The organism is Coleofasciculus sp. D1-CHI-01 (assembly GCF_040218875.1).
Lineage (GTDB): Bacteria > Cyanobacteriota > Cyanobacteriia > Cyanobacteriales > Coleofasciculaceae > Coleofasciculus.
Map to the genome: position 1 here is coordinate 1 of NZ_JAVJQP010000092.1, position 115343 is coordinate 115343.

At 45.6% G+C, this 115343-nt stretch carries 82 protein-coding genes and 3 pseudogenes; 53 read left to right on the plus strand and 32 right to left on the minus strand.

From position 1 onward, the window contains the following. Positions 1-169 precede the first annotated feature (169 nt). The 4 genes from RIB93_RS16700 (at position 170) to RIB93_RS16715 (ending at position 2648) form a co-directional block, all read left to right on the plus strand. Positions 170-472 carry a hypothetical protein gene (locus RIB93_RS16700; protein WP_446373859.1) on the plus strand — a complete coding sequence of 101 codons (303 nt, stop codon included), beginning with the start codon at positions 170-172 and terminating at the stop codon, positions 470-472. 241 nt (positions 473-713) lie between these two features. Beyond that, a complete protein-coding gene (locus RIB93_RS16705; RefSeq protein ID WP_446373860.1) occupies positions 714-1586 on the plus strand; it encodes a DNA adenine methylase in 873 nt (290 codons plus the stop codon). Continuing rightward, positions 1579-2082 (plus strand): type II restriction enzyme, encoded by a 504-nt coding sequence (locus tag RIB93_RS16710; protein ID WP_446373861.1) that lies wholly within the window; start codon positions 1579-1581, stop codon positions 2080-2082. Before RIB93_RS16705 ends, RIB93_RS16710 begins: the two co-directional genes overlap by 8 nt. 26 nt (positions 2083-2108) lie before the next feature. Further along, the gene (locus RIB93_RS16715; protein WP_446373862.1) at positions 2109-2648 is read left to right on the plus strand and encodes a DUF7226 domain-containing protein; all 540 of its coding nucleotides are present in this window, start codon (positions 2109-2111) and stop codon (positions 2646-2648) included. Positions 2649-2858: 210 nt separating this feature from the next. On the opposite strand, the gene RIB93_RS16720 is transcribed toward RIB93_RS16715, so the two are convergent. Further along, positions 2859-4511: an alpha-amylase family glycosyl hydrolase gene (locus RIB93_RS16720; protein WP_446373863.1), complete on the minus strand. Its 1653-nt coding sequence runs from the start codon at positions 4509-4511 to the stop codon at positions 2859-2861. A 395-nt stretch (positions 4512-4906) separates the two neighbouring features. On the opposite strand from RIB93_RS16720, the gene RIB93_RS16725 reads away from it, so the two are divergent. The 3 genes from RIB93_RS16725 (at position 4907) to RIB93_RS16735 (ending at position 10083) form a co-directional block, all read left to right on the plus strand. Then, positions 4907-6358: an efflux RND transporter periplasmic adaptor subunit gene (locus tag RIB93_RS16725; RefSeq protein ID WP_446373864.1), complete on the plus strand. Its 1452-nt coding sequence runs from the start codon at positions 4907-4909 to the stop codon at positions 6356-6358. 157 nt (positions 6359-6515) lie between these two features. Continuing rightward, positions 6516-9695, plus strand: a complete 3180-nt coding sequence (locus tag RIB93_RS16730; RefSeq protein ID WP_446373865.1) for an efflux RND transporter permease subunit — start codon at positions 6516-6518, stop codon at positions 9693-9695. Positions 9696-9876: 181 nt separating this feature from the next. After that, positions 9877-10083 (plus strand): hypothetical protein, encoded by a 207-nt coding sequence (locus RIB93_RS16735; protein ID WP_446373866.1) that lies wholly within the window; start codon positions 9877-9879, stop codon positions 10081-10083. Between the two features lie 337 nt (positions 10084-10420). On the opposite strand, the gene RIB93_RS16740 is transcribed toward RIB93_RS16735, so the two are convergent. From RIB93_RS16740 to RIB93_RS16750, 3 genes are all read right to left on the minus strand, one after another. Next, positions 10421-11758 carry an MFS transporter gene (locus RIB93_RS16740; RefSeq protein WP_446373867.1) on the minus strand — a complete coding sequence of 446 codons (1338 nt, stop codon included), beginning with the start codon at positions 11756-11758 and terminating at the stop codon, positions 10421-10423. Between the two features lie 586 nt (positions 11759-12344). Then, positions 12345-13637, minus strand: a complete 1293-nt coding sequence (locus RIB93_RS16745) for a class I SAM-dependent methyltransferase (RefSeq protein WP_446373868.1) — start codon at positions 13635-13637, stop codon at positions 12345-12347. Between the two features lie 188 nt (positions 13638-13825). Beyond that, a complete protein-coding gene (locus tag RIB93_RS16750) occupies positions 13826-14314 on the minus strand; it encodes a hypothetical protein (protein WP_446373869.1) in 489 nt (162 codons plus the stop codon). Positions 14315-14741: 427 nt separating this feature from the next. Between RIB93_RS16750 and glsA (RIB93_RS16755) the strand changes: the two are divergent. Both glsA (RIB93_RS16755) and glsA (RIB93_RS16760) read left to right on the plus strand, forming a co-directional pair. Then, a pseudogene (gene glsA / locus RIB93_RS16755) lies at positions 14742-15698 on the plus strand (glutaminase A); the annotation flags it as partial. A 213-nt stretch (positions 15699-15911) separates the two neighbouring features. After that, entirely contained in the window at positions 15912-16859 is a 948-nt protein-coding gene (gene glsA, locus RIB93_RS16760; protein ID WP_446373931.1) for a glutaminase A, read from the plus strand. Between the two features lie 128 nt (positions 16860-16987). On the opposite strand, the gene asnB is transcribed toward glsA (RIB93_RS16760), so the two are convergent. Both asnB and RIB93_RS16770 read right to left on the minus strand, forming a co-directional pair. Further along, the gene (gene asnB, locus RIB93_RS16765; RefSeq protein ID WP_446373870.1) at positions 16988-18490 is read right to left on the minus strand and encodes an asparagine synthase B; all 1503 of its coding nucleotides are present in this window, start codon (positions 18488-18490) and stop codon (positions 16988-16990) included. Between the two features lie 328 nt (positions 18491-18818). Further along, complete coding sequence (locus RIB93_RS16770; RefSeq protein ID WP_446373871.1) at positions 18819-19820, minus strand: phosphoribulokinase; 1002 nt, start codon at positions 19818-19820, stop codon at positions 18819-18821. A gap of 945 nt (positions 19821-20765) precedes the next feature. Here RIB93_RS16770 and petH point away from each other — a divergent pair. The 4 genes and pseudogenes from petH to RIB93_RS16790 form a co-directional block, all read left to right on the plus strand. Continuing rightward, positions 20766-21947, plus strand: a complete 1182-nt coding sequence (petH, locus tag RIB93_RS16775; RefSeq protein ID WP_446373872.1) for a ferredoxin--NADP reductase — start codon at positions 20766-20768, stop codon at positions 21945-21947. Positions 21948-22250: 303 nt separating this feature from the next. After that, positions 22251-24134, plus strand: coding sequence for an ATP-dependent zinc metalloprotease FtsH2 (gene ftsH2 / locus RIB93_RS16780; protein ID WP_446373873.1), 1884 nt, complete (start codon positions 22251-22253; stop codon positions 24132-24134). Between the two features lie 248 nt (positions 24135-24382). Beyond that, positions 24383-24517 carry a hypothetical protein gene (locus RIB93_RS16785; RefSeq protein WP_446373874.1) on the plus strand — a complete coding sequence of 45 codons (135 nt, stop codon included), beginning with the start codon at positions 24383-24385 and terminating at the stop codon, positions 24515-24517. 15 nt (positions 24518-24532) lie between these two features. Continuing rightward, positions 24533-25042: pseudogene (locus RIB93_RS16790) on the plus strand (Uma2 family endonuclease); the annotation flags it as partial. 832 nt (positions 25043-25874) lie between these two features. Here RIB93_RS16790 and RIB93_RS16795 read toward each other — a convergent pair. Then, positions 25875-27104: a caspase family protein gene (locus tag RIB93_RS16795; RefSeq protein ID WP_446373875.1), complete on the minus strand. Its 1230-nt coding sequence runs from the start codon at positions 27102-27104 to the stop codon at positions 25875-25877. A gap of 137 nt (positions 27105-27241) precedes the next feature. Here RIB93_RS16795 and RIB93_RS16800 point away from each other — a divergent pair, with 137 nt between their 5' ends. Continuing rightward, positions 27242-28588 carry an SUMF1/EgtB/PvdO family nonheme iron enzyme gene (locus RIB93_RS16800; protein WP_446373932.1) on the plus strand — a complete coding sequence of 449 codons (1347 nt, stop codon included), beginning with the start codon at positions 27242-27244 and terminating at the stop codon, positions 28586-28588. 10 nt (positions 28589-28598) lie between these two features. On the opposite strand, the gene RIB93_RS16805 is transcribed toward RIB93_RS16800, so the two are convergent. Next, complete coding sequence (locus RIB93_RS16805) at positions 28599-31967, minus strand: AAA domain-containing protein (protein ID WP_446373876.1); 3369 nt, start codon at positions 31965-31967, stop codon at positions 28599-28601. A gap of 492 nt (positions 31968-32459) precedes the next feature. Here RIB93_RS16805 and RIB93_RS16810 point away from each other — a divergent pair, with 492 nt between their 5' ends. Both RIB93_RS16810 and RIB93_RS16815 read left to right on the plus strand, forming a co-directional pair. Continuing rightward, complete coding sequence (locus RIB93_RS16810; RefSeq protein WP_446373877.1) at positions 32460-32783, plus strand: hypothetical protein; 324 nt, start codon at positions 32460-32462, stop codon at positions 32781-32783. Next, positions 32780-33145: an aspartyl protease gene (locus RIB93_RS16815; RefSeq protein WP_446373878.1), complete on the plus strand. Its 366-nt coding sequence runs from the start codon at positions 32780-32782 to the stop codon at positions 33143-33145. The genes RIB93_RS16810 and RIB93_RS16815 overlap by 4 nt, the downstream gene beginning before the upstream one ends. 116 nt (positions 33146-33261) lie before the next feature. On the opposite strand, the gene RIB93_RS16820 is transcribed toward RIB93_RS16815, so the two are convergent. Together RIB93_RS16820 and RIB93_RS16825 are read right to left on the minus strand one after the other, a co-directional pair. Next, positions 33262-34257, minus strand: coding sequence for a diguanylate cyclase domain-containing protein (locus RIB93_RS16820; protein WP_446373933.1), 996 nt, complete (start codon positions 34255-34257; stop codon positions 33262-33264). After that, on the minus strand, positions 34257-39902 hold the full coding sequence (locus RIB93_RS16825; protein WP_446373879.1) for a PAS domain S-box protein: 5646 nt from the start codon (positions 39900-39902) through the stop codon (positions 34257-34259). The genes RIB93_RS16820 and RIB93_RS16825 overlap by 1 nt, the downstream gene beginning before the upstream one ends. Before the next feature lie 945 nt (positions 39903-40847). Between RIB93_RS16825 and RIB93_RS16830 the strand changes: the two genes are divergently transcribed. The 6 genes from RIB93_RS16830 to RIB93_RS16855 all read left to right on the plus strand — a co-directional run bounded on the left by RIB93_RS16830 (position 40848) and on the right by RIB93_RS16855 (position 45620). Then, positions 40848-41279, plus strand: coding sequence for an acyl-CoA thioesterase (locus RIB93_RS16830; protein ID WP_446373880.1), 432 nt, complete (start codon positions 40848-40850; stop codon positions 41277-41279). Between the two features lie 123 nt (positions 41280-41402). Further along, on the plus strand, positions 41403-41531 hold the full coding sequence (locus tag RIB93_RS16835) for a hypothetical protein (RefSeq protein ID WP_446373881.1): 129 nt from the start codon (positions 41403-41405) through the stop codon (positions 41529-41531). Positions 41532-41553: 22 nt separating this feature from the next. Next, entirely contained in the window at positions 41554-42330 is a 777-nt protein-coding gene (locus RIB93_RS16840) for an SGNH/GDSL hydrolase family protein (RefSeq protein WP_446373882.1), read from the plus strand. A gap of 193 nt (positions 42331-42523) precedes the next feature. Continuing rightward, positions 42524-42880: a hypothetical protein gene (locus RIB93_RS16845; protein WP_446373883.1), complete on the plus strand. Its 357-nt coding sequence runs from the start codon at positions 42524-42526 to the stop codon at positions 42878-42880. A 281-nt stretch (positions 42881-43161) separates the two neighbouring features. Beyond that, positions 43162-43761 (plus strand): REP-associated tyrosine transposase, encoded by a 600-nt coding sequence (locus tag RIB93_RS16850; protein ID WP_446373884.1) that lies wholly within the window; start codon positions 43162-43164, stop codon positions 43759-43761. 548 nt (positions 43762-44309) lie between these two features. After that, positions 44310-45620, plus strand: coding sequence for a Glu/Leu/Phe/Val family dehydrogenase (locus RIB93_RS16855; protein ID WP_446373885.1), 1311 nt, complete (start codon positions 44310-44312; stop codon positions 45618-45620). 165 nt (positions 45621-45785) lie between these two features. Here RIB93_RS16855 and RIB93_RS16860 read toward each other — a convergent pair whose 3' ends face one another. From RIB93_RS16860 to RIB93_RS16890, 7 genes are read right to left on the minus strand one after another with little or no spacing between them, the layout of a single operon-like run. Further along, positions 45786-47963: a TIGR03986 family type III CRISPR-associated RAMP protein gene (locus RIB93_RS16860; RefSeq protein ID WP_446373886.1), complete on the minus strand. Its 2178-nt coding sequence runs from the start codon at positions 47961-47963 to the stop codon at positions 45786-45788. Continuing rightward, on the minus strand, positions 47923-48546 hold the full coding sequence (csx19, locus tag RIB93_RS16865; RefSeq protein WP_446373887.1) for a type III-D CRISPR-associated protein Csx19: 624 nt from the start codon (positions 48544-48546) through the stop codon (positions 47923-47925). The genes RIB93_RS16860 and csx19 overlap by 41 nt, the downstream gene beginning before the upstream one ends. Next, a complete protein-coding gene (locus RIB93_RS16870; RefSeq protein WP_446373888.1) occupies positions 48543-50012 on the minus strand; it encodes an RAMP superfamily CRISPR-associated protein in 1470 nt (489 codons plus the stop codon). Before RIB93_RS16870 ends, csx19 begins: the two co-directional genes overlap by 4 nt. After that, the gene (locus tag RIB93_RS16875; RefSeq protein WP_446373889.1) at positions 50012-51580 is read right to left on the minus strand and encodes an RAMP superfamily CRISPR-associated protein; all 1569 of its coding nucleotides are present in this window, start codon (positions 51578-51580) and stop codon (positions 50012-50014) included. Before RIB93_RS16875 ends, RIB93_RS16870 begins: the two co-directional genes overlap by 1 nt. A gap of 8 nt (positions 51581-51588) precedes the next feature. Next, a complete protein-coding gene (locus RIB93_RS16880; RefSeq protein WP_446373890.1) occupies positions 51589-52251 on the minus strand; it encodes an RAMP superfamily CRISPR-associated protein in 663 nt (220 codons plus the stop codon). Positions 52252-52255: 4 nt separating this feature from the next. Further along, positions 52256-53908, minus strand: a complete 1653-nt coding sequence (locus RIB93_RS16885; protein WP_446373891.1) for a Cas10/Cmr2 second palm domain-containing protein — start codon at positions 53906-53908, stop codon at positions 52256-52258. Beyond that, a complete protein-coding gene (locus RIB93_RS16890; RefSeq protein WP_446373892.1) occupies positions 53905-55230 on the minus strand; it encodes a Card1-like endonuclease domain-containing protein in 1326 nt (441 codons plus the stop codon). Before RIB93_RS16890 ends, RIB93_RS16885 begins: the two co-directional genes overlap by 4 nt. Positions 55231-55436: 206 nt before the next feature. On the opposite strand from RIB93_RS16890, the gene RIB93_RS16895 reads away from it, so the two are divergent. Then, positions 55437-56873 (plus strand): TIGR03985 family CRISPR-associated protein, encoded by a 1437-nt coding sequence (locus RIB93_RS16895; RefSeq protein ID WP_446373893.1) that lies wholly within the window; start codon positions 55437-55439, stop codon positions 56871-56873. Positions 56874-56880: 7 nt separating this feature from the next. On the opposite strand, the gene RIB93_RS16900 is transcribed toward RIB93_RS16895, so the two are convergent. From RIB93_RS16900 to infC, 3 genes are all read right to left on the minus strand, one after another. After that, on the minus strand, positions 56881-57363 hold the full coding sequence (locus RIB93_RS16900; RefSeq protein WP_006098974.1) for a Crp/Fnr family transcriptional regulator: 483 nt from the start codon (positions 57361-57363) through the stop codon (positions 56881-56883). Positions 57364-57545: 182 nt separating this feature from the next. Then, on the minus strand, positions 57546-60560 hold the full coding sequence (locus tag RIB93_RS16905) for a HEAT repeat domain-containing protein (protein ID WP_446373894.1): 3015 nt from the start codon (positions 60558-60560) through the stop codon (positions 57546-57548). 96 nt (positions 60561-60656) lie between these two features. Next, positions 60657-61184, minus strand: a complete 528-nt coding sequence (gene infC / locus RIB93_RS16910; protein WP_006098862.1) for a translation initiation factor IF-3 — start codon at positions 61182-61184, stop codon at positions 60657-60659. A gap of 281 nt (positions 61185-61465) precedes the next feature. On the opposite strand from infC, the gene RIB93_RS16915 reads away from it, so the two are divergent. The 4 genes from RIB93_RS16915 to RIB93_RS16930 all read left to right on the plus strand — a co-directional run bounded on the left by RIB93_RS16915 (position 61466) and on the right by RIB93_RS16930 (position 64134). Further along, complete coding sequence (locus tag RIB93_RS16915; RefSeq protein ID WP_446373895.1) at positions 61466-62371, plus strand: alpha/beta fold hydrolase; 906 nt, start codon at positions 61466-61468, stop codon at positions 62369-62371. A gap of 193 nt (positions 62372-62564) precedes the next feature. Further along, positions 62565-62750, plus strand: coding sequence for a PCP reductase family protein (locus tag RIB93_RS16920; protein ID WP_446373934.1), 186 nt, complete (start codon positions 62565-62567; stop codon positions 62748-62750). A 199-nt stretch (positions 62751-62949) separates the two neighbouring features. Next, entirely contained in the window at positions 62950-63651 is a 702-nt protein-coding gene (locus tag RIB93_RS16925) for a response regulator transcription factor (protein ID WP_446373896.1), read from the plus strand. Positions 63652-63882: 231 nt separating this feature from the next. Beyond that, entirely contained in the window at positions 63883-64134 is a 252-nt protein-coding gene (locus tag RIB93_RS16930; protein WP_446341458.1) for a DUF6761 family protein, read from the plus strand. A gap of 205 nt (positions 64135-64339) precedes the next feature. On the opposite strand, the gene grxD is transcribed toward RIB93_RS16930, so the two are convergent. The 3 genes from grxD to RIB93_RS16945 are packed head-to-tail and all read right to left on the minus strand — an operon-like array spanning position 64340 to position 65641. Continuing rightward, positions 64340-64663, minus strand: coding sequence for a Grx4 family monothiol glutaredoxin (gene grxD / locus RIB93_RS16935; protein WP_446373897.1), 324 nt, complete (start codon positions 64661-64663; stop codon positions 64340-64342). 53 nt (positions 64664-64716) lie between these two features. Further along, positions 64717-64977: a BolA family protein gene (locus RIB93_RS16940; RefSeq protein WP_044205138.1), complete on the minus strand. Its 261-nt coding sequence runs from the start codon at positions 64975-64977 to the stop codon at positions 64717-64719. Between the two features lie 37 nt (positions 64978-65014). After that, complete coding sequence (locus RIB93_RS16945) at positions 65015-65641, minus strand: hypothetical protein (RefSeq protein ID WP_446373898.1); 627 nt, start codon at positions 65639-65641, stop codon at positions 65015-65017. Between the two features lie 287 nt (positions 65642-65928). Between RIB93_RS16945 and RIB93_RS16950 the strand changes: the two genes are divergently transcribed. The 9 genes and pseudogenes from RIB93_RS16950 (at position 65929) to RIB93_RS16990 (ending at position 75291) form a co-directional block, all read left to right on the plus strand. Next, positions 65929-68037, plus strand: a complete 2109-nt coding sequence (locus RIB93_RS16950; RefSeq protein WP_446373899.1) for a S8 family serine peptidase — start codon at positions 65929-65931, stop codon at positions 68035-68037. Between the two features lie 55 nt (positions 68038-68092). Next, positions 68093-68344: pseudogene (locus RIB93_RS16955) on the plus strand (cyanobactin maturation protease PatG family protein); the annotation flags it as partial. A 410-nt stretch (positions 68345-68754) separates the two neighbouring features. After that, positions 68755-70110: a mannosyltransferase family protein gene (locus RIB93_RS16960; protein ID WP_446373900.1), complete on the plus strand. Its 1356-nt coding sequence runs from the start codon at positions 68755-68757 to the stop codon at positions 70108-70110. Between the two features lie 154 nt (positions 70111-70264). Next, positions 70265-70576 (plus strand): RNA recognition motif domain-containing protein, encoded by a 312-nt coding sequence (locus RIB93_RS16965; RefSeq protein WP_006098827.1) that lies wholly within the window; start codon positions 70265-70267, stop codon positions 70574-70576. Positions 70577-70957: 381 nt separating this feature from the next. Next, positions 70958-71464, plus strand: a complete 507-nt coding sequence (locus tag RIB93_RS16970; RefSeq protein WP_446373901.1) for a hypothetical protein — start codon at positions 70958-70960, stop codon at positions 71462-71464. Between the two features lie 104 nt (positions 71465-71568). Further along, entirely contained in the window at positions 71569-71811 is a 243-nt protein-coding gene (locus tag RIB93_RS16975) for a hypothetical protein (RefSeq protein ID WP_446373902.1), read from the plus strand. 285 nt (positions 71812-72096) lie between these two features. Beyond that, positions 72097-72615, plus strand: a complete 519-nt coding sequence (locus RIB93_RS16980) for a DUF2518 family protein (protein WP_446373903.1) — start codon at positions 72097-72099, stop codon at positions 72613-72615. Positions 72616-72710: 95 nt separating this feature from the next. Further along, positions 72711-73868, plus strand: a complete 1158-nt coding sequence (locus tag RIB93_RS16985; RefSeq protein ID WP_446373904.1) for an iron-containing alcohol dehydrogenase — start codon at positions 72711-72713, stop codon at positions 73866-73868. Positions 73869-74073: 205 nt separating this feature from the next. Then, on the plus strand, positions 74074-75291 hold the full coding sequence (locus RIB93_RS16990) for an aspartate aminotransferase (protein WP_446373905.1): 1218 nt from the start codon (positions 74074-74076) through the stop codon (positions 75289-75291). 108 nt (positions 75292-75399) lie between these two features. On the opposite strand, the gene gcvT is transcribed toward RIB93_RS16990, so the two are convergent. Further along, complete coding sequence (gene gcvT / locus RIB93_RS16995; protein ID WP_446373906.1) at positions 75400-76524, minus strand: glycine cleavage system aminomethyltransferase GcvT; 1125 nt, start codon at positions 76522-76524, stop codon at positions 75400-75402. Positions 76525-76835: 311 nt separating this feature from the next. On the opposite strand from gcvT, the gene RIB93_RS17000 reads away from it, so the two are divergent. Beyond that, on the plus strand, positions 76836-77123 hold the full coding sequence (locus RIB93_RS17000; RefSeq protein WP_446373907.1) for an RNA recognition motif domain-containing protein: 288 nt from the start codon (positions 76836-76838) through the stop codon (positions 77121-77123). 239 nt (positions 77124-77362) lie between these two features. On the opposite strand, the gene RIB93_RS17005 is transcribed toward RIB93_RS17000, so the two are convergent. Beyond that, a complete protein-coding gene (locus RIB93_RS17005) occupies positions 77363-79426 on the minus strand; it encodes an ABC1 kinase family protein (RefSeq protein ID WP_446373908.1) in 2064 nt (687 codons plus the stop codon). A 205-nt stretch (positions 79427-79631) separates the two neighbouring features. Here RIB93_RS17005 and recN point away from each other — a divergent pair, with 205 nt between their 5' ends. After that, positions 79632-81401, plus strand: a complete 1770-nt coding sequence (gene recN / locus RIB93_RS17010; protein ID WP_446373909.1) for a DNA repair protein RecN — start codon at positions 79632-79634, stop codon at positions 81399-81401. Positions 81402-81430: 29 nt separating this feature from the next. Here recN and RIB93_RS17015 read toward each other — a convergent pair whose 3' ends face one another. Further along, positions 81431-81715, minus strand: a complete 285-nt coding sequence (locus RIB93_RS17015; RefSeq protein WP_446373910.1) for a hypothetical protein — start codon at positions 81713-81715, stop codon at positions 81431-81433. Between RIB93_RS17015 and RIB93_RS17020 the strand changes: the two genes are divergently transcribed. Both RIB93_RS17020 and RIB93_RS17025 read left to right on the plus strand, forming a co-directional pair. Beyond that, positions 81703-84330: a GAF domain-containing protein gene (locus RIB93_RS17020; RefSeq protein ID WP_446373911.1), complete on the plus strand. Its 2628-nt coding sequence runs from the start codon at positions 81703-81705 to the stop codon at positions 84328-84330. The two genes, RIB93_RS17015 and RIB93_RS17020, sit on opposite strands and share 13 nt — an antisense overlap. A gap of 204 nt (positions 84331-84534) precedes the next feature. Beyond that, a complete protein-coding gene (locus tag RIB93_RS17025) occupies positions 84535-86928 on the plus strand; it encodes a CHASE2 domain-containing protein (protein WP_446373912.1) in 2394 nt (797 codons plus the stop codon). A 109-nt stretch (positions 86929-87037) separates the two neighbouring features. Here the strand turns inward: RIB93_RS17025 and RIB93_RS17030 are convergent, their stop codons facing one another. Beyond that, the gene (locus RIB93_RS17030) at positions 87038-87175 is read right to left on the minus strand and encodes a hypothetical protein (protein ID WP_446373913.1); all 138 of its coding nucleotides are present in this window, start codon (positions 87173-87175) and stop codon (positions 87038-87040) included. Positions 87176-87797: 622 nt separating this feature from the next. Beyond that, positions 87798-90368 carry an alpha-glucan family phosphorylase gene (glgP, locus tag RIB93_RS17035; protein ID WP_446373914.1) on the minus strand — a complete coding sequence of 857 codons (2571 nt, stop codon included), beginning with the start codon at positions 90366-90368 and terminating at the stop codon, positions 87798-87800. Positions 90369-90552: 184 nt separating this feature from the next. Between glgP and RIB93_RS17040 the strand changes: the two genes are divergently transcribed. From RIB93_RS17040 to RIB93_RS17070, 7 genes are all read left to right on the plus strand, one after another. After that, the gene (locus RIB93_RS17040) at positions 90553-91758 is read left to right on the plus strand and encodes an RNA-guided endonuclease InsQ/TnpB family protein (protein WP_446373915.1); all 1206 of its coding nucleotides are present in this window, start codon (positions 90553-90555) and stop codon (positions 91756-91758) included. Between the two features lie 437 nt (positions 91759-92195). Further along, the gene (locus tag RIB93_RS17045; protein ID WP_446373916.1) at positions 92196-92312 is read left to right on the plus strand and encodes a photosystem II reaction center protein I; all 117 of its coding nucleotides are present in this window, start codon (positions 92196-92198) and stop codon (positions 92310-92312) included. A 120-nt stretch (positions 92313-92432) separates the two neighbouring features. Then, complete coding sequence (locus tag RIB93_RS17050; RefSeq protein ID WP_446373917.1) at positions 92433-95429, plus strand: DUF3769 domain-containing protein; 2997 nt, start codon at positions 92433-92435, stop codon at positions 95427-95429. 394 nt (positions 95430-95823) lie between these two features. After that, positions 95824-97062 carry an RNA-guided endonuclease InsQ/TnpB family protein gene (locus RIB93_RS17055; RefSeq protein ID WP_446373935.1) on the plus strand — a complete coding sequence of 413 codons (1239 nt, stop codon included), beginning with the start codon at positions 95824-95826 and terminating at the stop codon, positions 97060-97062. A gap of 55 nt (positions 97063-97117) precedes the next feature. Further along, positions 97118-98827, plus strand: coding sequence for a SpoIIE family protein phosphatase (locus RIB93_RS17060; protein ID WP_446373918.1), 1710 nt, complete (start codon positions 97118-97120; stop codon positions 98825-98827). Between the two features lie 3 nt (positions 98828-98830). After that, positions 98831-99256 (plus strand): ATP-binding protein, encoded by a 426-nt coding sequence (locus tag RIB93_RS17065; RefSeq protein ID WP_044205155.1) that lies wholly within the window; start codon positions 98831-98833, stop codon positions 99254-99256. 277 nt (positions 99257-99533) lie between these two features. Further along, positions 99534-99965 carry a hypothetical protein gene (locus RIB93_RS17070; RefSeq protein WP_446373919.1) on the plus strand — a complete coding sequence of 144 codons (432 nt, stop codon included), beginning with the start codon at positions 99534-99536 and terminating at the stop codon, positions 99963-99965. A gap of 38 nt (positions 99966-100003) precedes the next feature. On the opposite strand, the gene RIB93_RS17075 is transcribed toward RIB93_RS17070, so the two are convergent. Next, positions 100004-100384, minus strand: a complete 381-nt coding sequence (locus RIB93_RS17075; protein ID WP_446373920.1) for a ketosteroid isomerase family protein — start codon at positions 100382-100384, stop codon at positions 100004-100006. A 60-nt stretch (positions 100385-100444) separates the two neighbouring features. Here RIB93_RS17075 and queG point away from each other — a divergent pair, with 60 nt between their 5' ends. The 6 genes from queG (at position 100445) to RIB93_RS17105 (ending at position 111688) form a co-directional block, all read left to right on the plus strand. Further along, positions 100445-101401: a tRNA epoxyqueuosine(34) reductase QueG gene (gene queG / locus RIB93_RS17080; protein ID WP_446373921.1), complete on the plus strand. Its 957-nt coding sequence runs from the start codon at positions 100445-100447 to the stop codon at positions 101399-101401. Positions 101402-101559: 158 nt separating this feature from the next. Then, positions 101560-102690: a hypothetical protein gene (locus RIB93_RS17085; RefSeq protein ID WP_446373922.1), complete on the plus strand. Its 1131-nt coding sequence runs from the start codon at positions 101560-101562 to the stop codon at positions 102688-102690. A gap of 71 nt (positions 102691-102761) precedes the next feature. After that, positions 102762-105773, plus strand: a complete 3012-nt coding sequence (locus RIB93_RS17090) for a two-partner secretion domain-containing protein (RefSeq protein ID WP_446373923.1) — start codon at positions 102762-102764, stop codon at positions 105771-105773. Between the two features lie 310 nt (positions 105774-106083). Further along, on the plus strand, positions 106084-108915 hold the full coding sequence (locus tag RIB93_RS17095; protein WP_446373924.1) for a CHAT domain-containing protein: 2832 nt from the start codon (positions 106084-106086) through the stop codon (positions 108913-108915). A 554-nt stretch (positions 108916-109469) separates the two neighbouring features. After that, the gene (locus RIB93_RS17100) at positions 109470-110237 is read left to right on the plus strand and encodes a DUF928 domain-containing protein (RefSeq protein WP_446373925.1); all 768 of its coding nucleotides are present in this window, start codon (positions 109470-109472) and stop codon (positions 110235-110237) included. Between the two features lie 221 nt (positions 110238-110458). After that, on the plus strand, positions 110459-111688 hold the full coding sequence (locus RIB93_RS17105) for a class I SAM-dependent methyltransferase (protein WP_446373926.1): 1230 nt from the start codon (positions 110459-110461) through the stop codon (positions 111686-111688). A gap of 407 nt (positions 111689-112095) precedes the next feature. Here RIB93_RS17105 and hisB read toward each other — a convergent pair whose 3' ends face one another. From hisB to RIB93_RS17120, 3 genes are all read right to left on the minus strand, one after another. Beyond that, entirely contained in the window at positions 112096-112740 is a 645-nt protein-coding gene (hisB, locus tag RIB93_RS17110; protein WP_446373927.1) for an imidazoleglycerol-phosphate dehydratase HisB, read from the minus strand. A gap of 325 nt (positions 112741-113065) precedes the next feature. Continuing rightward, on the minus strand, positions 113066-113590 hold the full coding sequence (locus RIB93_RS17115) for a hypothetical protein (protein WP_446373928.1): 525 nt from the start codon (positions 113588-113590) through the stop codon (positions 113066-113068). Between the two features lie 209 nt (positions 113591-113799). Then, the gene (locus tag RIB93_RS17120; protein ID WP_446373929.1) at positions 113800-114579 is read right to left on the minus strand and encodes an ABC transporter permease; all 780 of its coding nucleotides are present in this window, start codon (positions 114577-114579) and stop codon (positions 113800-113802) included. Between the last annotated feature and the right edge of the window lie 764 nt (positions 114580-115343).

The following is a 115343-nucleotide window of genomic DNA, read 5'->3' on the forward strand; positions in this document are numbered from 1 at the left end:
TCCTTGCTACGCAAGAATCATGGAGATTAAAAAAAGCAATTCTAATAAAACAGGCTTTTGATTCTGTTAGAGCCTTTGCTACTTAAGGGTTTAAGCTCATTTAAATTGCTAATTTGCCATAACCAGTCTAAGAGAGCCAGAATTAGCAAAGGTTATAGATTCCTGACTAATGGCTGCTGTTGTGTATGAATCAAATTTGCTTGCAACAGAAGCTCGATTAGATGTTATGCATAAAATTTTTATTGATGAAGGCGAAATCCCCAATAAACCAATTGAATTAATGAATGGCATAAGTCAAGTCTTGGAAAGTTATGATTTATGGAACACCTGTAATACTTCTGAAAGGGGGGAAGACTTGTTTTTTATACCAACAATAGAAGATAGCAGTGCTTTTAACTGGTATTTACTTGACATAGAGCAAGATATTACTATTCTTCAGGAACGGCATAAATTCTCTTTCCAGAGAAGATAAGCTTAAAACAATAAATCAAATCAATACTATAGGAACAATAGTAGGACTTAGCCTTTCTGGGGGATTTGATGAAGCCGAATGTAGATTAAATTGGTAATATTGACAATGATTTTAAAATAATTTTGTATAGCCAAATATATTTCGTTGACCAACTCTTTTAAGTTTCTTAAATTTAAAAATATAATACCCCCTTTAGGGTACAATAATACTGTTAGAGATTATTGGTTGTGAACAGCAAAAAATGGCATCGACAAATAAGGGAAAAAATAAATCAAAAAAGCTAGTAAAACCTTTCTTAAAGTGGGCGGGAGGGAAAAGACAGCTAGTTCCAGTAATTCGAGAAAACCATTTACCTAAGAATTACGATCTAAATCGGCATACCTACTATGAGCCTTTTGTGGGTGGAGGAGCGCTCCTTTTTGCCCTGCAACCCAAAAAAGCTGTGATTAATGATTGTAATGCAGAACTAATGAATTGTTATAAAGTGATCAGAGACTCGTTAGATGAACTCATTAAAGATTTAAATAATCATGAAAATGAAAAAAATTACTATTATGCGGTTAGAGAGTGGGATCGTGATAAAAGTTTTGAAAATAAGACTTTAGTCGAGCGAGCCTCAAGAATTATATTTCTGAACAAGACTTGTTATAATGGTCTATTTAGAGTGAATTCTCAAGGTCAGTTTAATGTGCCTTTTGGTAGATACAAAAAACCGAATATTTTAGAAGAAGCTGTGTTAAAAGCAGTCAGCCAATATTTAAACACCAACCAAGTAGAACTGTTGAATATAGATTTTAAAGACGCTGTTCGAGGAGCAAATAAAGGAGATTTTATTTACTTCGATCCACCTTATGATCCCATTTCCGATAGCGCTTCATTTACAGGCTATGATGTCAATAAATTTAATCGAGATGAACAAAGGAGATTAAAAGAAACAGTTGATGAGTTAAACCGTCGAGGTTGTAAAGTTTTACTCAGTAATGCTTACACGGATTTTATTGTCGATTTGTACCGTGACTACAACCACACTAAAGTATCTGCGATTAGAGCGATAAACTCAAATCCCAGTAAAAGAGGTAGAGTGGATGAAATTTTAGTACAAAATTATGAATAACTCACGCGAAGAAACCGAAAAAACGAAGAATGATGTAGCTTGGGAGAAAATATTTCAAGACTATTCAGTTTTGGATAGACTCTCTCAAGACGGTTTCTTTGAAATAGACTCTGCTACAATAAATCAGTTTAGAGAAAGTCGGTTAATGGCAAAGTTTGACCACTCTATTAACCGACCGAAGATTTTTAAAGACAACAATCTCTCTATACTACCTGTTTCTAGGAATAAATACAAAATTGGATATTTTGATGCCTATTTAAAAGTTAAGTATGAATCGAGTTTAGAGCCAATTGGGGTTGAACCAACCAAACTAGAAACTATAGACTATACAAATTTATCTTCAGAAAGCTCGGTGCTAAGTTGTGCTTTTAATACAGGTATTATAGCTGATTTACTAGATGACGGAGAAGTCCATTATACAGTTTCAGGTAGAATGTCCACAGGTAATTTTTGTTTTTTTGTCAAAAATACTTTAAATGAAGATGCCTATAATTAACGTTAGTAGAAAAAAAGGACTATATTATGACACCTGAACGCATAACATCAGAAGATATATCAGAGATTTTTAAGTGTATTGTTTTAGTTCCTGAACCCCCAAAGATACCCTTTCCACAAGCCGATGAGTTTGATAAAATAATAGATTTACTTTCCCTTTTACTAAACAGGGAATTAACTAAAGACGAAATTACAGTAAATTATGAATTCGATGCAAGACAGACTAATTACTACACAGATGCTGCCAGATATCTGGGACTAGCTGATAAATATAGAGATCCCACTACAAAAGAAGTAACGTTTTGCTTGACTTCGGAAGGAACAGACATTCTGAATAAAAGCTATAAAGTGAAAATATGTGCGTTAATTAGAAAAATATTAGAGCATGAAGCTTTCTATAAAAGCTTTGAGTCTACTATGAGCAATGGAGAAATTCCTGAAAAAAATGAGGTTTGTGAAATTATGTCAACTTGTGATTTAAGTATAAGTCAAACAACTATAGAAAGACGCTCTAGTACTGTTCGTGGATGGATAGCTTGGATATTGAAATTGACATCTGATGTTTGACAGGGCGAAGAATTCGCGACGGCAATTTAGCCGTCGAACCGAAAAATTTGGGCGCAAATGCGAGAGTCCCTACGAATGTTGCGAATGCGTTAATTTTTGCGATCGCTAACTGCTTTTTATGGCTTTGTGTTGACAAAAATTTTAATGTTATTCATAAAAATAGGGTGGGCATTGCCCACCCTACAAAGATGCGATCGCGGATTGGATGGCTTACTGCCAGACAAACACTTTGGCTTCGTATCCGCCAAGGTCAAGGGTTAAAGTGTTATTGCTGGCTTCCACCTCATAGTTACCTGTCCATTCGTGCCAAATTCCATTCTCCGGAAAGTTGGAAAGAGTATATCCAGTGAGGAAATTATCAGAAAAATTGGCAACGACAGCAACACGAGAGCCTTCACCATTCCAGCGCACATACGCCATAACTTTGGTGTTTGCATCTTCAAAGAAGAAATTAATGTTCTCTGTATAGAGAGCCTGATTGTTTTTTCGCAGTCCGATTAACCCTTTATAGTAGTCGCACAACCCGCGATTATAATCATTACTCAGTAGTTGCCAATTAATCTTTCTGGATTCAATGGATTTCGGCTGATATTCCCCAAACTCTTCACCCATCCAGAGTAAGGGAATACCGACTGCTGTCATTAACAAAACTGCCCCTAACTTGAGCCGTTTGAAAGCTTCTTCATCAAAGATTTCCCGATTGGCTAACTCAACCATCAGGCGTTCGTGATCGTGGTTACTTAGGTAATTTACGACATTAGTCGCTCCTAGGTAGCCTTGACGCTTACAATCAATCACATCCTTAAGAGATTCTAAATCAAACCTGTCACCACAGATATGAGGTTTGACCGTGTGGTAAAAGCTATCATGCCAGCAACCATCCATCGGTCCATCAACATTGGTGATGCTGGGATTTTCGGGGATGTATTCAGCCACGTTGTAAAATGGCTTTGCCTCTGCCGTTTTTTTAGTCTCTTGGACAATCCAATGCATAAAATCGTAGCTAGCCATTTGCCGCGCCGCGTCGTAGCGAATGCCATCAATATGATATTCCGTGATCCAGAAACGAACCACATCACCGATAAACTTCCGCGCTGGGTAAGTCTCTAGCTTTTCGTCATAATGTTCGTAGTTGAATTCGGGTCCCCAGTTGTTATCCGGGTCACGAGGAGAGTGATGATACCAGTAATCATAGTCAATTTGGGTGAGGGGGCTTTCTGATTCTGAGTGGTTGTAGATCCCATCCATAATCACACGAATCCCTTTGCCATGACACTCATCGATCAGATGTTTCAATTCATCGGTAGAACCATAGCTAGACTCAGTAGCAAAGAAATAGCGAGGATTGTACCCCCAACTGTAGTCACCGGGATATTCTTTGATAGGCATTAACTCAATGGCATTAATTCCCAGTTCCACCAGATAATCTAATTTTTCAATAACATGCTGGTAATTCCCCCGTGGATAAGGGTCATCTTCGCCACCGGAAAAGTCACCGACATGCATTTCATAGATGACTAATTCATGGTCAGGAGGTAGGGGTTTATCATCATGCATCCAAACGTAAGTATCAACGATGCGTTGTCCATCTTTGAGCCGCACGACGCAGTTTTGAGTCGAATCTTCAATATCGGTAGCGTAGGGATCATTGACCTCTACCCATTGATCGGCTTCAAAAAACCAAGATTTGGATTTAACCCGGAATTTGTATTTATAAATACCATCTTCAAGTTCAACGGACGTGCGAAAATACCCCTGCTTATCTTTCTCCATGGGAATTTCTTCCCAATTGGAGAAACAGCTAACCAATGAGGCTCCTTCGTTGTAAGGAGCAAATAAAGCAAATTCAATGGCAGCAGTCATTTATTTGATCCCCTTAGGGTAAAATAAGGATTGTTTAAACATGATGCTTATCATAAGCGGTATTTTCCAGAGATAGCTATCTAGCCGAAGATAGATATTGCAATGCCTCTGTCATTGTTATTGTCTATTCTCGTCTTCAATTTAACGTTGATGGGTTGGCAATTTGCTCCTCTTGTCGTGGACGTGAGGATTGTCCTCTTTCACTAGGAGTTCCCCAACTCGATACACCCGACTGGAGGATATATTTTTCCCAAGTCTTAAGTAATATAAACAGGTGAGGACAAGTTTACCCCTCCGGGGATGGCATTGCCTGACAGTTCTCACCATCTGAACCCACAATCTAACGATGGACTGTCGCTTACAATCCGAGTTACTTCCATCATCAGAACACAACTATGGCATCCTCTGACTCCCAAACCTCTATCCCTGAACCTTCAGACCAAGCGTGGGAATCCTCGGATTCTATTATCTCCGACGCCGACCAACCTCTAAGGAAATCCTCAAATAAGCCTAAATTATGGCTGGGGTTGTTACTCACTCTGTTAGTTTTCGGTGGTGGGGGTTGGGCGGCTTGGCGTTTTTTACTGCAAAATAACTCACCTCCCACCGCCCAGCAACCTCAAGCCACCCCGGTAAAACTGGAGCAGGTAGACTCAAGTACCCTGGAAGACAGTTCTCAGTTTGTGAGTACCTTAGAGGCGGAACAAAAGGTCGAATTGCGACCTGAAACCGCTGGTCGAATTACCCGAATCGTTGCTTCATCAGGCGATCGCATCCAAGCTGGAGATATAATTCTACAACTGAAGCCAGAACGAAGTGAAGCTGAACTCAGAAGTGCGATCGCGGATGTGAATGCACAAACCGCTACCCTGAATAATGCTCAAGCCGAAGTCAGAGCCGCCCAAGCCGACATTGCCCGTCTCAAAGCGGAAGTGGGGCGTCAAGCGGCTGAAGTGCAAAGCCGAGAAGCAGACTTAGAACTGGCGCGAGTCAACTATCAACGGGCAGAACAGTTGGTGTCTCAGGGGGTTCAACCTAGACAAGAACTCGATGATAAAAAACGCGATCGCAATCAAGCCATCGCCGCCCGTGATGCAGCCGCTCAAGCCTTAGCCGCCTCTAAGGAAGCCCTGAATGTGTCACAACAACGAGTCCAAGCCGCCCAAGCCACGGAAGCTAGAGTCGCTGCGAACCTGTCTAGTGCGAGGGCGGATGTGGAGGTAAAACAGGAAGAGTTGCAATTTAATCGCGTCGTCGCTCCCATTGATGGAGTCGTTGGAGATATTCCCGTCAAAGTGGGAGACTATGTAAATGTGGGTGATACCCTCACCACCATTACTCAAAACCAAACCTTAGAAGTCGAAATTCCCATTGACGAACAGGACAAAGAGAGGATGCGCCAGGGACTCACCGTGGAGCTACGGAACCAAGGTATCCCGGACAGTGAACCACCCATTGCAACAGGGCGGATTAACTTTATTTCACCACAAGTGGATAAAAATACCCAAACCCTCTTGACAAAAGCAACTTTTTCTAATCCAAATGGTCGCCTGTACGATCAACAGAAAGTGGATGCACGAGTCATCTGGGAAAAACGCTCTGGGGTGTTAATTCCCGTTAATGCTGTGTCTCGTATGGCTGGTAAACCCTTTGTCTTTGTCGCCCAACCCCCAGAGGAAGCCAAACCGGGCGCACCTGAACTCATCGCCCAGCAACGACCAGTGAAATTGGGTAGTATTCAAGGGAATCGATATCAAGTTATCGAGGGTATCGAACCTGGAGATAGAATCGTTGTCTCCGGTATCCTTAATTTGTCCGATGGTGCTGCGATTATTCCAGATTCTTAGTTATTTGTCATTCGTCATTCGTCATTTGTGATAATTGAACGGTTAGGTCAGGGCGGGTTTAGTTATATCAGGGTGAAAACGAAACGTTAGTGATAAAACCCGCCCCTACAAAAGATGCTTCCCCATCTCCCCCAGCTCCCCATTCCCTAAAATTTAAATGTTTGTTGAATTTTTTATTAAACGACCTGTATTTACAACTGTTTGTTCCCTGATCATCTTACTCATCGGAGCAATTAGTATTCCCACGCTTCCTGTTGCCCAATATCCTGATATTAGTCCCAAACAAGTTAGTGTCCAAGCCAACTATAACGGTGCCGATGCTCAAACCGTGGAAAATGCGGTGACGACTATCTTGGAACGGGCAATTAATGGTGTCGATGGGATGCGCTACATGACATCAAGTAGTAGTAATGATGGCACCAGTTCGATCAATATCACCTTTGCAGCAGACAAAGATCAAGATATTGCAGCAGTTGATGTCCAAAATCGCGTCTCTTTAGCTGAACCCCAATTGCCAGAATCTGTACTCCAAACCGGGGTCACGGTAAATAAGGAATCGGCTAACTTCCTAATGGCATTTGGTTTGTACTCAGAAAATGGTGAGTACGATAATCTCTTTTTAAGTAACTATGCAAACTTGTATTTGGTAGACGCCCTAAAACGAGTGAATGGGGTGGGAAATGTGCAAATTTTTGGCGAACGTACTTATGCGATGCGGCTTTGGCTTGATCCCCTGCGTCTTGCTAGTCGGAATCTGACGGCTCAAGATGTGGTGGATGCATTGCGGGAACAGAATATCCAGGTGGGTGCAGGGCGTATTGGTCAACCCCCCGCGCCAGAGGGACAGCAATATCAAATTGACTTACGGGCAATTAGCCGCTTGGAAACGGTTTCAGACTTTGAGGAATTGATTTTAGCCACCGATGAAGATGGCACCCTGATTAAACTTAAAGACGTGGGACGTGTAGAATTGGGGGCGCAAAATTATGGCACGTTCCTGCGATTTCGGGCAAATGAAGCAGTCGGGTTGGGGATTAATACCGTTCCTGGGAGTAACGCCCTAGACGTAGGGAAAGCGGTGAAAGCAGAAATGGCAAAACTGGCGGCGGATTTCCCACCAGGGATGACTTATGATATCGGGTTTGACACCACTGATTTTGTCAACCAGTCGCTGTCGGAAGTGGTGTTTACCCTGCTTAAAGCGGTGGGATTGGTGGTGTTGGTTATTTTTGTGTTTTTACAAGATTGGCGCACCACGATTATTCCGGCGATTACGATTCCCGTGTCTCTAATTGGTACGTTTGCCTTTGTCAAGATTTTTGATTTTTCGATTAATAGTTTGACCTTATTTGGTCTAACCCTAGCCACGGGGATGGTGGTGGATGATGCAATTGTTGTAGTTGAAGATATCACCACCAAGATTCAACGGGGAGGGATTAAATCTCGACAAGCGGCGATTATTTCCATGCGGGAATTGGTGGGGGCAATTATCGCCACCTCATTGGTGTTAATGGCGGTATTTATTCCAGTGGCTTTCTTTCCGGGGACAACGGGGGCGTTATATCGACAATTTGCGCTAACTATAGCCTTTTCAATTGCCGTTTCCACGTTTATGGCGCTGACGCTGACGCCAACCCTGTCTGGCTTAATCTTACGGCAAAAGCCAGAGGCGACCGGGTTTTGGGGTCACTTTTTTGATGGATTTAATTGGTTCCTAGAGGGAATGCAGCAGCGATATCGACGATTTCTGATTATCCTGACTCGCGTGAAAACTCTGGTGATTGTGGCGTTTATTGGTTTATTAGCACTAACGGTGTGGGTTTACGAAATTGTGCCATCCGCGTTTCTCCCGGATGAAGACCAAGGTTATTTTTTGACGATTGTCCAAGGACCAGAGGGTTCATCACTCAACTACACTCATGATGTGATTGAGCAGATTGAAGATATTATTTTACCCTTGGATGAAGTGCGAGCCACGTTTGCGGTGGGGGGTTTTGGTTTTAGTGGGAATACGGCGAATAGCGCGATCGTTTTTACCACGCTGAAGCCTTGGTCAGAACGAACTGATCCCTCTCAGTCTGCTGAAGCTGTGATTAATAAAGTCCAGGGTGCTTTGTTTGGGATTAAAGAAGCCAGAGTGTTTCCGGTGAATCCTCCCTCAATTCGCGGCTTGGGGAGTTTCGGTGGGTTTCAATTTCAACTGCAAGACCGCCGAGGTAATTTTAGCTTGGATTCGCTCATTGCAAATATGGGAAAATTGCTCGGTGCTGGTAATCAGAATCCCCAGTTGCAGGGGGTATTTAGTACCTATGCAGCCAATACCCCTCAGTTACAGATTGAGGTGAATCGTAATCGGGCGAAGGCGTTGGAGGTGGATATTGATGATATCTTTGAGACGTTGCAGACCTATTTAGGGTCGCGTTATGTGAATGACTTTACCCTAGAACGACGCACCTATCGGGTTTATGTCCAAGCTGACGCTCAATTCCGCTCAAATCCAGAGGATATTAATCAACTTTATGTGCGTTCAGCACGGGATGAGATGATTCCTCTGGGGAATTTGGTCACGGTGACGCAAACCACAGGGGCGCAAACCATTAATCACTATAACTTGTTCCGCTCGATTGAAATTAATGGGTCAGCCGCGTCGGGAGTTAGTTCGGGAGACGCAATTCAAGCCATGGAACAAGTCGCCGCCGAGGTATTACCGCCGGGATTAGGCTATGAATGGTCTGGGTTATCGCTGGAGGAAATCCAGTCTGGCGGTCAAGCGACGATTATTTTCGGCTTTGGCTTGGTGTTTGTCTTCTTAGTGTTGGCGGCTCAATATGAAAGTTATATTGACCCGATTATTATTCTCTTGGCGGTTCCTCTGGCGATTTTGGGAGCGCTAATGGCGCAATCGTTGCGAGGTTTACCCAATGATGTCTATTGTCAGATTGGCTTGGTGATGTTGATTGGTTTAGCCAGTAAGAACTCGATTCTGATTGTAGAATTTGCCAACCAGCTACGCGACCAAGGAATGACGCTGAGGAAAGCCGCGATTGAGGCGGCGCAGCAGCGTTTGCGACCGATTTTGATGACAGCGATTTCTACATTGTTCGGGATTTTTCCCCTGGTAATCGCGACAGGTGCGGGATCAGGAAGCCGTCAATCCCTGGGAACGGCGGTGTTCGGGGGAATGTTCATCGCCACGTTCCTGAGTCTGTTTGTGGTTCCTATCCTCTATATTGTGATCAAATCGGGGAGCGATCGCTTATTTAATTCCTCTGGCAAAAACCAGAAGACACCGGAGTCACAAGAGCTTGAGCCGAAACCTGAAGTAACAATGCGGTAATATTTGTTAAAGGAATGCCGCCAAATGTATCAAAAACGATGAACAAAAATTATCTAATGTTAATAAATCCATAATTTTGTTGCAAAAATTGACTTTAGTTACCCAGTTTCCCTAATCTTTGGTAAATGTAAACGTAGAATACAGCAAATTACTACAGTTTTTTCAGTTTAGGTTAGGGAAAATGAATAGTAAGCGAATTATTTTCTCCAGCGTTATCACGGGTATTGCGGGTGTAATTTTAGGCATCGGGGTGGCTGAAATTAATCATGCCGATCAGCGACCCAATGCCATGTCTCAATATGCCACAATTGGCGGGGTGATGGGATTAGCCGTGGGTGCGGGTCAACAGGCGCTGCGAGAATTAGAGGAATTGTCAGAAGAGTCATAAGTAGGTGGGGACAATTAAAGTTAACGGCTGAGATCGTCATTTGTCATTCGTCATTTGTCATTTGTCATTTGTTATACTCGCTACCCTTGAGAAGCAAGCTACGCCCTTTGTAAGGGTTTGAGGCTTGTTTACATAACTCCATAAGGTTGAATTTATTTCCGCAAACCTGCTTAATAGACGCGCTATATAGCGATCCTCGTATAACCAAGTAAATTTTAGCTGACAATTTAAGACTTTGAACCCGTTTTAACGGGTTTTAGCTTTTAGCCAGAACTTTAGTTCTCGGCTATTTCTGTGTGACTTAAGCAATTTATTTCAGGCATTGACTACATCTTGATTATCGGAATGACAGAACTTTTTTACGGTCGTTTTGCATAATTAATTCAAGTAACCAAAAACAAACAACCGTTAAACCTGTCAAAACTGTACCCGTGGCAAAACACCAACTATATCCAAAACTCGCCGCTATATAGCCGCTGACAAGAGAACCCACCATTGTTGCCACCCCAATAATCGAATTATAGACTCCCAGAGCCATTCCTTCCTCACCTTTAGTTGCCAGACTTGCTACTGAAAGGGTACTGGCAACATTAATCACAGCCCAGGTTACACCCGTAAATAAATGAGCAAATCCAATCATAACTAAACTCGCTGGTGTTGGCTTTAAAAATGCCAGAAGGGTAAAAACAATAAAAACTGCCACCCGCACGGCTGTTCCCAGCGTTTGCCATCTAAGGCTGTCATGGTTTTGCACGAACCGACCGATGGGAAAATAGAGAAATGCCTCAATCAATGCCTTGCCAAAAATAATTAAGAAAATCAAGGAATTTGTCGCTCCCAAAACCTCAGCCAGAAAAATCGGGAAGGGAAGATAGACAATTTGAACCGCTAGAAAAAATAGAGCCGAACACAGGTAATAAAGATAAAGGTGACTATAGAGGTTTTGATGTATCTGATTTAACCACTCTGGACGCAGAATAAAGTAAATCATCCGGGATGGATAAAACAGCACTCGCCGTTCAATAACACCGACAGAAAGTCGTCCGAGTAACGATGGGCTAAATAGGCGATTGGAACGAACCTGCTGCGGTTCCTGTACCCAGATTAAACAGAGAATTAAGCTGAGAAATGTTGCCCCAGATGCAAAAACAAATAAACTTCGCATCGCTGAGACAGTACCCCACGAATCCGAGACAAGTTCTTGCCAAATCCCGCCGCCAATTAAAGCGATAACAAAACTCCAACCTCCAATCAGATAAAACCGACCAAAGGATTGAGACCATTGTTTTTCGGGAATAGTGTCTAATACGAGAGCAGTTGATACAGGAATAATGGCTGCCATCACAAATCCTGCCACTATACTGAATTGCTGCACTTGGATAAGATTGTCTGCCACACCAATCCGCCACATACACAAAGCAAATCCAACATATCCCAGAATTAGAAACGGGCGACGGTATCCTAATCGGTCAGAGAGATTTCCCCACAGGGTAAAAGCAACCACACCAGCCAGGGAGACTAAGGAATTGGTTTTACCTACATCGGTGATACTCCCACCAACGACTTGCACGATAAACAGGGGAAGCAGGTTAATGAAAAAGCATTCTCCTATTTTGTACGGAACTAAATGGAAAAACCAAAGTGGCGTTGAAGATAACAAACTGATTTTAACCATAAGGTTTAGCCTGCTCATCCCGGTTTAGATAAATGTGAAAGGCACTACCGTTTTCAGCGAGTATCGCTATTCAAAAGTAGAGACGTAGTAGGTTACGTCTTTTGAAAATTTAAAGAAGTCAAAAGGAATTTTATGTGGCTCATTTACGGTGAGAACAAGCCACATAAGACGGCTTTAAGTTTGCTATTGGCTTGGTGGCGAATTCCTGACTCTTCGTTGCTCAGAGCAAGTTTTCTGAAGCCAACAATTTGTAGTGAAGCTGCCAAGCTAATGCAAGATCTGTCCTGAGCAATATAGCCCGTGAATGCTAGATGTGAACGTTTCTGTTATAGCAATCGCCATAGCGGTTAGGACGCATCATTTATGTAGAGACGCGCTATGGCGCGTCTCTACCCTAACGGATATGAGGTCTCCTTTAAAATCAAATGATTAGTATACATTTCTATATCCCTAAGTATACATCTTTTAAGCATCAATGGCTTGTTCCTTTTCCCTGTTCCCTCCCCTGACAAAGTGAGTGCGGTAGAGACGTTGCACCGAACATCTCTACTCGTTCATTAGTCAAAAAACGCAACAATGTCAAGGATTATTTAGAAAACTCATAGACGACCAAAAGTCCATGGGCAGTTCCCAAACCTTGCTGGAAGTTCCACTCTAGATTCCGCAACAAATAGGCAAGTTGGGGTTCAACTAAATTGGCTCTAGGGTCTTCAAAACACAGTGTCGGTGCGGTGCGTACCACGTTGCGAATTGTACGGATCGCGTCTTGGACAACAGGGGGATAACCCGCTTGCGGTTCAGCGAGTAACTTATGAGGGTTGCGCCACTGATCTAGAGCCTCAATGCAGGCATAAACGACTGCATTCCAAGCATCTTGAAAATTGGAGAAGAAGCGATTGATATGAGGATGATCCGGATGAGGATTGTACTGAAAAATTAACTGAGACAAATCGGTGCGACAGTTGATTTCATGCAGAGAGTTAATCGCCGCCCGAATTGGAGGGGCATCGGGATTGAATTCACGGGTATTCATGTGGCGACCCACCAAAATCGAGCGATCGCATAATCGTCGCCGGGAAATCTTTACCCCTTTATTTTCAGCTACGGCGTGGATAAACTGATCGAACTCCTCGCCACCCCAATACCGAATCTCGAATCGTTCCACCTCAATTTCGCCCCTAGCATCTGGGGGATAGATGTAGGACATCGAGTAGGTATTCATCGTAGATTGCTTCCCAGCCGATTCGCCCCAATAACGGGGCCACTCATAGGAATAGCGACCCAGAAAATCGCCCACAAAAATGGCTTTGTCTCCTATATGGTCGCAAATATCGCCAATCACTCTGGCTAATGAGCGATCGTTGAGGTGTGACAATGCCCCATAAGAAGAAAAGTAGATATCGTAGGTAGGTTCCCCCACAGCAATGGGTAGCCCTTCATTTAAATCCGCGACCTCAAACTTGGTTTGCGGATGGTCAGCATGGAGAGTCGCGGCTTTCTCAATCATCGCTGGACTGATATCCACACCCTTGTAGTGACCAATATCCTGATAATCCAGTACATTCTCAATCTGAGCATCGAGTGTTGGCAGAGTTCGGGGTAAACTCGTTAGGATACCTAAGCCTTCTCCTGCACCACAGCCCAAATCCATCACCCGAAGATCAGTTCCTTCCTCTTGCTTCTGGATAACCAGAGGACTGAGAAAATGACTCATGACATTACGGTTAAAGCGGTCTTCCCATAACCGTCTCACATTGTCATGTTTACCAAATAGACCGGGAGAATGATAGTCATAAGCACCAATCGCTACAGCTTTGGCGTAATTTTTAAGAACGTCGAGTTGCTTCATGCGGTTGAGATTGTTGCTAATTAGGGACATTGGTCAATCTGATTCTCTAAACGACTGGGATTGATCCCAGCCTTACCTTAGATACAGAAAAAGCCAGTTAATCTTACCACGCTCTGACTTTGCCCGATTGACTGTTCATCGCTAACCTCGTGAGACCTCGCATTCAGCGATCGAAAAGCTTGCGCGTAGCGCGTAAGCAATGGGCGAAGGAATAGAGGTCAAATCTTACCACTTTGAGTGGTAAGATTTGACAATCCAGTTGAAGGCACGACGATTAAACCCGTGCTTCGCTGCAACAACCTGACTTTTTTGGCAGTAAACTGCCCAATTCGTTTCCAGTTTCCGTTAGAAACAGAAACCTGTGTTTTGGTGTCTCCAGAACACCAGCCCGTATAGGTTTTTCCGGCTTTTTCAGCTACAACCTTGTCTCCCTTTCTGAAGCTATGACGAGTAACCGTGCCGCCATACTTTCGTCGCTTGCCACCCTTGGATGGAACAAATAGGTGCAACTGCCGGCGGTTAATAGGTGGTCTGCGGATTACCGTAAACGGCGCTGGTGTTATATGAACACCACCCTCCCAGTTGCCATGCTTGGCATTCTTAGAATATCGCTCCCGCCATTGAATAAACTCAAACGCCGCTAGGCTCACACCATCAACAGCGTGTGTCTCTGGTGTCTGGTTAGCACGACTAGGTTTAGTCGGCATTAAGGGTTTGCCTGACTTTGATAGAACTGGTACTCGTAACATGGGTGATAAACCTCACGAGTTAAGTTATCAGTTATCAGTTACCAGGTATCGGTTATCATTTATCAGCCAATTACTGACCACTGATAACTGACCACTGACCACTGACCACTATGTCCCTTCCCACCATCTCGGTTAAGATGTCCTGACTTAACAGCGACTCGACAAAAAGCCTTAAATGTAACTCGGACTAGGGAGGCATCCGAGAGTTTGTACCAAACCGAGACTCTATGTGGTATTCAACGGTTTAAACAGTCCGTTTGTCCGGCAATCCCCAACTTCAACGAAGTAAGTTGGGGTTATTGAATGTGTGCTGTTTATTAGCCTTGACCCAGTATAAATTAGTTCATGAATAAAATTTAAGCCAGTTCGGAAACAGCAGACCAGGATGATCAACACCAACGAGTTGCAAACACGAGCCAAAATAACTGAGCAGTTACCCGATATTCTCCAAGAATTGCATCGCTTATATCAGCCTCTGAAAGCGGGATGGGTTGCCGACTATATCCCAGAGTTGGCGCAAGCGAATCCGGATTGGTTCGGGATTACGGTGGTGACGGTGGATGGTCAGGTTTATACTGTTGGTGATACGTCGATCCCGTTTACGATTCAGTCAATTTCAAAGCCGTTTGTCTATGGACTGGCTCTGGAAGATCATGGGTTGGACTATGTTTTGGAACGAATTGGGGTTGAACCAACCGGAGAAGCTTTTAATGAAATTATCGAACATGAGGAGATCCAAGAGCGAAAGTATAATCCGATGGTGAATGCGGGCGCGATCGCAACCACCAGTTTGATTAAAGGGTTAGATTTATTTGAGCGGCAAACTCGCTTACTGCGTATGTTCCACCGCTATATCGGTCGAGAGGTGCAAGTGGATCAGGCGGTGTTTCAGTCCAAGAAGAAAACCGATAACCTGAATCGAGCGATCGCCTATATCATGCAGAATTTTGGCTTGCTCGAAGGCAAGATTGATGACATTCTCGACCTTTACTTCCAGCAGTGCGCCTTAATGGTCAATTGCCAGGACTTAGCGGTGATGGCGGGTACTCTGGCAAATGCTGGCATCAATCCAATTACAGGAGAACGCGCCCTGAAAGCTGATTATGTGAAAAACTTAATCAGCATCATGTATACCTGCGGTCTGTATGACTTCTCCGGTCAATGGACGTACAAAGTCGGTCTACCTGCCAAAAGTGGTCTATCTGGGGCAATTATTGGTGTAGTTCCCAACCAAATGGGAATTGCTGTGTTTTCTCCTCCTCTAGGAGAACACAGTAAAAGCCTGCGAGGGGTCAAGGTGTTTGAAGCCCTATCACAGCACTTGCGACTTCATGTCTTTGATAAAGTCGTTGACACGCCAGGTTATTTGCCAGAAACGATTAACCAAGACGGTAACAACAGTACTGAATGTCTGGACATTAACGATGAGCAGTTAGCGATCTCCCAAAAAACACCGTCCTATCCCCAGTCGCGGGCAGTCGATGAAGGCACAACGAACACGCTACCGATGCGAGAACGCCCACCGAAAGTCACGCCAAAGCTCAACTCGGCAGCCATGATCGCTCAGTTGCATGTGAGTCCCACGTCCTTTATTACCGATTTGCGGGAATTACATCGCCAGTATCTTCCCCTCAGACAAGGGAAAATTTATGTGAGCGAACCGGATCTGGTGGAAATTAATCCCGATTGGTTTGGTATCTGTATTGTTACCGTCGATGGTCAAGTTTACACGGTTGGCGATTGGGAGCAACCGTTCTTAATTCAGTCCATCTCGAAAGTGTTTGCCTATGGAATGGCACTTTCGGATTGGGGACGAGATTATGTGGTCAGCCGAGTGGATGTAGAACCAACCGGAGATGCCTATAACTCGCTCATCAAGGTAGAAGAGAACTCCAAGCGCCCCTACAATCCCATGGTAAATACAGGTGCGATCGCGATTACCAATTTAATTGAGGGAAAAGGACCGGCTCATCGACTGAATCGTCTCCTGGAAATGTATCGTCGCTATGTGGGTCATCGTGTTTTTGTGGATACACCCAGCTTAGTGTCTGAACAAACCGCAGGCGATCGCAACTGGGCAATTGCGTACTTGTTGCGAAATTTTGGCATGATTTCTGGGGAAATCAAACAAACCCTGGATCTCTATCTCCAGCAGTGTTCGGTAATTATCAACTGCCACGATTTAGCGGTGATGGGAGCCACTCTTGCCAACAATGGGGTCAATCCGATGACGGGAGAACAGGCAATTCATTCCGATTATATTAAGGACTTACTCAGTGTTATGTTTACCTGTGGCATGTATGACTTTGCTGGGGAATGGGTGTACAAAGTCGGGTTTCCAGCTAAGAGTGGCGTTGGGGGTGGCATTATTGGCGTTGTTCCCGGTGTCATGGGAATTGCCGTCTTTTCACCTCCCCTGGACAAGCGGGGGAACAGTATCCGGGGGATTAAAGTGTGTGAGGAACTATCGAGGCGCTTCGGCTTACACATCTTTCAATCATAACGATTTGCCCCTCGGCTCCCCCGGCTCCCCCGGCTTCCCCGGCTCCCTCGGCTCCCCCGGCTCCCCCGGCTCCCTCGGCTCCCCCGGCTCCCCCAGCTCCCCCGGCTCCCTCGGCTCCCCCAGCTCCCCTAAACGGGTCGTTCTGACCAACGGGCAACGTTCGCCAGAATTGATTCCGGCTGCTCAAACACATCCATAAATATCTGGTGATAATAGCACTCTTCCGCAGAACGTAATGGCGCTTCTGGATGTTTCTGGCGATAGGTTTGGGCTTCCTCTTCACTCATTCCCTTTGCCAGCATTTGCGTTAATAAATCCACTGTGCCACTGCCTTCATCAAACTGCTCTTTCGTGCGCCAAACAATTTCAGAAGGTAGCAGATCCTCAAAGGCTTTTCGCAAAATCCATTTTTCGACTAATGGATCACCCGCGAGTTTTAAATGGGCGGGAATTCTTTGACCGAGTTCAATCATTTTCAGATCCAAAAAGGGAACTCGTCCTTCCAGGGAGTGAGCCATGGTTAAACGGTCTACTCGCTGTAAGTTAATATTGTGCAGGCTAGTCACTGAGCGACGCAATTCGCGATGTAGTGTATCGTTATCGGGAATGCCTTTGTAGTAGGTGTAACCCGCAAACAGTTCATCAGCCCCCTCACCCGTGAGAATCACCTTGACATACTCGGCGGCGAGTCGTGAGGTAAAGTAACAGGGAATCGCACTGCGAACTAAGTCTTGGTCAAAGGATTCCAAGGAATAAATAATTTCGGGTAGTTTTTCCTGAACTTCCTTGGGTGTAATTAGATATTCATGGTGAATCGTATCCAGATACTGGGAGACTAAACGGGCGGCTTTTATGTCTTTACTCCCTTCAATCCCCACGGAGAAGGTATGCAGTTTCTCGATATGCTGTCTGGCTACAGCCGTGGTGATACTGCTGTCTAAGCCACCGGAGAGGAAGCAACCGAGGGGAACATCACTCATTAGCCGCTTCACCACAGACGCTTCCACGGTTTCCCGCACTTCGCGAATTAAAGCGTCTGCATCTGCGTCTACCTCTGGCTGAATATCTGGCACTTGGTAGAACGTTGAAAACCCAGTTTCTGAGGAGAAAAAGGTGCCGGCTGGGAATTCCTGGACATTTTCGCACACATAAGCGATCGCTTTGAGTTCTGAGGCAAAAATAAACGCACCGTCTTTTTTACCGTAGTATAGAGGTTTAATGCCAATGGGATCACGGGCAGCAAAAAATTTATCCCCATCCGCGATCGCAAAAGCGTACATGCCATCGAGTTGCTCAACGGACTCGATTCCCTGATCTTCGTACAGATGCAAAATTGCCTCTGTATCGCTTTTAGTCCGGAACTTAAATCGTTCCGCTAACTGGGGGAGTAACTGAGGAAAATTATAAATTTCGCCATTTCCGACAATCACTCGCGCCTTGCGATCGCCGTATATCGGTTGGTTTCCCCCTTGCGGGTCCATAATACTCAACCGTCGATGTCCCAGAACACCTGCCTTAATCGGAGATACAAACATTCCTTCAGCGTCTGGACCTCGATGGATTAAAGTATCCATCATCTTTTTAACGCTGGTTTGATCAATTTGCCCCCATATTCCAGCAATACCACACATTTATGCTATGCACTCCTTTTAGTTTGGGTTTCCATCGAGTGATTTTGCCAAGCCTATCAATTTTGACACATCGCTTAAAATTGGTCACATTGATGGTTAATTAGTCTCTTACACTGCTTTTGGTAGTAAGTGAGGTACACAGACAGATCCCCGACAACTCCTACGAAGTCGGGGATCTTGCTTAGATTAATCATTAACCCACGCCACCTAAACAAGTAGGGCATGGGCAATATACAATATACAACCAACACTATCCAGTCCAAGTTGAAAACTGGAGATTCTTTTCGGGAAAAACTACAGGTTTCAACCTAGACGCGGTTTCCATCAGTTATACATTCGCGGGCACTTGCGCCTTAGATGTTAACCGTTCGTAAGTGGTTCGCATCTTCAGCCCCACCAGAATCTGGAATAACCCAGAACCATTGTTAGAACCGGGATAGTCCTTATGCTTGAGCAACAGTTCGGTCATCTCACCATAGTATTTCGTGGAGGTATTGCTGAGGTGACTTTCGATGTAGATCATCTCCTCTAGATTGTCAAACTGACCATCCACTTCCAACACGGACACATCATGACCGAAGTAGCTATCCGGACCATAGTATAGTTTGATCCCAGGATAAGCACAGGTCAACTTACGACCACAAGGTCTCCAGTCAATGGTAGATCCTTCATCAAACAGATAGACAGGCTCAAAGCCTTCTACACCTTCTTTCTGAACCAAGCGCACCCGCAGGATCTTGCTTTCCTTATCGTCTTTGAGAAGCTGAGTTGGCAATATCTGAATCACGACATCAGCAAACTCTTTTTGGGGTTCGATATAAGCACTGAAGTCAGGGCGTCTAGCGTTAATGGACGCCAGAATATCTTCGTAGGTATGTCCCCGTTCTGCCATATCCCGCTGGATTTTCCAGTTTATCTTGACCTCATCACTGATATCAAGATAAACACCGAAATCAACTAGCGATCGCACGCGCTCATCATACAGGGGGTGCAATCCTTCGATCACCACGACTTTATTGGGTTCTACCCGTTCCGGTGGATCAAGTTCACCCGTCTCGTGGTTATAAATTGGCTTATCAATCGCCTGACCATTTTTGAGCGCTTTGATTTGCTCATACATCAGGTCAAAATTATTCGCCTTGGGGTTAAGCGCTGTCACCCCTGCCGCTTTACGCCCTTTACGGTCTAAGCTGTGATAGTCATCCAAGCAGATGACCGTCATAAACTCTTCACCAAACAAGTCGGCTAAGCGATGCAGAAATGTGGACTTCCCGCATCCAGAGTCTCCAGCGACGGCTATTAATACCACGCGGTCTAGCTGAGTGGTCATAGTTTCCCTCTAACGCAAAAAATAGTTTCAAATAGAGTTTCCAGCAATCCAAGTCCCAAGTCTAGGGTCAACCAGTCTGTTGATCGCGTGCCTTTAACCCGTCACGGATTTGCGACAGGTGTGAGTCTTCCTCAGCGGATAAGACTCCAACCAGACACGGGGTAAGTATTTAATACTAGCGGCTGTTAGTGGATTCTACCAAAATGAGATTATGTCTACAAGTCTTAACCTTTCTCCTCAATTCCTTAACATAATCCTAAAGTGAGTTGTGCAAATTGGATCAAAAAATTTCAAATTGACTCGATTTTAGCTGTTTGTCGGTCAATGACGGAGTTCTCCACCTGAGCCACCTGCTGAGAATTGCCTCCTATACAGATGCCTACAGGAGTCCTAAGAGTCGGAACTTTGCCAACTCAATCAATTAGACGTATTCTAGAGTATACATTGAACCTACTTCATTCCCCACCCAGTTGAGCCGAGTTAACGACTGTACACACTCCGCTTTGTCGTGAGCGTGTGGGCTAGAAGCCGAGTCTGTTGCCCAAACAGCGATTGGATGCAATGCCACTCGGATTGGCATTACTGGGAATTCATCCCACACTGAATAAAAATTACAAGGTGGGAAATCTATTGCCGGATTAGCTAACGGGGGAATATAGCGCTACGCGCTAGGCTTTCTTGCAATAGGCAATGGGCAATAGTGAAGAAAAACACTTACCTGACAAGGGATTGAGCGATTTAATTTTTTTTCTTTTGTCCTAACATGTATGCGTAGCGCTATAACGGGAGTCCACAGCCAGGTATCAAGGTCAACGACCTGCCATCAACTCTACGGGATGAAGCGACTGAAACCCTGATTGGGAGGTTGCTTCATTCGTCGCGAATTGATGAAATGTTGTACTGAGCAATATATCGTAATCGATTGGTTTAGAGAGAAATAACGCAATGTCTAGTAACACCACAGCCAAGAATCGCCTGTTTCTTTACGAAGTGACAGGTCTAAGTCAGAACACCGAAACCGACAAAATGGATTATCCCATTCGTAGTAGTGGTAATACGTATGTTACAGTGCCATACAGTCGAATGAATCAAGAGATGCAACGAATCACCCGCATGGGTGGCAAAATCGTCAGCATTCAACCTCTTGATGGTGTGATGAATGCCAAGAATGGAATGAATGGCAAAGCGACTGAAGCCGATGCAGCGCCGTCGCCGGAAACTATCGTTCATAAAAAATCATCAAAAGAGGGTGTTCCTGTCAATCTGTACAAGCCCAAAAAACCCTATCTAGGCAAATGTATTGAAAACTACGAACTGGTTGCAGAAGGGGGATCAGGGACAGTTCGCCACGTCACCTTTGACATCTCTGACGGGGATATGTGGTACTTGGAAGGTCAGAGTATCGGCATTATCCCACCGGGGAAAGACGAAAGGGATAAACCGCATAAACTCAGACTCTACTCCATTGCCTCCACTCGTCATGGTGATCACCAGGATGATAAGACAGTTTCCCTTTGTGTTAGACAACTGGAGTACAAGCACCCAGAAACCGGGGAAACCGTCTATGGCGTCTGCTCAAGCTACTTGTGCAATCTGCCAGTTGGCACCGATGATGTCAAGATCACCGGACCCGTTGGGAAAGAAATGTTACTTCCCGAAGATCCAGATGCTACCATCCTGATGATGGCAACAGGTACAGGAATTGCTCCCTTCCGGGCTTACCTGTGGCGGATGTTGAAAGAAAAGCACGAAGACTACAACTTCAAAGGGTTTTCGTGGCTGATTTTTGGTATCCCCTATACGGCAAACATTCTGTACAAAGAGGAATTGGAAAAACTCCAGCAAGAGTTTCCCGATAATTTCCGTCTCACCTACGCCATCAGCCGTGAACAGAAGAACAAAGAGGGTGGCAAGATGTATATCCAGCATCGGGTGGATGAACATGCCGATGAACTGTTTGAGTTAATGCAGAAGGATAATACCCACACCTACATTTGCGGACTCAAGGGAATGGAAGATGGCATTGATGAGGCACTTTCGGCTGCTGCTGAACGGCAAGGGATAAACTGGGCTGATTTCCAGAAATCTATGAAGAAAGCCCATCGCTGGCACGTTGAAACCTACTAATACGGCTCCCTTGGTCGCTAAACGCCAAACGTTTTTTGTCTAGCTTAGATTAGCGCGTCTACAGGTTGAGGATTGAATCCTCCAGTGTAGGCGCGTTCTTGGTCTGTTTCCTGTTCCCTGTTCCCTAACAAATGACGAATGACTATAAGACAGTTGCCCAAATCCTGAGAATTACGTTAAATTTGATTAAGCAGAAGTAAAGTTTCCTATTCAAACCACCGTTTAAGCTGGACTTTGTGCTAAACAAGAGGCTCTTTAAGAGCAAAAGCCAAACCAGAAAACAAATATCTAGAGGCATAAGCAATGAAATTTTCCTGGAGAATTCTCCTACTTTGGACAATACCCGCTCTTGTCATTGGGTTTTTCCTATGGCAGGGAGCGTTTTCTCCGGCTGCTGGTGATTTAAGTCAAAATACCGCCAGCACCCGGATGAATTATGGTCGCTTTTTAGAATACGTTGAGAAAGGGAGAGTCACGAGTGTTGACCTCTATGATGGGGGTCAAACGGCAATTGTAGAAGCGACTGACCCGGAGCTGAATAAAACGAATCGCTGGCGCGTCGATTTGCCTGCTAATTCTCCTGAGCTAATCACTAAGCTGAGAGAGGCTGATATTGCTTTAGATACCCATCCAGCACGTCAAGATGGGGCTGTTTGGGGAATCTTAGGGAATTTAATTTTTCCGATTTTATTAATTGGTGGGTTATTTTTCCTCTTCCGTCGTTCCAGTAATATGGGCGGAGGTCCCGGTCAAGCGATGAACTTTGGTAAGTCTCGCGCCCGGTTCCAGATGGAAGCGAAAACGGGAATTCTTTTCGATGATGTGGCGGGAATTCAGGAAGCCAAGGAAGAATTACAGGAAGTGGTGACATTCCTGAAGCAGCCGGAACGGTTTACAGCAGTTGGCGCACGGATTCCGAAAGGGGTGCTGTTAGTTGGACCTCCGGGAACAGGTAAAACATTATTGGCAAAGGCGATCGCGGGTGAAGCTGGAGTTCCTTTCTTTAGTATCTCTGGTAGTGAATTCGTGGAAATGTTTGTCGGTGTGGGTGCATCCCGTGTCCGTGACTTGTTCAAGAAAGCCAAGGAAAATGCCCCTTGTCTGATCTTTATCGATGAGATTGACGCCGTAGGACGACAACGGGGTGCTGGTATCGGCGGCGGTAATGATGAACGTGAGCAAACGTTGAACCAGTTGCTGACGGAGATGGATGGGTTTGAAGGCAATACCGGAATTATCATTATTGCTGCCACCAACCGCCCTGATGTGTTAGACTCCGCCTTATTGCGTCCCGGACGGTTTGACCGTCAGGTGATTGTCGATGCGCCGGATTTGAAAGGACGGATTGGTATTCTGGAAGTCCATGCGCGGAATAAGAAACTGGCAACGGAAATTTCCATTGAAGCGATCGCGCGGCGCACTCCTGGATTTACTGGGGCAGATTTAGCCAACTTGTTGAATGAAGCGGCAATTCTGACAGCCCGTCGTCGTAAAGAGGCGATTACCATGCTGGAAATCAACGACGCTGTTGACCGGGTGGTAGCGGGTATGGAAGGCACACCGTTGGTGGATAGTAAGAGTAAGCGGTTAATTGCCTATCATGAAGTCGGTCATGCGATCGTGGGGACGGTGCTAAAGGATCATGATCCAGTGCAGAAAGTGACCTTAATTCCTCGGGGTCAAGCGCAAGGATTAACCTGGTTTACGCCCAGTGAAGAGCAAGGCTTAATTACACGGGCGCAGCTTAAAGCCCGGATTACTGGGGCATTAGGCGGTCGTGCTGCCGAAGAAGAGATTTTTGGTCATTCTGAAGTTACCACAGGTGCCGGTGGCGATTTACAGCAGGTGACGGGAATGGCGCGACAAATGGTGACTCGTTTCGGCATGTCCGATTTAGGTCCTTTGTCTCTGGAAAGTCAACAGGGAGAAGTATTCCTCGGTGGCGGCTTGACGAATCGGGCGGAGTATTCCGAAGAAGTCGCGTCTCGCATTGATGAACAAGTGCGCCGGATTGTGGAACATTGTCACGACGATGCTAAGCGGATTATGCGCGACAATCGCGTTGTAATTGACCGCTTGGTGGATCTGTTGATTGAGAGGGAAACCATTGACGGCGAGGAGTTTCGTCAGATTGTGACGGAATATACTCATGTTCCGGAGAAGGAGCAGTACGTTCCTGTGCTGTAATTTCGGATAGTTTAATTGATTCATTGAGTAGGGATGGTGAATATCATCCCTATTTTTTGTCTGTTTTAGGCGAGAAGCAAGAGGAGGCGATTGAAATCGCTGCTACACAAACATAGGCGAAGCCTTCCCGAAGGGTAGTCCGCCTGCGCGGACTGGGTTATAACGGGGATAGCGTTCCCCGGATTTGGTATTAGTCCAAATCTTTATTCTCGGCGATAATAGTGATTAGCTGAGCAAGAAGGCTAGCGATGATTAATGTAATCGTCAAACCCAATACCATCGAGTTGCCAGCCGGAGCAGTGGTGAGAGTTCCTGGAACCTGGCAGGATTATCAAGTATTGCTGGAACATTTAGGCGAAGCTGCTTCGCAGCCGCTACGCTAACGCACTTCCCCTCGTGTCAAGTACCGCCATGGAGAACTACTACTAATGGTTCCTTTGCCTGAACAGGGTAAGCAACTGGACATTATCGTGGAAATGGTCAAGGTGTTGCTACGCCATCAGGGACTCAGGTTCGACTCTTACCACGAAACCACCATGGATTTACCCAATCATAGTGGTGTTATCCCGGATCATTTTTTCTATATTGGTGAGTTACCTGTGGTGGGAAAACGTCGGATTGATTGGAGTAGTGATCCGCCACCGGATTTGGCAATTGAGTGCGATGTTACCTCATTCACCAGTGTTAATGATTATTTGCCTTATCGAGTTAGGGAACTTTGGATTATTCGCCAACAAAAGATTAAAATCTATCAGTTCCAGGATGGGCGGTATAGTTTGGTTGAACAGAGTCAGTTTTTCGGTGGATTTGACCTGAATGCTATCTTGACTGAGTGCATCAAAGACGCTTATGAACTTGGATCTGGCGCGATTGATAAATTGAGCGATCGCTATCCTCGCCAACGCTGATAGAGAAGGTGTAGAGACCGAACATGGACGGTCTGGAGGACGTTTTCATCTTCTCTGTGTGCCCACGTGCCACCCGTACTATGGTTTCCCGCAACCCCGCATCGGCTAACTCAGCGTTATCCTGCACAATCTAATCTGTCCTTCCTCACCATTGGGACAGGTTAATAGGGTATTCATCAGGGTTAGATAGGCTTGTTGGCGTGCGTCATCCATGGGGCAATCAGAAGGCAGGGGAATGGTTAGGGTTTGAGTATTTCTTTTTTGAATAAGTTTGACGTGATATTCCGTGGACATAGTAATTCTTATCGGGTATTGCCAACCCGCGTTAGTTCTCCTATAGGGGCGACCCGCTTGCACCAATTAACAACGGTGTTTATCTAATTTACTCGGGTCGCCCTTAATTCAAGCCTTGATGGAAAAACTACGAGCTAAGGGTATTGATCCAGAACAATTGTAAGTGTGATTGGGATTGATACGGAGTGGCATTCAAACTGAAGTTCCCCCAACCAAAAAATCAAAACTGCCTCACCGTGCGGCTTTCCGCGATTTTTTAGCCGCCGCACATGGGTACAATCGCTGAAACCTTGATGTAGCGTGGGTTTCAACCGATCTCTTGTCATATTGCCAAAATACCGCGTTGGCGGAGCCTGTTCCAAAGGAACGTATCGCGGTATTTTGGCAAGGGCTACATGGGTACAATTTTTGAGGGGGTTGAGCGCTAAAACCACCACGGAATAAGGCTTTAGCCTGGGTGCAGTACATCTGTATGGGGGGAACTTCAGTTCAAAACAGATAGGGGAAATTAACTCAAGTTAGCCAATTCAACGGCTTATCACTGAGGCAACGATCCTCGCAGCGCGTTGACTAAGCGATCAAACTCACGCTCAGCACGGCGAGGATGGACAAGATCTAATGTAGTCAGCATACTCAGCCGCGTGGGTAACTGATTTTGCTCGATTGGCGAGATTTTAACAGGTAGTAGGCGGTATGTACCTTCCTGAATACCCATTGTTTGCGCCAGGATGTTCTCAAACTCTGCCATGTTATCTGTCAGATAGGCTTCCGAGAGTACGATAATAGTACGTTTGGACTGAGTAATGCCGCGCTCTATATTAACTACACGGGCTACGCCAGGGGTTTCAACATCGCCAGAAACAGCGAGGCGCAAATCGACTTTTTCTAATCGCGGTAGTAGTGTGTCCCACACCCAGGTAGTATCAGGCTCTTGATCTACATAACTGATGTAGGCATCATATCGAAAATTCTCTTCCACTATGGGGACAATACCTTTTTGACCACCTAAATAAAGAGCAATTGGGATATTCTCTTCTAGTTCTGCCTTGAAAATGGGGTGTTGGTTGGCGTTGTCAGCAGTAACTTTGGGTTGAAGATACTCAAACAGATCAAAAATCCGGATAAGACCGTCATTGCTTGGGATACCGCCTTGTAAACCTGCTAGTAAGTGCTGGGTAAAAAGACTGTTAGCTGCACCAGGTAACACATAGGAAAATTCTGTGTCACGGGAAGATGCTAGAATTACTCGTCCCTGTCCTTGCTGCAATACATCATAGTAGCTTTCTGGCAAGCCAGCTTTAATGACTAGACCAAATTTTTTGGGCTGACCAATACCACCTGAGTGACAGCAATCAAAGATCACTACAATCTTTCTGGCGGGAATAGCCCTTAAAGCTTCAGTAAGCTGAATGCCAGAAATTGCTGTTTGAGCTATTGATGCCTCTGATGTTGGGTCTGTCTCAACAGGTAACAGGTACTCACCAGTATGGGAACCACACTCAATTCGTCCACCGTGGCTAGAAATGTACAAGAATACTGTGGAGTCCTGATTACTAGTTTGAGTAAGGTGAGCCAGTGCTTGGCTAATAGCTGCTTTAGTAGCCTGCTCATCTAGCAGTAATTGTACGTTGTCTGGAGAGTACCCGCAGTGTAGGGGGTCAATAAGCAAGTTGTAGATATCCCGCGCATCCTTTAAGACAGTTGATGGGAGTTGTGTAAGGTTTTGGTAGTTGGCAATACCGACCACTAGTGCGTATGCATTTTCCATTCCCGACATGAAGGGTCTCCTATTTAGCTAGACATGACCGATGGGACTGACAATAATAGATTTATAGTTAATTCATCCGCTCAATACCTAAATTGAGCTGAGGATTAGATACAGATACACCATTGCCATTGAACAGCATGATCGGTCAGAATGATTACCAGTATGATCTGTTCATTTCCTACACTACTACTGACCGCACTTGGGTTGAAAAACACCTATTACCTAAGCTGGGCTTGCCATCTAAGCGAGTTATTACTACTCAAGACTTCCGTCCTGGGGCAACGAAGGTCAATGAGTTCGAGCGTGCTGTCACCAAAAGTCACTACACTGTGTTGGTTTTCACCCCCAATTACAAAAAGGACAAGTGGTTTAAGTTAAGCGAGAATTTGGTCTCGTACTTGAGCGTAGCCGAGCAACACGATCGCCTGATTCCACTACTTTTAAAACCCTGTGATCTACCTTTACGTATCGATTACCGCGTCCACCTTGACTGTACTGACTCGAGTAATTGGGAGAGCGAACTTAGTCGCCTCCGTGCTTTGCTAGCTGAACAAGACCCGAATTTTGGAACTCAAACTCAAAGCTCGCAAACCGCGCATCTGTCGCCTATCCCCACCCTCTCAACCTTAAAGTTTGAAGTAGTAACAGTAGATGCCATGGGGAAAGTGGCTAACCGTTGCTCTAAAAAGGCACAGTACTTCATAGAAAGTTTAGGCGGTGTAGTTGAGCTAGAAATGGTTTCCATCCCAGGTGGTAAATTTACGATGGGATCACCTAAAGCAGAGGAAGCATCCCAGGAAGATGAACGTCCTCAACATCTAGTCACTGTCAAACCTTTCTTTATGGGTAAGTATCCTATTACTCAGGCGCAGTGGAGAGCGATCGCGTTCCTTGCGAAAATCAAACGCGAACTCAACCCTGACCCATCCTGTTTTAAGGGGGATAACTTACCTGTTGAACGAGTGTCCTGGTATCATGCACTAGAGTTTTGTCAGCGACTGTCGAGAGAAACGGGAAGAGAATACCGATTACCAAGTGAAGCTGAATGGGAATATGCCTGCCGCGCCAGAACATCAACCCCATTCCATTTTGGTAAAACAGTTACAACTGATCTAGCCAACTATTGTGGACAAAACCGAGAAATTGAGGGAATTTTGGGCAAAGGAACTTATGGTAATGAACCTTGTGGAGTTTATCACCAACGAACTACCGAGGTTGCTTGTTTTCCAGCTAACAGCTTCGGACTCTGTGACATGCATGGTAATGTCTGGGAGTGGTGTGCTGACTATGACCACCAGAACTATCAAAGCGCACCATTGGATGGTAATGCGTGGATAACTGATGGCAATTCAGAATATAGAAAATTGCGGGGTGGTTCCTGGGATTACTCTCCTCATTTCTGTCGTTGTGCATCTCGCTTTTCTGAAAATCCGAATATCCTCAACAAGGAATTTGGTTTTCGAGTTATTTTTTCTTCTGGGTAAATTTTTCTGATTATTGAGTTCTGAGACTATAAATTCTTTCTTTTACATCTGCGATAGAGGATAAGTCTGAAATTTTTATGCTCGTCTCTCGGCGAATTTGAACCTTGGGATTTATTAGTGACCTCCTAATACACTGGCTTCTGTAAGGATGAGAAAGCCAATTCCAACTTCCGAAAACAGCAAATTTTGTGTCGCAAATCAAGATCTTTTCATTGGTTCCTTTACTTTCTATATGTATTGCTTCCCCTAATCGAATTAAATCTGAACCTGGATAATGATCAAATAATTCTTTCAGGTTTTTCTCGGCGTAAACATCATTATTATCATGTTCATTTTCCTCGCTAGTTTTGTGACCATAAACTAGTGTCACCTTCACTCCTCTTTCCAAAGCTGAAACAACATCATTAACAAAATATTTCGGTTCTTCTCCTCTAATCCAAGGCGTAACAATCACCAGTTCCTGTTCAGCTTGCTCAATTGCTTCTTTCAAAATATTTAAATGATCACAATTATAAATCAGCACAGATCCCGGCTGTTGCTTAGGAATTTCAACCTCAGATTTATACTCTAAAATATTTCCCTGGTCTCGAATATGTTCAACGAGTTGACGAGTATAATTTCCAGCTTTCTCTAGTCTGTAAAGATTACCCACTAGAATAAACAGTTCTTTAGCTCTCGATACGGCAACATTCAGAAGGTTGGGACGCCGATTAATCCAAGCAACGTTATCTTGCGGTCGGCACACCTTTGTTGAGAGGATAATTACCTTTTTCTCAGACCCTTGAAAAGCATGAATCGTGCCAATAGATTTTTTATCTAAATCAGGCAAATTTCGACGCAAACCGTCCCTTAACGCATCAGCTTGAGCGCGAAACGCTGAAATCACACCAATATCTTTTAGTGAGTAGCCTTGATTATATAAATGCTGGATTAAGTCACCTATTGCAGTAACTTCTTCCTGATTAACATTACCTTTAATATTTCCCTCAACATGATAAGCAATCAAATTTGATTCTAGCAGTGAAGTAACGGGTGCTGTTTTAACTTCTAATCCATAGTTAGCAATTTTATTGCAATATTGAATAATGCTAGGTTGACAGCGGTAATGCTCAATCAAACAAATTCCTTTGCCCTTATCGTTGTTTTCTCCTCTTGCTCCTGCGGCGCGATGATAAGAAGTTGCACTATATTCTTCTGGACTATAACAATGGTAATCAATTTTAGTTAATCCTTTGTCAAGAAACGCTGTGTGAAAGTAGTTATCACGTCTCTGCTCACTCAAAGAGATTACAGGCTCTATTTGGAAAGGATCTCCAACAATAATAGCTTTGCGCGATCGCACTAACAGAGGAAAGGTCTGATGCAGTGGAATCATTCCGGCTTCATCTATAATTGTGCGGTCAACACATTCCTCTACCCACGGCAACATATTTCGTATTGAAAGTAATGTACTAGTAATCACTGGAAAAATTAAGCTCGAATATTTAATATTATCATCTAAATTTTCTTCCATTTTATATTTATCTTTCCAATTTCCAGAAAGCATATTTACATACAGTTCTAAAGTAGATTTCACACGTTCTTTATAAAGGAGAGCTTGCTGATCAAGAAACAGCAGCGATAGTTTAAATAACTCTTGGTGCTTGTTATGAAAATTTTCATGAAATGAAGCGTAAAAATCTTCCAGTTCAGTTTCTAACCTCCGTTCCAAATCACTCAGTTCTGAGCCGATCTCATATCTTTCTCGCTCTCGACTGATTAGAATTTCAGAAATTTCTTGTAATTTTTCTTGTACGCTTTTTAGCTCATCTGCTTTATCTAGTCGTTCTCTAACCAACTGCGCCTGTCTTACCAAATCACTGCGATTTTTGGGGGCTTCCACAGGAAAGGAGGTACTAAATGTGCTTTGGATTGCGGAATGACAAGCTGACCTCGTATTAGCCAAAATATTTTGTTCTGTTTTGCCAATCAGCCACCGCCATAAACGAATCCACCAAGGCAAATTTCCTGCGGGTAACTGTAACTCAGCCGTATCAAAGTGCAACTTAATTTGTCGATAAGCTTCTGTGGGAAATTGTTCATATTCTGCCAAGTATTCAACTCGTATCTGAAAATTAATTTTAGCCTTTTTATCTCCATCTAATTGTTCTATAATTGCTTGGTATTTTCGTTTGAAACGAGGCATATTTTGTTCGGCGAATGATCTTTGGCAACGTAATTCTAAATGAGCCAATTCTTGCTGCCTCAGTTCATCTTTAATAGATTTTATTTGCTGTTTTATCTTAGTACTATGATTTGCATTGAAACTAGTTTTTTGCAAGTAATCGATTGCAGCGTTTAACTTTTCGATCGCTCCTCCCGCAGATTTAATGTTAGGTGTGCTTCCTCCTTTAAGATAGAAAATACGGTTGTTCAAAGATTCATTCAGTTTCTCAATTACGTTTTCAACTGCTTTATTATTAGTGCTGCTAACAACGGTCAAATTATTAATATCCTCATCATTCTCAACCAGGCTAATTGCACGTTGTACTACCTGTTGAGCAATCAGATGAAGGATTAGAGTAGTTTTCCCAGAGCCGGGAGGACCCTGGACTGCCGTTACAGGTTCTGTTTGGGCATGTTTTATTGCTGTTAATTGCGAGTTAGTTGGTGCATGGGTTGGGAAAGCTCCCATATAGGTAATCTCATCTTGATGATCTTGTGGTGTACCGAATAGATATTCGCGAGCTGGATGTCCTTGTTTCAACCAATATTTTGATCGTGACTTAATATCTTTTAAATCTTTCCGGAGCTTGCCAGTAAATCTGCCTCCGGTAAACTCAAACAAATATGGCTGTCCCTTAATTTGTTTACCAGAACGACGAGGTATAACAACCCGCTCCATCCACTCCTGATAACTATCAAATGTTAGCTCAAACGTTGTTTCGAGAAAGCGTCGCAGTCCATCTTGGGTGATTAATTGCTCTTGCTGTTCATCATCCAGTTTTAGGAATGTGGCTAAGTTATATCCTGCTTCCGTGAGTGTCAGGTTATCTAGATTCCATCCATCTTCTCGGTACTCTCCTTTAAGTATGGATGTAATATCCAAGCTAAACAGAGGACAAAAATAAGATGTTTTGTTTTCTACATCCAAAATTTGGGGAAACGACAAGACCCAAACAGCTTCCTGTTGATCTTTTGGTCTCTTGGCAACCTTTTGTTGCAGTTCTGAAAAGATATCTGTCTCAATTAATACATGATCACCTACTAGCTTTATACCCCGCTGTTTTACGGTATCCTGATTGGCTACTTTGATTCTGGCGCTACTGTAATCGTCCAAAGCGATGTAGTCAAACCAGGCGTTGAGAATCGCGTCTACCTTGCTTACTTCGTTCAACATCCCCTTCAGGCTACCTTGTATACCTTATTGTCCTTTCTAGCATTTTCTGGTTCCTGATTTCAATAGCCCAAGACTGGAAGGGAGTATCTCATCAAATGCTATCTAGCTTTTGACGGGTGATTTATAAAGTAAATCTTAAGATGCTATAAGTTTCGTTATTAGTGGGTTAGGGCGGACATGTTATTAAAGGTTATTTTCCTGATCAAGTACCCGCCTAACCCACGATGGCGGTGTGACACAGCTAAAATGGTGGAATAGATTTTACAGTTAAATCGGGCGCAAGGCTTTGCGCCCCTACGGTTTCTGAATGCAAGCGTTATCCATCAAAGTAAGCGTACCATGCCACTACTGGCTCGGAACCCTGGAGTCCTAGAGCTTTCTACCGGGTTCCTAGCAAAAGGGGGATAGTTAACCTAGATTGAGTATCAGGGAGCGGCATGTTAGATAAAATACCATTACCACAATCCCTAATGTAACATTCTCGAACTCAACATGACATCCTTACCACAGAAGCGCCAAGCAAGACGGGGACGGATATTCCCAGAATATACCATCCCGCCAGAAGAATTAGCCAGACGCAGAGCGAAACGCATTGAACTGGGCAAGCGTTGCCGAGTTATTTTTGAACGACTTCGCCCGGAACTGATTGAACAATACTACAATTGGTTCATTGCCATAGAACCCGATAGCGGCGACTATTTAATTGACCCAAAACTAGACGGAGTGCTTCAAAAAGGACAAGAACGTTATGTCAATACTGATGTTAAGCTAACAATCTTTCGACTGAATGAAACCGGAACTTGCGGCACGATATGATTGTAGGCAGGTTTGGTGAAAATGGGGAGTTGTTCTTTGAGATTGAACTGATAGCCGCAAATGGCGAACGTTTTGCCGTTGAAGCACTTCTAGATACGGGTTTTACCACAGGTTGGCTAGCACTTAACGCTCAGGATATCGAGGCGTTACAGTGGTCTGCGATCGCCTATGAAATCGACATGACAACGGCGCGAGGTAATGAGCTTTTTGACCTCTATGCAGGAACGGTAATGATCGATAACCAAGAGTTTACCATTCCCGTTCACGTTGGAGAAGGACTCCCTGATATTTTAATCGGTTCTCAGTGGTTAGATAGTATCGAACTAATCGTAAAGAAACGAAAGGGTATTTTGACATTATAAGTTCTGGAAAGGGAGTAAAATCAATTGTATTTTGTTGCACGGGGGGAACCAGAAAATACAGCGCTTTTGACGTTTATGGAATACAAATATGACAAATGACAAATGACAAATAACAATCAAACCTCAACCAAATTTCCCACCACGCGATCGCGCCCTTCTACCTTAGCTTTATACAGCGCTTGATCTGCCTCCGCAATTAGCCGCTCTGGAGTCGTTTTTGGCGGCGGAATTACTCCAGCTACACCACAACTTAAGGTGACAAACTTACTCACCCCAGACCCCTCATGCACAATCGCCCGCGACTTCAGTTTCGAGCGAATCGATTCTGCCACCTGCATCGCACCTCTGAGGGAGGTATTCGGTAAAATCACCACAAATTCCTCCCCCCCATACCGAGCTACCACATCCGCTGGACGCTTTGCCGCTTTACGCAAAATATCAGCAACTTGTTTAAGACACTCATCTCCCGCTTGATGTCCATAGGTATCGTTATATGCCTTAAAAAAATCAATATCACACAAAATTAACGACAGAGGTGATTGTTCCCGCGCCAATCGTTTCCACTCCTGCTGCAACGCCTGATCAAACGCTCGACGATTGGCAATCTGAGTCAACCCATCCAAATCAACCAACCGTTGCAACTCCTGATTCATTTCCTCTAACTTCGCCTTCAGCACCCGTTCTTGCTCAATTTTGCAGTGTAACTCCGCCATCACCCAATGGGTATGCAGTAACCGACGCACCCGTTGCCGCAGCACCGCCCAATGAATTGGTTTCGTGATATAGTCCGTAGCGCCCGCCTCGAACGCTCGGTCTACCGATTCCTGATTATTAAGTCCTGTAATCATCAAAACAGGTGGGCATTTCTGACCAAATCGTTCTTGTAACTGAGCGCAACAGGTAAACCCATCCATCACAGGCATCACCCCATCCAACAAAATAATATCGGGTAACTGTTCGGTGCAAAACGCCAGACATTGATGCCCATCCCCCACTTCTGACACCTGATACCCCTCCTGTTCCATCGCCCGACGCAGCACTAGGCGTAGGGTCTTTTCATCATCCACAATCAAAATCAGGGGAGGGTCACGGTGAAAGTCAGACTGATTCATCATAGTTTCCTCGGATGCTCTTGTTGCAACGCAGTGACAACTCGCTCATACTCCGCATCAAACCGGGAAATCAGGGTGGAAGCATGCTCTAGGTTTCCCGTTTCCCCCAACGCTTCTAACTCAGCACACAGTTGCGCCAAACCCGTTGCACCAATCGTCAGACTTGATGATTTCAATGCATGGGCAGATTGGTGCAGAGCATTAGCATCATCATGAGCGATCGCATTCCGAATCGCTTGTACCCTAGGTGGGGAGTCTTCCAGATAACTGTCAATCACTTCCGCGATTAACCCCTCATAATCGTCTCCGGCAATTTCTCTTAAATCTTGCAGCACTTGCCGATCCAAAGCAGGGGTGACACTGGAGTCTGAGGTTATTTCTGGCACAGATACGTCCTCTGAATAATCCGTTATGCTATCTCTGCCTTCTTGATCCAGCACTTGAGCATAAGTGGTTAAGGCTTGAACCAGGGCTTCCGGTCGAATCGGTTTACTGATATAGTCATTCATGCCTACTTGCAAACATTGTTCTCGATCGCCCTGCATCGCATGAGCCGTCATGGCAATAATCCAGGGTTGGCAAGCTGACGACCATTCAGCCCGGATGCGGCGAGTTGCCTCCAATCCGTCCATTTCTGGCATCTGCACATCCATGAAAACAATCTGATAGGACTTACGACGCAGGGATTCCAGCGCCTCTTGTCCATTGTTCGCCACATCTGCGCGATATCCTAAGCGCTGCAACATCTGGCGAGCCACCTTTTGATTGACCGCCACATCTTCAACTAGCAGAATGCTTAACGGTAACCTCTGGGCAAACTCAGCCTCAAGCCGTCCCGATGAGCGATCGCCCGGACGCACCGAAATCCGCCTACGTCCTAAAATTGCCACAAAAATATTATAAAGCTGGGATTGCTTAATCGGCTTGGTCAGAAATGCCGCAAACTTGGGCATATCATCGGGTTGATATGGGGTTTGCCGACCCACAGAACTGAGCATGACCAAGGGGAGTTGTTCATTATTCGGTAACACCTGGATTTGTAACGCTAAGGTCAAACCATCCATTTCTGGCATTTGCCAATCCAAAACCGCCAGATCAAAAGGTTCCGAATCGGCTAACCAATTCAGCGCTTGCTCTCCTGATGCGGCTGTTTTCACCTCCATTCCCCACGACTGCGCCTGTAGGGTGATAATCTGCCGATTCGTCGCATTATCATCCACTACCAGTAACCGTTTTCCTCGTAACTCCGGTTGGGGTGTATCCAACTCCGCCGTGACCGAATTGGGGTCTGATTTCACTACAATCGTGAAATAAAACGTCGAACCTTTCCCTACCTCACTTTCTGCCCACAAGCGCCCGCCCATCCGTTCACTCAAGCGCTTACTAATCGCTAAACCCAATCCTGTCCCACCATAATTGCGCGTCATCGACGCATCCACCTGAGAGAACGGTTTAAACAACCGATTCATGCGATCGCGCGGAATCCCAATTCCCGTATCTCTGACCGTAAATTGCAGTTCGTAGGTTTCTTGGTTGTCAATCCGACTTGGATACGCTTTAATCTCCTGTCTAGGGGCTTCCCCAAGGGCGGGTTTAGTCAACTTATCGGTTTGTGGCAAAATGTTATCGGTCAAACCCGCCCCTACACCGGATACTTCCCCAGACAACGCTCGACTCATCACCGATACCACCACTTCCCCCTGTTCAGTAAACTTCACCGCATTACTCAGCAAATTCACCAGAATCTGTCGCAGGCGGGTAATATCACCCACCACATTGGTCGGTGTTTGGGGTTCAATTAAATAAGCGAGTTCCAATCCCTTCGCCGCCGTTTGAGAGGCAACTAAATCTAACGCTTCCTCAATACAAACATGCACATCAAAGGGGTGTTCCTCTAACTCCAATTTGCCGGATTCTATTTTCGAGAAGTCCAGAATATCATTAATAATCGTCAGTAACGCTTCACCACTACTACTAATCGTATTGGCAAAGTCTTGCTGTTGCGGCGTCAATTCCGTATCCAACAACAACCCAGCCATACCAATCACCGCATTCATCGGCGTGCGGATTTCATGGCTCATCATTGCCAGAAACTCACTTTTTGCCCGATTAGCGACTTCGGCTTCCCGTTTCGCTTTATGTAGGGCGAGGTTCTTGAGTGTCAGTTCTTCCCGCCGTTGCTTTTCCTGTTCTAAGAGTTGAGCTTGAGCTAAAGCAATCCCAACTTGCGCCGCCACCGCTTCTAACAGTTCAATTTCATCATTACTCCACTGACGGAAGCGATCGCATTGATGCAGGCAAATAATACCATTGGTCTGCTCCTGATACGAAGTACGCACCGAAAGCATGGATTTAAGACCAATCTGACGGCAAAGCTGATTCCCCCCCTCTAGTTGTGGATCAGTATAAACATTCTCGGAACTCACCGCTTGGTCTTGCGCCAGCACCGCTTGGGCGTGAGGATTGCCTAAAACTGGAATCGTTTGCTCTCGGGTTGACTCGTAACCGGGTTCTAGATACTCAGCCACCAACGGAATTTGCGGACTTGGCACGTCCAGGTAAGTATGAATCAGACAACGATTTACACCGAAAACCTGACCCACTTGCGTCGCCGCCGTCTGAAAAATATGCTTACTGTCTAAGCTTTGGCGAATTTCTTGGGTAATTTGTTTGAGCAGCAACATCCGTTGCAATTGCCGCTCTAATAAGGTTCTGGCTTGTTGACGTTCGATCTCATGACCCACCCACTGTGCCATGAGTTTGAGCAGTTGAGGAGACGCCGAGCGATTTTTGGCGGTGAGGGTGGGACGTTGATGGAGACTTAAAAAGCACAGCGCCCCATACACGTTTCCCGCTACCTTGACACTCGTACCCAGATAGGATTTAATTCCAAACGTGAGACAGGCTTGATGATTTGCCCATTCTGTATCTTCAGCCGACTCGAACGCGATCGGTTCCTTGGCGTGAATCGTTTCGCTGCAAATTGTCTGTCCTAATTCAAAGGTATCTCCCGCCTGCACCTGTCGAGGTGATTTAGGCGGAACTTGAGCTGCAATCACCAGACAGCGCCCTTGTTCAATCTGAGACACAATACCGACATCGTGACCAAAATGACGCCGCCCCAAGGCCAAGAGTCCTTGTAGGCGTTGCTCAAACGTGAGTTTGGGTGCAGCAGCCACTCGATATAAAGCCCGAATCGCGGCTTCGTCTTGGCGCTGTTGTTGTTCAATCTGTTTGCGCTCGGTAATATTACGGATAATCCCAATAATCTGATTGTCCAAAAATGGCACGAGTCGGGCTTCATAATTTTGCTCCCCTGTCTCTAAGGATAAGGAATAGTCCAGACTAACTGGGGATTGGCTCTGAATTACCTGCGCGATCGCCCCCTGAATTTTATCACTCACATCAGCAGGGAGAACATTGTATACAGGTTCTCCCAGAAACTGTTCTGGCTCGACGTATAATTCACCCAAATTTGGGGCTTTATAGTCGAGAATGCTTCCATCTTGGCTCAAGCGAAAATACAAATCGGGAAGGGCGTTAAAAATCGCTTGCAGTTCTGAGTTTTTCTGATATAGTTCTTCCTCGGCTTGTTTGCGATGGGTGATATTACCAAAGGTAACGGCAAACCCGTCCCCTAATTTGACGGCGGCGATTTGAAACCAAGCCTGAATTCCTTCGTGGTGGTAATGAAATTCTCGCTCAAGCGGAATCCCCGTTTCGGTTACCTGAACATAGAAATCAAACAGCCCTTCCTGGCGATTTCCCGGCATTTCCATGAGTAACTGCTGACCCATCAGTTCCTCACTCGTTCGTCCCACCATGCGTTCAGCAGCAGGATTAATCAGCAGCCATTTAAAATCAATAATCGTCCCTTGGCGATCGCGAACCGCTTCAAATGCCATCACCCCATCTAAGGAACTATTTAAGACCCCCGATAGCAGGGATTGGGAATATTCGAGGGCGGCTTGACTTTCTTTTACATCTGTGATATCGATACAAGAACCGATATAACCGAGAAAACTACCATCCGTGCCAAACCGAGGTACACCTGTATCTAAGAGCCAACGGTATTCCCCATCAGCGCGTCGCAGTCGGTATTCCAGGCGAAAGGCTTGGCGAAGGTTAAAGGCATGAGTATAGGTTTGTCGGCAATTCTCCTTGTCTGCTGGATGTACCGCCTCTAGCCATCCCTCGCCCAGTTCATCCTCTAAACGGCGTCCAGTAAAGTTCAACCAGGAGCGGTTGAAAAACGTACAACGTCCATCGGTTCCAGCCACCCACAACAGTACAGGCGCACTATCTGCCATCGCCCGGAAGCGGGCTTCACTCTCCCGTAAGGCGGCTTCGGCTTGCTTGCGTTGAGTTACGTCATGAGCAACACAATAAATTAATCCTTCTTCAACTAAGGCTTTCGCATTCCACAACAGCCAACGATAGGAACCATCGGAACAGCGATAGCGATTTTCAAAGGCGATGGAATCTTTCCCCGTTGTCAGTCGTTCAGCTTCCGCCAGAGTCGCGGCGCGATCATCGGGATGAACCAATTCCAGATAGGGTTGGGCTAAGAGTTCAGCTTCACTCCACCCCAAGGTTTTTTCCCAAGCGGGATTCAGGCGTCTAAAATAGCCATCAAACCCCGCAATACAAAGCATATCAACGGACAGGTCAAAGATGCGATCGCGTTCTTGTTCGGCTTGGCGACGTTCACTAATATCAGTTTGAATGCCAATATAGTGGGTGAGTTTGCCATGGCGATCGCGGATGGGGGAAATGGACAATTCATTCCAGAAGCGTGTACCGTCTTGGCGATGGTTTTGTAAGACAATGTGACAGTCTTGTTCGTTTTGCAGTGCCGCTTTTAGTTTATCTAAGCCAGGTTGTTGATGATTATCTCCTTGTAAGAAGCGACAGTTTTTTCCCAAAACCTCTTGAGCTGAATAACCGGTAATTCGCTCAAAGCCGGGATTGACGAAAATAATCGGATTATCGGGTACATTTGGATCAGTAATCAGGATACCATTACTACTGGCTGCGATCGCCCGTTCCAACAGTTGTAAGCGCACCTCAGTCGGCTGGCGATCGCTAATATCACGAATCAGCCAGAGAATTCCCACAACGTTTCCTTCGCTATCGTTAACGACACTATTGAGGGTTTCGCTGCTAAAACTATCCCCCGTTTGGCGTTGATAGTTTATCAGTTTGGACTGATTGAAATCCGCCGAATCCGGATTCATCGTCTGTGGATCAAACTCTTCAGGATTCGCATACAACTGCGATAAGGGTTGTCCCACTAAGGCTTCTGGTTGATACCCAAAAAGCTGATTAAAAGCTGAGTTAACCTTAACGATAAAACCGTCTGTATCCGTAACAACTACCGCCTGAGGAATCGCTTGAAACAATGGGGCGAAGTCGGTTGGTATTGTTTGACTCAAGTGTTCTGGCGAATTGGCAAAAGCGGTAGCATTTCTTTTTCGTTGAGTTTGTCTTAAGCCAACTAAACCTATAGCCAGTAACCCGATGACAGCGAAGACACCGCCATACATTAGCACTGGGCGAATTGGGCTGGAATCCAAAAGCCAGCCAGCTAAATTACACCAATGAATCAACCCATCGATTAACAGTCGATTGAAAAAGGGAAACATACAAACAAACTCTACCGAGTGGAGAAACTTGGGCTTATTTCAGTCAGCGATAACGATAAAGGGACTGAACATAAGGATTCAGGGTAGTAAGCTGTTCGGCATTTAAACCATAATGTCAAGAATTGCGAAATCCTTGTAGTGCGAGCATCTTGCTCGCTACCCATTCCCAATTTAAATGCGTGACAGCTTACACGCGGACGCCAGAAAAACCGACTATTCAAATCAGTGAACTGAGTCATGGCAAAATGTTTTTGACGTTTGACGTCCAAGATCGTGCGGTACTAAGGTAATGCAGTGACAGTTTTCCTCCCCATATCCCAGAGTCAAAGTTACGATTTTTTCTGACTTTAGAAACATCCCTGTTGCAAAAGCGGGTCGGTTATATCTGCCATGCATAGAGTTGAACACTTAACTAGCTTATCTACCCACAACTAGACTGCAAAGCTCTGCGTAGTTTTTCCTGATTTGTCGGGCTAAACTGCAAAAAAAATTAAAAAAAATTTACGTATTGATTAGGAAATTAATAAATTATAACATCAGCATTAAATGGCAAAAAAGTCAAATAGTTTGTAGTTTTCCTAGAGGAATTTACCACTCAATGCAGCAACAAAAATCGAGAGTGGCAAGCCGTCTCTTGATTGTGCCTAATCTGACTGAAAACGATTAGTCGTGTTCTAGACATTCAGCTACTTTGCCGCTACCCACTTCAGAATTCGTTTATTAATGATTCCTCCAGGTTAATGGCAAGGTGAGAAAAAATAGAACAGCTTAATTTCTATAATAAACGATCAAGCACGCTATTGAAATACTCGGTGGCGCTATCTGGGCTAAATCAAGACAGTCATAGACGTGGCTGTGCCAGAGTTTTCAGTATGCTAACTTAGCTAGGGACTCGCAAAAGCGCGTATACTCAACCCTGAGAATCCTCGACGACAGTGAAAGCCCATGCAAATCTATACCAGGCAATTGCGGGTGCGGCATTATGAAATTGATGTCCTCGGACATGTCAACAATGGTGTTTACCAGAATTATCTTGAACAAGCCGCCGTGGAACACGCCCAACTCCTGGGTTACTCCTTGGCACAATGCCGAAATCTAGGAGGTGTGTTTGTCATGCGTCGGATTGCGATTGACTACCTGCGTCCAGCAATGGCAGATGATACCCTAGAAATCACCACTTGGCTACAGCAGATGAAAGGAACCCGGGCAATTAGACACTATGAAATTCATCGATTGGCAGAAGTGCAACCCTTAGTCATTGCTGAAGCAATCTGGGTGTGGGTGGATGGGGTTACGATGCGCCCACGGGGAATTCCTAAAGAGATTCTGACGACTTTCGAGTCAATCCAACCCTCTGATGAGCTGTCATACACTTAATTTTAATCCCACTCACTTAAGCTTGATTTGTTAATTTAAATTAAGCTTAATCGTTAAACCAGACTGAAATTATAGCAGTAGACACATTGATTAGGACTTTCCGAACTGTTGTAGAGACGTTGCATGCAACGTCTCTACCAAATGATGCGCCCTAACCGCTATGGCGGTTGCTATATTATCCATCCAGTCGGAAGTCCTATTGAGGTAAATTTCACCAGCGAGTTAAAATTATGGCGTTTTATAGACGCATAATCGAAACAAATACATTTACAAAATGCAGAAACGAAAACGTTTATTCCGGTTGGCATTATTCTTGTCTCTAGTCGCATTAGTTGTGTCACTGGTTGTCAATATCTTCCTCTTCTCGCAAGCCAAATCGTACTACCTACAACTGAACAAAACTAATCTCGATCCCCTCGGACTACAAACTTTTAGTGGGGATGCGTTAGCTGATCGTTCATCGAGTGATTCTCCAGTAACCGTTGTCTTCTTTGGTGACTCGCGAGCAGCAATGTGGGTTGAGCCAGACAATATTAACAATGTTTCTTTTATTAATCGTGGCATTGGCAGTCAAACGTCAACTCAGGTATGGGGACGTTTTGATCAACATATTTTACCCTTACATCCCGATATTATCGTTGTGCAAGTTGGGATTAACGATTTGAAAACAATCCCGCTATTCCCTAAGCAAAAATCCACCATTATTAGTAACTGTAAGACTAATATCCACAAGATTGTCGCTCGTGCAGTCAAACAGGATGCGACCGTTATTTTAACCACCATTTTCCCCATTGGTCCGGTTCCCCTGATTCGTCAACCGTTTTGGTCACCTGATGTCGCCAAAGCCGTTGAGGATGTCAATGCTTACCTCTACTCGCTAAAAGCCAAAAATGTCTTAATTTTAGATGCCTATTCACTTTTGGTAGAGGATCAGCAGGTTAAAAGTCAGTACATTTACGATACGTTACATATCAATCCCAGGGGGTATAAGCTGCTAAATCATGAGTTAAAAAAAATGCTCTTGGCTGGATTAATAGACATTCATAAATAATAAGTAATAATTCAATGGGTAAGATGGGTTTAGCGAGTCAAGCAAGCCTAGCCAGTAATAATTGCTTAACTTGAGGATTGGCGGCGATTATAAAATTAGTATATCTATCCATGGGCAGAAGCTAAGGTTATCATTAGCCGCTATGATTAGCATTTCAAGCCTATTTCGGTTTTACACTTCAAAGGAGATGGCAATGTTACAATTTTTAATCAATTTTCAGCGACGGATTGGCAAAATGCTTTGGGCTTTAAGTTTAATTACTTTAATCAATCTAGGGGGTTTATTACTCCTGAGCAATCAAGCCGCGTTAGCTGACTCTGATACACCCTTGACGACTCCACCAAAAACAGAAAAGACTGAATTAGGATTGTCACAGCAAGAGAAAGAAGAAGCCTACGAAGAAGCCACAGAAGCACTGTCGAAAGATCCGAAAAAAGGGGTAAAAAAACTTTACGAAGAGGAAAAGGAAAAGTATGAAGAATCTCAGCCTGATAAGAACGTGTTGGAAAAAGCGAAAGATATGATTGAAGGGCTAAAAAACACTGATTAAACGCACCTGAAAGCCCCCCAAAAAGTTATCCGGGCGACTATTCACCAGTGTTTAGTCGTCCTGTTTGTAGTTTGTCGTTTGTAGTAAGGGATGCGAGCCTATCAGCGCGTCAACGTAGGAACTAACAGTTGTATAATTTAACTGTGCAAGGTTAGAGTTTGTAGTAAGGGCTTTAGCCTACTCAGCGCGTCAACGTAGGAACTAACCTCAACGTTATATTGGCGCTAAAGCGCAACTACAAGCGCAACTACAAGCGCAACTACAAGCGCAAGGACAAACTTATGTACAACTATCGCTACCTTACTCCCATCCAAAAAGCTGAAATCCTTGAATACCGTAGACTTCAAGGCTTTCCTCCTCATTCTCCGCCCCATCCTTTTCAAAATAAACCTTTCTACCTGCTAACGGCGGCTTGCTACGAACACAAACCCCGTATCAATAGTATCTCTCGTCGTCAGGAACTTTTAGACCAATTATTTAAGAATTTCCTAGACGCAGGTATTGAAATCCTCGCCTGGGTCATTTTAACTAATCATTATCATGTATTAGTCAATACCGTTGAGTTTAAGCGGGTGAGTGGTATTTTTCGCCTGATTCATGGTAGACTGGCTCGTCAGTGGAATCTAGAAGATAAGTTAAGGGGAAAAGTTTGGTATTCTTACTGCGATCGCGCGATTCGTTCGCAACGTCATTATTATGCTACTTTAAACTATATCCACTACAATCCGGTGAAACATAATTATGTTGAATCTCCCTATGATTGGGACACAAGTAGTGTTCACTGGTATTTGCAGGAAAGGGGGCGAGAGTGGTTGAGACAGTGTTGGGTTGGATTTCCTGTTCAAGATTACGGGAAAGAGTGGGATAAGTTTAGTTTGTAGTTTGTAGTTTGTAGTAAGGGATGCGAGCCTACTCAGCGCTTCAATGTAGGATCTAACAGTTGTATGATTTAACTGTGCAAGGTTAGAGTTTGTAGTAAGGGATGCGAGCCTATCAGTACTTCAATGTAGGATCTAACCTCAACGTTATACCGGCGCTAAAGCGCAACTACAAGCGCAACTACAAGCGAAATGTAAACTTTATGTTAAAAAAGTAACGAAAACTACACGTTATTGGCAATTTAATCAAGTCCCGTGAAATAATCGTAGTAAGGACAAATCGCACCGACTTTAATCTTTTCTAGATCAAGGAGAGATTAAACTGTTGTTTTGTTTATTGATAAGCGCGATCGCGCCTATATATAAGTTTTGCTTAATTCTAACCCAAAATTACTCAACTGGCGCTGGAGTCTGGACATTAGAGACTTGAATCGCCAAGCAAGCTGTGCTGGTGATTAAGTTTCCTGGTTCAATCCCAATCCCAGGGGGCGATTTGTCTGGCGATGAAATTCTCTCTAATTTTAGTTCAATCCCTTATGAGGAACAATGGAATGTCTGATTCATTATTAGCTGATGCTAGCACCCGATTGCACGCGGCGATGAAACATGTCTCGATTTCCGAAGATGCGATCGCACGCTTAAAGCATCCTAAAATGAGCCTGAGTGTGTCCATCCCGGTTCGCATGGATGATGGCTCATTAACCATGGTACAAGGATATCGAGTTCGATATGATGACACCAGGGGACCCGGAAAAGGCGGTGTACGCTATCATCCCAACGTTACTCTGGATGAAGTTCAATCCCTAGCCTTTTGGATGACGTTTAAATGTGCGGTATTAAATTTACCCTTTGGTGGTGCGAAGGGGGGAGTTACGGTTAATCCCAAAAGCTTATCCAAACTGGAACTCGAACGCCTCAGTCGCGGCTACATTGACGCGATCGCCGATTTTATTGGACCGGATGTGGATATTCTCGCCCCTGATGTTTATACCAATGCGATGATTATGGGGTGGATGATGGATCAATATAGTATCATCCGGCGTCAAATTAGTCCCGCTGTCGTTACTGGGAAACCCATCACCATGGGCGGAAGTGTGGGGCGCGATAGCGCAACTGCGACGGGGGCTTACTTTGTGATTGAATCCATGGCACCTAAACTGGATTTGATTCCCCAATACACGACAATCGCGATTCAGGGATTTGGTAAAGCCGGGGCGGTATTGGCAGAATTGCTGGCGAAAGCGGGGTATAAAGTTGTTGCCATCAGTGATTCTCAAGGCGGAATTTATGCTAAAAAAGGCTTAGATATTCCCAGTATTCGCCAGTATAAAATGTTAAGTCAAAGTCTGCAAGCGGTTTACTGTCAAGACACGGTTTGTAATATTGTTGAACATGAACAGTTAACCAATGCCGAACTCTTAGGCTTAGATGTAGACATTCTGATTCCGGCGGCGTTGGAGAATCAAATTACCCAGGATAATGTTAACGATGTCCGCGCCCGCTATATCTTTGAAGTCGCCAATGGTCCGATTACTTCAGAGGCGGATAAGGTTTTAGACAGCAAAGGAGTTCTGGTATTTCCCGATATTTTGGTTAATGCGGGTGGGGTGACAGTGAGCTATTTTGAATGGGTACAAAACCGCAGTGGACTCTATTGGAAAATGGCAAAAGTGAATGAAAATCTGAAGCAGAAAATGGTGGAAGAAAGCCAATATATTTGGTTAATTGCCAAAGAGTTAGCGGTTTCCCTGCGAACCGCTGCTTATGTTCATGCGTTGAATCGCTTAGGGGAAGCCCTTAATGCTAAAGGAACCCGAGACTACTATGTCAATGGTCGCATTCCTGGCATGAATTCCCGGTAATTCGGGTTTGCTGAATAAGTGGTGAGGTGAGGGGGAGATGGGGAACAAAATTTCTATAGCCCATTACCCTGTTTCCTATTCCCTATTCCCTAATCTTGGAGTACGGTTTGTAAGTTGTCTCGGAAACTTAGTATGAATCGTTGCTACATTTGCTACCTTCACTTATCACCGACGCTTGGGTGGTTTTGGAGGTCTGGCAAAAGCTGGATTGCCACTTCCCTTATCCTCTCGTCCACCCTCCTTTTTTAGACGAGTGGGCGATTTAGATTTTTTAAGCACAGGCTTACTTCCCTTTGCTTTTGGCTGGGGAGATGGATTGGGTTTGTTTATCTTCCGGTTATCTTCCCATCCTATTACTTGTAAAGGAGTCGGTAGAACGGGACGCTCTTTATACTCATTTTTATCAGTTCCAATCCTTGGCTGGTGATCACGCTCAATTTCCATATATCGTGCTTCATTGCTGGAAACACCAGACCAACTGAGCATTGCTAGAAGCATCTTGATACGGGGTAATTCTTCTAAAGTTGTGGCTTTACCTGTGTTCGGCTGATCTGCCTCGCTGATATGATTGAGGACATACTTTTCAAACGCTTTCACACATCTGTGGTGTGTGTCAGCGGCATCAGATTTTTCTCCGATATGCCAGTTATTATCTTGAAATAGCTTTTTGTATCGTTGTTTGCGATCACTCAGATGTATCTGATAAGTAATCTTGATGGCTCCCATTCCCAGTGGTTTACCCATGCCAATTGACAGACGATACTCTTCCTTTTGTGCAATATTCAGTACCCAAAGGATAGCACCAAGCTCCACATCACTAAGATTCTCAAAATCGATAGTAAATGTAAAAGAGACTCCAGCTTTAATCGGCTTTATCTGAGTGGTTTGGCTTTCTGAAGCTTCAGGATCATTAAGCACAACTGAAGGCGAACGTCCTTTGTGCCAGTAGAGCTTATGTCCTCGGATCACTGTTTCCGCTTCTGGTTTATTGGCATAGTGCTTTAATTCGCGCTTTCTTGCTTCTGGGTCAGTTTGAACTAAGTAGTGCTGAAATGTAGTCGGTTTAGGACTAGCTAAAATCTTAGGCGTAATTGGGTCATTTTTTAACCAGATCTCATCACCAGCCATTCTTTCACAGATGGCATCACTGATAAAGACACGTCCAGCACGCGCTTGATTTTTTTTCTGTTTTTCATTTCTAACATAGCCAAATATGGTTTCAGCCATATCTAAGATTTCAGCGTTGTGTAAATAGTCGGGAACAAAATCAACGGCTGAAGCCGCACGTCCATCACCTGTAGAAGAGTAGGGAACACGAAAATTGGGACTTTGACCAAATAAAGTTACAATTTTTTCTTGCTGTGGCTGACAGTAAAAAATAGCACGACCCTGTGTTAAAACACCCAATTTTTCGTCAAATGGGTTTTTCTCATAGGGGGCTTTTCCTTTCTGAAAGGTGGTTAAGGCATGGCAGTAATGCTCAATCGCATCATCACTAATCTTGAGAAGTTTGGCATTGGTGTCAGGTTCTCGAATTAGGCAGTGATTTTTGCGCTGGAGGTTATCTGGATTATCACTAGCTTCCAACATATTACCACTCGTGACTAATACACCTCTGTATTTGTAAGCCTCACAGTCACTGCTGACATCTTTAGCAAACTGACGACCATTTTTAGGATACAAATTCCCAAAACTGATGTTGTATTTATATTGTGGGCGGTAGTCTGAAGATTTCATGGGGATAAGTTCAGTAATTTTCCCACACAAGTTTTTTTCTTGAACCAAAATAAACGGTTTATTCTCAATGGCAAGTGCCGGACGAATGTACCAACCATCAGCTTGCTTGGTAAGATAACCTGCCTTAACCTTTCTTCCCTTATCTAGATACTTTTCATATTCTTTTTTTAACGGTTCATCTTTGTCGGCAGCAACCGCACGGAAAAAAAATCGTTGTTGCTCAGATACCTGTTCAAGCTTACCAAAGCTAACAATTTCTACCAAAGTCCGCAACAACCCCCTCAAACTACTACCAGGCAGAGTAGGACGCTGATTTGACGGGGTGGTGAAGAAATCTGCTCGTTTACGGCGCTGCTCTGAAGTCAAATCTTCATTATTTTTATCCCCAAAATTGGCAAAGTCAGTTGGAGTTAAACCACTCCGAATATATAGAGGTGATTCAGTGATTAATGTGCATATAATTTGACCTGTATGCCGATTTGGGCAATATCTTTCATTGTCAGGCAAAGGTTCTGCTGGAACGATTGTGTCAGGTAATTCGACAAAATTGTACGGCGCGATCGCCTTACGATCTTCCGGTACTTTTTTGAGATGTTTGGGAAGCATTGTTCAATTCCTTTTCAGTAGTTAAATCAACAAGACGACTTAGAGAGATACGAGCTACTCCATCATCATCATAGGTAATGTAGTGATGTACAATGAGACGCACTGGGTTAATCAGTTGATGGCGATCGCCTAATTCTATCTCACTAAATGGTACGGCGTGTCTGAATCCTTGGGAACCATGCCTAAGTAAGGTAAAGTTATCTCGCTTTTCCCCATGAGTTCCCCAGAGAATCTGTCTTTCTGGGATTTTGTCTACCTCTGAATTATCTTGGACTAGACGCGATCGCCAAGTTTCACCCGCCCGCCAAAGTAATACTTCCCCATGTTTACCAAAGATACGGCATTGTTGAAGGGTGAGGACTCGTAGAGATGGAAAATCTACGTTAAACTCAGGCTGGTGAAATATCTGTTCCGCTGTGGTTAATTTACCTGAATCAAAGCGACCCCAAATTACACCGTCTTCAGCATGAGCTAGCAGATAATTTAGGTTCCAGGTTATCGCTTGTTTTTCTAACCAATATCTAAGCGTTTCATCATCTACAATCCCATCAATAGGAAGCTTTTGGCATAACACTTTGTTCATTCTATCAACTCCCCAGAAAAATCAATCACAAATGCTTCTAAACCGTTGGCATCACTAATTTGCAGATGTTCTCCATCTTGGAAGATTGTCCAGGTTTGTGTGGCTTTTCCGGGAATCTGTCGTCTCATTTTTGCTTTGATTCCCTGCAACCGTCCCCGTCCAATACTACTTTCACCCCCAACAGGTAAATCACTTGTCCACAAATCTTTGAGCAATAGGAGTAGTAAACCTATTTCAGCCTTCCTTGGCTGGCGCAACTCTAGTTCCAAAGTTAGCCGCGTTTCATCACTACCAAATATCGGCTGTTCGCTGAACAAAGCACCGTGGTAAGTACCACCTGTAAAACGGTCAATGGCGATGCGGTTTTGCACCAATTCAGCAGTATTTTCGATAACGCTTTCATGTACCACCAGGCGGCTGGCTTTTGCTTGTTTACTGTTTTTCTCGACAAAGCCGAATACATCATTGACAATTTTTTGTGCCATTTTCTCGGGCTTGTCCAAGGTATTAACAATACGTTCAGCACGATGGCGTAAAACACCTGCTAGACTGGTTCCAGATAGCACAGGTTTGAGTTCACCGTCTCGATGCGATCGCAAATGCACCACATCAGGCGCACAACCCGTGGAGTCTTGACCTGAGCGAATTAGCAAGGGACTGGCGAGTTTAAACGTAGCTTCGAGGAAGAAGCGATCGCGTTTATCTTCCTCTTCATCTAAAGATACTCCAAAAGCCGTAGCAATTGACGAATACGTTTCGTATTCTGGTGATAATTCTGTACACCAATGCTCAAATAGTAACCATTCTAATCTTTTCTCATCTTGAGTGAGGTCAAATTCCCAGACTTGCCACGCTTTCACTGTACAGCGACCAAAGCCCCGTCGCTTTTTCATCCCAATGCTAATTTCACCAAGTTCTAAGCCTCGTAAGGCTAACGCTAGTGATTTAACTAGCCGATCTTCATAATTGAGTTGTTTTGTTTTGTCTCTTTTTTGCTCTACCAGTAGCTCAAAGTAGAGAGGGAATTCAGTTCCAGCACTTAATAGCTCTAAGTCGTATTTCTGACCTTTTTTGGCTGTACCCGTTTTTCCTTCAATTTCTACTCCATCTCTCAATTCCACAGTGGGTATCTTGCTACTGATGGCATCATTCACAATTAATGGACTTTGTTCACCATCATCATTACGACGGGTTCCACCAAATAGGGAAGTAGCGCGATCGCACTCTTGTTCACCTGTCACATACCCATGCTCATACTCACGTAAGTAATTTCTCAAAGCACCTGCAATAGATGAACCTGTTAAAAGAGCATGGTCACTAATACTATCTCTGAGTAAGGCTAAATCAGTTGGACTATCTGCATCACCACTTCCCAGACAAGTAGGAGTATCTAAAATTAATGTACCTCGTACAATGATGCATTTAGCAATAGGGCGTTGGTGGCGGTTCAGGCGTTCAATACTCATTAGTTTCTCTCCTTAGTTGCCTTCTTCGCCACTGCCATAATTAGCCGTAGCGTGTACTTTTCAGCTAGCTTATCTTGTCGGGCGCGATCGTCATCGAATTGGCGCTCTACATCAGCAATTTTGACTTCTATACCATTAATCCAATCTGTCGGATTTTTCAACCACTCCTCTAGCTGTTGCTTGAAGGATTTATTTCCTATTTTTGTGCGCTCAAACTGATTACGGGCATTAGAAGGTAAGTTATTTAGTAGCGAGACAACTAAACTACAATCCCCGTTGGGAAGTGCTTGTCGGGCAACAGATTGCAGTCGTGATAATTGGCTGTTACTCATGCCCTCATCCAAGCTTAAATATCCAACTTGTTTTTGAAGATATTGTTCTAGCTTTTGCTCCAACAGTCTTTGTGCCATCTGTTCAGCTATCAGCCGCGAACCTTCACTTAACGCAAGTAAGCCAGAGGGACTCGATAACTTGGGCAAAATTACTTGAATATATTCACTTTCTATCCAATTTACAGCAATTCGCCCAAAGCCATCTTCTCTTCTCTCTCCAATTCCGCTAGCTTCAAGTCGCTGAATTTGTTCTGAAGTAATTTCAATATCTTCACCTTCAAAAACAATCACACTCCCTGCTGTTAAAACTGGAACTTGAGGTAAAGGCAATCCCCATTTGCGGTTAAAGCCACCGATTAGAGTGCTGCTAGTGAAAATACCTCCTGGTTTAGGTTGAGGCAAGGTTATATTTAAAACATCCTCAATTGCTTGTTTAATTAAACTTGGATCGGCTACAGGTTGACCCTGATCGTTTCTTAACAGCGTGTCACTGAGAAGGGTAATGCTTAAAACTTCATCATTTTCTCGATCTTCTGCTGGAATCCCTATTTCACTCCAATTCGTGCTAGATTGTTGGGGGGGGATAATTTTAGTCTGTCCGTATCCCGCACTTTGAGAACCTCCAAACCAGATATTGGGTTCGACTAATAAATTCTGAATTGTTTCTACATCGTCATCTTCACAAAGAATGATAGATTGAAAGGTTTGTCCTGCATCTAAAGCCTCGTAGCGGAAGAGTTCACCTTGATTATCTGTCGATCTCCCTTTTTTGCGATCGCGAAAATTATGAATATTAATCCGTCGCTTTTCTTTATATAACTTTACAACTCCTCCTTCCTTTGCCCAGAAGTATTCACCAACAGCTTTCGGCGTTTCTGGGTCTTCTCCTTTCTCAATACTGAAATCATATACAGTTATAGGCAAATTATCAGTAAATTCTGCATCCTTATCCTTGAACCAAGACAAAGGTAGAGGAAGAGTTCGTTTATTTTTTTGACTCAAAATATACGCATTTAAGTAGCGAGTCCTTTTAGCATCAAAGAAAAGTCGCTTCACTTCATCATTGCTTAAATCAAGTTCTGACAAGTGATACTGCCTCATATAACGCCCAATAATTGCACCACGAATCATACTACCAGGAATATAAGGATATGACACGTCACTATTTGGATCGCCTTGAAATGAAGTAGCAAGAACGGGTTGCTGAGTTTCTAAGGTTAAAATAATGGCTTTCATCCAACTTTTTATTTTTCCTTAATGTCTTTGCCAAAATTATTTAGATGTTGATGGGTAATGTCATTTCCTTCTGAATCGTGTAACCTACATTGAACGTGACCTCGACCTCGATTACGTCCACTACCTAAGCGTCGGAGTGCCATAGCACCAACAGCTAAAAGCGATAGCATTTCATCATTTGGAGTTTTCTCAAAAATTAAGTCAGCCGTGAAACAAAGGTCACGTAAAACAACACGGTAGGAACGTAAACTTCCCTCATCTGATGTACCCGATTGTGGGTCTATTGCAGTTTGACGACGGATAGTTGTCAGGGAATCAAGCACCTCCGTTTTTGTTAAAGTTTCATCTTGGATTTGGAAGGCAACGGCTTGACGCAAGTCATCGGGTAAACAAGCATCTTCCACATGAACTGCTGCCATTGTTCCAAGGGTGCTACCAAGCGTACCGAACAAGTTACAAGCAACCTTCTCCCAATCCTGTTTATACTCAGAAAGTACAGCAATTAAGTTATCGCATTCTTCACTCAGTAATCCTTTGAGAGTGCGTCCTCGTAAGTAGGGAAATCCATAAGGATCATGCTCTACTTCTTGATCGATTAAACCCGCTACTCCATCCCCACGTCCAAAGGTGGTATCACTCAACAGTTTGATTTTCAGTTGATACGTTGACATCTGATTATTCCCTCAATGATATATAAAAATCCATTGCTTCGATAGCATCAAAATAGCCACAAATGCCATTCAGCCAACCTTTTTTAGCTAAATCTGTACTTTGACCGCTAAATTCTGGGAATAGTGGTAGTTGCTCATCTTTTATTTGGTAGTTTTTGAGGAACTTCTGAGTTGCATCTATCCCTTGACGCAGCACTTCTCGTAAGGCAATAACCTTATTACGACGACCTTTCCAGTTATCATCTTCGTTAAAATGTTGGACTACTTTTGTGAAACCTTTCCAAGTCCGCCAATCGCTATCTTGTTCTTTTCTCAAACTTATAGGTCGCATTTCTAATGAAGCAACTTCCTGGAAATCAGGAATTTTTACGCGATACTCGCGCTCACGAATTTCTGAAATTGAACCGCTTAAGCCACTAGCTGCTAAATGCCAATCTAAAGCTGAAAAATCTCTTTTGTTTTCATCTTTAACAAACCTTTTTGCATTTCGACACAAGTCTTCGCTAAGTTCATAAGCTCGTGCAAAAGGGTAATGAGTTTTTACAACGCAAATTCCCGCACAAGCTCTGATAGGCTTGGGCTTGCCATCGGCATCGGCAATGGGTTGTTTTTCCAGTTCTTCAAGATAGATTGCTGCCAGTTCAAGCCCTAAGCGTCCATCACAAACAAAAGTAACATCATCACCGCCATAGACGAGAGGACGGAATGGTAAGTAATTATCTTTTATCTCAAAATAACCTTTGACTTTTTTCTTTCCGTTTTCATCTGTTTGAATCGATTGAACCAGTATCTCTATTACCGTTTTCAGCGCATTAATACCAGCCTGATTAACGCTATGGGACAGTTCACGCATAGCAATAATGTAGTCTCGATTGGATTTATCCTTGCCAAACTCTTGAAATCGTTTACCCATACCATTACCATCAGCATGAATCACAGCAACATAGCTGGAATCTCCTTCTGAACGCCCCATATAGTCAGTTCTTAGGGGAAAATTATAAATCTCGGAAGTCGTGTTGAGTAATTTTTCTCTAAGTTGACGATTTGCAAAATGAACTGCGTCCAGTTTTTTCTGAATTTCTCTAGAAATTAGATAAGGCTCGTCATCTTCAAATTTTTCACTCATTCCTACAGCAACTAATTGAGTCGATCTGCAAGTTGCTGTTACGCTTAAACCTAGTAATGGTGCAGAGGGTATTCTGCTTCGCTTTTTGGCATCCAAATCATTTTTCATCAAATCCTGAACTACCTGATAAAGAGATTGATTATCCCAATCAAACTCTTTATGGACAGCTACTAAATTGATACCCTGTGCTTCTTCTAAAATTCGCTTACTCAAAATCTGAGTAAACTGCACGGCATACTGCTTGTCTGAAAAAAGCAATACTGTATTACCGCCACCTGCATAAACTAACTCAGCAGCTAGTTCGTCATCTTCGATGTGCGGTTTTGCATCTGGTTGATGTTTTTCAGGATCGAATGCGTAAACTTCTTGGTGAATTTGGTCTTTCAACATACCTAAAGCATTTCTCGCCCAGTTATCAGTTGCTTGAGAAACTAAGTAAGATGCACCAATATTTTCGCGTAGGCGGTTACTCCCAAAAATATAGGGTTGAATCCCAGTTGTATCTAGTACAGTGACAGTGAATTTTCTCATCTCGCATCTCGCTCATTATTGCAAATCCATTCAGCAATTTTGTCTGAAAGATCAAGTAAATCATCACGCCCGAATACAGCTAGCTTGTAGTCTATTTTTCCACCTTCCGGAGAAGGATTTAAAACATTTACGATTTCTGTCTCTAGGGCATTAACATCTTTTTCGCTAGTGCAACAGACTAAAGCAACTCGTGCTTCATCCCCACCGAGTTGTCGCGCTCTGATATAAGCTTCAAAAAGTTTTGATTTACAATCGAATTTACGCTCTATAGTTGTACAAGAAATGGCAAATAATTGATAGCCACGCATAAAAGCAACATCAAACTGGAATTTAGTATTTTTCGGATAGATTGGATTCCGAATCCAAAATGAAGTAGCACTATCGTCAATGGATAGCTCTTTAGGAATATTTTGCACTTGCTGTAAAACATAATGCTCCAGCCATTCACCATCCAGCCATTTGCAAGTAGATTCCAAGCTTTTCAAACCTTGGTCTTTAACAGTCTGAAGGGATAGTTTTTTAGCGGCTACACCTAACTGAGCTAATGCTTGATTAATAGCCTGATAGTTTTGGAGTTCAACAGTTTTATTGTCCCTTGTTATTTCTAACCGCAAGTCAGGCAATTCTAGGAGCTTACTTTCGCTTAACCATTTATTTTTATCTTTGGGCTTTCTAGCAGATTCCCGCAAAACTTGGTTACACCAAGTACGCCATAGTTTTATTAACTGCTCATTTGTATGAAACTCAGCAAAGGCTCGTGCAGCATCAGGTAACTCCGGCTGGTAAATAGGCTCTGATTTCTCTTGCCACATCCATCCATGTATTTGAAAAACTTTAGCAAGTTTTACTTCCAGACATTCTGGTTTAACTTTGAGGCGGATGCGATCGCCATCTTCCCGATCGATACACATCTCTAGCTTGCGTGGATCGAGATAGCTAAAAACAGTGTCGGGACGCTCTTTGCTGAAAACGGCTCTGTAAGCGTGTACAGCCATCGCTTTTGTACCACCCGTATAATTCAATCCAATTTTTCCCACTTTGATAGCTTCTAGTTTTGGACGAATCGCCTCTTTAATATGATAAGCATCGGATTCGTAATCATTAAGTGGCACAAGTTGAGCCGTCTTTAAGCCAATTGGCTCGTTACTCAATATTGTTTGTAAACGCTCCGCTGGATCTTTTGTACCCTTTGAATAAACCAGATAGGGCGTACCTCCCTTGTTTAACAAGAGTCTGGCTGCTACATAATTAGGCAAGGGATTCTCACCAATGAGCAAGAACAGATGATCGACTTTGTACTTATTCAACTCAGATGTGTTCATAGTGGCTAACCTGGGTATGACGTTGCTGCTGGGGTGAGATAGGCGATCGCTCTTCCTTAATCTAATCCAACTTATCTCCATGGGATTGAGAGGGGGACGAGTCGAGGGCGCGATCGCCTCTGTACCAAAAATTATGCCATCCATTCGGAAACACCCCCTTCCGATACTTGATAGGCTATAAGCCACACTCAACAAAACAAAAACTGATGTCTGATCTATTCTTTCGCCATCCCCCCCAACCTCAACTCCTGCAACAGTTAGCCAAAGGACTTTTGCCACAAAATCACCATCTCACCCGGGCGATGAGATTATGGGTTTGGCTGCGCTGGCTGTATGGAGATCAGGGATACGCCACTTTACCCGACAGCTTCACCTACGCCGATTGGCGTCAAGCCTTCTTCAGCTCAACCCATCAGGATGAGAAACAAAACGATATTCTCCAGCACCATGAACCCAACTGCGCCTGCACGAAAACCACCAGAGAATGGCTCAAAGAATTGAATATAGCCATTGATGAATGGCAAGAATCCCTACAACAACACCTGTCAATTTCCGATTCTGACCTGAAAAAATTGCTCCAAGAACGGCTATTTGCTCAAGTTCGTAAATCCCTTCAGAGTGACTTAGATTTACTGGTTGATCTTAACTGGCTGCAACGAGTTCCTCACTCAACCGGGAGAAGCAAGAACTACCGCCGTGTCCAAGTATTGCCCATTTCTCAGCAACCAGAAAACCGAATCTCTGACAGCAACCTGACGCATCAAGAGCAGGTTTATTTGGCAGAAACCGTAGAAATGGTGAGTTTTCTCGACCCCACTATCCCGTTGTTAATTGAGCAAATTTCTCCCCATCCCCAGGAAGATACTCATCGTGTCTTTTTATACGTTGATTACTTAGTCCCGGAATCCACTCAAAAACAAGACCAAGTGGATCAACTTCAGGGACAATTGCAGGAAATTTGGGATTCTGGACAAATTTATCCCCTACTCATGACTTATCACAGCGCTCATTTGGGTTTAATCAAAGAATGCGTTGTCTATCCGGTTTGCATCTATTATATGGAACGGGCAAAATACTTATGTGCCTATGGCAGCACTCCCAAAAGCGAAATCAACTGGCACAATTATCGCCTCGACCGAATTTGCTCAGAGTGGCTGATGCCATTGGATTGGACTGATCCCCGCGTTCCTCAGTTGTTGCAGGAGCAATACAAGAAGAACCAACTGCCCACGCCCACAACGGTTCACACGAAGCTGAAACAAGCCTGGGGATTTGATTTCTATAAACCATCAGCGTTGATGGTAATCCGGTTCAACCAGAAGTTTCACGATCACTATATTCGAGGTACGTTCTTGCATCACACCTTTGCCCCGATTAACTATCAGCAAGCCACCCGTTTCATAAAACAACATACGCCCAATCCCGAACACATAAATACTCTGTTAGACATTCTTGAACATCGCTCTCCTGATGATGGTTACTACCAAGCTCAATACCGTATTAACGATTATCACGTCATCCGGCGCTTACGGGCTTTAGGTGCAGAGGTAGAAGTCTTGCTACCTTGGGCATTGCGGGAACGAATCGCTCTCAATCTGCAAGAAACTGGGAACTACTATCGGCACAAAACTTTAACGTTGTAATCCTCAATTACCTCGTAAAATTACTGCTGGTTTTGCTGAAATCAGACGCCGGATGTTTCACTTCGTAAGCATTCAACTTATTATTCAGTTCTCGAATGCGGCGGGAAAGTAAGCGGATAATATTAATCGCAATTCCTGGTGTCTCATCAATGGCGTCATACAATTGCAATTGAGTCAGCATCAGACATTCGCAGGTTTCCAGGGTTGTCACCGAAGCCGAACGCGGTTCAGCATCAAACAGTGACATCTCGCCAAAACAAGCACCTTGCTTCAGATAAGCCAAGTCGCGATCGCCAATGTGAACCCGCACGGAACCGGACACCACAATATAAAGCGATCGCCCTTCTTCCCCTTGAGTGACAATCGTATGATCACTGGGGAAGGATAACTCATCCATAACCGAAGCAACGCGCACCAAAAAATCGTCCCGCAATTCCTGAAAAATGGGGACGCCCCTGACAAAAAGTAAACGCTCAACGCTGGTTAACATGGGGTTAGCGGGTAGCTGCTGGGGATTGGTGCCAAGTGTAGCTGCACAAAGCTCTAGTTTACTTTATCCCACTTTGACTGATAATAGAGGAATTCAGGAACCATAAACACACCAATCTGCAAGATATCCCTGAAAATTAAGCCAATAACCCCTTAATAAACCCTTTCCTAACGACTGCTCCATCAGCTCACTAGACCAAATTCGTTACTCATCTGTTGAGCTACCGCCGCCACCAACCGATCGGAATCATGTTTGAGCATCGGTAGTAATTCGATACAAGAACGGGGCGATGCGGCTTTCAAATAGGTTAAAACCGCTTCTCGGACAAAACCCGTGGGATGACGCAGACAGACTAACGTTGCTGCTGGTGTCAAACTTATATAAGCCCCCCGCGCTAAATGGAAACAACAAGCCAGCGTCCAATCCGAGAGAAAATGACGAAACTCAATTAATTGTCGCACGCGATCGCTGGGATTCATCGGTTGATAAGACACCAATTCCTGCAAACACGACAGCTTTTCGGTAAACGAACGGCGATCAAACAGGGCTAAAAAAGCTTGCTTTTGGGGAATATCTATGGTATTATCCAATATTTCTATCCCCATAGCAATATTAGATCGGGACTCAGATTGCAGATTAAAGGATGCTGCTTGAATTGCACCAACGGGATAAAGAAACTTCATCAGCAAAAAACAATTCTCCAGCAAATCCTTTTGCTGATCATTTAGCGCTCGTCGCAGCAAATCTGCCTCCTGTCCACTGATCAGTTCTGGCTTCAAATCCACCAGAGCGGCATAAATCTGACCCAAAAACAGCAGTTCTTGCTCAATTAACGTCTCAATCCCACTCCGTCCCAACTGATCTAGCACCACATCGATTCCTTGCTCATTGGGAATTTTCAATAAGCTGCGGAGGATATTACGACGGCTGATCCCCCAACTCGTCATTAGCTGTTGCACCAGATAGTTCAGGGTTTCGGGTGTACCAATCTCCGCCAACGCCGTCCAAGCTTGTACCCGAACTAAATCCGGTTTATGGATATCTTCTGCCAACTCCAGCAGCAACGGAATGGCTTCATTCCCCAGACGCACCAACGCCATGCGAGCCGCTTCACGAGTTGATTTATAATAAAGTCCTCGTACTAGCGATGGATAAGACTCTTCCAAATGAGTTGCCGCAATCACCTCTAATAAAGCGCAACGAACACGCAACGATTCATCTTTTAACAGATGAGGAATATAAACTCTCAAGGCTTGCAAATACTCTGCCTCTCCTAAGGCTCGTGTCCCCATAACTCGTTCTCGTTCCCGTTTTGAGTTCACCATTCGCCGCAGGATCTCTGTCGCTTCCGCCTTCTCTTGCGAGGTTCCCCGACGTAAGATGATTGCGGCGGCTGTAGCTCGTACCATCGGATCAACGGTTCCGTGTAGATAAGGTTTAATCGTGTAAATATCCAATTCCGGTTGAGTCAACCAAACATAGCGCAGCGCCAACGCCAACACTTCTGGCGGCGGTTTCTGCTCAATCAAAACCTGTACATCCCGACAATAGGCGGGGTTGGGATACTCCAACATCGCCTCTAGACTCTGACACTGAAGCGCAATAGAAAGGCGAGGTAAAAGGGGAGCCAGTACCTCACCCACATTCGTAGGATCAATCTGGGATAACAGTTGAATACAAGAGCGTTTATCCGCTTCCGTACCCGGTTGTTCCAAGGTTTCGATTACCGTTCGCTTGAACGCCTTTAAGTCCACATCCGAAAACCCTAAGCGTCCTTGTTCAGCGCTATCAACGAGCAAGGTAACGTAAGTCGAGCGCATTGACCAAGCACTCAGCAACCAGATTAGGGAGAAAAACACAATGGCAAGAATAAACATACCACTCTGCCATTGTTGAATTTGGGTTTCTGGCTGTCCTGGGAATAGGTGATGCAACAGCCAAATCCCAGCCAGCATACTAATGCCCGTAACACCCGTAGTTATGGGTTCGGCAATTCCCTGGACTCGGGTTTGCAGGGCATTACGAATTCCTTCGGGTATCGGTTGAAACAAGAACGGTTCAATGCCAGCAATTAAGGTATAGCGCAGGAGTTCGTCAATAAACCGCAGGAAAATTAGACCGACGAATAATCCAGTCACGAATCCGGGAATGGTCATGACTGCACCGAATAGCTTAAGGATCACATCCAGTAAACCACTCAATGTGATTAAGCCCATAATCGCTAAGGACGTAGGTAGCATCATCGCAGCGACAAAGACGCCCAGACGTTCCACAGCGCGACTGGATAGGAACCACTGAGAGGTGAGTTCAAATATGCCGACAATCCCACTGAATAACCCCAAAAACCCAGCAATATCTGAGGCTTCTAAATTTGCCTCTAATTGACCCAGATACTGGAACTCTACCAGCAGATACAGGGCTTCACCGAGAATAAAAAAGGCAAATAACGGCACAATATAGCGTTGTAGATGTCCGGTCGTGCGGCGAACCACAAATTTCTGGTCATCGTCTTCCCAATCCCTTGTGGGTAAGTTAGGAAAGGCTTGCTGGTAGCGTTGGGTTAAATAAAACAAAGTGCCAGCGCCAACCATCATCATCAACGCCGCCACCACGAGAACGTTTTGAATTGTGCCGACAACCAACAGCAGCAGGGGTAAAGAAAAGCCGGAAATCACATCAGCCACTAAGAGTCCTGATGACACAATCGGATAGGTGCGCTTAATTTCCCGAATATTGAATAATTGATTCGCGGCAACTTGAGAGTTGAGATCATTGAGAACTTCGACCGCATCCATCCACAATCGCAACAGAAAAACGGTACCCAAGGCGATTAACCCGTTTAAATAGCTAAAGCCTAGGGTCAACCGTAAGATCAACAAGGGTACGCACGTTAGGAAAGCGACTGTGACTAAGACACGCCTCATCGGTACCCGTTCTTGTAGCCAAGAGTATAAGACACCTAGTCCAGACACCATCAGGGAGCTGGCGATATAAATGACGGGTAACCACTTTGCACCGTATTCGTCCAAGAACAGTGCTGTCGCACTATACTCAAACCAAAGCAGCCCAACTGAGGTAGCAGTGTAGAAGGCGAACATCAAAAAGGTGCGCTCGCCTTCTTCTGGACGAAGATTGACCAATTCTAGGATTCGCCGTACCCATTCATTTTGAATGCGAGTACGAGTTTGTAGTTTCATTTAGCAGTTTTTCCTTAGTCGTTAGTCCTAAGTCATTAGCTATAGTCCATAGCGGCTAACCCATGACTAATGACTAATGACCAATGAACCCAAGTCTTATTTTTTGGAAGAGAGTAGCATCATCATATTACGACCTTCCCGTTTGGGGGCTTGCTGCACTTCAGCAACGTCCTGTAAATCCGTTGCCATGCGCTTGAGCAAGTCTTCGGCTAAATTAGCGTGCTGAATTTCTCGCCCCCGAAAGGTAATCGTGGCTTTAACTTTATCTCCTGATTTCAGAAAGCGCCTAGCTGCGTTGACACGCACCTGGTAGTCATGATCATCAATCTTATAGCGCATCTTGACTTCTTTAACGTCCGCCGTGTGTTGCTTCTTCCGGGCTTCGCGGGCTTTCTTCTCCTGTTCAAATTTGTATTTGCCGTAGTCCATGATGCGGCACACGGGCGGATCTGCCTTATCGCTAACCAAGACAAGATCCAACTCTTTTTCCTCAGCGATGCGTAAAGCCTCTTGAGGAGCAATGATTCCTAGCTGTGTGCCATCGGTATCAATCGCACGAATCTTAGGATAGCGGATTCTTTCGTTGATTTGGGGTAGATCACGTTGGCGTCTTCTATCACTCACGGGTGTCTGCTTGAATTTCTAGTTGTTAAGGGTTGGATAAAAGTAAGCGGATTTTACTTGCCATTTTACTGACTCTGATCCAGTTTCTGTCCATCTTTTTAACCTAACTTCCAAATTGCCGGGGGATGGCAGAGAAACCCTCACCAGAGAGGGAATATTTGAGGCGTTTGTTAGTCCTGATTTTTCCTGGGTTAGGGGGCATCTGCTGTAGAGAGTAACCTGAAGAAACCACTACAATAATAGGTAAGGAATTGTAAACGTTTTTGAAGTTGAGGCATGGTGTGAATCCATCGGTATCGTGGCAGCAACGAGTCGGCAATCAACGAGACTGGGTTTGGCAAGGTTGGCAGACTCGTTATACTTATATTCGTCCACCGCAGTCTCACTCAACATTGACTTCTCCCGTTCTGCTGCTGCATGGATTTGGTACTTCCATCGGACATTGGCGTCATAACCTACCTGTACTGGGTCAGAACTACCCGGTTTATGCGCTAGATCTGTTGGGGTTTGGCAGTTCGCGCAAAGCTGGGACAACCTATACGATTGAGTTGTGGGTCAATCAAGTGTATGAATTCTGGCGAACCTTGATCCAACACCCTGTAGTGTTAGTGGGTAACTCAATCGGTTCACTGGTGGCTCTGAGCGCAGCCGCCACTCACCCGGAGATGGTTAAGGGACTTGCCTTGGTTAATTTGCCAGATTTTTCCCTCCGAGAAGAGGCACTTCCGGCTTGGCTGAGACCTGTGGTATCAACGGTTGAGGGTCTAGTTGCGTCTCCTGTGGTTCTCCAAAGTCTTTTTTATCTGCTGCGACGCCCATCCATTGTCCAGAAATGGGCAGGACTTGCTTATGCCAACCCTAGGGCTATTGATGCAGAATTAGTGGACATTCTCACCCAGCCTGCTCGCGATCGCGGGGCGGCGGCTACATTTAGTGCGCTGTTTAAAGGGATGACCTCATCTAAATTTGGTCCTCCGGTCAAATCGATTTTGCCGACTTTGGATAGTCCTATACTGTTAATCTGGGGGCGTCAAGACCGGATGATTCCTTCCCAGTTAGCCCAGCAGTTTGCCGCTCTCAACCCGAATATCAAGTTGATCGAGTTGGATAATGCGGGTCATTGTCCTCATGATGAATGCCCAGAACAGTTTAATCAGATATTACTCGATTGGTTAGCTGGGATTTAGGTCATTCGTCATTTGTCATTCGTCATTCGTCATTCGTCATTCGTTTCCTCCATCTTCCCCATCTTCCCCATCTTCCCCATCTCCTGATAACTGATAACTGATAACTGATAACTCCCCCATGTCCCTCAGCTTCTCGCACCCTAGTTCCTCTAGGTTAAGATCGAAGCGGAATGTGAAACGTCTCCTGCGTCCTATGAACAGCGCCGATTTTACCGATACCTTACAATGGACACCCGAAGCTAAAGCGAAACTCAAAAAAATACCTTATTTTGTGCGTACTCAAGCTCGACAACGGATTGAGCATTTAGCTCGTGAGGCTGATTTGGATGTCGTTACCGTAGATATTGTTGAGCAAGCTAGGATTGAGTTTGGTCAATAGTCAGTCACTCGTACAGGTGGGCGCAAGGATAGCCTGCCTTTGTCAACTACATTCAGTTCTGTCCATAGCCCTCAACCCTTTACCAAGGGCAAAGGACAAAGGACAAAGGACAAAGAACCATCTTAACCGTTAACTTTTATACCGACCTACTTATTCAAATGTCTCAACTATTATATAGGCTTGTATTGCAGTTATTCTCATGCCATTGATAATCCTGGTTGTAGATGACAACCTAGGTACTCGTCTTTCTGTGAGCGATTACCTGGAAATGTCAGGCTATTCAGTTGTAACGGCAGAAGATGGTCAAGAGGCTCTGTCTCTGATTGATAAGTATCATCCTCACCTAATCGTCACCGATATCAATATGCCGAAATTGAATGGCTATGAACTTGTGCAACAAGTTCGGAAACGACCAGCTTTCCGCTTGTTACCTGTGGTTTTTTTAACGGAGCGCAGTAGTACTGAGGAGCGGATTAAGGGCTACCAATTAGGATGTGACTTGTATTTGCCCAAACCCTTTGAAATGAAGGAATTGAGTGCTGTAATTCGGAATCTGCTGGAACGGTCTCAGATGATGCAAGCCGAATTGCGATTCTCTTCTACTGATACAGGACAATCACCCCCATCGCCAGAGACTCCGGATACTCTGCCCAAATCCGAATCAACTCCCCGTGCGATCGCCTCCCCCACCTCCCCATCCAATGTACTGCATCTGACTCAACGGGAACAACAGGTTTTAGACTTACTGACCACAGGGTTATCCAATAGCGAAATTGGGAACAAGCTACACCTGAGTCCTCGGACGATTGAAAAATACGTCAGCAGTCTCCTGAGAAAAACAGAAACCAGCAACCGTGCCGAAATTGTGCGTTTTGCCCTAGAAAATCATTTAGTTGATTGACTAAATCGCTTTGTTGTGATATGTGATTTCGTCGGCTGATTCATGATGGAAATCATCACCCAGTATGGGCGGAGTCGTTCATTTCTGTTCTGTCAATCAGTTGACCACATTGCCAACTGATTTAAGGCACAATAGTAGTAAGGGCTAGCTGGAGTTGCTAGGGATCAATTTGAAAGAATTGACAATTAGTAACTCTAACGCTAAAATACCGAATTCACACTGCTTTAGACCATGCTTCAAGACACTCGAACCATACGCTACTATCAGCAACTTACAGATGCTCTAGTTTTTATGTGGAACCGGGGATATCGCTTTGACGAACTGCGGTTATACATTGATGGCTATCTTGATGCTCTTCGACATAGTAATGCTATAGAAGTTTATTTGATTCATCGCTTGGAGGAAGACGCTGTTCGTTATCTACGCGATCCCTCCAACTTTGAAGCTGTACCCTTACCAGAACCCGAAACCGATTACTATTAAAACTCGATGAGGTAATTAGGTGTAGGCGCTCTCCCTTCACCTGTGTCAACTTAAGCCACAATCCTTGCCAATCTCCGGTAGCTCCCAGACGCGCCATGGCACGTCTCTACATTGTTCTTAGGTTAAGGTTAAGCATAGTTAAAAAGCCTGCTTAAGCAGGCTTTTTGATTGGTTTTGCGCTTTCTAGCTTAGAACGGCGAAGATGTCAAGATGCCAATGCCACTTCGACCATCTCCTGTAATTCGCCGTTCTGATAAAGCTCGATCATCACATCTGAACCACCAATGAATTCGCCGTTGACGTAAACTTGGGGAATTGTGGGCCAATTGGAATAGTCCTTAATACCTTGACGCACTTCCGGATCATCAAGAATATTCACGGTTGCGTAGGAAACACCCAAGGTATTCAGGATTTGGACGACATTGTTGGAAAAACCACATTGGGGCATCAGTTTGGTGCCTTTCATAAACACCACAATTTTGTCCTGGTTGATGAGCTGGTCAATCCGTTCTTTAACTGCTGGCGTCATAGCTTTGCTGAAATGTCTTTTGTAGTTTTGTATGGGTCTAGTGTAGCGAGAGTTTATACAGCCTGACGGGTAGCTTGCCAAGATGCAGGGGTATAGGTTTTCAGCGCTAGGGCGTGAATGGCTTCGCTTGCCATTGCTTGCTGGAGAGCGCCATAAACAAGCTGGTGCTGTTTTACCAAGCTTTTGCCTTCAAACTGGGAGGACACAACAATCGCTTGCAGATGATCACCGCCGCCGGTTAAGTCTTGTACCTGTACCTGAGCATCAGGAAGTTCTGCTTTGATCATTGTCTCAACTTGCTCTGGACTAATCATACCCACTCCATTTTTCTTCAACGTTCTACATACTAATTTAACGTTCTGGAGTCACGGATGAAGTCGGTTCGCTATTGCCAGAGGGGGGGAAGGGAGAACCGACGAATCCCAATTCAAAAAGCTGCTGGTAAGCTTTTTTACCCAAATCACGGGTGGGATTCTGAGAACGAATGATCTGAATCAGTAAGGGAACCGCTAATTCCGGTTGATCTTGGGCGCGATGTACCAACGCCAATTGATAGGTGGCTTCATCCCGCATTTCTGCCGTTTGCAGCGCGTTTTGCCGATGTTCATTGAAAATCCGGTTATCAATTCCCGAAAAACTGTCAGCTAACTGCTGATAGAAATTAGACAATTGGTTGAAAACTTGACGCGCCTGCTGAAGTTTTTGAGAGGCTAACGTATAGTCTTGAGCTTCAATGGCTTGATTTGCCTCTACCATTAACCGCTGTCCCCCCTGTAAACTCAGCAGGCTATCGTCCTGAGTTAAGGGGCGTAGCTCACTAGAATCATCTGGCTCAGGCTGCATTTGGCTGACCTCTTCTGGAAGCGCAGCCACTTGAGTTTGAGCGTGGGCGGGGGATAAGAGCGCCACACTTGTAGTGAAGGGAAAGGCAACAAGGCAGGTAAAGCCAAGGCTATGAATCGTTCCAGAAGAGATCATGTAAAAAATAGGGATAATATTTTAACAAACACAGAAACCTTCGGGTATCTTACCATCGCCAGATGCGGCAAGGGGAGTCAGATGACGATCGCTAAACTTGAGGGCAGAAAATTTGCCGTCCATCACTAACCATCAGCGATGACCCGATTACCAGGCAGTGGGGCACTCTTACCAGCTAGACTGAAACAATACCCGGAAGGTTTCTTAGAAATCCGGAGTAATAGGATCAAGAAAAATAGTCATAATTTAATGATCTTGTACGATTGACGAGTAATCTATTCTAAACCATGATCCCGCATCCTGATTCTCTGCCAGACGATTCTCCTCAAACCACGCCGATTCCCGAAGAAAGCATCGGTCTGCTCCTGCAACGGGGCGGTGAAGAACTAGGATTACTAAAGGTGCGCGATCGCTTCACTATGCGCTCCCCTGAAATCCCCGTCGAGCAGCTCGAACAAGCCCTGAGTATCCACCACCAGCGTCAAATTCCCCGCACTCAGCTAGCCGAATTTACGGTTGACGCCGAACACCGGGATGAGACAATGCAAGCGGCACGCGATCGCGAACATGTTGTCTTTGCTAGTCATGTCTACCAACTCAAGGACGATCCAGCGACCTTCATTTACCTGGGCGATCAACTGACGATTCAATTTCACCCCGACACCGATGACGCCAAAATCTCCGCCATTGAGACCGAATTTGGCTTAAAATCCGTGCGATCGCTCATTGGTATTCCCAACACCTTTGTCTTTCAACTCACCCCGAATTCCCCAGAGAATCCGCTAAAAATAGCCAATCGACTGATCACACGCCCGGAAGTCTTAACCGCAGAACCTCAGATCATTGTCCCCAAACAGCCGAGCTACCATCCCCAAGACCCCTTATACCCTCAACAGTGGTATCTAAATCACAGTGGTGGTTCAAATTTAGCCCCAAGTTCTCATATTGACGTAGAAAAAGCCTGGGATATTACCCGGGGAAATCGCTCCGTTGTCGTTGCCATAGCAGATGATGCCATTGATGTCAACCACCCCGATTTTCAAGGCACCGGAAAAATTGTCGCACCCAAAGACTTTAAAGACAAAGACTTTATTCCTCTACCCAGTGGTTCTGGTGAAAGTCATGGCACCGCTTGTGCTGGAATTGCGGTGGCTGAAGAAAATGGTCAGGGTATTGTTGGTGTCGCCCCCGGATGTGCGCTGATGCCCATTCGCACCAGTGGGTATCTGGATGACACAAGTATTGAAGAATTATTTGACTGGGCAATTGAAAATGACGCCAGCGTCGTTTCTTGTAGCTGGGGTGCGGCAACAGTTTACTTCCCCCTCTCCCTACGACAACGGGCTGCCCTAACCCGTGCGGCGACTGAAGGACGCGGCGGGAAAGGCTGTGTGATCGTCTTTGCCGCCGGAAATGCCAATCGCCCAATCCATGGCACCATCTTTGAGCGCGGTTGGACAAATGAGTTACTACGTGGACCCACCGACTGGCTCAGTGGTTTCGCCGTACATCCCGATGTGATTGCGGTTTCGGCTTGCACCAGCCTGAGCAAAAAAGCGGCATACAGTAATTGGGGGACGAATATCTCTGTTTGCGCTCCCAGCAACAATGCGCCGCCAGGAATGTGGTTTGAGAAAACAGGCTTTATTAGCACGGCGCCCCAAGTGAATGCCCCCACGCCGGGTAATGGTGTCTTTACCACCGACTTACTCGGCGTGGCTGGGTATGAAGTCGGTGACTTTGTGCGGAGTTTTGGTGGCACATCGAGCGCCTGTCCCGTTGTCGTGGGTGTTGCGGCGCTGGTTCTCTCAGCGAATCCTGATCTCACCGCTGCACAAGTGAAACGCATCCTACAAAATACAGCCGACAAAATTGTAGACCGTGATGCGGATTCCCAGCTCGGTATGCGATTGGGGACTTATGATACGAATGGGTATTCCCAGTGGTTTGGTTATGGTAAGGTTAATGCTTTTAAAGCGGTACAAGCTGCCCAAAAGCAACGAGTTCAAACGGCTAAGGTTGCCCAAGTCTTAAAACGACGCAATGATCACAATCTAGCTATTCCTGATCATAATTCCCGTGGTGTGACTAGCACGCTTCAAATTACTGAATCGGGTTTAGTGCAAGATATTCAGGTGACGGTGGACATTGAACATGACTTTTTGGGGGATTTAGAAGTGGAGTTGACATCACCCAAGGATCAGAGTGTACTGTTACAAAGTCGGACATTGGGTGTCAATACTCAACTGCAATACACCTATTCGGTAGATAATACCCCAGCGCTCAAGTCGTTGTTGAATCAGGATAGTTTTGGTCATTGGCAGTTGAGGGTTATCGATTCTGTGCCGACGGATACCGGGAGACTGAAAAGCTGGGAATTAGCGATCGGAATTTAACTTGATTGGATTGGTTAAATATAGTCGGATGTATGGACTATCATCTGATGGGGCAGCTGCCCTAGCTGCGATTAGCAACCGATTTGACCCCGAACAAGAACCCCTAATCCGAGAAGCCTTAAGCGCCTTCCTGAATCGCGTCTACCACGACTTGCGTAACCTGGGACAAACCTCACGCGATCGCGCCCTCAACTTTGCCGCCACCAATATCTTCCAATCCGCCTCCGTCTTTGCCGAAGCGATCGCCTCTTTTCGCCAACTGGACACCATTGAGGTGAAGAAAAGCCCCTACTGTCGGATTAAATCCCTGGTAAGTCTCACAGTTGATTCGTTTGTCATTGGTCATTGGTCATTTGTCATAACAAGTTCTCGTCTGTTGCGATCGCAATCCCACCGGGAAAGTTTATTGGGCTGGGGCTAATGATCAGGGGACTCAAAAGGGCAATACGAATGTCTACGGTCATGAGGTGGAAATACCGGGAGGATGCCGTGTGGTTTATCGTCCGGATAATCCCAGATGTGGTGCCAAGGTTTGGATCGAAACCCTTTACGACGTCAGGGTGATTTCTTGGCAAAAAGACGGATCGGGCTGATTGATACCAAGTCCCGTTCAAGATCGCCGATCAAATCGATGTGTCTACTGCCGTGCATTGAGTCTCAAAACGCTGTATAACAGAATCGGTAGGTTTGGCATCAGGGAAATAGACAGGCATCTACGTGAATAGCGTTATTTTTGCTACAGTGATGTGGCTAATGAGCCGAATGGTTATCGCGATCGCGATGTTGGTGATTGCGCCCTTATTGCCTGTGCCACCTGGGGGCATTCAACCGACGGTAAGCTGGGATGTGTTTTTCGCTTGGGATAGTCATTTTTATCAGGCGATCGCTATCTCAGGGTATGACTATGTTAATGATAGTCAGGGACATAATGTGGCATTCTTTCCCTTATTTCCCTTACTTGTTCGGGTGCTGATGAGTGGGGAATTGCCCTTTAACGTAGCGGGGACTGTTGTCAATAATCTGGCATTTTGGGGGGCGCTCATTGTTCTCTATGCTTGGGTGAAAGAGAGTCATGGACAGAAGGTTGCTCGCTGGACAACAGCAGTTTTAGCTTGGTGTCCTTTTTCTCTATTTGGCACGGTAATCTATACTGAAGGATTATTTCTGTTGTTGAGTACAGCCGCTTTGCAATCCTTTGACCGGAAACACTACGGTTGGTCAGGGTTATGGGGAGGATTAGCCAGTGCGACACGATTACCAGGAATCGCACTATCCCCAGCGTTTTTGCTGGTGGCTTGGCGAGAGAAAAGACCTGCGATCGCGTATTTTCCTAGTTTAGCCACCGCCGGGGGATTAGGGCTCTATAGCCTCTACTGCGGGATTCGTTTTGGGGATTTCCTCGCCTTTTTAAAGGTGCAACAAGCATGGCAACCTGAACAAGCGTTTTACGGACAGGGCTGGTTGAAGATGCTGGTGCAAATTTTAGCCGGGACAGCCAACTGGAATCGGGGTTGGCTTCATGATCCGTGGCATCCCTTGATTTTTGTTACGATTTGTGCATTAGGTTATTTATTATGGCGATCGCGTATTTCTGGGGAGAACTCACAGCGTTATACCAAAGACTTTATCCCGCACTACACCCCACACCCAACACTCCACACCCAACACTCCGTCTTACACTCTCTTCAACCCTCTTGGCGATCGCACCTGAAACGGCTGTGTGTGGATAAAGGGTATGGCTTCTACCTTCTGGGAATTCTCCTGTGGCTTTTAGCCGGAGATCCGCTAATTAATATGATCATGGTTTGGGGGGGTGGTTATTTACTCGTGCAACAGCGAACAAAACTCAGACCTGTTGCCGTCATCTATGGCTTGTGCAGCTTAGCCGTAATTTTAAGCCCAGGTCGCACCATTTCGGCTGAACGCCATGCTTATGGGATTGTATCACTTGCGATCGCCTTAGGTCTGCTACTGGCTGGTTATCCCCGATGGGGATGGGCAACACTCCTATTTTTCACTCTAGTATTGCTCAGCTTCGCCGTTCGATTTTCCCAGCACCTTTGGGTGGCTTAGATTTTAGATTAGAAGAATGTCAGCCGGGTCGTGTATAAATGGTGTTATTATAATCAGCGAGGTTTATATTCGGCTGTATCGTTTGTTTTTATTTACGGACAGGCATGTCTCCGAATCATAAGTCTCTACATTCATTGATTTTGTGAGATACTCTATGTCGATTTACATTGGTAACCTGTCCTATGATGCTACGGAAGAAGACATCACCAGTATTTTTGCTGAATACGGGACAGTAAAGCGGGTTCAGTTACCCACGGATCGGGAAACAGGTCGGATGCGCGGCTTCGGTTTTGTGGAAATGGACTCAGAAGCTGAAGAATCTGCCGCTATTGATGCTCTAGACGGCGCTGAATGGATGGGTCGGGATTTGAAAGTGAATAAAGCAAAACCTCGTGAGCCTCGGGGTCAAGGAGGCGGTGGTCGTCGTGGCGGTGGCAACCGGGATGGATTCTCTCGACGTTACTAAACCAGAATAATGCGGGTGCAATCAGCTAATTCATGGTGGTGTTTCTCAATGTCTCCTAGACGCTGGACTATCGAGTCAACAACCCGTCGCTAAGTCTAAGGGTTGTAGCGAGGGCTTAAAAAAGTCTGTGTTGACCGGGCTAGGTTTTGCTAGCAGCCTTTATCGAGAAGTAGAGACGCGCCGTGGCGCGTCTCTACTTACCTGAAAATGCGCTGAAAATGCGCTGGAATTGACTAGTTGAGAGGTAGTTCCAATTTTCTTTGGCTCAATAGAAGCAATCGGTTTTGTCTTGCGTTCCTCTTCTACGTTCATATTAAATTCTACGTTCATATTGAAGATTGGAGTAGGAGTTTAGTGAGTGTTCACTCTTATGCAGTAATCATGACTCCAGAAGCTATACGCACAGTTTCTCAGTTAAGGCAAGAGTTCTACGATCGATTTGCCGCAAAGATGAACGTGCCAGTGAAGATTACAACCCGCAATTCATCAACGGGTAATCTGCCAATGGCATCTTGGATCGATGATCGGCAACGCATGAATTATTTGTGTATTTATGTTCACACAGCCCCTGATGAATTACTCCCGGAACGACCCTTTATTTTGCGTGTGTCTATTAATAAAGGAGCAGGTATCATTCAATCGAGGCTGTGGGGACGAGATTGTCGGGGAATTAATCAAAGCTGGCACTTTGACCTAACGCTATTACCTGAGGAAATTTTAGACTTTTGTACTTGGATCGTTCGGTTAATTAAGTTTCATCGGCAAGGTGGTGTTCTGAATGTCCCTGAACCTCCTCATCCATTTGATTTTAAAATGTCTACTAGCAATTTGCTAGTTAATGAGGCTTGGACTCAGAAAGCTCGGCAGGAAATTAGAGTGGATCATTAATAGGGAACGGGGAACAGGCAACAGGGAAGAGTGCAAGTAGGGCTTTGGGTTTTAATTCGTGGATAAAAATAAGCTAAAAATAAAGTGATGCAGGAGAGGATAAGTTGGACAAGGAGCATCTATCCACTGAAGCAAAGGCGATACGCGATCGCTTGTTTGGATGGGATAGTCCCACTCAAGCGCAACTCGAAGAAATTGCCACCGTTGAATACCTGTGGGGACGGCTGCTAGATACTATATTGGAAAGTTGTCCAGATAACCGGGAACGTGATCAGACAATTGTCCACCTAGAGAGTGTGCGGGAATGGATGCGAAAGTCAATTATTCGGGGAGAGGACAGGAAGTAGGTGGAGAAATTCAAGTTAATGGCGGGGATCTTCATACTCAAAGGAGCGAGAAGCAAGCTATGTTTTATCTCATTCGTAAGGGTTTGAGGAATATTTACAGAACTTAATATAGTTCGGTTTATTTCCACCAATCTACTGAGAGGATTTTCGCCGACATCGCTAAATCTTCAACTTTGATCTGATGGACGGTATTCATGGATGAAGCAACGCTGATAGGATAAAAAAGTTACCAAACTGCAACGATGTAACCATTGGCGTTTATCGAGTCAACACACGTTATCTTCTATGCCAACAACGACTGACTTTCTCACCTATACCCAATGGATAGGCATTCTCACCCTAGTTTGCGGAGTTCTTAGCCTCTTAGGTTTTATCTTTAAATGGGGCATCCGATTTCGGCTGGTGGGTGTTACCGGTTTTATGGGGGTGCTGACAGGCGGCTTATTTGCGCTAAGTATCGTCCCGTTTAGCCGTACAGTGATTCCTGGTGCAGTCCGCTTTACCTTAGTCTACGACAACGGAGGCAACCAAGCCGTTATCGCTTTGCCCACAACGATCAACGAATCTCAACTGGAAGCCAGTCTGCGCCAAGCCGCCAGCGACTTCTTTTCTTATGGGCGTTTGGGTGGAGCAAATAACCAACTGACAATTCGCGCCCGCACTGTGATCCACCCAGAACCCGGTGTATCTAAACCCCTAGTTGTAGGTAAAATCAGCCGATCGCTGGCTGAACGTGATGATGAACAGATGACTATCAATATTTACAAAGAACGCTTGGCACAATTACCCGATACCTCTCCCTGACTTTTCAGGGAAGTCTTGAAACCAAGTGGGTAGGGGAGATAGGGGAGATGAGGTAAGATAAAAATTCAATTGGCTGAAAGCTCTGCTAAAAACTGATGACTAACCTTGCTCCTCCCTCATTGCTGTCGCTCACAGTTGCCCCAGCGCAGGTGTTGCGCGGTGTCCAAGCATTAGCGCAATCTGGAGATGCGATCGCGTCTTTGGGTCATCGCCCGCTGATTGTTGGCGGGAATCATACCTTGGCGACGTTATCACCGCAGCTAGAGCCAATCTTAAAACAGCCGCTATTAAACTGTGCGACGGCGTCTTATCGTCCAGATTGCAGTGAAGTTTCCCTAGCATCTCTCAAAGAAGCAGCAACCTGCCATCAAGCCGACTTAATTATCGGTGTGGGGGGTGGAAAAGCCTTAGACACCGCCAAACTCTTAGCCCATCAATGTCACCTTCCGGTTGTGACAATTCCCACCTCTGCTGCTACCTGTGCCGCTTGGACAGCATTATCCAATATTTACTCAAATAAAGGGGCGTTCCTGTACGATGTGAGTCTGAATCGCTGCCCAGATTTGCTCATCCTGGATTACAGATTAATTGAAACCGCTCCCCAACGGACCTTAGTCGCCGGAATTGGAGACGCCTTAGCGAAATGGTATGAGGCATCTGTGAGTAGTGGTGATTCTGCTCAAACCTTAATTATTGCGGCGGTGCAACAGGCGAGGGTGTTACGGGATATCCTGTTTCAAAAGTCAGCAGACGCCCTAAAAACGCCAGGAAGTGAGGTTTGGCGAGAAGTAGTTGATGCTTCAGTCTTGTTAGCGGGTGTGATTGGTGGTTTAGGTGGGGCGCAGTGTCGTACTGTGGCGGCTCATGCGGTGCATAATGGTTTAACCCATCTTCCTGGTTCTCACAGCGCTTTACATGGGGAGAAAGTCGCTTATGGGATTCTGGTGCAATTGCGCTTAGAAGAAATGGTACAGGGGAATCAACTTGCCGCATCTGCACGACAACAGTTATTGAAGTTTTATCGCGAAATCGGTTTACCCCAAACTCTTGATGATTTGGGGTTAGGGAATATCACGTTGACACAGTTGCGCCAGGGGGCAGATATTGCTTGTCAGCCGCAGTCGGATATCCACAGATTACCGTTTGATGTGACACCTGAACAGCTCATGGCGGCGATGGTTTCGACAACAACACCTGTGGAAAAAAATTGCAGTCCAGTTTTATCCACAGCGATAAACGATACACAAGATTAAAAATATATTAAGTTTTTCCAGAAATGATCAGCTCAGGGTTGCACAGTCAATTGTAGGGGCGGGTTTAGGGATTTAATTGGGATACCCACCGATAATCTATCAACAAAACCCGCCCTGATCCAATGCTTTAATTTTTCCCACCGACTTCAGCGATTTTTCTGGAATACCGATATAATTTTCTAGTTTAGGAACGCTGCATTTTTGAATGAACTTAGATTGGATTACCCCAGCCAAGCGCCTAAGTGCCTTACCCCCTTATGTGTTTGCTCGTTTGGATGAACTCAAAGCCCGTGCCCGTGAGCAAGGGTTAGATTTAATTGATTTAGGCATGGGGAATCCTGACGGTTCAGCACCTGCACCCGTGATTGAAGCCGCTATCACCGCCCTGAATCATCCGATTAACCACGGCTATCCCCCCTTTGAAGGAACGGCAAATTTTCGCCATGCTATTACCAGTTGGTATCATCGTCGCTATCAGGTGACTCTCGATCCCGATAGCGAAGCCCTACCCCTGTTGGGTTCTAAGGAAGGATTGACTCACCTTGCCCTAGCTTATGTCAATCCTGGGGATTTGGTCTTAGTGCCAAGTCCGGCTTATCCAGCTCATTTCCGAGGTCCCTTGATTGCTGGGGCTGAAATTCACAGCATGATCCTTAAGCCGGAAAATGATTGGCTGATTGATTTAGCCGCTATTCCTGAGGATGTGGCGCAACGGGCAAAGATTCTCTACTTTAACTATCCGAATAATCCAACAACAGCGACGGCTCCCCGTGAGTTTTTTGAGGAAATTGTGGCTTTTGCCCGTCGTTACTCAATTCTGTTGGTGCATGATTTATGTTACGCCGAACTAGCATTTGATGGCTATCAACCCACGAGTTTATTAGAAATTCCCGGTGCGAAGGAGATTGGCGTAGAATTTCATACCTTATCAAAAACCTATAATATGGCAGGTTGGCGGGTTGGATTTGTTGTCGGAAATCGCCATATTATTCAAGGATTACGGACGTTAAAAACGAATTTAGATTACGGGATTTTTGCCGTATTACAAACCGCCGCAGAAACGGCATTAGACTTACCCGATAGTTATGTGCATCAGGTGCAAGAACGTTACTGTCGCCGCCGAGATTTTTTGATTCAAGGGTTAGCGGAATTGGGATGGCGGATTCCCAAATCAAAGGCGACGATGTATTTATGGGTTCCTTGTCCACCAGGTCAAAATTCAACGGATTTCGCCCTGGATATTCTCCAGCAAACGGGTGTGGTGGTGACGCCCGGAAATGCCTTTGGTGTCGGCGGTGAAGGCTATGTGCGGGTAAGTTTGATTGCGGAGTGCGATCGCTTGGCTGAGGTGTTACGACGTCTGAAGCAAGCCGGGATTCGCTATCAACCCGAAGTCGTAGCCTCTGGATCAAAGAAAGAATGATGTGTCCTCCCTAGTACATCCTGGCAGAAATAACGCCAGCAGCTAACATCTCCCCCAGCTGACACACCGAGCGAAGTCGAGGTGTCCCTCTGCTCCCCCAGCTTCATCCTAACTCGAAGGTTTTTTGGCGCGATAAAAGGGTTTTTTGACGATAACGGCGGGATAAGTCTTACCGCGAATTTCTACCTCTAACTGTTGACCTATCTTGGCTAAGGATGTGGGACAATAGGCAAGCGCGATCGCTTTTCCTAATGTTGGTGAATAGGTACCACTCGTTACCTCTCCCACGACTTGTCCCTCAGATAGCACCGAATATCCATGACGGGCTATATGTCGCCCCTGCATTTCAATCCCCACTAACCGACGTTCCACACCATTGGCGTTTTGGGCGTCTAAGACAGAACGTCCGATAAAATCGCCTTTACGGTCTAAATGCACTAGCCAACTTAAACCGGCTTCTAGGGGAGTCGTCGTATCATCAATATCTTGTCCATAAAGTGCTAACCCTGCTTCTAGTCGCAACGTATCCCTCGCCCCCAAACCACAGGGAGTCACTCCCGCCTGGAACAGACGCCGCCACAGTTCTACCCCAACCTCTGGTGTGACCATCACCTCAAACCCATCTTCGCCGGTGTACCCAGTCCTAGCGATAAATCCGGGTTGATCTAGAATCGTGGCATTGACATGTCCAAAGGATTTCAGCGAAGTTAAGTCTTCCTGAACCAAGGGTTGTAGATACGTCTCAGCTTGGGGTCCTTGCAAAGCAATTAAGACGTTTTCACCAGAAAGGTCTAGTAATTTTACCCCGGTTTTTTCCAGTTGCGCTAACAACCACTCTTTATCCTTCTGACAAGTCGCCGCATTAACAATCATCATCGCCTGCGGTTCGCCTGTTTCATCCTCCCCTTGGTGGTAAACAATCACATCATCAATGATGCCCCCTTGAGGATTCAACAATACCGTGTATTGGGCTTGACCCGGTCGTAATCGACTCAAATCTGATGGGACTAATCGCTGTAACGCTTGCCATAGCTGCTTCCCGGTAAAGGCAAATTTTCCCATGTGGGAGATATCAAACATTCCCGCATCGGTGCGTACTGCTTCGTGTTCTTGTCCAATACTGCTGTATTGGACTGGCATTTCCCAACCCGAAAAGCCAGTAAAGCGGGCATTTTGTTCAACGGCGAGGTCAAACAGAGGAGTTCTTGCAAGAGAAGGTTTTGGCTTAGCCACAGATAGTCTTGAGTCACAATGTCTTTCATATTCTACCTAGTTGTCTGACATTAACCCCTGATCTGGTAAATTGCGATCGCGCCAAGGCATTGATCAGGAGGTGGACTTTGATTAAAGTTGACGGTTAAGATTGGCGAACAGTAAGAATTTGATATCCGTACCCAAATTTGCCAGCCTGTGCTAGCTTAATCATTGAGAATGTGTTCGGTTTCAGTGTTTGTGTTTAGTACAGATTGGCTTTTTTCCTTTCGACTTGACAGACTTGTCTCCGATACCCTCATCTTTATACAACTTTGAGTTTGGAGACAATCATGTCAATTTACGTAGGCAACCTATCCTACGACGTTACTGCAGAAGACCTAAGTGCTGTCTTTGCAGACTATGGTGCTGTCAAGCGGGTGCAGTTACCCACTGATCGGGAAACCGGACGTCCCCGGGGTTTTGGTTTTGTAGAGATGGAAACAGACGATGAAGAAACAGCCGCTATTGAGGCACTCGATGGGGCTGAATGGATGGGGCGCAATCTGAAGGTGAATAAAGCCAGACCTCGCGAAAACAGAGGGGGTAACCGCAAAAACGGTAACTTTTCGCGTCGTTAATAATTCTAATTCACTCAATTGACTCAATTCTTGCAGCACAATTAGTAGGTCTAGTTAGAATTAGAAAAGAGCCGGGAAATAAATTTCCGGCTCAAAGCTTAAGTAAGCTAAAGCTTACTAAATTTATTCAATTTCACTTCAATTTCACTTCAATTTCACTTCAATGGCACTGAAATCAGCATTTTAGGATCGCCGAAACTTGATAGACATTAGGGTGGGCATTGCCCACCGGGAGCATGTCAGTGAATCGCTGCGGCTGGCGGCAGGACGAGTTTGGGTGATCTCTTAACGCTAGAACCATTAGAAGGCTTTTGCCCTTGACCTTGAGTCTCCTGAAGTAAAACTTCCCGAATTAATCGTGCCATCACCCGTTGGGCTAAACCGCCAGCAATTTTTTGTCCCATTTGCTGGGTTTCTGGCTTCATCAAAAATTGAGGAACAAGGGGGGCAAGTTGGAAGGGATCGAAACCGGGCGTATCTTGCAGAATTTGCCAAATTCGTTTGATATGCTCGGCACTTTGCGGCAGTTCTACGACTTTACTAGTGGATTCTGTTTTTTGCTGTAATCCCACTCGTTGGCGCAGAGACTCAGTCACATTATCAAAGGTTTTACGTCCAAACATATCGACGGCTTTGACAATTTCCTCGATCAATTGGTCTCGAATCAAAACACCGCGTTCTGAGAATAAAAATTCTAACGTTTGATTTAAAACCTTATTCAAATCGTAATCTTGAGAATTAGCGGCATTCCGCAATAAATTTTCCAGACGATTCCAGCGGAAATTGCCCTCTTTGACGAGTAAGTCTTTTAGAGAAGCGCGTAATTGTGGGGAAGAATCTGTTAATAAACGCTTCGCCACATAAGGATAAGCTTTACTGAGAACCTTGAAGTTCGGATCAACATTAATCGCAATCCCTTCCAATGTGACCAAGGAACGAATAATTAGGGCATAGTAGGCTGGAACTCGAAATGGATATTCATACATCACTTCCGAGAGTTGGTCAGTGATACTTTTGAAATTGAGTTCGGCAACACTAGCGCCTAAGGCATTGTTAAAAACATTAGCAAGCGCTGGAATAATTGGGGTTAAATCCGTATCTTCCGACAGAAACTCTAAGTTCACATAGTCATGAGCTAAACCCGCGAAGTCCCGATTGACTAAATGAACAACCGCCTCAATCAACCCATAACGCTGATAGGGTTTGACTTCGCTCATCATCCCAAAATCCAGATAAGCCAGCTTGCCTTCCGGCGTGGCTAGTAAATTTCCGGGATGGGGATCAGCATGGAAAAATCCATGTTCCAACAATTGGCGTAGTGAACATTGCACGCCAACTTCAATTAAATACTTGGCGTCAATGTCTTGAGCCTTAATCGCTTCCAGATTAGTCAGTTTAGTACCACTGACCCACTCCATTGTCAAGACACGCCGTCCTGTATATTGCCAGTAAATTTTGGGTACATATATATCCTGAAGGTGACCGTAAAGGTTGGCAAAGCGTTCAGCATTACACCCTTCTTTGGTATAATCCATCTCTTCAAAGATGCGGGTGCCAAACTCATCCATAATGGCAACCAAGTCACTCCGCACCTGCTTAATATTGTTTTGTATCCACTTAGCGAGGCGGCGTAATATATAAACGTCTAAGGCAATGCGCCGTGCTAAACCGGGTCGCTGCACTTTGACGGCAACGGTTTCCCCTGTTTTAAGTTTCCCTTTATAAACTTGTCCCAGGGAGGCGGCGGCTACAGGCGATGAGGTCAGTTCGGCATAAATTTCTTCGGGACGATCGCCTAGTTCTTCTTCGATAAATCGAAAAGCGACTTCATTGGGGAAGGGAGGGAGTTGATCTTGTAGCAATGCCAACTCTTCTAAGTACAGGGGTGGCACTAAGTCAGGTCGCGTCGAAAGTGCTTGCCCGACTTTAATGTACGCTGGTCCAAGTTGGGTTAAGAGTTCCCGCAACTGAATAGCTCGCCGCCGTTCTTTGATCTGTTGGCGACCCCGTATCCGATCCCACCATATCCCTAAGGCAAAGGCAGCCGTGGGTAAAGTAATCCTGAGTAGCCGTCCTAAGACTTGTAGCGGTGCCCGCCCATATTGAGCTTCAATCGCTACTGGATCATAGCGTAGCGTTTCGGTTCGGTTTTCCGAACACTCCTGTGGTAGCGCTGATTCAGGGGACGGCGTCTGTTCATACTCAACCACAATTGACTCAGGGGGTATGGGTTCCACTGAGGGATTGAGTTCGGCGATTGAATCTCGCTGGGGAGAGGCAGGGGAAATTGTTTTAAGATTCATATTTATTGCAGGATTCACCAACAGGAGCGGCTCTGTAAAGAATTGTAACAAAAAAATGATTGAGATACCACGCCATTCAGTTTATCCTGATCAGGACTCATGATTAAGCGACAAGGTTGGCTCGATCGGCACGGTAGTATCCACTTATAACTTATGACTTATTTCGTCTTTTAACCGCTTTCTCTAACTATTGGATGAAAATGTTATGTTGCTATCGTTACGGATTCAAAATTTTGCCTTAATTGACCAACTGGAATTGGAATTTGCAGCGGGTCTGAATGTTTTGACGGGCGAAACGGGTGCTGGCAAGTCAATCATTCTGGATGCCATTGATGTCGCGTTGGGAGGAAAAGTCACCCATCGCTTGATTCGCACAGGGGAAAAACGGGCGCTGGTTGAGGCGACGTTTCGCATTGATGGGACGTTGATGGCTTGGTTGAGTGAACAGGAAATTGATTTACTTGATGAAGCGGATTTGGTCTGTAGTCGAGAGATTACGGCGAAACAGAACTCCCTGCGATCGCGATCGCGAATTAATGGGATTTTGGTGAATCGTCGCTTGATGGAACAATTACGCGATCGCTTGGTGGAAATTACCGCCCAAGGTCAAACGGTGCAGCTTTTTGCCTCAACTCGCCAGCGGCGACTGCTTGACTTTTACGGCGGTTTCCCGATCAAACAACACCTTGATCAAGTGACTACGGCTTATCTGGCGTCTCAGGACGCCTTGCAAGCCCTGCAAAAACGGCGTCAGTCAGAACAGCAACGCCTACAACGTCTCGATTGGCTAGAGTATCAAACTCAGGAACTGAGCGCCGCTGATCTTGCTGATCCTGATGAACTCACCGAACTCGAACAAGAGAGTCAACGGTTAACTCATGTCGTAGAACTTCAACAGCACAGTTATCAGGTCTATCAGTCACTTTACCAAAATGATAGTGGGGCATTTGCCTGCGCCGATTTATTAGGGGAAGCCGAAACCACCTTGAGTGATATGGCGCAATACGACACCCAGTTACAACCCATCCTCGAATTGGTCAGTGGGGCTTTAGCCCAGGTGGTAGAAGCTTCTCACCAAATTAATGCCTATGGGGATGGACTCGAAACTGATCCCGAACGTTTAGAAGAGGTGGAAGAACGCATCCGCGCCCTGAAACAAATTTGCCGGAAATATGGACCCACGTTAGCCGATGCGATCGCGCATTACGAAAAACTGACCTCAGAATTGGCTGAACTCAGGGGTAATGGTCAATCCTTGGATGAGTTGGAAAAAAGTTATCGTCAATGTCAGGAAATCTTAACAGAATATTGTAATCAGCTCACCCAGTTACGTCGAGTCGCGGCGGAGGAACTCGAACAGCGTCTGGTGGAGCAACTGAAGCCTCTAGCCATGGAAAAGGTACAGTTTCAGGTGGCGATCACACCCATCACGCCGACAGTGACTGGTGCCGATCAAGTCACGTTTTATTTATCTCCCAACCCAGGGGAACCTCTACAACCGTTAGCAGCAACGGCATCGGGGGGGGAAATGAGCCGTTTTTTACTGGCATTGAAAGCCTGTTTGTCCAATAGTGGCGACCAAGGTGTGACCTTAATTTTTGATGAAATTGACGCTGGGGTATCGGGGCGGGTAGCCAGTGCGATCGCGGAACGACTTCATCACCTGAGCCAGCAAAATCAAGTGTTGTGTGTGACACACCAACCCATCATCGCCGCCATGGCAGATCGGCATTTCCGCGTCGATAAACAGGTGATCGATCAAACCCTCTTACCTGAAACTAACCAGACAAACACGCTCGTTGATCAGGGAATTTCTGAGATAGACCTGCGTACCGTCATTCGCGTCAGTCGCCTCGATCATCATTCTCACCGCCAGGAAGAAATTGCCCAGCTAGCTGGTGGACAATCGGGTCAAGAAGCCATGACGTTTGCTGATTCGCTGTTGACGCAAGCCCGTCATTGGCGTCAGAATTAACTGATATTAAGGTTTAAATGCCTAACAGCTTAATAGGTAATAGGTAATAGGCAATAGAAATTTAGTATCCTATCTCCCCCAGCTCCCCCAGCTCCCCCAGCTCCCCCAGCTCCCCCAGCTTCCCCAGCTCCCCCAGCTCCCCCAGCTCCCCCATCTTCCCCATCTTCCCCAGCTCCCCCAGCTCCCCCAGCTCCCCCAGCTCCCTCATCTTGCCGATAAAATAAACCTGAGTGGTAAAACTTTAACTGATAGAGTAATCTTATTCGTATGCCAGGAATGTTCTCTGACCCTAACGAGAAATATGACAGCTGCATTTTCACCCAGGTCTGCGGATCACAATGGAGATACCGTTGATATAACCCCAATCTATACTGACGACCAAAGAGCGCATGAACATCAATCTGCCTCTGCTGGTGCCCTAGCGACCACTAATGGAACATTTACGGCGTTTCTTGCCCCCCTGACTCAAGACAGTTTCAAAGAAGTTGTTACGGGGGTGGAAAAGAAGCTCGAAGTTGTTCATCAAACCCTGTCCATGCTCCTCGACAGCCAAGGGTTTGAGACAATTCTTCAGGAGATGCTCAATGCCATCACCTTGAAGACAGCAGAGCTGTTGGGTGCAGACCGGACAACGATATTTTTACTGGATGACAATAAGAATGAATTATTTTCGATCGTCGCCGAGGGTGAGAATGAAAAAACCATAGAACTGCGGATTCCGGCTGATCAGGGAATTGCTGGGGAAGTGGCAACGTTTAAAAAAGTTGTCAATAATCCCTACGATTTCTTCGATGATCCGCGATCGGAAGGGTCTAAAAAGCTCTATAAGACAACCGGTTACCGGACGTATACCATGTTGACGCTTCCCTTACTCAATGAGAAGGGAGACTTGGTGGCGGTGGTTCAGCTGTTGAATAAGCTGAAGCCGGATCATGAGCCGGAGGATGATTTACCCTTAGAAGAAAAAATTGATCAACAGGGTTTTAGCGAAACCGACCAGAAACTTTTTGAAGAATTTGCCCCCTCCATCCGCCTGATTCTGGAATCGTCCAAGTCATTTTACCTGGCAACTCAGCAACAGCGAGCGGCGAATGCTCTGATGAAGGCGACTGAATCCCTGAGTAAGAGCAGTTTGGACTTGGAAGAAACCCTTAAGCGGGTGATGGAGGAAGCCAAGGAGCTAATGAATGCGGATCGCTCGACCTTGTGGTTGATTGATCACGAACGCAATGATTTGTGGACAAAGATTCCTCAGGCTGGGGGTTCGATGAAAGAACTGCGGGTTCCCATCGGAGCGGGTTTTGCGGGTCGAGTCGGGCTGACGGGTGAAATTCTGAATATCCCATTTGACCTGTACAATCATCCCGATTCAGAGAAAGCTAGGGAAACCGATCGCAATACGGGATATCGCACCTGTAGCTTGCTGTGTATGCCAGTCTATAACGCCGATGGCGAGTTAATTGGCGTCACTCAATTAGTGAATAAGAAAAAGAAGGGAGAGTTTCCTCCTTACCAGCCCGATCCCGATAAAGAAGAACAAGACACACCCGAATGCTGGAAGGCGAGTTTCGATCAAAGCGATGTCGCTTTTATGGAAGCATTTAATATCCAAGCGGGTGTGGCGCTGCAAAACGCGAAGCTGTTTGCCACGGTTAAACAGCAGGAGCAAATGCAGCGGGATATCCTTCGCAGTCTAACCAATGGTGTAATTTCTACAGACAAAGTCGGTAAAGTTATCGCCGCGAATGAAAGTGCCAAGCAACTGTTGGGCTTTAGTAAGGGAGATACTATCGAAGGACGATCAGTTTCCGAATTGATCAAAATTAAAGAGAAAGAGGGTAGCCTTGCTAGCTTTGCTCAATTACTACAGAATGGCTTAGACGCCAAAAATGAGAAAGACCGCAATCAGTACTACCCCGATCAAACGCTGCTGACGCCCAGTAATGAAGAACATAGCGTGCATTTGTCGATTAACTCCATCGCGGATACGAGTGATCTGACCAATGTGTATGGCGCGTTGGTGGTGATGGACGACATCAGCGATGAGAAGCGCCTCAAGAGTACCATGTATCGGTACATGACCCAGGAATTGGCAGAAGAACTGCTGAAACTGGGTGATGCCAAAATGGGAGGCGATCGCAAAGAAGTTTCGGTGCTGTTTTCTGATATTCGCAGCTACACCACTTTAACCGAAAAACTCCAAGCCGAAGAAGTGGTGGGGATGCTCAATGACTATTTTGAATCGATGGTCGAGGCAATTTTCAAGCACAAAGGCACTCTCGATAAATATATCGGCGATGCAATTATGGCGGTATTTGGTTCGCCCTTACCCCTACCCGATCATGCTTGGAGAGCGGTACAAACGGCTGTGGATATGCGCCACCGATTGGAAGATTTTAATGCTCGTCGTTTAGCCCAGAAAAAAGAAGAAATCCGAATTGGGATTGGGATTAACTCGGACAGCGTAATTAGTGGCAATATTGGTTCGAGTAAGCGGATGGAGTTCACCGCCATTGGCGATGGTGTCAACTTAGGCTCCCGCCTAGAAGGTGCCAGTAAGCAATATGGCTGTGACATTATCATTAGCGAATATACCTTTGCTCCCTGCCAGGATAGGATTTGGTATCGGGAACTCGATTGCATTCGTGTCAAAGGCAAGAATAAGCCTGTCAGAATTTACGAACTGGTGGGACTGCGTTCTGATCCCCTTTCTGCTGAAAAAGAGGAAATTATTGAACATTACCACAAAGGACGGGAGCATTATCTCAACCGGAAGTTTACCCGGGCGATGGGTGAATTTGGCATTATCATGGAAGAATTTGACAAAAATGATAAAGCCGCTGCATTACACCTGAAGCGATGTCAACATTTTCTCCAAGAACCACCAGCTGATGACTGGGATGGGGCTTACACGATGACTGAAAAGTAGTTTGAGCAACTAGCACCCCAAGAATGAGGACTTTTGCGTAGGGTGGGCAATGCCCACCTTATTTATCGCTAATCAGAGAATTATTGTTCAACCCACATTGAGTCATAATAGAGACCAGTGTCTACTGAATTCTATGTTGATGTTGGCTACAATTCAGGGAAATTCTTGCTAGCGTTAAGGTGTTAGTTGTGAGTAATCAGATACGTGAAGGAAACTAGTGGGGAGTTATCTCAAAACCAGGTTCCCTACGAGGGTGGCGAAGGGTCAAAGCTCTCTGCCTTGTGGTCGCGTCTTAAACGCATTGGTAGTTTGACCTGGAAAAATCCAGCCTTGCTAACCAGTTTGGCGGTTACAGGTGTGTTGCTGGGGACTCGCCAGTTAGCGCTTTTGGAGCCATTGGAGCTTTATGCTTATGATCGGTTGATGCAGTTGCGACCGAGTTTACCTCCTGACCCACGCCTGTTGGTAGTTGAGGTGACGGAGCAGGATATTGAATCCCTAGAGCAGTGGCCCATGACTGATGCGCTGATGACGCAGCTACTGCAAAAGCTACAGCAATATCAACCGACGGTGGTTGGTTTGGATATGTATCGGGATATTCCCATACCTCCGGGTAACGCTGAATTAACCCAACTCTTTAACAATAGCGATAATCTCATCCCTATTTGTCGGCTAGGAAACGAAACCAAGCGAGGGACTCCCCCACCGAAAGCTGTGCCTCAGGAGCAGGTTGGCTTTGCGGATTTAGCGATCGATGAAGGGGGTGTTGTGCGTCGGGCGTTGTTGTTTCACAATGCCGAAATTCCTGAAGGTTGTAGCACCCGCCTTTCCTTTAGCTTTCAGTTAGCCCGGTACTACCTCGAACAAAAAGGAATTGAACCACAAACGATTACCCAAGACGAACAAGAGTATCTCAAATGGGGAGATGTGGTTTTCAAACCCCTAAAGCCCAAGTCAGGAGGGTATCAAAAGGCGGATGCAGGTGGCTATCAACTTTTATTGAATTACCGCTCTGAGGACAAACTCGCCGATAGTGTGACCCTGACAGATGTTCTCGAAGATCGTCTTGAGCCGAGCTTAGTCAAAGACCGCATCGTCCTGATTGGGATTTCTGATCCGGCAGAAAATGATCTGTTCTACACACCCTACAGTTCCGAAGGGGAAGTCCTGCAAAAAATGCCGGGAGTGGTTGTTCATGGTCAAATTGTCAGTCAACTGCTCAGTACCGTTCTCAATGGACGCAAGCTGTTTTGGTTTATCCCTGAGTGGGGAGAAGTGGTCTGGATCGGGGTTTGGTCATTGACGGGCGCTATCCTGATAGCCATCACCCACAATATCCGGCAACTGCTGCTGGCTGAGACTGTAGCGATTGGTCTTTTGGGCAGTATATCCTTGATCGTGTTTCTGGAGGCAGGTTGGATACCCGTGATGACACCCGTCGTGGGACTGGTGATGTCATCTACAGGGGTCTTGGCTTATAGCGCTTACCAAAATCAGCAAGAACGCGCCCATTTTGCCCGTCTACTCCAAGAACAGGAAAATAATCTCATTGCCCTTCAGGGGATGTTGCAGGATAGCACTAGAGTTCCGCTCACTACTCAGGAGGATGAAGATAACGATCAGACTCTGATTGCAGAACAGCAAGAGGTAACCCTAAGTGAAGAAACGGCTATTGCCCCATCGCAGCAGGATGGGGATGGAGAAACGGCAATTTGGACGCCTGATGCAGCTGTGAGCCAACCTGCGCCAACGGTTAAACCATCTGACAATCCCAACCTTTTAGCCGGACGCTATAAGATTAATCGGGTTCTTGGTTCTGGGGGATTTGGTCTCACCTATTTAGCTGAAGATAGCCACAGACCGGGTAAACCCAAATGTGTGGTCAAGCATTTAAAACCAGCCCGTCGCGATGAACGATTTCTTGCCATTGCCAGACGCCTCTTTCATACAGAAGCAGAAATATTAGAAAAGTTGGGCAGACATCCTCACATTCCCCAGTTGCTGGCATATTTTGAAGAAAGTCGGGAATTCTATCTTGTCGAAGAATACATTAAAGGAGATTCACTCAGCGACGAGTTACCTGTAGATAAGCGAATGCCAGAAGAGCAAGTGGTCAAGTTAATCAAAGGTCTCTTAGAAATTATGGTGTTTATCCATGAACATAATGTTATTCACCGGGATATCAAACCCAGTAACATTATTCGTCGCCAAACCGATGGTCAATTGGTGTTAATTGATTTTGGGGCAGTCAAACAGATTCAACCTCAACAAAAACTGGATCAGGAACATGATACCCAGGAACATAATACGGTGGCGGTTGGTACTCGTGGCTATGCACCGTCAGAACAATACGCTGGACATCCGACTCTGAGTAGCGATATTTATGCGGTTGGGGTGATTGGGATTCAAGCTTTAACGGGCATTCCTCCTCACCAGTTAGTCCTGGATTCAGAGACAGGGGAAATTAGCTGGCGTCATTTGGCAAATGTGAGTGACGAATTCGGTGAAATATTAGAAAAAATGGTGCGCTACTACTTCCTGGATCGATATCAGTCTGTGACAAAAGTGTTAGAGGATTTAAGTACCTTGTCATCTTAATCTTAGAGCAAGTTGCGTTCTATTATGTCATTGGAGAGCGAAGTGAAGAGGCAAGAGGAGGCGATTGAAATCGCTGCTACACAAGCAAAGTCCGCCTGCGCGGACTGGGTTATAACGGGGGTAGGTAACCCGGATTGGGTATCTTATCACTTCCAGGCATACTGACGGCATTTTCACAAGCAAACATCACATCATTGGCATACCCATTCAGACTGCCATTCCAGCATAAAGCGTTCCAAGAAGCCACAGTGATTTTTAAGGTTGGATCGAGTTTCTGTGCCCTTTGATAAAAGGCGATCGCGCTTCCTCTAATTCCTGCTTCTTTTCCTTCCTATTCCACCCTTTTCCACCCGTTGTCCCTTTTTGATTAAACCCAACACACATAAAATGGCTTTTTTGTCAAATTTGCCTCGGTCTGAGTCGAGCAAATTAAGTCATGTAAGATGCTTGTAGTGGTTCCAGTTTGTCGAGGTTAGGCGGGACAATATCAACGGCTTATCAAGGGTTTGAAGTGTTTGATCTTGAAAATTAGCAATAAAATAGACACAATACAGAATTAAGTTAACATTGTACTACAATCTCAAACCCCGATCAAATCAGGATTGACCCATGAAGTTTTCTGCCCTGTTAAATTTGATGAACGTTAAATGATTAAAACCGAAGCGTAAAGACGAAAAGTTTTCCTTATCTCAGTCAGGTGGTGATTGTACCGTTTGGCTGGTGGATTATCGCCAATGCGATCGCACATCCATTATGTATGTTCAATGTACCGTTGGTTGTCGGGGCGCCCAACCTGCGCCCCGACAGGGGTGGATTAGGATGAAGTGATGCCAATCAGCCTCAAACCCTTACAAATGACAAATGACAGACTAAGAAGCCCAGAGAACTAAGCCGGGTTCATAGAGACTAGAAAGATGTTTGTGTTTGGGAAAGACCCGGAGAGACAAACCTTGTAAGCCACTGGCACTATAACTGATATCAGCCGTATAAATACTGATATTGTGTTCGTCAGTTCCCTGGTAATCCATCACCACGGGTACGCCATTAACAATTTGCCCATCGGCATTGACTGAACCTTGGTAGAGTTCGACTTGGACATCATCAGCCGTTAGTCCAGCTAGGTTGATGCGGCTTTTCACCGCAACCGATTGATTGACCATGAGATCACTGGGAGCACCAATGTCAATGTCTTCAACTTTAATCCTGTACCACTGTTCAAATAAGTGTTGCTTCCACTGAGCGAGTTCTTTCACTGGTTGGTAACCTTCGCTCGTCATCGCCTTGTAGCGTTCGCTGGCTGGGAAATAACCCCGCATCGCATAATCTCGGAGCATACGAGCAGTATTAAAGGTAGGACAGTTGAGTCGGATCGTATCTTTCATCTTGGCAATCCATCCACGGGGTAATCCTTCATTGTCGCGATCATAGAACAAGGGGACAATTTCCTGTTCCAATAAGTCGTAAAGGGCGTTGGCTTCTATCTCATCTTCGTACTCAGGATTATCGTATTCTTCCCCGTGACCGATGGGCCAACCGGTTCGCACGTAATCGGCTTCGTCCCACCATCCATCAAGGATACTGACATTCATCAGACCATTCATGGAACCCTTCATCCCAGAGGTTCCCGATGCCTCACGGGGACGACGGGGAGTGTTTAACCAGATATCACAACCTGATACCATCAGTCGGGCGATGTGAATGTCATAGTTGGGAACAAAGACGACAGAGTTATCCAATCCCGCTTCGCGAATCGTATGAATAATCTTGCGGATGAAATCTTTCCCTGGCATGTCTTTGGGATGGGCTTTACCTGAAATGACAAACTGAACTTTTCGTTTTCGTTCTTTATCGCCTTGGATAATTTTTTTAATTCGATCCAGATCTCGTAGGAATAAGTTTGCCCGCTTATAAGTCGCAAACCGACGGGCAAAGCCAATGGTCAAAATGCTGGGATCTAAAACCTCACGCGCCCGATCAATTTCGGCAGGGGTAGCGCCGCGATCGCGCAAATGGTACTGTAAGCGTTCCCGTACAGACATAACCATTTGAGACCGACAAGCTTGGTGATTGCGCCACAACTCCTCATCCGGAATAGAAGCAACCCGATCCCACAAGGGATCTTCTGCCTTGCGGCTTGACCAGTTCGGACCCAGGTAGCGATCATACAGTTCCTGGTTTGCCTTTGCCACGACGCTGCGAGCATGGACACCATTCGTAATCGAGGTAATCGGGACTTCATCGAGAGGCAGATCAGACCACAGTCCATGGAACATCTTCCGCGACACGTCCCCATGCAATCGGCTGACACCATTAATAAAGCTAGAGGTTTTAATGGCTAATGCTGCCATGCTAAAGGGGGATTCCAAATTTCCCGTATCTTCTCGTCCCAACCCCAGAAATTCTTCCCGCGACAAGCCAAAGATATTCGCATAATGACCCACATAGTACATTGCCTTATCGGGAGGAAATAGGTCAAATCCCGCCGAGACAGGCGTATGGGTGGTGAATAGTTGGGTTGACTGAGCCAATTGTTTGGCTTCGGTAAAGCTTAACCCTTCTTCCTCGATATATCGACGGATGCGTTCCAGAATTAAAAAGGCGGAGTGACCTTCGTTGAGGTGATAAACGTTGACCTTGTATCCCAAGGCTTTTAAGGCTCTAATCCCACCAATCCCTAACATCATCTCTTGGTGAATCCGCATATCCAGATCACCCCCATAAAGTCTATCGGTGATATCTTGGTCGTAGGGATTATTGGGTTCAATGTTGGTATCCAGCAGATACAAGGAAACCGTTCCCACTTGCACGCGCCAGACGCGAGCATAAACAGTACGACCTGGATATTCGACGGCAATCCGCACTTGTGAACCATCCTCATGGCGCTCTAAGTGCAGCGGCATATTGTAAAAGTCATTAATGGGATAGCGCTCTTGTTGCCAACCATCTGCATTCAGGTATTGGGCGCAATATCCTTCTTGATAAAGTAAACCGACTGCCACTAAAGGCAAACCCAGGTCAGAGGCAGATTTGAGATGATCGCCAGCCAGAACACCCAAACCACCGGAATATATGGGCAGACAATCGACTAACCCATACTCGGCACAGAAGTAGGCATAGCATTCCTTTTCATCGCTGTTGCCACGATGTTTACGATACCATGTCCGTTCCTTGAGGTAGTCGTCTAACTGTCGAGATGCTCGTTCCATTTGTGCCAGAAACCCATCATCTTCAGCCACTTGTTCCAGACGGGCTTGGCTAATCATCCCCAACATCAAAACGGGATTATGGCGAGTGGATTCCCAGAGTTTACGGTCTAGGCGTCGGAACAAGTCTTTTGTCTCCACATTCCAGTCCCAATGCAGGTTATATGCCAGCTTGCGTAAGGGTTCCAGGGCTTCTGGCAAAGCGGGAGAAACGTTAAAAGTGCGAATAGGCTGCATAGAGCGACAAAATTCTAAGTTTTACAGCAAAGCGATGGTGCAGGCTCCCTCGTGATTTATCCGAGGAATGAAACCAAGCAAGGCGTTCAGCCGTTGCAACTTTAGTTGCGAGTGTTAACGATCTTGCTTCGACGCCGCTCACCAACCTTGTGCTAAAATCTTATCACGAGCTTAAAGCGATAAAATGATTGTCTACGAAGGGAAGCTAAAAGGTAAAGAGTACCAATATAGAAGGCTTGATGAAGCCATCCGCACTGGTCTGTTTATCCGTAATGCTTGCCTCCGATATTGGGAAGACGGTCATGCTAAGAGTCGCAATGACTTATCTAAGTATTGTGCAGTCCTGGGCAAAAATAAAGAATTCCCTTGGGCGGGAAAATTAAACTCTCAAGCCCGACAAGCCATGGCGGAACGGACTTGGGCTAGTATTGCCAGATTCTTTGACAACTGTAAAAAGAAAATTCCGGGCAAAAAAGGTTATCCCAAGTACAAAAAGAATCGTCCATTACATGGTTCTGTAGAGTACAAAACATCAGGTTGGAAGCTGTCAGAGAATCGTGACCACATCACATTTACTGACGGGTTCAAGGCGGGAGAGTTCAAGCTCTACGGGACTCGCTACTTAGACGACTACCAACTCAACCAGATTAAAAGAGTTAGGGTAGTGCGCCGCGCCGATGGCTATTATGCTCAGTTTTGTATAGACCATGACAGGACTGAAGATAAAAAGCCAACGGGCAATACTGTAGGATTAGATGTTGGGTTAAACCACTTCTATACCGACTCAAAGGGTCAAACGGTTGATAATCCGAGATTTCTGAGGAAGTCAGAAAGGCAACTAAAACGTCTCCAGAAGCGGGTATCTAGGAAGTTTAAGAAGGCTGACGCCGTGAGCGTCAGCCGAACGGGGCAACCACAGTCTAATAACTACAAGAAGGCTAAGCGGAAGCTAGCCAAAAAGCATTTAAAAGTCAGTAGGCAGCGTAAAGACTTTGCGGTAAAGACTGCATTGTGCGTAGTCCGGTCTAACGACTTGGTAGCTTATGAGGACTTGCAAGTGCGGAATATGGTCAAAAATCATCACCTGGCGAAGTCGATTTCAGATGCGGCTTGGTCAGAGTTTAGGTGCTGGCTTGAGTATTTTGGCAAAGTATTCGGTGTAGCGACGGTTGCGGTTAAACCACACTACACCTCCCAGCATTGTTCCAACTGCGGTTGTGTTGTGAAAAAAACACTCTCAACTCGAACACATAAATGTAAGTGTGGATGTGTTTTAGACCGTGACTGGAACGCAGCAATTAACATACTCAAGGAAGCACTTCGTACTGTAGGGCATACAGGAACATTCCAAAAAGACTGGATAAACGCTTCGGGACAACTCGCCCTATAGCAGTATTGATGAAAGTCAATACTCGCTTGGTGATTGGATGAACGAAGAATCCCCCGTCTTTCAAGCGGGGGAGTGTCAAACAAAGGATGAGACTTTTAATACTGTTTTCGGAACAGACTTGGGTTCATCGGTGTTAGTTTAACGCTAAAGTGCCATCGGCAACGGGTTGAGAAGCATCCATTGCTTCAAGGTCTATTTACGCTCAAAAGCTTATAGAGACGTGCCTTGGCGCGTCTTGGAACTCGCCGTTGAGGAAAAAAGTCTGATATCTATGAGGATCTAAACTCAAACCCTGTTGGGTATCGTACCTTCATCCTGAGCGTGAGTAGACTTTGCCTATCAACAAGGAGACCACCATTGGGTATGATTAGAAAAGTTGTTGCAAAACGCAACACAATCGCCAATTCGATGATTCATACCTCTGGGAGATATTCAAGATGCTGACACTCAAGATTGTGGTCTATATCGTTGTTGGTATTTTCGTTGCCTTATTTGTGTTTGGCTTCCTGTCAAACGATCCGGCTCGTAACCCCAAGCGACGGGATTTGGAGTAAATTATACTTTGCTTCATCCCTGAGTTTTGCAAAGGGGCGAGGCGTATCTCGCCCCACTGTGATTAGGCGCGGTAAGGGGATACGCTTCGGATTTGTTCCTTCGACCGTTATTGTTGAAAAATGCCCCAACCCGTTCAGCCGCCTGAAACTCCTGCCATTATTCAATCGTTAACGACTGAGGACGCGGTTGCTCCCCTTTCGTCCTCTCGTCTGAGTTCAGTACCGACTCGCCTCCCCCAGCAAACGCCAAAGGGATTGGCGACACCAACCCCACCCGAAACGTTACCGCCAGAGTTTTCATCAGATATAGCATCTTCACAGGCTGCCCGGCTAGGACGGTCAGTTTCTGCCCGTTATTCTGCCCAAGAGAACCCAGGAACAGAGGTGTCACAGAGCAGAGATGCCAAGACGAGTTTAGCGGCTCATGATTTGCCGTCAAACCGCACCGGAGACTCCCGCGATCGCACGCCGCCACCCCCAATATCAAGTCCGGTGGAATCCTCAAAGTTAAGTGGAAACAATGCAGAGGCTCCCAGTCAAAGGCTTCAAGGAAATGAGGTAAAAGGACATGAGGACTTTTTAGACGCACAGGATAAGATACCTGCTCACCGCTCAATAAATACGGCTAATCCACCTCAACAAAAGTTGGTCACCACCTGCGAACCAGCAGGCGAGCAGAGGAGCAATGTAGAGACGTGCCATGGCACGTCTGGGAGCAAGCTAGCAGAAGAGATGGGAACGGCGGCAGATTTGCAGCCCTGTTGCACAAGTCAAACGGCAAATGCCCAGTCTGACCCGATCTCAACTACACTAGATCCGTCATTGACTATAGGTCAACAACCAAGGACTAATGACCAAAGAAAAGCCGAAGAGAGTTATAAGGCAGAAGGCAGAAGGCAGAGGGCAGAAAGGATTGATTCCGATGCTTTGAGCACGAACTTAACCTCTGAGACAACGAATGCGAACCCGGTAGGTTTCTCTGCCGTAACCCTGGAACTCTCAAACGTTGAACGTATCATCACTCAAGAGCGGGGAGGTGAGATGAGAGAGTTTGAATTTACACCTCCCCCATCCGATCCTCCAACATTACCTAACCCAGCGATAGTCCCTGCACCGGATCTTCATCAGCGACAGCCGCGATCGCAAACCTCCGAGCCAACCCCTGATGCTTCCGCCTCAGAAGATACTGAACCTGCGGCTCCCGGTCCGATCACAGGGGTGCTGGAACTCACCGCCGATCAACAGGAATATGATCAACAACGACAGGTAATTACCGCCCAAGGCGATGTCCTGTTGCGGTTTCGCGGCGCTTTGCTGGAAGCGGATCGCGTCCAAGTTAACCTACCGAATCGGATTTTGGTGGCGGAGGATAATGTGGTGTTGACGCGAGGGGAACAAGTGTTACGAGGTCAACGCTTTGAGTATTCCTTTGTCCAGGATAGCGGCGTAATTTTTGATGCCAGTGGGGAATTATATGTCCCAACATCAGGTTCAGATTTGACAATTTTACCGTCTCCTGCTGATCCGAATGCTCCCGAAGAACAACGACCAATTAGCGATCGCGTTCTCAGCAATCAACCCCTGCAAGATATAACCAATCCAGGTTTTTACTCCTTCTTTCTCGGCGGAAGCTTCGGCACAACCACTACGGGAAATTTCTCGAATGTCGTTTCGGGTGCGCCACAGGCTGCAGGAACAATCAACCGATTCCGCTATGAAGCCGATCGCATTGACTTTGAAGGTTCAGAAGCGATCGCTCAAAATGTGCGGATCACCAATGACCCCTTTTCCCCACCTGAACTAGAATTACGAGCACAAACAGCTCGATTTCGCCGGATTTCGCCCTTAGTAGATGAAATCGTTGCTACTCGTCCCCGGTTGGTATTTGACCAAGGGTTATCCGTACCCACATTTCGCAATCGGGTGGTAATTGATCGTCGGGAACGGGAACCGGGTTTACTTCAGTTTGGCTTCGATGATGATGATCGTGGCGGTTTATTTATTGAGCGATCCTTTAATATTGTCAATACTCCAGGGGTACGATTTAAAGTCACCCCCCAATACTTTCTCCAGAGAGCCGTCCTTGGTGAAAGAAACCCCAATACCGCAGACAAAGATGATAATGGTCTTTTAAACCCCTCCTCCTTCGGTCTCAAAGCCCGACTAGATGCCACCTTCACCCCCCGAACCACCCTACGGGCTTCAGCCACCTTCACCAGCCTTGATCCCAATGAATTGGACGAAGAACTCAGAGCCAGTGTGAGACTCCAACAGGTTATCGGTACGGGTTTACCCCATAACTTGAATCTGGAATATAGCTTTCGCGATCGCCTGTTTAATGGTTCCTTGGGCTTTCAAACCGTGCAGCAGAGTCTGGGAGCGGTGATCACATCCCCAGTAATTCGCTTAGGGGACACAGGGATCAATCTTACCTATCAAGCAGGGATTCAGGCAATTAACGCTAGGACAGATCGACAAGACTTGCTACCTCCCCCTCCACGAGAGAATAACCGCATCGACTTGACGCGCTATCAAGCCAGTGCATCGTTGAGCCGAAGTTTCACACTCTGGCGAGGTGAGGCTTTGCCCTTAACTCCCACCGAAGGATTACGATATACACCCAGACCTGTAGTTCCTTTTTTGGCAGTGCGGGGAGTAGTCACCGGGGTGGCTAGCGCCTATAGTAGTGGCGATACCCAGGAATCCCTCAGTGGTACAGTTGGGCTTGTAGGTCAGCTTGGGCATTTTTCCCGACCCTATCTCGACTACACTCGATTTAACCTCAGCTACACTCAGGTTGCACGGGGTAACTTATCCCCATTTCGGTTTGACCGAGTGGCTGATAGAATTGTGCTTTCTGCTGGCATCACCCAACAAATCTACGGTCCGTTTCTGGCTGGTTTTCAGACCTCTTTCAATTTGGACACGGGTGAGGAAATCAGTACGGATTTATTCTTGGAGTACAGCCGTCGCACGTACAGTATTCTCCTACGCTACAATCCAGTTCAGGAGTTAGGTTCAATTAGCTTACGAATTAATGATTTTAATTGGAATGGAAACCCAGGACTGTTTGACGGTTCTGCCATTCGCCCAGTCGTACAGGGGGTAACTCGCTAAAGGTCATTTGTCATTCGTCATTTGTCAGGGAATAGGGAATAGGCAATAGGCAATAGGGAATAGGCAATAGGCAATAGGCAATAGGCAATAGGTAAGGTAGAGTTTTGAGTTAACTTCCCCCGCTCCCCCCGCTCCCCCAGCTCCCCTAGCTCCCCTAGCTCCCCCATCTGAGTAGCAACCCCATTGCCCCAGAAGAAGGTTAAGCTAGGGAAAAAAGGCAATCTCAATAGCTGGCTCGGTGCAGAGCGCGGACTCTTGGTAAAATCAATGGCTGATTTCTTCCCCTGAAAAAATAGATATGGTATGATGATAAATTTTATTAGCAAAAATAATTTCCAATCTTCCGGAGAAGCTTACCTTAAATAGTATATTCTGGTAAGAAAAGGTGAAAACAATGCGACATCAAGCCGTCAAAGTGAGGCTATACCCGACAACTGAACAACAAGTGATACTAGCTCAACACTTTGGCTGTAGCCGTTGGTGGTGGAATTATGCGCTTAATTTGTGCATTGAAACCTACCAGTTAACGGGCAAAGGCTTGAACCGTTCTGCATTGAATGCACTTTTACCTAAACTAAAGAGACAGGAAGAAACGTTCTGGTTATCTGGGTGTTATTCTCAGGTGTTACAGGCTACTACGCTCAATCTGGTGACTGCCTATAAGAACTTTTTCGATGGTAGAGCCAAATACCCAAGGTTCAAGGCTAAAAAGAATAGGCAGTCCATACAGTATCCTCAATCAGTCGAGGTTGCAGGTGATTGCCTCAAATTTCCGGGTCGCGTTGGCGTAGTCAAGGCTAAATTACACCGACCCATAGAAGGAACAATCAAGACGGTAACGGTGAGCATGACGCCATCAGGGAAGTATTTTGCGTCCGTCTTGACCGAGGTAGAAGGGGATAACCCACCTGTTAGCACCGATGGCAAAGTAGCTGGGATTGATCTAGGGCTGAAGGATTTTGCCATTGTTAACGATGGGGTCAAGACCTCTAAGTTTGCCAACCCTAAGCACCTAGCCAAACATGAGCGCAACCTCAAGCGGAAGCAACGGAAATTAGATAGAAAGGAGAAGGGAAGCAAGTCAACAGATAAAGCCAGGAAACTGGTGGCTAGGGTTCACGAGCGAGTTAGTAATGTCCGTCAAGACTACCTGCATAAGCTATCCAGAAAGCTTGTTGACGAAAACCAAGTCATCGTAGTCGAAAGTCTAAATACCAAAGGCATGGTTCGTAACCACAAACTAGCTGCATCTATTTCTGATGTTGGCTGGGGTATGTTTGTCAACTTCTTATCTTACAAGCTCGAAAAAGAAGGTAAGGTACTGGTGGAAATTGACCGATGGTTCCCTAGCTCAAAACTCTGCTCAAACTGCCATTATCAAGTTGATGAGATGCCTTTAGAGGTTAGGTCATGGACTTGCCCTAGCTGTGGCACTCACCACGATAGAGACGGTAACGCTTCAGCAAATATCAGGGCGGAAGGCATCAGAATGCTTCGACAGGCTCAGCAACATTTATCGGTCTCAGGGACTGGGACTGCTGCTGATGGAGGGGATGTGAGACCGAAGCTTGGGCGTAAATCCAAGCTGACGCAATCCCCTGTGAGATCAGAAGCTCAGGCTTCTACGAAGTAAGCCTGAGTAGTTCACCTTATTGTTTCTAACTCAAGCAGAGACCGGAGTACACAGAATGAGTCAGGCAGATAAACTCAAATTATTGATAGTGGACGATGAGCCTGACAATTTAGATTTATTATATAGAACCTTCCGACGAGAGTTTCGGGTTTATAAAGCGGATGGGGCGATGAGCGCTCTGAGCATTTTGGATGAACAGGGAGAAATGGCGATCATTATCTCTGATCAACGGATGCCCGTGATGAATGGTACAGAATTATTAGGGAAAACAGTTGATCGCTTCCCGGATACAATTCGGATTCTGTTAACGGGCTATACCGATGTTGAAGATTTAGTCGAAGCCATTAACTCCGGCAAAGTTTTTAAGTATATTACCAAACCCTGGAATCCGGAAAGTCTGAAAGTCATCGTTCAACAAGCAGCCGATACGTACCGAGTTCTCAAACAAAGAACTAATGAACTGAGTCGCGCTTTACGCCGCGAAGAACTCTTTAATGTCGTGACAACAGCCATTCGTGAGTCGCTAGACTATGGCAGTATGTTGCAAACCGTTGTCACCACAATTGGTCAAACCTTCGAGGCGACGAGTTGTATCCTGCAACCTGTCGATGGTAATCACCTGATTTCAGACTCATATTCTTACCAAGCTAAGTCAACAAAAGATTCTGAATCGTTACCTGATGTTGAACCGATTGTGCAGAATGTGTTGGAAAACTGGAAAACCCAGCTTATTCAACAGCTCAGTGATGGTAATCATTCGGTGCATCTAGTTGTTCCTCTGATCTGGCAACAACAGCTATTGGGCGTGTTATCCCTTTATAAACAACAGTGTGATCAGCCTTGGATGTCAGAGGATATTAAACTCATCGAAGCTGTCGCTGAACAGGCAGCGTTAGCCATTTCTCAGGCAAAACTCTACCAACGCACTCAATTACAAGCCGAACAGATGCGGGCTGAATTGGAGGTAGCTCGCCAGATTCAAAATAATTTGTTGCGCCAAAGTTTACCTGAGGTGGAAGGGGTCAGAGTTCAAGCCCACTGTTATCCCGCACGAGAAGTTGGCGGTGATTTTTTTGAAGTCTACCTGCATCCTCAAGGCGATGTTTGGCTGGCGGTTGGTGATGTGTCGGGAAAGGGAGTGCCTGCGGCTTTATTTATGGCAAGTGCGATTTCTATCTTGCGCCGAGAATTGGCTCAAGAAATCTCTCCCGAACCGGAGGTAGTGATGCGAAACCTGAACAGCATTATGTCAGATGATCTGTTCAGTACTAACTGTTTTATCACGATGGTACTAGCGCGGTATACGCCAACCTCGCGACAGCTTGTCTATGCGAATGCGGGTCACATCTATCCGTTGGTTTGGGCGCATCATTTAGTTGTTCAGCAACAATCTGCACCGGAATCATCTGTAACTGTAGAACCGGATTATCTACAAACTCGGGGGATTCCCCTGGGTATTCTTCCGGAGTGGAAAGCCAAAGCCGGAACGTTGACGTTACATTCAGGGGATGTTGTGCTGCTGATCAGTGATGGGATTACAGAAGCAACGGTTAAGGACAAGGACGTAAAACACGACACCCATTCTCAAAACTCTAAAAATAGTAAATCCTTGACGAATTCAATGTTGGGGACATCGGGTCTTTGGCAACTTCTGCTTCATGAGCCAGCTCCCTTTAATTTACCCCATTTATTAGTTCATATCCGCGAGGAGACGAATAATGTTCAGGAAGATGACCAAACAATTCTCTCAATGGAGGTTCTATAGTTGATGAAAACGGAGCTGCATGTACCAAGTGACTTGAAGTTTTTGACGATTGTCGAAAGCTGGTTACTGGGAAGTTTGGAAGTAGCGTTAGGAGATTCAGTGGATTGGCAACATCAATCGAGTCGGTTAAGACTGGCGTTAGTTGAAGCCTATTCCAATGTGGTGCGTCATGCTCATCGAGATCAACCCAATTTACCGATTTTGATTCGCTTGGAACTCAAAGAGCGGGACATTGCTTTGGAAATTTGGGATCACGGCAAAGGGTATGACATCACCAACTATAATCAACCCTCTCCAGAGGCGAAACAGGAAAGCGGATATGGTTGGCTGATTATGCAAAAGCTGATGGATCGAGTCGAGTATCGCTTGCAGATCAATGGTCGTAATTGTCTGAAGATGGAGACGAGCTTACCTAAGGCTGACGAATGATTAGATAATTGTATCCCATTTCCGGAACGTCTGTAGTATAATGTCCGAGACTACGGAAATTGTTACGAGATATTACAAAAGCAGTCATGATCCTAATTAAATCTATAAGCTTTGTTAAATTTACTTGATATAGATATCTGAATCTATAGGATTTTAAATAAGTCAAGCCGAAAGAGCGACTTGACTATCTGTCTGTTAAGGATGCCCTTGTTTCGAGGACTGGTGAGCCTCCGAAACCAAGAGCTAGCTGTTAAGTTTAGTGCAACCCATCATTCCTATGACACAGCCGTTTATCTTGTCTCCCCGCTACCGATTGGATGATGATTCTCCATGGTTAGAAGGAATTGATCCATCACGCCACTATTGGATTACCATCAATGGAGATCCGGATATCCAGGTCGCGATTCCAGGATTAACGGTGTCATCACTCAAGGAATGGAAGCAAATATTATGGCGGTTCCGAAGTCTTCAATCGGGCGATCGCATGGAACTGCGGCGAATTGCCAACACCTCAACCATTCAGTGTATCAGCGCCAATTGCTACGCGATCGCAACCAAGATTGATGGTGCGGCTGTCTGGCATTTGTTTGATCAAGAAGCATTAGAAAGTTTGTTAATGACAGCTCATCCCGATTGGCTTTGTGCGCCTAGAGATATTGAGTTGGGGCGTCAGTTGCTCGCTCGTTCCTGGGAACAAGTGGCGGCTTAGTTGTCATTAGTCATTTGTCATTTGTCATTTGTCATTCGTCATCGTCTTAAGCTGAGGAGTTCTTGAGGCGAGGCTAACAGCTTAATTCTGGCGAAACTAATCCTTTGTTCGGGATTGAGAATAAATATCCAGCCCACATTGACACTAAATAGTGGTGTCTGTACTCTGCCCTTGACTTGAATTTGAGTATCCTCGTTTTCTTGGGGTTCCACACTTCCAGTTTTGGGCGATAGTTGCATGTCAATGGCTTCAGCCTTTAGGTAGGTTGCGATCGCCTTTTGCCCTTGGATGGGTTCCTCAAACGGTGGCTGCATCACACCGTTATCAGTAAACAATGCGGCGGTTGCGTCATAATCCCCAGCATTCATTGTTTCAAAGTAACGCAAAATCACGGACTGGGTAATGCCCTCTATAGTCATTTCAGGTTGTTAGTCGGGATAACTTTCATTCATCATAGAGAAACTTGCCAAAGTATGCCTATGATGACAAAGGACAAAGGACAAAGGACCAATGACAAAAGCAATCAAATTAAGCAAAAAGCGCGATCGCTCGGATTTCATCACTGTGGTATTGCAGCGGTAGACGGGAATGCTGACGAGCAAGCCACTCAACATCTGAAAACTTGGTTGGCTCAGGGCTATCATGCTGACATGGATTGGATGCAGAATCCGCGCCGCTTAGATATCCATACCTGTATGCCAGGGGTTAAATCCGTTATTTCCGTTGCCCTCAACTATTACACCCCTCACCAACGCCCTCAAGGAAACGAGTACGCGAAGATATCCCGTTATGCTTGGGGACGAGATTATCATAAGGTGATGCACAAAAAACTCAAAGCCTTGACCCACTGGCTACAAGCCCAAGGAGAAGGAATCAAAGCTCGTTACTACGTAGACACCGGTCCGGTGCAGGATAAAGTGTGGGCAGAACGTGCTGGAATTGGTTGGATCGCAAAAAATGGTAATCTAATTACGCGAGAGTATGGGAGTTGGGTGTTTTTAGGGGCAATTTTAACCAACTTATCTCTGACACCCGATACTCCCCATACCCAGCATTGCGGAACCTGTACCCGTTGCCTGGAGGCTTGTCCGACCGGAGCAATTGTTAAACCTTTTGTCGTAGATGCCAATCGTTGTATTGCTTATCATACAATTGAAAACCGAGCCGAGGAACTTCCCTCATCCATTACCCCCCATTTAGAGGGTTGGGTAGCAGGGTGTGATATCTGCCAGGATGTTTGTCCTTGGAACCAACGCTTTGCTCAACCAACAGATGTAGCCGACTTTGAACCCTATCCTGGGAATGTCGCTCCCACCTTAGCGGAACTGGCGACACTTTCAGATCACCAATGGCATCAACGATTTCCGGCATCAGCGTTGCGACGTATCAAACCTCAGATGTGGCGACGCAATGCCCAAGCCAATCAACAGAAGTAGACCCACAATATCGCCATTGGACTTAAAATCGTACAGAATTTTGATAAAAAGATGAGAATTTTTTCTCAGATCGGTAATTTGATTGCTAATCTAAGCGATAGGAAATGCTTTAGAGCATCTTAATATAGAGAATTCTATAGCCATCAGAGCGAGCCATTATGTCTCAGGATATCAATACTCACGACAAGGCAAACAAGCCATCAACCACCTCCACTGCGCTCCAGTCTTGGTCAGCCGAAGCCGATGCAGATAAGTTAATGGATGATTTATTTGCAGATCTTGACCGCATCTTGGAAGGGAGTAGCAAATTACCAACTGAACCGACTAAGCCAGACTATGTATCTTTAAAGTCGATTGTGATTCCCCCCATCACTGCGCCACCTGCTGTGATACCGACTCAAGACTTGGTGGAACATCCCTCTGAGACGAACCAAGACTCGTCTGAAACCCAGTCTTCAGAAACGAAAGGAACCAAGAGTAGCCGTTCCCATTCCAAAAAATCTGGTTGGTCTGTGGATAGATTTTTATGGGTAATGGCTCTAATTTCAGTGGGTCTAACTGCACTGTTGCTACTGATTACTCAAAAACAACGGTTTGCACCCTGGTTGCCCAACTTTACTGGCTCACCGTCTACTGACACCCAACTCCCCTCAGAAGCCGATTACAAGTTTGGAGAGTATGCTTTGGAGGCGCTAGAAGCTATTGACCGTAAAGCTGAAGCCAGACAACAAGCTGGAATGGCAGGTGGTGGAACAGGTAATCCTAATCTACCGCCAGGTGCGACTAACTCTTCCGGTGCGATCAATCGTCCCATGGGTGCTAATCCACCGGGTACAATTTTGGAAAGAATATACTATCCAGTTTATCCCCCCCAGAGTTCCTGGATACCCCCTGTACCCCCTGCGAATTCCTCAGTCGCACCTCCGCCAGCCCCAGCGCCTTCACCGGCTGCTAATCCACCTACACCCACACCCCCTCCTCCTCAAGTCACAGCTCAAACACCGCCAGCACCACCCCCAACAGTTGCTCCGACTTCACCTACAGCATCAGCATCGCCAACGCCACCAGCACCGCCACCCCCGCCTCCTGTCAACCATACTCTGGTGGGAGTGCTAGAGTCAGAGCAACTTTCTGCTGCCTTATTTGAAATTGATGGGATTACTCAGCGGATTAACATTGGTGAAGCCATTGGCACAAGTGGCTGGATGTTAGTTGAAGTGAACAACGGAGAAGCTATTATTCGACGGAATGGAGAAGTTCGCTCTGTTTACACAGGGCAGACATTCTAAACAAGCAATAAGTCCTACCATCTGCCGAAAGGAAGATGCTATCGTAGCAAAATGCGGCGATAACTTGTTTAGTGTTACGTAAATATAAGGTAGCGGTGGCACGAAACCTGAATCAAAAAAGCCTCGATCGCGTTAGCGTCCTGCGAATGGCATTGACCGCGACAAGCCTATTGGGATGCTGGATTGGCATTGTTTTAACTCAGCCTGCGATCGCGCAAATTATTCCTGATGCTACTTTGGGTAGTGAAACGTCGGAATTGACACCGGGCGATAACCCAATAGACATTCTGATTCAAGGTGGCGCTCAACGGGATTCTCACCTATTCCACAGCTTTGAACAATTCAATGTGGAAAATGGACAACGAGTTGATTTCGCTAATCCTGGCGGGATTGAAACCATTTTCACTCGCGTCACTGGTGAAAACAGTCCAACGAATATTCTGGGAACCTTAGGCGTCGATGGAGCCGCGAACCTGATTCTACTGAATCCCAATGGTATCTTTTTTGGTGAAAATGCTCAATTAAACGTGTCCGGTGCATTTCGCGCCACGACAGCAGATAGCGTTATTTTTAAGAATGGGCTAGAGTTCAGCGCCACAAATCCTCAACCCCCGTCTCCTTTACTCACCATTAACGTTCCCATTGGCTTGCAATTTGGAGCCAATCCCGGCACGATTGTCAATCAATCCGTCGCCATGATTGGGGATGAAGTCGTGGGTCTAGCGGTGCAACCTGGTCAAACTTTATCCTTAATTGGTGGAGATGTGGAGTTAAAAGCAGGTCATCTAACCGCACCTGGGGGAAAAATTGAACTGGGTTCTGTTTTTGATGGAGAGTGGAACCTCAATTCTCCCCAATCCTCGTTCCTGAACGCTACAAGTTCAACATTAGGAACGATTCAACTGATAGAACAAGCCACCGTCAATGCAAGTGGTGCAGGCGGAGGTGAGATTCTGGTACAAGGACAACAAGTTTCTGTACTGGATGGGTCACAAATTTTATCCATTACTCTAGGATCTCAACCTGGAGCTAATTTAACCATAAACGCTTCTGAGTTAATCGAAGTGGTTGGCGCTTCCCCCACGGGTTTTCCCATCAGTAGCATCAAGGCAAATACAGTCGGTACTGGATCAGGGGGAGATTTAACCATAAACACAGGACAACTTCGGGTGCAGGGTAGAGGCTTAGTCTCTGCGTCAACCTTTGGTGGCGGGACAGGGGGAGATTTGACGATTCGGGCTTCAGAGGCTGTAGAACTGAGTGGTTCTGGATTTGAGAATTTGCAGCAAAACATTATCTTAAGGGCATTAGCTACACCAGAACAATTAGCAGCGTTAGGTGTACCCCCCTTCCAAGTTTCCGATATCGAATTTTTCGGCGGCGGACTTTTAGCGGCGACTCAAGCAAGCAGTTCCCCAGCCGGTCGTTTAACCATCGACACGAATCGGTTAGTGATGCGGAATGGCGCGATCGCCTCTACACCAACCGGGGGTGCAGGGAGAGGGGGAGATGTCTTGGTTAACGCTGCTGAATCCGTGGAAATATCCGGTTCAGCATTTGTTACCGGGGCGTTTCAAAGAACCACAGGCGATGCAGGGAATCTCACCTTGAATACGCAACGCTTATCCCTGAAAAATGGTGGACTCCTGCAAACGATTACTTTTGGTCAAGGGGATGGTGGAAGTTTGCAGGTGAACGCCTCTGAGTCTGTGCAAATGGACAGTACGCCCATTGGCGCTCTTGCTCCCACAGGGATTTTTGCCAACAGTGTCTTTGGTACCGGGACAGGCGGCGACATCACTGTAAATACACGCCGGATGATTATGCGCGAAGGGGCGCAAGTGGGAAATCAGACGGGTGCATTAACCGGATTGGGGTTAATTCCCTTAGGCGGTCCAGCCGGAGATGTGGTTTTAAATGCAACGGATTCGATTGAAATTGACGGTTTATCCCCGGATGGTCGGTTTATTAGTGGTCCGGGAACTACCAGTTTTAGTGGTGCGCCCGCAGGAGATACAAAAGTCTCCACCCGAAATATGATCATTCGCAATGGGGCAAATATTTCAACCACCACCCTGAGTGCGGGAGATGGAGGCACATTGACGGTTAATGTCTCCGATACTCTGGAACTCATCGGTACGGGCATTTCTACCGGGGGAGGAGTCACCGTTGAAATTCCCAGTAGTTTGGTTTCTTCCTCCGGACGGGCTGACTTTCCGGCATTGCAAGCCACGGGGGATGCGGGTGTTTTAAAGGTAAATGCAGGTCAACTTATTATCCGAGATGGGGCAGAAGTTGCCGTGAATAGTCTCGGTTCTGGGAATGCGGGGACATTAGAGATTGTCGCCGATTTGATTGAGTTGAATAATCAGGGAACAATTAATGCGGCGACAGATTCGGGTCAAGGTGGTAACTTATCCCTAAAAACCCAAAACTTGCTGATGATTCAAGAGAGTCAGATTACCACCGATGCAGGAAATACAGATGGGGGTAATATTACCATCATGACCGATACCTTAGTCGCTCTAGAAAATAGCGATATTACCGCGAATGCTCAACAAGGTCGAGGGGGGCGAGTTATTATTATAGCTCAAGGTATTTTTGGCACGGAGTTTCGGAAGAAATTGACACCAGAAAGTGATATTACAGCCACCTCTGAATTGGGACCTGAGTTCAGTGGTATTGTAGATATCGTTATCCAGGGTATTGATCCCTCTCAAGGATTAGTTGATTTCCCCGAAAATTTCACGGATACCAGTACCCTCATTGCCATTGGTTGTGCCGCTGATGAAGGAAATTACTTTGCCCTAACTGGACGTGGTGGCTTACCCGCTAACCCGACTCAACCCCTTGTCAGTGAGACGGTGTGGTCCGATGTACGCAATTTATCGGTGGCGTCTTCTCCAGGGTCTACGGCTAAGACGGAAAACAATTTTCAATTTTCCCGACCGAATTCTCAACCTCAAATTATTGAAGCGCAAGGCTGGATTGTCAATGAAAAAGGTCAAGTTGAATTGGTAGCTAATTTACCAGAAAGTTTCCCTCAAAGTCCTCGATATACACCACAAACTTGTTCACCTTAATTCTGGGTATAATCTCAGATCAAGCAAAAAACCTCTGCGCCCCTCTGCGTGAACCTCTGCGTCCCTCTGCGTTAAAAAAACATAATTTCGATGCGAACTTATATGATATGAAATCAAAATCATACCCTTGAGCGAAGTGTCAATACTGCCAATTAAATCAGGGCGGGTTTTGTACAAAGGTTATGATCAATAGCGAAACATAATTTCCTAAACCCGCCCCTACGTGCCTCAAAACCAGGTTCCTTTGAGCAAAGAATCAACGCTCAACACTCCCTCTGGATACCGTTAACTATCAAAATCAGGTCAAACTATGAAGTGGGCTAGTCAAAATTTTCGGCTAAAGATTCGGTCTAGTTTGAGACGGTATGCTTCCTCTGTGATACGGTTTGGGCTAACCCTGTTTCTCGTCACCACTGTATTACCCGGAATTTCATATCCAGTTGAATCTTTACACGTTAGTGGAGACAAGGTAGAGGACAGAGGGCAGAGGGCAGAAGGGCATATTGCCCAAACCGATAAAATCTTACACCTTGGGGATAACACTAGGCGCTTACAACGCCAACCCCAAAACGCCAAAATTGCCAATTCCCCAACCCCCCTAGAACAAGGGATTGCCGCCTTTGAAGCGGGACGTTTTGCTGATGCAGCACAACTGTGGCAACAAGCCGCCCAAGATTATGAAGCAAAGCGCGATCGCCTAAATCAAGCCCTAAGTTTAAGTTATCTCTCGCTAGCGTATCAAAATTTGGGACAAGTCCAAGACGCAGAACAAGCGATTAGCCAAAGTCTTGATCTGTTGCAGGATCAAAACAATTGGGAATCAGGGGGTTTGGCGATTCTGGGTCAAGCCTTGAATACTCAGGGACGCCTGCAACTCACCAAAGGACAAGCTGAAGCCGCCTTGGACACTTGGAAACAAGCCACCGACGCTTATAGCCGTGCGGGTGATGAAACCGGAAAACTGGGAAGCCAAATTAACCAAGCCCAAGCCCTGCAAACCTTGGGACTCTATCGACGGGCGCAAACGCTCTTAGAACAAGCAAATCAACAACTTCAAGCCAACCCTGACTCCCGCGTCAAAGTTCAAGGATTGCAGAGTTTAGGAATAGCCCTGCAAGAGTTGGGCGATCCCAAAACATCCCAAACCCTGTTAACCCAAAGTTTAGCGATCGCCCAAAAACTGAACCCAACTCCCGATACCAGTGCGATTCTGTTGAGCTTAGGAAATGTGGCGAGAGACTTACAAGAGGATGACAAAGCTTTTGATTACTTTCAGAAAGCGGCTAAAAATGCAACCAATTCGCTGATCCAAATCAAAGCTCAATTGAACCAACTGAGTCTGTTGATCAATACGGAACAAGAGGATGCCGCGATCGCACTATTACCGCAAATCCAAGTTAGTCTCGCCACCCTATCCCCCAGTCGGGCGGCGGTTTATGCTCAGGTAAATTTTGCAGATAGCCTAATGCGGATGAGCCAAGGAGCAGAGGAGCAGGGGAGCAGAGAAGCCGGGGAGCAGGAGCGCCAATTTGTAGGGGCGGGTTTGACCGATAACCTTACCCCAGAAACCGATAACCTCACTAAACCCGCCCTGGTTAGCAATCCCGGAAGCGCTAAAGCGCTGACTACGAACGGCGCGATCGCACAATTGTTAGCCAAAGCCATTCAACAAGCCAGACAGATTCAAGACGCTAAAGCTGAATCCTATGCCATTGGACAATTAGGCAAACTTTACGAACAAAAGCAGCAGTTAGCCGAGGCGCAAAAGCTGACGCAACAGGCGCTGAGTTTGGTTCAGGGAATTAATGCTGGCGATATTGCCTATTTATGGGAATGGCAACTGGGTCGAATTCTGGAAAAGCAGGGCAATATAAAGGATGCCGTCGCCGCTTATACCGTCGCCGTTGAAACCTTGCGATCGCTCCGTAGTGATTTGATTGCCCTGCCCAATTTACAATTTTACTTTCGAGAACGAGTTGAACCCGTCTATCGTCAACTGGTGGGATTACTCATAAAATCTGATCCGTCTCAAAAAAACCTACAAAAAGCCCGTGAGGTGATTGAATCCCTCCAGCTTGCTGAATTAGATAACTTTTTTCGCAATACCTGTATCCAGGCGCAATCCCAACAAATTGATCAGGTTGATCCCACGGCGGCGGTGATTTATCCGATTATTCTGCCAGACCGTTTAGCCGTGATTCTATCATTGCCGGGACAACCCCTGCGCCATTATCAAACCCAATTACCGGAAGCAGAGGTCAACAACGCCTTTGTCCAACTCCGCAAATTCCTAAATCCTGTTCTGTCAAACAAACAACGATTACGCTATTCCCAAGACATTTACGACTGGCTGATTCGACCCATAGAAGCTGAATTAGCCGACAGTGGCGTTAAAACCCTCGTCTTTATCCTGGATGGAGCGTTGCGAAATCTGCCCATGGCAGCCCTTTATGATGGAGAACAGTATCTAATTGAAAAATATAGTGTCGCAGTTAGTCCCGGATTGCAACTGTTAGAACCGCGTGCATTAGACCGAGAACGGCTTCAGGCATTAATTGGTGGACTCAGCGAGGAACGCCAGGGATTTTCTGCCTTACCGGGAGTCGAGTTGGAACTGAGTAAAATCTCGGATCAAGTTCCGTCTGAGATGCTGTTCAATCAGGAGTTTACAAGAAATACACTGAAGCAGGAAATTGGTGCCATTCCTTTCCCAGTGATTCATCTTGCTACCCATGGTCAGTTTAGTTCCGAGGTGGAAGATACGTTTATTTTGACCTGGGAAGGACAAGTTAATGTCAATGATTTGGATCAATTACTGCAAGTTCGAGAACGAGAGGATAGCCAACCGATTGAGTTACTGGTTCTCAGTGCTTGCCAAACCGCAACCGGGGATCAACGAGCCGCCTTGGGATTAGCGGGTGTTGCTGTACGTTCCGGCGCTCGCAGCACTCTGGCAACTCTGTGGTCGGTTCGCGACGAATCAACGGCTCAACTAATGGCTGAGTTTTACCAATCCCTGACTCAAGCTGAAAACAACAAAGCGGAATCTCTGCGTCAGGCACAGCTCTCTATCTTGCAAAATCCTAAGTATGAGCATCCTTATTATTGGGCACCGTTTGTTTTAGTAGGCAATTGGTTATAGAGCGTCGATTCTACAGCACGATGGCGTTTAAGTGAGGTACACCTATTAAGTATTAGGAAAGAATGTAAATTAATTGTACAAATGATTTAGACGCGCTATATTTTTTTACTCTGATTGTAAAATAATGTAAATTAGTGTAAATTAGTGATCTCTATAAACATTACTGTAGATTATGTTACTTAGTAACCTGTGAAAACCTGTAATCATTTTGGCTCGAAAAGAGGGGTTCAATTGTGTCCGACATCCGACATCCGACATCCCATACCCGACACCCGACACCCTGCCTACACCTCAAGTAACTTGTCAACCCAATTGTGACAGATGGCAGCTCAGGTTCATCAAAAATCCCGGAGGGGGATTATCGCAGGGCAGACTTAGATGTATTTTTGTGATCAACCTTACATAGAAAGACTTATTACAACATAAATCTTCTCAATTTTTATTCCTATGGGTTGAGTAAAATCAAGGGGTGAAGACTGGCTATTATAAACGAAATTGTTTAAGATTAATAGTGTCATTCGCCAAGGCATTTACTGTTCAAGAGGATTATGCTCATGACTTGGCAACATTACTACATTTATATAAGCTTCTTTGTCATCAGTCTGGTGTGGAATATCCTGCCGATTGAGGGGCTACCCGTGCAGGCGCAAGAAGTTACGCCGGCTAGAACGTTAGCTAGTCGCTCGATGGTGACGGTAAGCTTCACACCGCCACCAACTGGTGATCCACCCTTACCCAACAATACGGAAGGGGGAGGGACTCGTGATGGCGGATGTCCTCAAGATGCGAAGGCACTTGAGCCAGCGATTACGCCTGTAATGCCCGCGACTCGCCAAGGATTAACCGTTGCAGAGCGCCCGACATTTTTTGTTTACGTCCCTAAAACCACGGCGAAGCAGGCACTCTTTGTGCTTAAGGACGAAAATGAGGATTATTATTACGAAACAACCTTGCCTATGCCCAAACAAGCAGGGATTATCAGTGTAAAGCTCCCTGATGAAGCATCCAAGCTAGAAATGGGTAAAACGTATCATTGGTCGTTTCTGATGATTTGTGGCGCACAAGTTACGCCCGATAGTCCCGGAGTCCAAGGCGTGATTAAACGAATTAAGCCGAATGGAACATTAAATCAGCTAGACGGAGAACCTTTGTTAGAACAGGCTCTCCAGTATGGGGCAAATGGTATTTGGTTTGATACTCTGACAACCCTGGCTCAACTTAGACAATCTAATCCAGAGGATTCCTCCTTTCAAATGGCTTGGGCAGACTTATTGAAATCGGTGGGACTCGATGCGATCGCGACTCAGCCCTTGGTTAATTGATATCAGTTTGTGGGGGCGCTCTTTAATGATTTAAATAATACAGTCCCCTTTCTGAGATTAACGATTGAGACTGGGGCGAGTCGAGACAGGTTAATTCTTACCCTCCACATTTATGCAGCGACTCGCCCCTACAACCCCTGCTTTCCAGACGCTTCTGGATCGCATCTCTACAGGCTTCCCCTGCTTCCCCGAGTCTCTACTCGGTTACCCAATCTGTACTCATGTCATTATCCCCCCAAGATAAATCCTTAAGACACCTAATTGCCGATACAATTGTGGCGACACCAAATCGGCGTATTTCATTTGCCGAATATATGGATTTAGTCCTCTATCATCCCCAACAGGGATATTATGCTACGGGTGCAGTTAATATTGGCTCTGAAGGAGACTTTTTTACCTCGTCCCATCTGGGTCATGATTTTGGTGAGTTACTGGCAGAACAGTTCGCCCAAATCTGGGAGATTCTGGAATACCCCGAACCCTTTACATTGGTGGAAATGGGGGCGGGTCAAGGATTGGTTGCGGCTGATGTTTTGAATTATTTATATCGACAGTATCCAGACTGTTTTGCGGCGTTAGACTATATCATTGTCGAAAAAGCAGCGGGATTGATCAGTAAACAACAGCAAGTTTTAACCCAGTTGAATCTACCGGGTTTACCGTTACGCTGGTGTACCTTTGATGAAATACCAGACAACTCAATCATCGGGTGTTGTTTTTCTAATGAACTCGTGGATGCCTTTCCAGTGCATCAAGTTGTGCTGGAAAAGGGAAAGCTTCGGGAAGTGTATGTGACAACGGTAACGACAGAAGTAGATGAGATTCATTTTGGCGAAGTTACCAATGATAGTTCTACACCTCAGTTAAATGAGTATTTTCAATGGATAGGAATTGATTTATATTCAGGTGCGTATCCAGATGGCTATCGAACTGAAGTGAATTTGGCAGCGTTGGATTGGATGGAGACGATTACCAATAAGCTACAACGAGGATTTTTGCTAACCATTGATTATGGGTATTCTGCCGATCGCTATTATTTACCCGTCCGACATCAGGGAACATTAAAATGCTATTATCGTCACCGCCATCATGATAATCCTTATGTAAATGTTGGGCAACAAGATATTACCGCTCATGTGAATTTTACGGCGTTGGAACGGCAAGGAGAATTGTCTGGATTACAAACCGTAGAATTGACTAAACAAGGGTTGTTTTTAATGGCATTAGGATTAGGCGATCGCATCTCAGCACTGTCAGGATCAGGAAGCCATCAGGGACAAGCGATGGCGGGGGCGCAGGATGTGATTAGAATTATGCAGCGTCGGGATGCTTTACATCAACTGATTAACCCCACGGGATTGGGAGGTTTTGCGGTGCTGGTGCAGTGTAAAGGGTTGAGTCTAGAAAAAGCGCGATCGCTCAAAGGATTAACAGTTCCGCCAATGGCTTAATTTGTTGTATGTCTTTTGTCAAAAGATGTAGGGGCGGGTTTAGGGATTAGATGAGTAAACCCACCTCAACATAAACAACTTGCACCCGCCCTAATCCCCACCTAAATTTATCAATTAACCTCAAACCCGACAACAAAATAAACCTGATTTTCAACCGCGATCGCACGCCAAAGATGTAGGAAAGATGGGGGATTGAGGTGATCAGTTGGGTGATAGGGTGGAGCAGGGCGGGTTTTGTCGAAAGGTTATGGGTTTGTCTGTTAATTTTGCCCCTAAACCCGCCCCTACATTAGATTCACTGCCCCGATATCAGATTTATACAGCGCTTTGCGCTGTAATAAAGAGCGAGATGATATTGTACCATTTTTTAGAAAGTGACAAACGACATAAGACCAATGATTATTAAGTCACAAAACCCCCTTAGAACTGGGAATCATTTCAGCGCGACGCGGATCAATTTCTGTTGCCATACGAACTGATCGCGCAAAGGCTTTAAATGTGGCTTCAATAATATGATGAGAATTAATTCCATCCAGTTGGCGGATGTGCAACGTCATTTGGCTATGGTTCACCAATGCAACAAAGAATTCCCGCACCAGTTGCGTGTCGTAGGTGCCAACCCGTTGAGTCGGAATCTCTAAGCCATAGCTTAAATGAGGACGCCCCGAAAAATCGAGTGCCACTTGGACTAATGCCTCATCCAAGGGTGCGATAAAATGACCAAAGCGGACAATCCCTTTGCGATCGCTTAATGCTTGAGCAAACGCCTGTCCCAGTGTAATGCCCACGTCTTCATTGGTATGGTGATCGTCAATTTCGATATCACCCGTGGCTTTCACGTCTAAATCAATTAACCCATGAGAGGATAGCTGATGCAACATGTGATCCAAAAAGGGGATACCTGTGTCAGCACTACAGATTCCTGTACCATCGAAATTCAGGCTAACCTGTACATCGGTTTCACCCGTGGTACGTCTCACCGTTGCTGTCCGGGCGGCGAATAGAGGATGCTGAGGCTGGGAACTGATATCTGTGCGATCGCTGGTTTGCATAGTCGCTTCTGATCGAGGAGAACACCGTCTATTATTGTCTCACACCTAATCCCATTCACTCATCTCCCCATCTTTGTGATCTTCGGTCATCTTCCAAATCTTCCTCTAGTTATGCAACCAGAACCTGGGAAGCGTGCTACAGTAACCTAGACACTAGCAATAGTGCCAACTTAATGAGAAGGAGAACACAACTATGCCAGATACTCAGGGTTTACTCCAGGCATTTGGTGAAGTCCACGATAATCCCATCTTACAGGAGCAAGGTGTCACCGCTCCTGTTTGTGAAGGGCTTAATATTAGATGATTGGACGACTAAACTGATGTTCTAGCGACTTTGAAAATCATCAATTTGTGTATTTGGCGGTAATGTTGTTGTATCTGAAACTTTCTCAAACACTGTCGCATTATTAAACTCTTCAGGTCGTTCTTCTCCTGGAGTTGTTCCCGCGATTTGCACGAGCATTTGACCTTCGGGAGTCATTTCAAAAATTGTCATGACAGTCGCCCCCCGCGCTAAGTCTATATCCAAACCCATCGGCTTGGTACTGCTTTCTACCTGGTAACGCATTTCTAACGCCTGTTGTGGTTCATCAGCAACGGGTGAGGCAGTCATGAAGAGTTTGCCGTCTGGCGTCAAAATCCAGGTAATCATTTGACCGGGTGCTAATTCCCCTTGCCATGTACCCACCACATCATCAGCCGTGACGTTTTTAGTGGATGCGATCGCCACTTCAGCAACGGCGGGTGATAGCAATGAATGAGAACGGACAGTTAACCCTAAGGTACTCAGAACACCCAAACACAGACCAGAAGCGAGAAGGCGACGGGGGGTAACAAAAGAAAAACTCATACTAGGTGCTGTCTAAACTAGGGCTATCGTAGCATCACTTACAGAAGCAGGGGTGTTGGGGTGCAAATGAAAAAGTTTTGACCCTTCACAACCTTCGAGGGCATGGTTGGTAGGGGTGGGTTTCACTACTATCGTTTCTTGCTTCACCCGGATGTGACTAAACCCGCCCTGACCGTGTGGCAAAATTATTACAAATGACGAATAACCCTTTAAGGAATTTTTAACTGGGCTTGAACATTAAAAAATTGACGATAAATACCCTGAGTCACCAAGATTGTAGTAGTGAGGTTAGTTGTCGCAATCATAAACATGATTAAAATTTGGTAAGATGCCGCATTTAATGGGTCAATACCACTCAGCAGTTGACCTGTAATGATTCCCGGTAATGTGACAATCCCCACCACCATCATTTGATTTAGGGTAGGAATCAATCCGGCGCGGATAGCATCCTTGCGGTATCCCGCCACGGCTTGTTGGGGGGTAGCACCCAAACTCAGGTGTGTTTCAATTTCCAAGCGACTACTGGTAATCGTACTCACCAACCGTTCACCCGCGATCGCAGATCCGTTCATGGCATTGCCCAAAACAATACCACCCAAAGGAATTAGATACTGGGGCTGATACCAGGTGTCCGGTTGAATAATTAGTAGATTGATATAAATCAACGTTAAGGCACTACAGAAGAAAATCGAACCGAATACTACCCAGAATAGTCGGGGAATCTTTTTGCCAATCCGGTTACGGGCGGTAATTGCTGCAATGGTTAGCATTACCAGTAAAACGGCTAAAACTGCCAGGGGGTTATCCAAGGCAAAGACAACCCCCAGAAAAAACCCTACTACCAAAAGCTGTATCACCGTTCGCCCTGTCGCGATCGCTAACGGTAACTCCAATCCTAAACCCTGCCAACTGGATAAACCAATCGCGATCGCCATCATGCCCAATCCCCAAACTAAATCAAAGGGGTCAAGTTGAATAAAAGCGTTCACACCGAGACTCTATCTCCTGTATCACCACCGCCATCATGCACGATAACTATACCACCGCTCAAAAAGCAACCATAAAGCAATAGGTATCTGAACATAAATTCTGTTCCCTGTTCCCTGTTTCCTGTTCCCTGACGAATGACAAATGACGAATGACGAATGACGATCTCTACGCTAGCATTTGCAGGAAGAGTAGGAAAACCAGCGTGGACAATCACATATTCGATTTAGTCATTGGCGGGTTCGCGATCGCTATCTTAGCAGGGGGTCTACTGATGCTATTTAAGGGAATCTTCGCTTTTGGAGATCAAGACAAGCAGTAAACATCGCTTATACCAAAGAAAACCCCCGCTAGTTCCGTCAATCTAGCGGGGGTAAAGCAGGGGGATTAGGGTGCATTCTGATTGGGTTCATCCCCCTTAAACAATAGTATGAACGCCTGATGTTGGTTTTCATGTTGGCGTTAATGTATAACTTTACAGAAAAATGCCTTTTTTTGGCTTCACTCGCCTTAAACGCTTGTCTGTGTTCGACGTTAGCGAGAACCATCGAACTCTTTATCAAATAGCGCTTCGATAAAGGCAAAACAGCCGACTAAGTAAGCCATCAAAATCAGTAGTTCTAACATAGCCACAATCTCCTTGATTCACGCTTCTCTAGATTTAGGTTTTTTTCCTACACTCTCATTCTCCTCTAAGAGTGGGATGCCTACAGTGCTATTGATCTAGAACAGCGGTGATTTGTTTATAGAAAAATGAGTGATGGTG

Excerpts from the sequence above, each read along its gene's own strand:
- RIB93_RS16700 (WP_446373859.1), top strand. The coding sequence starts at position 170 with ATGGCTGCTGTTGTGTATGAATCAAATTTGCTTGCAACAGAAGCTCGA.
- RIB93_RS16705 (WP_446373860.1), top strand. The coding sequence starts at position 714 with ATGGCATCGACAAATAAGGGAAAAAATAAATCAAAAAAGCTAGTAAAA.
- RIB93_RS16710 (WP_446373861.1), top strand. The coding sequence starts at position 1,579 with ATGAATAACTCACGCGAAGAAACCGAAAAAACGAAGAATGATGTAGCT.
- RIB93_RS16715 (WP_446373862.1), top strand. The coding sequence starts at position 2,109 with ATGACACCTGAACGCATAACATCAGAAGATATATCAGAGATTTTTAAG.
- RIB93_RS16720 (WP_446373863.1), bottom strand. The coding sequence starts at position 4,511 with ATGACTGCTGCCATTGAATTTGCTTTATTTGCTCCTTACAACGAAGGA.
- RIB93_RS16725 (WP_446373864.1), top strand. The coding sequence starts at position 4,907 with ATGGCATCCTCTGACTCCCAAACCTCTATCCCTGAACCTTCAGACCAA.
- RIB93_RS16730 (WP_446373865.1), top strand. The coding sequence starts at position 6,516 with ATGTTTGTTGAATTTTTTATTAAACGACCTGTATTTACAACTGTTTGT.
- RIB93_RS16735 (WP_446373866.1), top strand. The coding sequence starts at position 9,877 with ATGAATAGTAAGCGAATTATTTTCTCCAGCGTTATCACGGGTATTGCG.
- RIB93_RS16740 (WP_446373867.1), bottom strand. The coding sequence starts at position 11,758 with ATGGTTAAAATCAGTTTGTTATCTTCAACGCCACTTTGGTTTTTCCAT.
- RIB93_RS16745 (WP_446373868.1), bottom strand. The coding sequence starts at position 13,637 with ATGTCCCTAATTAGCAACAATCTCAACCGCATGAAGCAACTCGACGTT.
- RIB93_RS16750 (WP_446373869.1), bottom strand. The coding sequence starts at position 14,314 with ATGCCGACTAAACCTAGTCGTGCTAACCAGACACCAGAGACACACGCT.
- glsA (WP_446373931.1), top strand. The coding sequence starts at position 15,912 with ATGATCGCTCAGTTGCATGTGAGTCCCACGTCCTTTATTACCGATTTG.
- asnB (WP_446373870.1), bottom strand. The coding sequence starts at position 18,490 with ATGTGTGGTATTGCTGGAATATGGGGGCAAATTGATCAAACCAGCGTT.
- RIB93_RS16770 (WP_446373871.1), bottom strand. The coding sequence starts at position 19,820 with ATGACCACTCAGCTAGACCGCGTGGTATTAATAGCCGTCGCTGGAGAC.
- petH (WP_446373872.1), top strand. The coding sequence starts at position 20,766 with ATGTCTAGTAACACCACAGCCAAGAATCGCCTGTTTCTTTACGAAGTG.
- ftsH2 (WP_446373873.1), top strand. The coding sequence starts at position 22,251 with ATGAAATTTTCCTGGAGAATTCTCCTACTTTGGACAATACCCGCTCTT.
- RIB93_RS16785 (WP_446373874.1), top strand. The coding sequence starts at position 24,383 with ATGATTAATGTAATCGTCAAACCCAATACCATCGAGTTGCCAGCCGGA.
- RIB93_RS16795 (WP_446373875.1), bottom strand. The coding sequence starts at position 27,104 with ATGGAAAATGCATACGCACTAGTGGTCGGTATTGCCAACTACCAAAAC.
- RIB93_RS16800 (WP_446373932.1), top strand. The coding sequence starts at position 27,242 with ATGATCGGTCAGAATGATTACCAGTATGATCTGTTCATTTCCTACACT.
- RIB93_RS16805 (WP_446373876.1), bottom strand. The coding sequence starts at position 31,967 with ATGTTGAACGAAGTAAGCAAGGTAGACGCGATTCTCAACGCCTGGTTT.
- RIB93_RS16810 (WP_446373877.1), top strand. The coding sequence starts at position 32,460 with ATGACATCCTTACCACAGAAGCGCCAAGCAAGACGGGGACGGATATTC.
- RIB93_RS16815 (WP_446373878.1), top strand. The coding sequence starts at position 32,780 with ATGATTGTAGGCAGGTTTGGTGAAAATGGGGAGTTGTTCTTTGAGATT.
- RIB93_RS16820 (WP_446373933.1), bottom strand. The coding sequence starts at position 34,257 with ATGAATCAGTCTGACTTTCACCGTGACCCTCCCCTGATTTTGATTGTG.
- RIB93_RS16825 (WP_446373879.1), bottom strand. The coding sequence starts at position 39,902 with ATGTTTCCCTTTTTCAATCGACTGTTAATCGATGGGTTGATTCATTGG.
- RIB93_RS16830 (WP_446373880.1), top strand. The coding sequence starts at position 40,848 with ATGCAAATCTATACCAGGCAATTGCGGGTGCGGCATTATGAAATTGAT.
- RIB93_RS16835 (WP_446373881.1), top strand. The coding sequence starts at position 41,403 with ATGCAACGTCTCTACCAAATGATGCGCCCTAACCGCTATGGCGGTTGC.
- RIB93_RS16840 (WP_446373882.1), top strand. The coding sequence starts at position 41,554 with ATGCAGAAACGAAAACGTTTATTCCGGTTGGCATTATTCTTGTCTCTA.
- RIB93_RS16845 (WP_446373883.1), top strand. The coding sequence starts at position 42,524 with ATGTTACAATTTTTAATCAATTTTCAGCGACGGATTGGCAAAATGCTT.
- RIB93_RS16850 (WP_446373884.1), top strand. The coding sequence starts at position 43,162 with ATGTACAACTATCGCTACCTTACTCCCATCCAAAAAGCTGAAATCCTT.
- RIB93_RS16855 (WP_446373885.1), top strand. The coding sequence starts at position 44,310 with ATGTCTGATTCATTATTAGCTGATGCTAGCACCCGATTGCACGCGGCG.
- RIB93_RS16860 (WP_446373886.1), bottom strand. The coding sequence starts at position 47,963 with ATGCTTCCCAAACATCTCAAAAAAGTACCGGAAGATCGTAAGGCGATC.
- csx19 (WP_446373887.1), bottom strand. The coding sequence starts at position 48,546 with ATGAACAAAGTGTTATGCCAAAAGCTTCCTATTGATGGGATTGTAGAT.
- RIB93_RS16870 (WP_446373888.1), bottom strand. The coding sequence starts at position 50,012 with ATGAGTATTGAACGCCTGAACCGCCACCAACGCCCTATTGCTAAATGC.
- RIB93_RS16875 (WP_446373889.1), bottom strand. The coding sequence starts at position 51,580 with ATGAAAGCCATTATTTTAACCTTAGAAACTCAGCAACCCGTTCTTGCT.
- RIB93_RS16880 (WP_446373890.1), bottom strand. The coding sequence starts at position 52,251 with ATGTCAACGTATCAACTGAAAATCAAACTGTTGAGTGATACCACCTTT.
- RIB93_RS16885 (WP_446373891.1), bottom strand. The coding sequence starts at position 53,908 with ATGAGAAAATTCACTGTCACTGTACTAGATACAACTGGGATTCAACCC.
- RIB93_RS16890 (WP_446373892.1), bottom strand. The coding sequence starts at position 55,230 with ATGAACACATCTGAGTTGAATAAGTACAAAGTCGATCATCTGTTCTTG.
- RIB93_RS16895 (WP_446373893.1), top strand. The coding sequence starts at position 55,437 with ATGTCTGATCTATTCTTTCGCCATCCCCCCCAACCTCAACTCCTGCAA.
- RIB93_RS16900 (WP_006098974.1), bottom strand. The coding sequence starts at position 57,363 with ATGTTAACCAGCGTTGAGCGTTTACTTTTTGTCAGGGGCGTCCCCATT.
- RIB93_RS16905 (WP_446373894.1), bottom strand. The coding sequence starts at position 60,560 with ATGAAACTACAAACTCGTACTCGCATTCAAAATGAATGGGTACGGCGA.
- RIB93_RS16920 (WP_446373934.1), top strand. The coding sequence starts at position 62,565 with ATGAACAGCGCCGATTTTACCGATACCTTACAATGGACACCCGAAGCT.
- RIB93_RS16925 (WP_446373896.1), top strand. The coding sequence starts at position 62,950 with ATGCCATTGATAATCCTGGTTGTAGATGACAACCTAGGTACTCGTCTT.
- RIB93_RS16930 (WP_446341458.1), top strand. The coding sequence starts at position 63,883 with ATGCTTCAAGACACTCGAACCATACGCTACTATCAGCAACTTACAGAT.
- grxD (WP_446373897.1), bottom strand. The coding sequence starts at position 64,663 with ATGACGCCAGCAGTTAAAGAACGGATTGACCAGCTCATCAACCAGGAC.
- RIB93_RS16940 (WP_044205138.1), bottom strand. The coding sequence starts at position 64,977 with ATGATTAGTCCAGAGCAAGTTGAGACAATGATCAAAGCAGAACTTCCT.
- RIB93_RS16945 (WP_446373898.1), bottom strand. The coding sequence starts at position 65,641 with ATGATCTCTTCTGGAACGATTCATAGCCTTGGCTTTACCTGCCTTGTT.
- RIB93_RS16950 (WP_446373899.1), top strand. The coding sequence starts at position 65,929 with ATGATCCCGCATCCTGATTCTCTGCCAGACGATTCTCCTCAAACCACG.
- RIB93_RS16965 (WP_006098827.1), top strand. The coding sequence starts at position 70,265 with ATGTCGATTTACATTGGTAACCTGTCCTATGATGCTACGGAAGAAGAC.
- RIB93_RS16970 (WP_446373901.1), top strand. The coding sequence starts at position 70,958 with ATGACTCCAGAAGCTATACGCACAGTTTCTCAGTTAAGGCAAGAGTTC.
- RIB93_RS16980 (WP_446373903.1), top strand. The coding sequence starts at position 72,097 with ATGCCAACAACGACTGACTTTCTCACCTATACCCAATGGATAGGCATT.
- RIB93_RS16985 (WP_446373904.1), top strand. The coding sequence starts at position 72,711 with ATGACTAACCTTGCTCCTCCCTCATTGCTGTCGCTCACAGTTGCCCCA.
- RIB93_RS16990 (WP_446373905.1), top strand. The coding sequence starts at position 74,074 with ATGAACTTAGATTGGATTACCCCAGCCAAGCGCCTAAGTGCCTTACCC.
- RIB93_RS17000 (WP_446373907.1), top strand. The coding sequence starts at position 76,836 with ATGTCAATTTACGTAGGCAACCTATCCTACGACGTTACTGCAGAAGAC.
- RIB93_RS17005 (WP_446373908.1), bottom strand. The coding sequence starts at position 79,426 with ATGAATCTTAAAACAATTTCCCCTGCCTCTCCCCAGCGAGATTCAATC.
- recN (WP_446373909.1), top strand. The coding sequence starts at position 79,632 with ATGTTGCTATCGTTACGGATTCAAAATTTTGCCTTAATTGACCAACTG.
- RIB93_RS17020 (WP_446373911.1), top strand. The coding sequence starts at position 81,703 with ATGACAGCTGCATTTTCACCCAGGTCTGCGGATCACAATGGAGATACC.
- RIB93_RS17015 (WP_446373910.1), bottom strand. The coding sequence starts at position 81,715 with ATGCAGCTGTCATATTTCTCGTTAGGGTCAGAGAACATTCCTGGCATA.
- glgP (WP_446373914.1), bottom strand. The coding sequence starts at position 90,368 with ATGCAGCCTATTCGCACTTTTAACGTTTCTCCCGCTTTGCCAGAAGCC.
- RIB93_RS17040 (WP_446373915.1), top strand. The coding sequence starts at position 90,553 with ATGATTGTCTACGAAGGGAAGCTAAAAGGTAAAGAGTACCAATATAGA.
- RIB93_RS17045 (WP_446373916.1), top strand. The coding sequence starts at position 92,196 with ATGCTGACACTCAAGATTGTGGTCTATATCGTTGTTGGTATTTTCGTT.
- RIB93_RS17050 (WP_446373917.1), top strand. The coding sequence starts at position 92,433 with ATGCCCCAACCCGTTCAGCCGCCTGAAACTCCTGCCATTATTCAATCG.
- RIB93_RS17055 (WP_446373935.1), top strand. The coding sequence starts at position 95,824 with ATGCGACATCAAGCCGTCAAAGTGAGGCTATACCCGACAACTGAACAA.
- RIB93_RS17060 (WP_446373918.1), top strand. The coding sequence starts at position 97,118 with ATGAGTCAGGCAGATAAACTCAAATTATTGATAGTGGACGATGAGCCT.
- RIB93_RS17065 (WP_044205155.1), top strand. The coding sequence starts at position 98,831 with ATGAAAACGGAGCTGCATGTACCAAGTGACTTGAAGTTTTTGACGATT.
- RIB93_RS17070 (WP_446373919.1), top strand. The coding sequence starts at position 99,534 with ATGACACAGCCGTTTATCTTGTCTCCCCGCTACCGATTGGATGATGAT.
- RIB93_RS17075 (WP_446373920.1), bottom strand. The coding sequence starts at position 100,384 with ATGACTATAGAGGGCATTACCCAGTCCGTGATTTTGCGTTACTTTGAA.
- queG (WP_446373921.1), top strand. The coding sequence starts at position 100,445 with ATGATGACAAAGGACAAAGGACAAAGGACCAATGACAAAAGCAATCAA.
- RIB93_RS17085 (WP_446373922.1), top strand. The coding sequence starts at position 101,560 with ATGTCTCAGGATATCAATACTCACGACAAGGCAAACAAGCCATCAACC.
- RIB93_RS17095 (WP_446373924.1), top strand. The coding sequence starts at position 106,084 with ATGAAGTGGGCTAGTCAAAATTTTCGGCTAAAGATTCGGTCTAGTTTG.
- RIB93_RS17100 (WP_446373925.1), top strand. The coding sequence starts at position 109,470 with ATGACTTGGCAACATTACTACATTTATATAAGCTTCTTTGTCATCAGT.
- RIB93_RS17105 (WP_446373926.1), top strand. The coding sequence starts at position 110,459 with ATGTCATTATCCCCCCAAGATAAATCCTTAAGACACCTAATTGCCGAT.
- hisB (WP_446373927.1), bottom strand. The coding sequence starts at position 112,740 with ATGCAAACCAGCGATCGCACAGATATCAGTTCCCAGCCTCAGCATCCT.
- RIB93_RS17115 (WP_446373928.1), bottom strand. The coding sequence starts at position 113,590 with ATGAGTTTTTCTTTTGTTACCCCCCGTCGCCTTCTCGCTTCTGGTCTG.